This is a genomic window from Bradyrhizobium sp. MOS001 (assembly GCF_004634465.1).
GTDB classification, from domain to species: Bacteria; Pseudomonadota; Alphaproteobacteria; order Rhizobiales; family Xanthobacteraceae; genus Bradyrhizobium; species Bradyrhizobium barranii.
In genome coordinates this window covers 1-115,343 of sequence record NZ_SPVJ01000012.1, presented here as the reverse complement: position 1 = coordinate 115,343, position 115,343 = coordinate 1, and the positions used below count along the sequence as shown (strand labels likewise).

100 protein-coding genes and 2 pseudogenes (1 of these 102 running past the window's edge) are annotated in these 115,343 nt (G+C 64.2%); 47 read left to right on the top strand and 55 right to left on the bottom strand.

The features are described from left to right. Positions 1–1,543, bottom strand: partial view of an ABC transporter ATP-binding protein gene (locus tag CT676_RS18105; protein WP_085404467.1) — the 5' portion only. 221 nt of this gene lie to the left of the window's left edge; 1,543 of the gene's 1,764 nt are visible here — the first part of the coding sequence; its start codon is at positions 1,541–1,543; the stop codon falls past the left edge of the window. A gap of 272 nt (positions 1,544–1,815) precedes the next feature. On the opposite strand from CT676_RS18105, the gene CT676_RS18100 reads away from it, so the two are divergent. Beyond that, a complete protein-coding gene (locus CT676_RS18100; protein ID WP_085404468.1) occupies positions 1,816–2,886 on the top strand; it encodes a glycosyltransferase family 4 protein in 1,071 nt (356 codons plus the stop codon). 180 nt (positions 2,887–3,066) lie between these two features. On the opposite strand, the gene CT676_RS18095 is transcribed toward CT676_RS18100, so the two are convergent. The 7 genes and pseudogenes from CT676_RS18095 to CT676_RS18075 all read right to left on the bottom strand — a co-directional run bounded on the left by CT676_RS18095 (position 3,067) and on the right by CT676_RS18075 (position 10,610). Beyond that, entirely contained in the window at positions 3,067–4,989 is a 1,923-nt protein-coding gene (locus CT676_RS18095; protein ID WP_085404469.1) for an alkyl sulfatase dimerization domain-containing protein, read from the bottom strand. Positions 4,990–5,245: 256 nt separating this feature from the next. Continuing rightward, on the bottom strand, positions 5,246–5,692 hold the full coding sequence (locus CT676_RS45260) for a GGDEF domain-containing protein (protein ID WP_244623188.1): 447 nt from the start codon (positions 5,690–5,692) through the stop codon (positions 5,246–5,248). Continuing rightward, complete coding sequence (locus tag CT676_RS18090) at positions 5,619–6,377, bottom strand: hypothetical protein (RefSeq protein ID WP_244623187.1); 759 nt, start codon at positions 6,375–6,377, stop codon at positions 5,619–5,621. The genes CT676_RS45260 and CT676_RS18090 overlap by 74 nt, the downstream gene beginning before the upstream one ends. Positions 6,378–6,496: 119 nt before the next feature. After that, positions 6,497–7,780, bottom strand: a complete 1,284-nt coding sequence (locus tag CT676_RS46270; RefSeq protein ID WP_321576422.1) for a TRAP transporter large permease subunit — start codon at positions 7,778–7,780, stop codon at positions 6,497–6,499. 240 nt (positions 7,781–8,020) lie between these two features. Beyond that, a pseudogene (locus CT676_RS46265) lies at positions 8,021–8,365 on the bottom strand (TRAP transporter small permease subunit); the annotation flags it as partial. 260 nt (positions 8,366–8,625) lie between these two features. Then, positions 8,626–9,627 carry a DctP family TRAP transporter solute-binding subunit gene (locus tag CT676_RS18080; protein ID WP_085404471.1) on the bottom strand — a complete coding sequence of 334 codons (1,002 nt, stop codon included), beginning with the start codon at positions 9,625–9,627 and terminating at the stop codon, positions 8,626–8,628. A 212-nt stretch (positions 9,628–9,839) separates the two neighbouring features. After that, positions 9,840–10,610, bottom strand: coding sequence for a methyltransferase domain-containing protein (locus tag CT676_RS18075; protein ID WP_028150111.1), 771 nt, complete (start codon positions 10,608–10,610; stop codon positions 9,840–9,842). Positions 10,611–10,755: 145 nt separating this feature from the next. Here CT676_RS18075 and CT676_RS18070 point away from each other — a divergent pair, with 145 nt between their 5' ends. Both CT676_RS18070 and CT676_RS18065 read left to right on the top strand, forming a co-directional pair. Then, complete coding sequence (locus CT676_RS18070; RefSeq protein WP_135215080.1) at positions 10,756–11,499, top strand: SDR family oxidoreductase; 744 nt, start codon at positions 10,756–10,758, stop codon at positions 11,497–11,499. A gap of 97 nt (positions 11,500–11,596) precedes the next feature. After that, complete coding sequence (locus CT676_RS18065; protein ID WP_028150113.1) at positions 11,597–11,980, top strand: DUF202 domain-containing protein; 384 nt, start codon at positions 11,597–11,599, stop codon at positions 11,978–11,980. Here the strand turns inward: CT676_RS18065 and CT676_RS18060 are convergent. The 3 genes from CT676_RS18060 to CT676_RS18050 all read right to left on the bottom strand — a co-directional run bounded on the left by CT676_RS18060 (position 11,949) and on the right by CT676_RS18050 (position 14,981). Continuing rightward, positions 11,949–12,323, bottom strand: coding sequence for a hypothetical protein (locus CT676_RS18060; protein WP_135215070.1), 375 nt, complete (start codon positions 12,321–12,323; stop codon positions 11,949–11,951). The genes CT676_RS18065 and CT676_RS18060 overlap by 32 nt on opposite strands. Before the next feature lie 60 nt (positions 12,324–12,383). Further along, on the bottom strand, positions 12,384–14,288 hold the full coding sequence (locus tag CT676_RS18055; RefSeq protein ID WP_244623185.1) for an AMP-binding protein: 1,905 nt from the start codon (positions 14,286–14,288) through the stop codon (positions 12,384–12,386). Positions 14,289–14,627: 339 nt separating this feature from the next. Beyond that, positions 14,628–14,981 (bottom strand): UBP-type zinc finger domain-containing protein, encoded by a 354-nt coding sequence (locus tag CT676_RS18050; protein ID WP_085404475.1) that lies wholly within the window; start codon positions 14,979–14,981, stop codon positions 14,628–14,630. Between the two features lie 322 nt (positions 14,982–15,303). Here CT676_RS18050 and CT676_RS18045 point away from each other — a divergent pair, with 322 nt between their 5' ends. After that, the gene (locus CT676_RS18045) at positions 15,304–16,398 is read left to right on the top strand and encodes an amidohydrolase family protein (protein ID WP_085404476.1); all 1,095 of its coding nucleotides are present in this window, start codon (positions 15,304–15,306) and stop codon (positions 16,396–16,398) included. Between the two features lie 61 nt (positions 16,399–16,459). Here the strand turns inward: CT676_RS18045 and CT676_RS18040 are convergent, their stop codons facing one another. From CT676_RS18040 to CT676_RS18035, 3 genes are all read right to left on the bottom strand, one after another. Further along, positions 16,460–17,461 carry an FAD-dependent monooxygenase gene (locus tag CT676_RS18040; protein WP_244623193.1) on the bottom strand — a complete coding sequence of 334 codons (1,002 nt, stop codon included), beginning with the start codon at positions 17,459–17,461 and terminating at the stop codon, positions 16,460–16,462. Positions 17,462–17,469: 8 nt separating this feature from the next. Further along, positions 17,470–19,464, bottom strand: a complete 1,995-nt coding sequence (locus CT676_RS44070) for a LodA/GoxA family CTQ-dependent oxidase (protein WP_085404478.1) — start codon at positions 19,462–19,464, stop codon at positions 17,470–17,472. 69 nt (positions 19,465–19,533) lie between these two features. Continuing rightward, a complete protein-coding gene (locus tag CT676_RS18035) occupies positions 19,534–19,746 on the bottom strand; it encodes a hypothetical protein (RefSeq protein ID WP_085404479.1) in 213 nt (70 codons plus the stop codon). A 222-nt stretch (positions 19,747–19,968) separates the two neighbouring features. Between CT676_RS18035 and CT676_RS18030 the strand changes: the two genes are divergently transcribed. The 3 genes from CT676_RS18030 (at position 19,969) to CT676_RS18020 (ending at position 22,458) form a co-directional block, all read left to right on the top strand. Continuing rightward, the gene (locus tag CT676_RS18030) at positions 19,969–21,171 is read left to right on the top strand and encodes a hypothetical protein (RefSeq protein ID WP_205124604.1); all 1,203 of its coding nucleotides are present in this window, start codon (positions 19,969–19,971) and stop codon (positions 21,169–21,171) included. Between the two features lie 9 nt (positions 21,172–21,180). Then, positions 21,181–21,819 carry a hypothetical protein gene (locus CT676_RS18025; RefSeq protein ID WP_085404480.1) on the top strand — a complete coding sequence of 213 codons (639 nt, stop codon included), beginning with the start codon at positions 21,181–21,183 and terminating at the stop codon, positions 21,817–21,819. 177 nt (positions 21,820–21,996) lie between these two features. Next, positions 21,997–22,458 (top strand): hypothetical protein, encoded by a 462-nt coding sequence (locus CT676_RS18020; RefSeq protein ID WP_085404481.1) that lies wholly within the window; start codon positions 21,997–21,999, stop codon positions 22,456–22,458. Between the two features lie 94 nt (positions 22,459–22,552). Here CT676_RS18020 and cax read toward each other — a convergent pair whose 3' ends face one another. Continuing rightward, a complete protein-coding gene (gene cax / locus CT676_RS18015; protein WP_085404482.1) occupies positions 22,553–23,653 on the bottom strand; it encodes a calcium/proton exchanger in 1,101 nt (366 codons plus the stop codon). A 336-nt stretch (positions 23,654–23,989) separates the two neighbouring features. Continuing rightward, positions 23,990–25,051 (bottom strand): isocitrate/isopropylmalate family dehydrogenase, encoded by a 1,062-nt coding sequence (locus CT676_RS18010; protein ID WP_085404483.1) that lies wholly within the window; start codon positions 25,049–25,051, stop codon positions 23,990–23,992. A gap of 171 nt (positions 25,052–25,222) precedes the next feature. Here CT676_RS18010 and CT676_RS18005 point away from each other — a divergent pair, with 171 nt between their 5' ends. Beyond that, positions 25,223–26,611, top strand: coding sequence for an MFS transporter (locus tag CT676_RS18005; RefSeq protein ID WP_085404484.1), 1,389 nt, complete (start codon positions 25,223–25,225; stop codon positions 26,609–26,611). 4 nt (positions 26,612–26,615) lie between these two features. Here the strand turns inward: CT676_RS18005 and CT676_RS18000 are convergent, their stop codons facing one another. The 7 genes from CT676_RS18000 to CT676_RS17970 form a co-directional block, all read right to left on the bottom strand. After that, on the bottom strand, positions 26,616–28,238 hold the full coding sequence (locus CT676_RS18000) for a B12-binding domain-containing radical SAM protein (RefSeq protein ID WP_085404485.1): 1,623 nt from the start codon (positions 28,236–28,238) through the stop codon (positions 26,616–26,618). Positions 28,239–28,423: 185 nt separating this feature from the next. Then, positions 28,424–29,263 (bottom strand): HEXXH motif-containing putative peptide modification protein, encoded by an 840-nt coding sequence (locus tag CT676_RS17995; protein WP_085404486.1) that lies wholly within the window; start codon positions 29,261–29,263, stop codon positions 28,424–28,426. Between the two features lie 22 nt (positions 29,264–29,285). After that, positions 29,286–30,719: a hypothetical protein gene (locus tag CT676_RS17990; protein ID WP_085404487.1), complete on the bottom strand. Its 1,434-nt coding sequence runs from the start codon at positions 30,717–30,719 to the stop codon at positions 29,286–29,288. Beyond that, positions 30,716–31,876 carry a radical SAM protein gene (locus tag CT676_RS17985; RefSeq protein ID WP_085404488.1) on the bottom strand — a complete coding sequence of 387 codons (1,161 nt, stop codon included), beginning with the start codon at positions 31,874–31,876 and terminating at the stop codon, positions 30,716–30,718. Before CT676_RS17985 ends, CT676_RS17990 begins: the two co-directional genes overlap by 4 nt. Next, entirely contained in the window at positions 31,873–33,837 is a 1,965-nt protein-coding gene (locus CT676_RS17980; RefSeq protein ID WP_244623184.1) for a RiPP maturation radical SAM C-methyltransferase, read from the bottom strand. Before CT676_RS17980 ends, CT676_RS17985 begins: the two co-directional genes overlap by 4 nt. Beyond that, positions 33,834–34,892, bottom strand: a complete 1,059-nt coding sequence (locus CT676_RS17975; RefSeq protein ID WP_135215068.1) for a radical SAM/SPASM domain-containing protein — start codon at positions 34,890–34,892, stop codon at positions 33,834–33,836. The genes CT676_RS17980 and CT676_RS17975 overlap by 4 nt, the downstream gene beginning before the upstream one ends. Positions 34,893–34,962: 70 nt before the next feature. Beyond that, entirely contained in the window at positions 34,963–35,217 is a 255-nt protein-coding gene (locus CT676_RS17970; protein WP_028150121.1) for a hypothetical protein, read from the bottom strand. A gap of 266 nt (positions 35,218–35,483) precedes the next feature. Here CT676_RS17970 and CT676_RS17965 point away from each other — a divergent pair, with 266 nt between their 5' ends. Genes CT676_RS17965 through CT676_RS17920 form a run of 10 tightly spaced genes read left to right on the top strand, consistent with a single transcriptional unit; the run spans position 35,484 to position 44,665 of the window. Next, the gene (locus CT676_RS17965) at positions 35,484–35,933 is read left to right on the top strand and encodes a (2Fe-2S)-binding protein (RefSeq protein ID WP_028156974.1); all 450 of its coding nucleotides are present in this window, start codon (positions 35,484–35,486) and stop codon (positions 35,931–35,933) included. A gap of 11 nt (positions 35,934–35,944) precedes the next feature. Further along, positions 35,945–38,131: a molybdopterin cofactor-binding domain-containing protein gene (locus tag CT676_RS17960; protein ID WP_085404491.1), complete on the top strand. Its 2,187-nt coding sequence runs from the start codon at positions 35,945–35,947 to the stop codon at positions 38,129–38,131. A 46-nt stretch (positions 38,132–38,177) separates the two neighbouring features. After that, complete coding sequence (locus CT676_RS17955) at positions 38,178–39,461, top strand: NAD(P)/FAD-dependent oxidoreductase (RefSeq protein WP_193560891.1); 1,284 nt, start codon at positions 38,178–38,180, stop codon at positions 39,459–39,461. Further along, complete coding sequence (gene soxX, locus CT676_RS17950; protein ID WP_085404492.1) at positions 39,454–39,906, top strand: sulfur oxidation c-type cytochrome SoxX; 453 nt, start codon at positions 39,454–39,456, stop codon at positions 39,904–39,906. The genes CT676_RS17955 and soxX overlap by 8 nt, the downstream gene beginning before the upstream one ends. Before the next feature lie 4 nt (positions 39,907–39,910). Continuing rightward, complete coding sequence (locus tag CT676_RS17945) at positions 39,911–40,378, top strand: SoxY-related AACIE arm protein (RefSeq protein ID WP_085404493.1); 468 nt, start codon at positions 39,911–39,913, stop codon at positions 40,376–40,378. Continuing rightward, a complete protein-coding gene (gene soxZ / locus CT676_RS17940) occupies positions 40,378–40,695 on the top strand; it encodes a thiosulfate oxidation carrier complex protein SoxZ (protein WP_014497100.1) in 318 nt (105 codons plus the stop codon). Before CT676_RS17945 ends, soxZ begins: the two co-directional genes overlap by 1 nt. Beyond that, complete coding sequence (soxA, locus tag CT676_RS17935; RefSeq protein WP_085404494.1) at positions 40,692–41,471, top strand: sulfur oxidation c-type cytochrome SoxA; 780 nt, start codon at positions 40,692–40,694, stop codon at positions 41,469–41,471. Before soxZ ends, soxA begins: the two co-directional genes overlap by 4 nt. 58 nt (positions 41,472–41,529) lie before the next feature. Continuing rightward, positions 41,530–42,879, top strand: coding sequence for an extracellular solute-binding protein (locus CT676_RS17930; protein WP_071915996.1), 1,350 nt, complete (start codon positions 41,530–41,532; stop codon positions 42,877–42,879). Continuing rightward, complete coding sequence (locus CT676_RS17925) at positions 42,876–43,814, top strand: sugar ABC transporter permease (RefSeq protein WP_085404495.1); 939 nt, start codon at positions 42,876–42,878, stop codon at positions 43,812–43,814. Before CT676_RS17930 ends, CT676_RS17925 begins: the two co-directional genes overlap by 4 nt. A gap of 26 nt (positions 43,815–43,840) precedes the next feature. Continuing rightward, positions 43,841–44,665 (top strand): carbohydrate ABC transporter permease, encoded by an 825-nt coding sequence (locus tag CT676_RS17920; RefSeq protein ID WP_085404559.1) that lies wholly within the window; start codon positions 43,841–43,843, stop codon positions 44,663–44,665. Positions 44,666–44,723: 58 nt separating this feature from the next. On the opposite strand, the gene CT676_RS17915 is transcribed toward CT676_RS17920, so the two are convergent. The 3 genes from CT676_RS17915 to CT676_RS17905 all read right to left on the bottom strand — a co-directional run bounded on the left by CT676_RS17915 (position 44,724) and on the right by CT676_RS17905 (position 48,383). Beyond that, positions 44,724–46,391, bottom strand: a complete 1,668-nt coding sequence (locus CT676_RS17915; RefSeq protein ID WP_135215067.1) for a regulator — start codon at positions 46,389–46,391, stop codon at positions 44,724–44,726. Between the two features lie 4 nt (positions 46,392–46,395). After that, complete coding sequence (locus CT676_RS17910; protein WP_085404497.1) at positions 46,396–47,100, bottom strand: isochorismatase family cysteine hydrolase; 705 nt, start codon at positions 47,098–47,100, stop codon at positions 46,396–46,398. Between the two features lie 329 nt (positions 47,101–47,429). Continuing rightward, a complete protein-coding gene (locus CT676_RS17905; RefSeq protein ID WP_085404560.1) occupies positions 47,430–48,383 on the bottom strand; it encodes a hypothetical protein in 954 nt (317 codons plus the stop codon). Positions 48,384–48,547: 164 nt separating this feature from the next. Here CT676_RS17905 and CT676_RS17900 point away from each other — a divergent pair, with 164 nt between their 5' ends. After that, positions 48,548–52,024: an indolepyruvate ferredoxin oxidoreductase family protein gene (locus CT676_RS17900; protein ID WP_135215066.1), complete on the top strand. Its 3,477-nt coding sequence runs from the start codon at positions 48,548–48,550 to the stop codon at positions 52,022–52,024. Positions 52,025–52,347: 323 nt separating this feature from the next. Here the strand turns inward: CT676_RS17900 and CT676_RS17895 are convergent, their stop codons facing one another. From CT676_RS17895 to CT676_RS17880, 4 genes are all read right to left on the bottom strand, one after another. Further along, positions 52,348–54,078, bottom strand: coding sequence for an FAD-dependent oxidoreductase (locus tag CT676_RS17895; protein ID WP_085404500.1), 1,731 nt, complete (start codon positions 54,076–54,078; stop codon positions 52,348–52,350). A 59-nt stretch (positions 54,079–54,137) separates the two neighbouring features. Continuing rightward, on the bottom strand, positions 54,138–55,157 hold the full coding sequence (locus CT676_RS17890) for a trypsin-like peptidase domain-containing protein (protein ID WP_071916003.1): 1,020 nt from the start codon (positions 55,155–55,157) through the stop codon (positions 54,138–54,140). 106 nt (positions 55,158–55,263) lie between these two features. Next, entirely contained in the window at positions 55,264–55,713 is a 450-nt protein-coding gene (locus CT676_RS17885) for a hypothetical protein (RefSeq protein ID WP_135215065.1), read from the bottom strand. A 7-nt stretch (positions 55,714–55,720) separates the two neighbouring features. Then, positions 55,721–57,319: a GMC family oxidoreductase gene (locus CT676_RS17880; RefSeq protein ID WP_135215064.1), complete on the bottom strand. Its 1,599-nt coding sequence runs from the start codon at positions 57,317–57,319 to the stop codon at positions 55,721–55,723. Positions 57,320–57,520: 201 nt separating this feature from the next. Between CT676_RS17880 and CT676_RS17875 the strand changes: the two genes are divergently transcribed. Beyond that, positions 57,521–58,309, top strand: a complete 789-nt coding sequence (locus CT676_RS17875; RefSeq protein WP_085404503.1) for a thermonuclease family protein — start codon at positions 57,521–57,523, stop codon at positions 58,307–58,309. Positions 58,310–58,523: 214 nt separating this feature from the next. On the opposite strand, the gene cyoD is transcribed toward CT676_RS17875, so the two are convergent. From cyoD to CT676_RS17855, 4 genes are read right to left on the bottom strand one after another with little or no spacing between them, the layout of a single operon-like run. Next, complete coding sequence (gene cyoD / locus CT676_RS17870) at positions 58,524–58,913, bottom strand: cytochrome o ubiquinol oxidase subunit IV (protein WP_028150137.1); 390 nt, start codon at positions 58,911–58,913, stop codon at positions 58,524–58,526. After that, the gene (locus CT676_RS17865; protein WP_028150138.1) at positions 58,910–59,551 is read right to left on the bottom strand and encodes a cytochrome (ubi)quinol oxidase subunit III; all 642 of its coding nucleotides are present in this window, start codon (positions 59,549–59,551) and stop codon (positions 58,910–58,912) included. Before CT676_RS17865 ends, cyoD begins: the two co-directional genes overlap by 4 nt. Beyond that, on the bottom strand, positions 59,551–61,551 hold the full coding sequence (cyoB, locus tag CT676_RS17860; RefSeq protein ID WP_085404561.1) for a cytochrome o ubiquinol oxidase subunit I: 2,001 nt from the start codon (positions 61,549–61,551) through the stop codon (positions 59,551–59,553). Before cyoB ends, CT676_RS17865 begins: the two co-directional genes overlap by 1 nt. Continuing rightward, the gene (locus tag CT676_RS17855; RefSeq protein WP_085404504.1) at positions 61,541–62,374 is read right to left on the bottom strand and encodes a cytochrome ubiquinol oxidase subunit II; all 834 of its coding nucleotides are present in this window, start codon (positions 62,372–62,374) and stop codon (positions 61,541–61,543) included. The genes cyoB and CT676_RS17855 overlap by 11 nt, the downstream gene beginning before the upstream one ends. A gap of 233 nt (positions 62,375–62,607) precedes the next feature. Here CT676_RS17855 and CT676_RS17850 point away from each other — a divergent pair, with 233 nt between their 5' ends. The 3 genes from CT676_RS17850 to CT676_RS17840 are packed head-to-tail and all read left to right on the top strand — an operon-like array spanning position 62,608 to position 64,788. Continuing rightward, positions 62,608–63,420, top strand: coding sequence for an SDR family oxidoreductase (locus CT676_RS17850; protein ID WP_085404505.1), 813 nt, complete (start codon positions 62,608–62,610; stop codon positions 63,418–63,420). A gap of 11 nt (positions 63,421–63,431) precedes the next feature. Then, positions 63,432–63,986 carry a carboxymuconolactone decarboxylase family protein gene (locus CT676_RS17845; protein WP_085404506.1) on the top strand — a complete coding sequence of 185 codons (555 nt, stop codon included), beginning with the start codon at positions 63,432–63,434 and terminating at the stop codon, positions 63,984–63,986. Between the two features lies 1 nt (position 63,987). Continuing rightward, positions 63,988–64,788, top strand: coding sequence for an SDR family NAD(P)-dependent oxidoreductase (locus CT676_RS17840; RefSeq protein ID WP_085404507.1), 801 nt, complete (start codon positions 63,988–63,990; stop codon positions 64,786–64,788). A gap of 46 nt (positions 64,789–64,834) precedes the next feature. Here CT676_RS17840 and CT676_RS17835 read toward each other — a convergent pair whose 3' ends face one another. Continuing rightward, positions 64,835–66,175 (bottom strand): sorbosone dehydrogenase family protein, encoded by a 1,341-nt coding sequence (locus tag CT676_RS17835; protein WP_063984870.1) that lies wholly within the window; start codon positions 66,173–66,175, stop codon positions 64,835–64,837. A 236-nt stretch (positions 66,176–66,411) separates the two neighbouring features. Here CT676_RS17835 and CT676_RS17830 point away from each other — a divergent pair, with 236 nt between their 5' ends. The 3 genes from CT676_RS17830 (at position 66,412) to CT676_RS17820 (ending at position 68,967) form a co-directional block, all read left to right on the top strand. Beyond that, positions 66,412–67,602: a urate hydroxylase PuuD gene (locus CT676_RS17830; protein WP_085404562.1), complete on the top strand. Its 1,191-nt coding sequence runs from the start codon at positions 66,412–66,414 to the stop codon at positions 67,600–67,602. A gap of 152 nt (positions 67,603–67,754) precedes the next feature. Further along, positions 67,755–68,612 carry a VOC family protein gene (locus CT676_RS17825; RefSeq protein ID WP_085404508.1) on the top strand — a complete coding sequence of 286 codons (858 nt, stop codon included), beginning with the start codon at positions 67,755–67,757 and terminating at the stop codon, positions 68,610–68,612. A 79-nt stretch (positions 68,613–68,691) separates the two neighbouring features. Next, the gene (locus tag CT676_RS17820) at positions 68,692–68,967 is read left to right on the top strand and encodes a hypothetical protein (RefSeq protein WP_085404509.1); all 276 of its coding nucleotides are present in this window, start codon (positions 68,692–68,694) and stop codon (positions 68,965–68,967) included. A 157-nt stretch (positions 68,968–69,124) separates the two neighbouring features. Here the strand turns inward: CT676_RS17820 and CT676_RS17815 are convergent, their stop codons facing one another. Further along, complete coding sequence (locus CT676_RS17815; RefSeq protein ID WP_085404510.1) at positions 69,125–70,099, bottom strand: tripartite tricarboxylate transporter substrate binding protein; 975 nt, start codon at positions 70,097–70,099, stop codon at positions 69,125–69,127. 420 nt (positions 70,100–70,519) lie between these two features. Here CT676_RS17815 and CT676_RS17810 point away from each other — a divergent pair, with 420 nt between their 5' ends. After that, positions 70,520–71,191, top strand: a complete 672-nt coding sequence (locus tag CT676_RS17810) for a hypothetical protein (protein ID WP_085404511.1) — start codon at positions 70,520–70,522, stop codon at positions 71,189–71,191. Next, the gene (locus CT676_RS17805) at positions 71,188–71,457 is read left to right on the top strand and encodes an HGGxSTG domain-containing protein (RefSeq protein ID WP_085404512.1); all 270 of its coding nucleotides are present in this window, start codon (positions 71,188–71,190) and stop codon (positions 71,455–71,457) included. Before CT676_RS17810 ends, CT676_RS17805 begins: the two co-directional genes overlap by 4 nt. A gap of 324 nt (positions 71,458–71,781) precedes the next feature. On the opposite strand, the gene CT676_RS17800 is transcribed toward CT676_RS17805, so the two are convergent. The 3 genes from CT676_RS17800 to CT676_RS17790 all read right to left on the bottom strand — a co-directional run bounded on the left by CT676_RS17800 (position 71,782) and on the right by CT676_RS17790 (position 74,774). Next, a complete protein-coding gene (locus CT676_RS17800; protein ID WP_085404513.1) occupies positions 71,782–72,414 on the bottom strand; it encodes a TetR/AcrR family transcriptional regulator in 633 nt (210 codons plus the stop codon). A 127-nt stretch (positions 72,415–72,541) separates the two neighbouring features. Continuing rightward, complete coding sequence (locus tag CT676_RS17795; RefSeq protein ID WP_135215063.1) at positions 72,542–74,227, bottom strand: alpha/beta hydrolase domain-containing protein; 1,686 nt, start codon at positions 74,225–74,227, stop codon at positions 72,542–72,544. A gap of 28 nt (positions 74,228–74,255) precedes the next feature. Continuing rightward, positions 74,256–74,774, bottom strand: coding sequence for a hypothetical protein (locus CT676_RS17790; RefSeq protein WP_085404515.1), 519 nt, complete (start codon positions 74,772–74,774; stop codon positions 74,256–74,258). 174 nt (positions 74,775–74,948) lie between these two features. Between CT676_RS17790 and CT676_RS17785 the strand changes: the two genes are divergently transcribed. Continuing rightward, positions 74,949–75,656 (top strand): LysR substrate-binding domain-containing protein, encoded by a 708-nt coding sequence (locus tag CT676_RS17785; RefSeq protein ID WP_085404516.1) that lies wholly within the window; start codon positions 74,949–74,951, stop codon positions 75,654–75,656. A 173-nt stretch (positions 75,657–75,829) separates the two neighbouring features. On the opposite strand, the gene CT676_RS17780 is transcribed toward CT676_RS17785, so the two are convergent. After that, complete coding sequence (locus CT676_RS17780; RefSeq protein ID WP_085404517.1) at positions 75,830–79,012, bottom strand: efflux RND transporter permease subunit; 3,183 nt, start codon at positions 79,010–79,012, stop codon at positions 75,830–75,832. A gap of 1 nt (position 79,013) precedes the next feature. Continuing rightward, a complete protein-coding gene (locus CT676_RS17775) occupies positions 79,014–80,237 on the bottom strand; it encodes an efflux RND transporter periplasmic adaptor subunit (RefSeq protein ID WP_085404518.1) in 1,224 nt (407 codons plus the stop codon). A gap of 355 nt (positions 80,238–80,592) precedes the next feature. Between CT676_RS17775 and CT676_RS17770 the strand changes: the two genes are divergently transcribed. From CT676_RS17770 to CT676_RS17715, 12 genes and pseudogenes are all read left to right on the top strand, one after another. Continuing rightward, positions 80,593–80,877 carry a hypothetical protein gene (locus tag CT676_RS17770; RefSeq protein WP_135215062.1) on the top strand — a complete coding sequence of 95 codons (285 nt, stop codon included), beginning with the start codon at positions 80,593–80,595 and terminating at the stop codon, positions 80,875–80,877. A gap of 187 nt (positions 80,878–81,064) precedes the next feature. Further along, on the top strand, positions 81,065–82,309 hold the full coding sequence (locus tag CT676_RS17765; RefSeq protein ID WP_085404519.1) for an MFS transporter: 1,245 nt from the start codon (positions 81,065–81,067) through the stop codon (positions 82,307–82,309). A gap of 258 nt (positions 82,310–82,567) precedes the next feature. After that, positions 82,568–83,329 (top strand): outer membrane beta-barrel protein, encoded by a 762-nt coding sequence (locus CT676_RS17760; protein ID WP_085404520.1) that lies wholly within the window; start codon positions 82,568–82,570, stop codon positions 83,327–83,329. Between the two features lie 179 nt (positions 83,330–83,508). Further along, positions 83,509–84,702, top strand: a complete 1,194-nt coding sequence (locus CT676_RS17755; protein ID WP_085404521.1) for a M20/M25/M40 family metallo-hydrolase — start codon at positions 83,509–83,511, stop codon at positions 84,700–84,702. A gap of 90 nt (positions 84,703–84,792) precedes the next feature. Beyond that, a complete protein-coding gene (locus tag CT676_RS17750) occupies positions 84,793–85,554 on the top strand; it encodes an alpha/beta hydrolase (RefSeq protein ID WP_201266257.1) in 762 nt (253 codons plus the stop codon). Positions 85,555–85,717: 163 nt separating this feature from the next. Next, the gene (locus tag CT676_RS17745; protein ID WP_085404563.1) at positions 85,718–86,806 is read left to right on the top strand and encodes a mandelate racemase/muconate lactonizing enzyme family protein; all 1,089 of its coding nucleotides are present in this window, start codon (positions 85,718–85,720) and stop codon (positions 86,804–86,806) included. A gap of 193 nt (positions 86,807–86,999) precedes the next feature. Continuing rightward, positions 87,000–88,148, top strand: a pseudogene (locus CT676_RS17740) (amidohydrolase). 294 nt (positions 88,149–88,442) lie between these two features. Beyond that, entirely contained in the window at positions 88,443–89,870 is a 1,428-nt protein-coding gene (locus tag CT676_RS17735) for a sodium:solute symporter family protein (protein ID WP_135215061.1), read from the top strand. Continuing rightward, positions 89,867–91,081, top strand: a complete 1,215-nt coding sequence (locus CT676_RS17730; protein WP_135215060.1) for an exo-alpha-sialidase — start codon at positions 89,867–89,869, stop codon at positions 91,079–91,081. The genes CT676_RS17735 and CT676_RS17730 overlap by 4 nt, the downstream gene beginning before the upstream one ends. Before the next feature lie 4 nt (positions 91,082–91,085). Further along, complete coding sequence (locus CT676_RS17725) at positions 91,086–91,766, top strand: SDR family oxidoreductase (protein WP_085404525.1); 681 nt, start codon at positions 91,086–91,088, stop codon at positions 91,764–91,766. 67 nt (positions 91,767–91,833) lie between these two features. Beyond that, positions 91,834–92,571 carry a caspase family protein gene (locus tag CT676_RS17720; RefSeq protein ID WP_161495920.1) on the top strand — a complete coding sequence of 246 codons (738 nt, stop codon included), beginning with the start codon at positions 91,834–91,836 and terminating at the stop codon, positions 92,569–92,571. Positions 92,572–92,687: 116 nt separating this feature from the next. Next, positions 92,688–92,990: a hypothetical protein gene (locus tag CT676_RS17715; protein ID WP_085404527.1), complete on the top strand. Its 303-nt coding sequence runs from the start codon at positions 92,688–92,690 to the stop codon at positions 92,988–92,990. 94 nt (positions 92,991–93,084) lie between these two features. Here CT676_RS17715 and CT676_RS17710 read toward each other — a convergent pair whose 3' ends face one another. The 4 genes from CT676_RS17710 to CT676_RS17695 all read right to left on the bottom strand — a co-directional run bounded on the left by CT676_RS17710 (position 93,085) and on the right by CT676_RS17695 (position 98,030). Then, positions 93,085–94,017, bottom strand: coding sequence for a dihydrodipicolinate synthase family protein (locus tag CT676_RS17710; protein ID WP_085404528.1), 933 nt, complete (start codon positions 94,015–94,017; stop codon positions 93,085–93,087). 92 nt (positions 94,018–94,109) lie between these two features. Then, positions 94,110–95,468 (bottom strand): ABC transporter substrate-binding protein, encoded by a 1,359-nt coding sequence (locus tag CT676_RS17705; protein ID WP_085404529.1) that lies wholly within the window; start codon positions 95,466–95,468, stop codon positions 94,110–94,112. 213 nt (positions 95,469–95,681) lie between these two features. Next, positions 95,682–96,737 carry a LacI family DNA-binding transcriptional regulator gene (locus CT676_RS17700; protein ID WP_085404530.1) on the bottom strand — a complete coding sequence of 352 codons (1,056 nt, stop codon included), beginning with the start codon at positions 96,735–96,737 and terminating at the stop codon, positions 95,682–95,684. Between the two features lie 105 nt (positions 96,738–96,842). After that, a complete protein-coding gene (locus CT676_RS17695; protein ID WP_085404531.1) occupies positions 96,843–98,030 on the bottom strand; it encodes a CoA transferase in 1,188 nt (395 codons plus the stop codon). Positions 98,031–98,202: 172 nt separating this feature from the next. On the opposite strand from CT676_RS17695, the gene CT676_RS17690 reads away from it, so the two are divergent. Next, positions 98,203–99,090 carry a hypothetical protein gene (locus CT676_RS17690; RefSeq protein ID WP_085404532.1) on the top strand — a complete coding sequence of 296 codons (888 nt, stop codon included), beginning with the start codon at positions 98,203–98,205 and terminating at the stop codon, positions 99,088–99,090. Positions 99,091–99,144: 54 nt separating this feature from the next. Here the strand turns inward: CT676_RS17690 and CT676_RS17685 are convergent, their stop codons facing one another. The 6 genes from CT676_RS17685 to CT676_RS17660 form a co-directional block, all read right to left on the bottom strand. Further along, positions 99,145–99,429, bottom strand: coding sequence for a hypothetical protein (locus CT676_RS17685; RefSeq protein ID WP_135215059.1), 285 nt, complete (start codon positions 99,427–99,429; stop codon positions 99,145–99,147). 198 nt (positions 99,430–99,627) lie between these two features. Beyond that, positions 99,628–102,129 carry a two-component system VirA-like sensor kinase gene (locus CT676_RS17680; RefSeq protein WP_085404533.1) on the bottom strand — a complete coding sequence of 834 codons (2,502 nt, stop codon included), beginning with the start codon at positions 102,127–102,129 and terminating at the stop codon, positions 99,628–99,630. Beyond that, entirely contained in the window at positions 102,126–103,034 is a 909-nt protein-coding gene (locus CT676_RS17675; RefSeq protein WP_234678505.1) for a cytochrome c peroxidase, read from the bottom strand. Before CT676_RS17675 ends, CT676_RS17680 begins: the two co-directional genes overlap by 4 nt. 186 nt (positions 103,035–103,220) lie before the next feature. After that, the gene (locus CT676_RS17670; protein ID WP_085404534.1) at positions 103,221–103,856 is read right to left on the bottom strand and encodes a DUF1127 domain-containing protein; all 636 of its coding nucleotides are present in this window, start codon (positions 103,854–103,856) and stop codon (positions 103,221–103,223) included. A gap of 107 nt (positions 103,857–103,963) precedes the next feature. Then, positions 103,964–104,689 (bottom strand): response regulator, encoded by a 726-nt coding sequence (locus tag CT676_RS17665; RefSeq protein WP_085404535.1) that lies wholly within the window; start codon positions 104,687–104,689, stop codon positions 103,964–103,966. Between the two features lie 365 nt (positions 104,690–105,054). Continuing rightward, positions 105,055–106,005 carry a c-type cytochrome gene (locus tag CT676_RS17660; protein WP_085404536.1) on the bottom strand — a complete coding sequence of 317 codons (951 nt, stop codon included), beginning with the start codon at positions 106,003–106,005 and terminating at the stop codon, positions 105,055–105,057. 391 nt (positions 106,006–106,396) lie between these two features. On the opposite strand from CT676_RS17660, the gene CT676_RS17655 reads away from it, so the two are divergent. From CT676_RS17655 to CT676_RS17645, 3 genes are all read left to right on the top strand, one after another. Further along, positions 106,397–107,743: a glycosyltransferase gene (locus CT676_RS17655; protein WP_135215058.1), complete on the top strand. Its 1,347-nt coding sequence runs from the start codon at positions 106,397–106,399 to the stop codon at positions 107,741–107,743. Positions 107,744–107,827: 84 nt separating this feature from the next. Further along, on the top strand, positions 107,828–109,078 hold the full coding sequence (locus CT676_RS17650) for a multidrug effflux MFS transporter (RefSeq protein WP_085404538.1): 1,251 nt from the start codon (positions 107,828–107,830) through the stop codon (positions 109,076–109,078). A 235-nt stretch (positions 109,079–109,313) separates the two neighbouring features. After that, positions 109,314–110,336: an alpha/beta fold hydrolase gene (locus CT676_RS17645; RefSeq protein WP_085404539.1), complete on the top strand. Its 1,023-nt coding sequence runs from the start codon at positions 109,314–109,316 to the stop codon at positions 110,334–110,336. A 47-nt stretch (positions 110,337–110,383) separates the two neighbouring features. Here CT676_RS17645 and CT676_RS17640 read toward each other — a convergent pair whose 3' ends face one another. After that, a complete protein-coding gene (locus tag CT676_RS17640) occupies positions 110,384–110,851 on the bottom strand; it encodes a hypothetical protein (RefSeq protein ID WP_135215057.1) in 468 nt (155 codons plus the stop codon). Positions 110,852–111,107: 256 nt separating this feature from the next. Here CT676_RS17640 and CT676_RS17635 point away from each other — a divergent pair, with 256 nt between their 5' ends. Further along, on the top strand, positions 111,108–112,064 hold the full coding sequence (locus tag CT676_RS17635; RefSeq protein WP_085404541.1) for a hypothetical protein: 957 nt from the start codon (positions 111,108–111,110) through the stop codon (positions 112,062–112,064). Positions 112,065–112,423: 359 nt separating this feature from the next. Further along, positions 112,424–112,843, top strand: a complete 420-nt coding sequence (locus CT676_RS17630) for a hypothetical protein (RefSeq protein WP_135215056.1) — start codon at positions 112,424–112,426, stop codon at positions 112,841–112,843. A gap of 63 nt (positions 112,844–112,906) precedes the next feature. On the opposite strand, the gene CT676_RS17625 is transcribed toward CT676_RS17630, so the two are convergent. The 3 genes from CT676_RS17625 to CT676_RS17615 all read right to left on the bottom strand — a co-directional run. Then, positions 112,907–113,581 (bottom strand): Crp/Fnr family transcriptional regulator, encoded by a 675-nt coding sequence (locus tag CT676_RS17625; RefSeq protein ID WP_063984903.1) that lies wholly within the window; start codon positions 113,579–113,581, stop codon positions 112,907–112,909. Positions 113,582–113,901: 320 nt separating this feature from the next. After that, complete coding sequence (locus CT676_RS17620; protein WP_135215055.1) at positions 113,902–114,285, bottom strand: hypothetical protein; 384 nt, start codon at positions 114,283–114,285, stop codon at positions 113,902–113,904. Between the two features lie 583 nt (positions 114,286–114,868). Then, on the bottom strand, positions 114,869–115,343 hold a 475-nt coding region (locus tag CT676_RS17615), incomplete at its 5' end, for a TCP-1/cpn60 chaperonin family protein (protein ID WP_275552111.1).

Here is a 115,343-nt window from a genome sequence, read left to right as displayed (position 1 = left end):
CGGATTCGCTGTCGAGCGCGGCGGTGGCCTCATCGAGCAGCAGGATCGGCGCGTCCTTCAGGAAGGCCCGCGCGATCGCGATGCGCTGGCGCTGGCCGCCGGACATTTTCACGCCGCGGTCGCCGACCATGGTGTCGAGGCCCTCCGGCAGGCTATCGATGAAATCGCAGCGCGCCGCGATCGCCGCGCGCAGCACCTCGTCGTCGGTCGCGTTCGGACGGCCGTAGCGGATGTTCTCGCGGATCGAGCGATGGAACAACGATATATCCTGCGGCACGACCGAGATGGCTTCACGCAGGCTTAGCTGGGTCACCTTGGAAATATCCTGGCCGTCGATGGTCACGCTGCCTTCATCGACATCGTAGAACCGCTGCAGCAACGTGAACAGGGTCGATTTCCCTCCGCCCGACTGGCCGACCAGGCCGACGCGCTGGCCGGGCTGAAGCCGCAGGCTGAACCGTTCAAAAATCTTCTCGCCACCGGGATAGCCGAAGGTGACGTTGTTGTATGCGATCGCGGCGCCGCTCTTCATCAGCGGCTCGGCCTCGGGATGATCGCGCAATTCATGCGGCATGAGCAGGGTCGCGATCGCCTCGGTCAGGCGCGCGACGTGCTGGGTGACATCGACCAGCGCCACCGCGAGGTCGCGCGTCGCGTTGAGAATGGAGAGGCCGAGCGTACAGACCAGCACGACATCGCCGGTGGTCGCCTCGCCCTGCTGCCAGAGCGTGATTGCCCAGGCCATCAGCGCCACCGTCAGGACGACCGTTATGCCGGCATGCGTGAGCCGCAGCTTTTCCAGATAACGCAGGCTACGGCCGCGCGCGGTCAGTTCCCGGTTCACCGTCGCGTCGAACCGCTCGTGCTCATGGCTGATGCCGCAGAAGGCGCGGACCAGCGGCATGTTGCTGATGACATCGATCATCTCGCCGTCGACGACGGCGGCCTTGTCGGCAAAGTCGTCATGCAGCGGCTTGCCGGCCGCGGCCAGATGGAACATCGCTATCACCATACCGCCCGCGACCACGATCAGGCCGAGTGCCATATAGGGACTGACGGTTCCAATCAGCCCGATGGCCGCAATTGTGGCGATGCACGGCGGCAACACATTCCAGACGAACATGTTCTCGACCGTGAACACCGCGTTTGAGGTCGCGGTGATACGGCTCGTCAGCATGCCCGGCATGCGATCCGAGAAATAGCTCGGCGCGTGTCCGGTCAGATGACGAAATATGTCACGGCGTAAATCACCCGTGACACGAACGAAGGTGAAGCTCGCGGTCCAGCTCGCGATCCGCCACAGGAAATTGTCCGCCGCGATCAGCGACATGAGTAAAATGAATGCCAGCCATACGCTGCCACCGTGCGAAGTTCCAGCGGACAGGCTGTCGACCAGGGATTTGACGCCGTACTGCGTGCCCACGGAACAGGCAACGGCTGCAACGACAGCGGTCAGGATCACGAGATGCGATGCCGGCCGTCGTCGCAGATAGCGCAAGACAAAGGCAAATGGCCTGCGCGCGTAACCAGAAAGATGATCCATGTGACTGCGACCCCGTCGTATTGATTTCGATTTTTCTGTTAGCCGATTGAACATCGACCGCTTCGCCTCGGTTCCCGGGCCGGGCCATCACGACATGCGGATGCGGACGATGTGAGAAGAGGAGATGGCAGCATCGCGGCCGACTGAAGTGTGTCGAAGAAGTAACGTTCGTTGAAGGAACTTCGCAATTGCGAGAACGTTCCCTCGTCTGGCATGCCGGTGCCGAGACACGGCGGGGGTTTAACTTCTATGATCACAGAGGAGATGGCGAGATGCGCATCGCGCAGGTAGCTCCGTTGACTGAGGCTGTTCCACCCAAGCTGTATGGCGGCACCGAGCGGGTGGTGCACTGGTTGACGGAGGAGTTGGTTGCCCTTGGACACGATGTAACCCTGTTCGCCAGCGGCGACTCGCAGACGTCGGCGAAGCTCGACGCACTTTGGCCGCGGGCGCTTCGTCTCGACGGTTCCGTGCGCGATCCCAACGCGCTGCATATGGTGCTCCTGGAGCGCGTGCGGCAGAAATGTGACGACGAGGAGTTCGACTTCCTCCACTTCCATCTCGATTACTATCCGTGGTCCCTGTTCCACCGGCAGCCGACCCCGTTCGTGACCACGCTGCACGGCCGGCTCGACCTGCCGGAGCATCAGCCCGTGTTCAACACCTTCTCGAAAATGCCTGTCATCTCGATCTCGAACGCGCAGCGCAGGCCGGTGCCGCAGGCGAACTGGGTGACGACGATCCACCACGGCCTGCCGGAGAACTTGCTGACGCCGAAGCCGGCGAAGCAGGAATATCTCGCCGTGCTCGGCCGCATCGCGCCCGAGAAGGGCGTCGACCGCGCCATCAAGATCGCGATGCATTGCGGCATCCCGCTGAAGATCGCGGCCAAGGTCGATCGCGCCGACCAGGACTATTACGACGAGCTGATCAAGCCGATGATCCAGAACAATCCGCTGGTCGACTTCATCGGCGAGATCGGTGACCACGAGAAATCCGACTTCCTGAGCGGCGCGCTCGGCCTCCTGCTGCCGATCGACTGGCCGGAGCCGTTTGGCCTCGTGATGATCGAAGCCATGGCCTGCGGCACACCGGTCGTCGCTTTCAACCGCGGCTCGGTGCCCGAGATCATCGATGAGGGCCTCACCGGCTTCGTGGTCGAGGACATCATCAGCGCTGCCGGCGTCGTCAAGCGCCTGCCGCAACTCGATCGCGCGGCCATCCGCAAGCAGTTCGAGAAGCGCTTCACGGCGCGGCGGATGGCGCTGGATTATCTCGCGGCCTATCGCAGCCTGACGGAAGCGCAGGCGCCGCGGATCAAGCTGGTGAGCAGCGCGGAGTAAGGGCCGCTTTCACCTCACGACACACTGTCATGCCCCGGCTTGACCGGGGCATCCAGTACTCCGCGACTTCTCGGCTCAAGCACTGCGGTCTCAGGAATACTGTCATCGCCCGGTCAAGCCGGGCGATGACAGCGAGCGTGCGGAGGGCGATGCCAGCAAGAACGTGGCGGCGGCGGCGCCCTAACTCACCACCGCCCGCTTCGGCTCGACGATCTCGAACATGCGCGGGAATTCGTCCATCAGGCCCATCAGCTCGGCAAGCCGCATCGGGTTGCCCGCGAGCTTGATCTTGCCGGCGGCGACCGCTTCCGGAAAGCTCGTCAGTTTCGCGATGACCTCATCGAGCGTTGCGCGCGCGAGCGTGAAACTGGCGTCCGCGCCTTCCGCCTGCACGCCCTCCGTATAAGTCAGCGCGCAATTCTCCAGGTTGAGCACGAAGATCTCGCCGGTATCGGAAAAGCTCCAATTCAGCACGATGTGCTTGCCCTCGGCCTTGGGGCCGTTGAGCCGAATGCCGAGCACGTCCCAGAGCTGCTCGGTGCGTAGCGCGGCCAGCGTCTCGCGCGGCATTGGCGGACGCGGCGGGGTCTTGGGCATGCCCTGACGCAGCTCCTGCGCGCCGAACAGATAGGCGTTGCGCCAGGTCGAGCTCTCGGCGGCATAACCGAGCTGCTCGAGCGTATCCGCGAGCAACAGACGCGCCGCTTCATTCTCCGGCTCCGCGAAGACGAGATGGCCGAGCGCCTGCGCGACAAAGCGGAACTCGCCTTTGTCGAAGTCCTTGCGTGCGCGCGCGAGGATGGCCTCGGCGCCGCCCATGTACTCGACATACTTCTTGCCGGATTCCACCGGCGGCAGCGGATCGAGATTGACCGGGTTGGCATCGTACCAGCCGAGATATTTCTGGTAGATCGCCTTCACGTTGTGCCGGATGTGGCCGTAATAGCCGCGGCCGTGCCAGGCGCCCTCCAGGCTCTTCGGCAACTGGATCGTCTCGGCGATCTCGGCGGCGGTGAGGCCGTGGTTCATCAGGCGGATGGTCTGGTCATGCGCGAACTTGTAGAGATCGCGCTGCTGGCGGATCATCGTGCCGATCCGCTCGCGCCCCCACACCGGCCAGTGATGCTGGCCGCACATCGCCTCGGCCTTGCCGTCCCAGAGCCGCAAGGCCTCGTTGAGGTACTTCGACCACGCCAGCGCATCGCGCACGTCGGCGCCGCGGAACGGCAGCAGATTGTGGAAATTGTGCGTACAGTTCTCGGCGAGGTTCAACAGTCTGTAGCGCGGGATGAAGAAGTGCATCTCCGCCGGCGCTTCGCTGTTCGGCGCCATCTGGAATTCGAATTCGACGCCGTCGATCACGCGCCTGTCGCCGGTCGCCATGATCAGGTCGGTCGGACGCAGCAGTGCCACGGCGCCCGCCGCCATCGACTTGCCGAGCCCGTTGTCGACCTGCCCCCGCACGCCTTTGGCGAGGAACGGCCCGAACTGGTATTGTGCCCGCCGCAGCATCGCCGGCCCCGCGATGATGTTCTCGGAGACGGCATGCTCCATGAACAGGTTCGGCGCGATGATCGGCACGGCGCCGGTTGCCAGCGCGTCCTCCTCCAGCACGCCGCGCGCGCCACCCCAATGGTCGGTATGGGTGTGGGTGAAAATGACGGCGGCCACCGGCTTCTGGCCACGATGCCTGTAATAGAGATCGAGCGCGGCACGTGCGCCCTCGATCGACGTCAGCGTGTCCACGACGATGACGCCGCTGTCGCCCTCGATCAGCGTCATGTTGGCGATGTCGAGCCCGCGCACCTGGTAGACGCCGGGCACCACCTCGAACAGGCCGTGATGCATGTTGAGCCGCGCCTGTCGCCACAAGCTCGGATTGACGGTCGGCGGCGCCGTCTCGCTGGAGAGGAAGCCATAGGGCTTCAGGCTCCACACCGTCCGCCCCTGCGGGTTGGCGATCTCCGCATTCTCGATCGTACCAAGGAAGCCACGTGCGGCATCGTCGAAATCCCGCGTGTCGGAAAACGGCAGCGCATTCAGCATCGCATCATGCTGCGCGGTGACGGAGGGTGTTGCGTCCTTCGGCTCGTTGCTGGTCATTCTTGTTTCCTCCCGGCCTGTGCGAACATCTAACCGCATCTCGCGGGTGATTGCTATCGGAGGAGACTGCCGAAATCGAGCGAGATGCCTCTTCCCTTCTCCCCTTGCTTGTGGGAGAGGTGGCGCGAAGCGCCGGATGAGGGGTATATCTCCGCCCGCAAGACTGTTTGTGCGGAGAGAAACCCCTCACCCGCCTCGCCGCTGCGCGGCGAGCCACCCTCTCCCACAAGGGGAGAGGGTGCACCGTCCGCGTGGCTTACGCAGCGAGCTCTTCCGCCAAGGTCTGGCCCGATGCGGTCGCATCCGCCATCCGCAAATCCCGCGCCAGCACATAGCCGCCGCGTTCCTGCTTGGCCCGATATAGCGCCTTGTCGGAGCGCGACAACAGCGCCTCGGCAGTGCGCCCGTCGTCCGGCGCGACGGCGACGCCGACGCTGACGCCGAGCTCGATCATTTGTCCGTCGATATCATAGGGCGCGCTGATCGACTGCACGATGCGCTGCGCCATCGCTTCCGCATCAGCCGCCGCACGCTGCACCAGGACGAACTCGTCGCCGCCCATCCGGACCACGAGGTCATCCTGCGCGGCGAGCGCCTTGAGCCGCCCGGCGACCTGCTTCAGCAGTGCGTCACCGACGGGATGGCCGAACCGGTCGTTCGCCTCCTTGAAGCGGTCGAGGTCGAGCGTATGGACGGCAATCATCCGTGGCCAGCACCGAACGATTGGACGCGCCGGTCATCGGGTCCAGGCGCGAGAGCTGCTCGAACTGCCGCTTGAGCGTGATCTGGTTGATCGAGGCATTGAAGCTCAGCCGCACCATCTCGAAGCTCGCGGCCACATACATCAGGATGAGGAGCCCGAGCCCGACATGGCGCAGATCGGGTTGCATGAAGGTCACGATCGCAGCAGGCGCTGCGATTGCGACGAGATCGAGCAGCGCCGCGACGGGACGCAGCGCCAGCCGCGCCACCACGCCGGCGCCAAAGCCGAAGCCGATGCCAATCGCCATCACGGAACAGAGTGCATCACCCAGCACGATGCTGCGCGCGGCAAACACGCCGAGCACGGATGCCGTTGCAACGGTGCCGGCAACATAGCGCCGCTCCCAGCGCGCGGCCTCGGCCCGACCGAGCTGCGGCGGACATGAGAGGCGGCGACGGAAAGCGAATATCTCGAACAGGCGGACAATGGCCACCACCACACCGGCAACCGTCAGGCCGGCCGTCACGATGTCGCCGGTCTCATAGGTCGTGATCGCACCGACCATCGCCTGGCAGGCGGCCGCAAGAATGGTGGGCATCGTCGTGCCGTGAAGGCCCGTGATGACTTCCATATAGACGGCGTCCGAAATCGACGCCCGTCCGGATTCCATTCTGTTGAAGAACATGCCAGCCCCATCCGCTGGCATGCTTCTACCGCAGACCCGTAAAATGGGTTCCCAGCACAGCGATGGCATTTGAGTGTGCGGGTTTACCGCGCGTTAGCCATGTCCCGGTCGTGCATAGGCTAATGCATCCCCAGCACCCGCGGCAGCCACAGCGTCAGATCGGGCCAGTAGGTCACGATGACGAGGAAGCCGAGCATGGTGATGAGCCACGGCAACACGGCGACCGCGAGCTCGGTTATTCGCATGCGCGCTATCATCGAGGCGACGTAGAGATTTAACCCGACAGGCGGATGGCAGAGGCCGACCTCCATGTTGACGTCCATCACGATGCCGAAATGCACGAGGTCGATGCCGAGCTTCTTGGCCGCCGGCGCCAGGATCGGCGCCATGATCAGGATGATCGAGTTCGGCTCCATGAAGTTGCCGGCGAGCAGTAAGAGGATGTTGACGACCAAGAGGAAGCCGACCCAGCCGAGGTTCTGCGCCGCGATCCAGTCGGCCAAGGTCGCCGGCAGGTTCTCGTTGGAGAGCACGAAGGAGAACAGCACCGCGTTGGTGACGATGTAGAGCAGCATCGCGCTGGTGTTGGCGGCGCGCAGCAGCACCCGCGGCACGTCCACGATCTTGATCGCCTTGTAGACAAACACCGCGATGACAAAGGAGTAGACCGCAGCCATCGCGGCCGCCTCGGTGGCGGTGAACAGGCCGCTGTAGATGCCGCCGATGATGATGACGACCAGCATCAATCCCCAGATGCTCTCGCGGAAGGTGCGGACGGTCTCGCCCCAGCTCGCCTTCGGCAGGCGTGGATAGTCGCGCTTGCGTGCGAGCCACCAGGTGACGATGCAGAGCATCGTCGTCAGCATGATGCCCGGCAGCAGGCCCGCGACGAACAGCGCGCCGATCGAGGTATTGGTGGAGACCGCATAGACGATCTTCGGTATCGACGGCAGCATCAGGATGCCGAGCGAGCCGGCAACGGTGATGATGCCGGCGCCGAAATGCATGGGATAGCCGTGGCGGACCATCTCCGGCAGCACGATCGCGCCGATCGCGGCAACGGTCGCGACGCTCGAGCCGCAGACCAGCGCGAACATCGCGCAGGCGACGATGCCGGCAAGGCCGAGACCGCCGTGCCAGTGGCCGATCAGCGAGGTCGCGAAATTGATCATGCGGCGCGCGACGCCGCCATGGGTGAGGAAATTGCCGGCGAGGATGAAGAACGGGATCGCCATGATCTCGAACCCCTCGATGCCCGTGAAGAGCTTCATCGAGACGGCTTCGATCGGCACTGTGGTCAGCGTGAACAGGAACGTCATCACGGTGAGGCCGAGCGCGATCGAGACCGGGATGCCGGTCAGCATCAGCGCGATCAGCAGCGCGAACACGGTCGCGGCACGCATCCAGTGCGGCAGCACCACAACGCCGAACTTCTCGGCGAGACACATCGCGAAGATCAGGATCGGCGCCATGATCAGGATGACGCCGAGCGGCGACACTTTTCGCGCGGCCGCCCTGGTCGCCGCGCCGGCGGGCTGCGGATGCAGCGCGGGCGAGACGTCGGCCTCCACGCCCTCGACATGACTCTCGTCATGATGCGGCAGATGGCCGGTCCAGTAGTAGGACCACGAGACCTGGAGGAAGCGGAAGCACATCAGGCCCGAGCCGAGCGGGATCGCCAGATAGACGAACCACATCGGCGCTTCCAAATCATTGGACTGCTGGCCGGTCTTGAACATCTCGGCGACGAAGGAGGCGCCGAAGGCCGCGATCATGCCCGTGAACAGCGCGCCGCACAGCAGCGAGAACAGGATCACGTGCTTGCGCGAATGTTCGGGCAGGCGGTTGACGAGCAGGTCGACGCCGACATGGATGCCGGTGCGCACGCCATAGGCTGCGCCGAACTTCGCCATCCAGATGAACATGTAGATGCAGAGTTCCTGCGCCCAGGACAGGTCGAGCTCGGACAGGAAGGTGAACACCGCCATCGACAGCGTCGCGAGCCAGTTCATCCCGTGCGCAGCCGCCCATCTGGAGAGGACGATCGATTCGCCTGCGCCGTAACGGTGCACCACGGCGATGAAGATCAACCCGGTTGCAGCCGCGATGAGCGTCGCGATCAGCCATTCTTCGAGATGGTTGAGCGCCTGATTGAGCACGCGAAGCAAATCAAAGTCCCCCTATCGATGCGAAACGGCCGGAAGTGCGCACACTCCCGACCGTTCGTATTGTCCTTGCGGAAAACGCGTCAGTTCATCTTGACGTCGAGTTCCTTGGCGACGAGATCGAGCACCTCCTGCCCGACCCGACCCTTTGCCCATGTATAAGTCGGCCGCATCGATTCCTGCCACGCCTTGCGGTCGGCGTCAGTCAGATAATGCAGCTTGGTCTTGCCCGCCTTCTTGATCTCGGCCAGCGCGTCCTCGTTCTCCTGGTGCGCGATCTGGTTGGTGTACTCGGTTGCATCCACCATCGCCTTCTCGAGCTGGGTGCGGATGTCGGGCGGCAGGCCGGACCAGAATTTCGAGTTGACGATGACCGCATATTGCAGATGCGCGTGATAGGACACTGTGATGTCCTTCTGCACCTCGTAGAACTTCTGGGTCAGGTAGTTCGACGCGGTGTTTTCGCAGCCGTCGACCACGCCGGTCTGGAGCGCCTGGTAGACTTCGGAGAACGCCATGATCTGCGGGATCGAGCCCATCAGGCGGAAATACTGGTCGGCGATCTTCGATCCGGAGATGCGGAATTTCAGGCCCTTGAAATCCTCAGGCTTCATCAACGCGCGGTTCGACGACACCATGTGGAAGCCGTTGTCCCAATAGGCGAGCCCCGTGATGCCCTTGGCCTCGAGCTTCTGGAACAGCCATTTGCCGATCGTGCCCTTCATCGCGCTGGAATAGGTCTCGTCGTCCTTGAACAGCCAGGGCAGATCGAGCGCCTCGAACTCCTTGATGCCGAGCGGCGCGAATTTCGCAGTCGAGGGCGCCAGCATCTGCACCGAACCGAGCTGAAGCGCCTCGATCTCCTCCTTGTCCTTGTAGAGCGAGGAGTTCGGATAGACTTCGATCTTGACCTTGCCGTCGGTGTACTTCTCGGCGAGTTCCTTGAACTTCAGCGCGCCCTTGCCCTTCGGGGTGTCGTTGGCGACGACGTGGCTGAACTTGATGACGATCGGGCTCTGGGCCTGTGCCACCGCTGGGGTCACAAGAATAGCTGCGGCGGCGACCGCAAGAAGCAGCTTGCGCATGAAGTAACCTCCCAACAACCTCTAAAACCGGGTTCTTTTTGTTTTGCAGCCCGGTTTGCAGCCCAGTAGTGGCAGCAATCCACCACCCGAACAACTAGACCTAAGCCCAATTTGCCGCAGGCAAGCTAGCTTGATGGCTGTTGTCCGCGCAACCCGGGACCCGCTTCCAGTCCCGGGTTGCGAACGGTTTATGTCGCATTGCGGCAGTGCGATCAGCCCTTGCGCTGGGCGACCATGAACAGACGCCGGAACGGAAACAGCGTCTGCCCCGCCGCATTCTTCGGATAGGCCTTCGCCACCCGCTCGCCATAGGCGGCCTCGAACGCGGCCTTCTCGTCGCCCTGCAGGATGTCGAGATAGCGCGTCAGCCAGGTCCCCTTGGTCCATTCCTTCACGGGATTGTCGCCTTCGAGCACCTGCAGATATTCGGTCTCCCAGATGTCAACGTTCTGGGAAAGCGGCGCGAGCAAATCATGATAGAAGGCCGGCCCTTCGACCGGCGGCGGGGTAACGAGATGCTCTACCTTTGACCGCCACGGACCGTTCAGCGCCGTCTCGCCGATCAGCACATGCGATGGCGCGAGGAAGTTGCGCGGCATCTGCACCGCAAGCATGCCGCCGGGCGTCACCTTCTCCATGACCGACGGAAACAGCGCCGCATGATTGGGCAGCCAGTGCAGTGCGGCATTGGAATAGATCAAATCGTATTGCCTGGCGGGGCGCCAATGGCCGAGATCCTCGTGCGACCATTCCACATCCGGCGCCGCCTTGCGGCCGGCGGCCACCATCTCGGCCGAGCCCTCGACACCGGTCACGGTCGCGTCCGGCCAGCGCTCCTTGATCAGTTTTGTCACGTTGCCGGCCCCTGCCCCGAGATCGGCGATCGCGCGCGGGGCGAAATCCGGAATCCGCATCAAGAGGTCGACGGCGGGCCGAAGCCGATGGCCGGAGAATTTCAGGTATTGCTGCGGATCCCAGACCATTGCTCAACGCCTTTTCTTTTTCGTGTTTCCTTCGTCGAGGCTCTTGGTTACCACTGCTCGTCCCGCTCAGGCAATTCGCGAAGCCGGCGGGACGGGCAGGAAACGAACGACAAGAAGCAAAAAGCAAACAAGAGAGCGTGTGACCATGGACCTCGGGCTCAAATCGAAAACCGCAGTCGTGACAGGAGCGAGCATCGGCATCGGCCGCGCCATCGCCAAGGGCCTGGCTGCCGAAGGCGTCCGCGTCGTCGGCGTGGCGCGGCGCACTGATCTCCTTGCCGAGCTGGTGAAGGAAGTCGGCTCCGGCCTGATCACGTCGTTCGAGCAGGACGTGATGGCGAAGGACGCCGCGGAGAACATCGCGGCCTTTGCGCAAAAGGAGCTCGGCCATGTCGACATCCTCATCAACAATGCCGGCGGCAGCCGCCCCCTTCCCGTCGATGCGCCCGACAGCAAATGGGACGAGGCGATCGCGCTGAACTTCACCAGCTACCGCTGCATCGCGCATGCGCTGCTGCCGCAGATGATCGAACGCAAATGGGGCCGCATCGTCAACATCACCGGCAAGTCCGAGCCGGAGGGACTCAACGCCGCCTTCGCCGCCAAGGCCGCCGTGCACGCCTGGGCCAAGGGCCTGTCGCGCGAGATCGGCGAGCACGGCATCACCATCAACTGCATCCCGCCCGGCCGCATCATGAGCGAACAGATCCGCCGCAACTATCCGCCGGGTTATCGCGAGCGCTTTGCCGAAGAAGAAATCCCGGTCGGCTATTGGGGCGAGCCGGAGGATCTGGCAGCGCTCGCGGTGTTTTTGGCGTCGCCGGTGGCGCGGTACATCACGGGGACGGTGATCCCGGTGGATGGGGGGCTGCGGCGGTATCAGTTCTGAGGGCTTGCCCTGGCTTCGCATACATTGCGCCCCGCCGCTCCGCTCCTGCGGGAATAGCGCGCGACGAACCCCATCGACAGCAACCAGAGAGGTCTCGATGATTGAGAGATACTCAGACCACGCGGCAAACGAGCGGACTTTTCTCGCCTGGGTCAGGACGGGCATCGCAATCATCGCGTTTGGCTTTGTCGTCGAGAAATTCAACCTCTTCGTCCGAACTATCGCTGAAGCCAACAGGACGGAGATCGGGTCCCGACTGCAATTCGATCGCTTCACGGGAGCGTTCAGTCACTATGACGGCCTCGCGCTGATCGCGATCGGGATCGCAATCATCGTGATTTCGCTCTTTCGCTTCATCAGGACTGGCCGAATGATTGACGACGCACAATCTCATTCCGCCGGCGGCATCAAGACAGAACTGGTGCTCGCCGTTGTGCTGGGCCTGATCGTTACAGCGATGACCGTCTATTTTGCGCTCTGACTTTGGACCTAGCGGTGGCGCCGGCTTCCATCGACAACGTCTGGAGATCGCTTTGCATCACCATACGGGTCTGGGCATCGAGAGCGCCGAACGGCTCGTCCATCAGGATCACATCGGGGCCGACCTCGGTGTTGACTGACGTGATGTTGCGGCCGCGATGATGGACCGCATGTCTATACATATTCCAAGCCGCCGAAATGAGCAAGCCGAGGCCAATGGTGAGAATTTGGGCTTCGCGGGTTGAATGAAAGGCAGGGCCGGCTGCGGCATCGCCGCGGCGGCGCGTTGGGGTTGCGGCGTTCGCCGCACACTCGTCCAAATCTACTGGCGTCGCCGCCGTCAATGACGCAGAGGCGGTCCCTTTAAGAAACACGCTCGGAAGGTCGGCGGCCGGGCTCTCTGGTCATGCATCAGTCGACGTGACTGCATTTCCTGCCGTCGACAACGCGCGTGGATGAGAGGCAAGCCGGATGATGTGCGGCGAGGCTGCTCCGCTATAGAGACTGTCGAGAATGGCGGAACGGTTCTTCAGGACCCCGCGCTGATTGATGTAGCCCTTGTCCGTTGTCTCGCCTGCCGCGAGCGACAGCGGCTGGATCTGGATGGCAACGGCCGATATCCGCGCGTTGGTCGCTGCCGCTAGGTTATGCTCGGTCAAGACCCGATGGACGTATGCGCGAACGCCGGAATCCAATGAAAGGGTGTCACCGGAATCCGCGCCTGCTGCGCCGTTAGCATGTCGCCTTGCACGGTCCGGATTGAGCCATACCAGCGCGACGAGAGAATCGCGGCCCTCGCCTCCGATGACCAGATCCTGCAGCACGCCGCCCATCCGGTCCAGGATGGCGGCACGCAGCTCGCCGACGAGCACCCACGTGCCTGTCATCATTTTGAAATTCTCCGAGAGACGCCCGGAAAACCTCAGGCCGCGGCAGAGATCGGCGGGATCGATGAACGAGACCGCGTCGCCTACCCGATAGAAGCCCTCTTCGTCGAATGCCGCCGCAGACAATTCGGGTAATCCGAGATAACCGGGCATGACGTTCGGGCCACGGACCCGCGCCTCGTAACCGTCCATCGCCGGAACCAGCTTGAGTTCGATGCCGGGTGCCGGCAAGCCGATCTCTCCCGGCGCTTCGCACGGTCGATAAGACACGCAGATGGTCGGCCCGGCTTCCGTGGCGCCGTATCCGGCCAAAATCGGAACTCGCTCGCCGCGGACTTCGATTGCATATTCCTGAAGCGTTGCCATTACGGCCGCCGGGATCGCCGCGCCCCCGAAAATCATTCTGTCGATGCGATGGAAGAACTTCCGCCTCAGGTCTGGATCCTCGCCGAGCGCGGCGCATAACAACGCGTAACCGGTTGGGACATTGAATGAGGCCGTCGGAGAGACGTCGTGCAGATTGGCGATTGTTCGATGAAACGCTTCGGGCGTCGGTCGGCCATCGTCGATATAGAGAGAGCCGCCGTTCTTCAGAATCCCATTCAGTATGACGTTGCAGCCCATGGTATGATGCCAGGGCAGCCATTCGATCTGAACCAGGGGCTGCGAGACCGGCGTGACCTGAGCGGCCATCTGCAGCACGCTCGACATCATGCGATGGGTATTGATCACTCCCTTGGGAGAGCCGGTCGATCCCGACGTGAACAGGATTTTGCCGACGGTCTCCGATCCGAGTGCTGCGAACGCCGCCTCAAACGCGTGACCCGGTGTCGCGGCGGATAGCTCCGACAGCGGCGTGGTATCCGCCGCCTCTTCCGCCGTTATCCATTCGGCCTGCGCAAAGCCGGGGATGGCACGGGCTTGCACGAAGGGATCCGCCTTCTGGGCAAACACAAACTTCGGCGTGAGGACCTTCGCGATGTCTTCGATGCGGCTGAGGCCACCTGGCAGAAGACTGTAGCTTGGCGAGATCGGCGCAACCTGCAGACCGATCGACATCGCGGCGAACTGGATCACCGCATTCTCGATCGAATTGCCGGACAGGATGGCCAGCGTATCGCCCGCTGCGCCACCCCGATCAATCAGCGCCTGCCCGACCGAGCGCACTCGAGACCAGAATTCGCCATAGCTGATCGACTGCCATGCATTGTCGCGGGTTCGTTGCGCGAGAAAGACGCGGTCCGGCGTTTCCTGAGCCCAGTGGGGAAGGTATGCGCAAATCGTCCCGCTCACTCCAGCGAGCATAATCCGCGATCGCAATATCAGGGTGCCGTCATCCCTTCTCGTGACCTCGATGTCGGTCGGTGGTGAAGGCATAGAACAATATGGCGTGGAAGCAGGATGGTCGAGAGCAGGCTGCACAGGCGTTCTCCTTTCGATATCCGCGAAGGCCCGGCTGAGGCGGCGGCGATCGATGCAAACGATCTGTAGTCCTCACGCGCAATGAGGCTCCTGCAGAACGTCGGGAGGGCAATATCTCGATGCTACGTTGCGTGAGAATTTCATCTTCGCGAGGATCGCGTTGCATTTGCAATGTCGCTGATCCGGCGTCACGGACACCAGTGAGGGTTCCAATGGGGGATTCACGGGTGCCGAGAGTTCGCGCAAGACGTCCGCCCGTGAGTTCACGCGCGATGCCCGGAAGCAGCCCCGCTGCTAAACGCGCTCGTCTGCTATGGACCAGTTGCCAGAGGCTGCGACCTATTCATGCAGCAGCGATTGCCAGTCCGGAGGCACCGCGCCGTCCGGCCCGGGCACCGGCTGGTCCAACGGATGCGCGTGCGGGCCTTGCAGCTTCGGGCCCGCGAAGGGCTGTCCCGTGCGATAGTCGTAAAACCACCGTTCGCCCGGCTCGAAGCTCGTGATGATCGGGTGACCCGTCGCCGCGTTATGCTTCGTTGCATGCTGATTGGGTGACGTATCACAGCAGCCGATGTGACCGCATTCGACACATCTGCGAAGATGAAACCACCATCCGCCAGCAGCCGAGCATTCCGCGCAACCCGTTCCGCTTGGCTTGGCCGCGAGGTTGATGCCATCCCTGTCAGACTTCATCGATCCACTCACTGAAAGTGATTGCGGTCATCGCAAATCTTCGCCGCCATCGCATTTTGCCAGTGTTTCGCCCGACGGGTCAACCTCGCGACATCAGGGAGCATCTCGCGGGAGAATTGGAGAGGCGTTCACACAAAGTTGCGGCGGCGATGCACAGGCGTGACGCGAGGCATCGTTCGGCGACGAAAAATCGGCGTATTCCAATCCCCAACAATCATTGCCCCGCTGCGGCCGCACCACAGACAGCGGAGGGACGAAACGTTCTGCCGATAGAAGCACCACAGGCCTTGGCTTTGCCAGTTCGTCACGGGAGACGTGCAACATGAACAAATGGGATCAAAAATCTCGAGGGCATCACGCCTGCCCCACCTGCTACGGCCCGCCCTCGTCGCGCCGCGGCTTCCTCGCGGGCGTTGGTGCACTTGGCCTGGCCGCGGCCGTCCCCGCCGTTGCGGTGCACGGACAGACCAAGCCGGCGCTGATCGATACTCACCTTCATTTCTATCCGCCTGAGTATCAAAAGCTCTGGCTTGGCTACGAAGACGCACGCAAGCAGCCGCACTTTCCCGGCCAGGTGGCCTGGACCCGCGAGAAGCTCGTCGAGGACATGGACCGCAATGGCATACGCACAGGCATCCTGTCGGTCGCCTCCACGCCAGGCGTGTGGTTCGACCTCGGGCCGGCGGAAGCCGGCCGGCTCGCGCGCGCCTGCAACGAGTACGCGGCGGACATGATGCGCGACCATCCGGGCCATTTCGGCCTGTTCGCGACCTTGTCGATGCAGGACGTCGATGCCACGCTCAGGGAGATCGAATATGCGTTCGACACGCTGAAGGCGGACGGGATCGGGCTGCAAAGCAGCTACGGCGACAAATGGCTCGGCAATGCCGCTTACAGGCCGGTGTTCGAGGAGCTGAACCGTCGCAAGGCGGTCGTTTATGTGCATCCGCTGGTCGCGAGTTGCTGTAGCGCGCTCAGTGTCGGCACGTTCCCGGCGGTGATCGAAGTCCCGCACGACACCACACGGACCGTGACGAGCCTTCTGCTCAGCGGCGCATTCGCCCGCCACCGCGACATCAAATGGCTATTCTCGCACGCCGGCGGCACGATACCGATGATGGCCGGGCGCATCAATTCATTCTATGGGGCGCGGCCCGACCTGAAGGAGTTTGCGCCGGACGGAATCGAAGGCGAACTACGCCGGCTTCACTACGACACCGCGAATGCGACTTTCGCGCCGTCCATGGCCGCGCTGCTCAAGCTCGTGCCCGCCTCGCAGATCACCTATGGCAGCGACTATCCGTACTTCAGCCTTGGCCAGTTCGCGCAGTTGCAGAAGCTTGGCCTCTCGACAGACGATCTCGATGCGATCGGCCATCGGAACGCGACACGTCTCGTTCCCCGGCTGCAGGGTTAGAGGATCATCCCGAAAAGCGTGGAGCGGGCTTCGGAGCCCGATCGGCCTGCGAAATCATGCTTCATTGCGCGATCGTTTTTGCCGGATCGGCCCATGACTGCGGCGCCGGAGGCATGGTGCCATAGACGCTGATACGGCCTGCTTCGCAGTGAAGGAATGTTGTGGCGACCGCGTCGGAATACAATCGCGCCGAGGTCGGGCTCAGCCGATCAGCCGACAACAGCGCACCCGTCGCGACCAAAGCGGACGACAATGCGTTGAACAGCCCCTGAGAGGCAATCGGATCGAACGCCATCGCCGCATCGCCCACTGCAATCCAACCTTCGCCCGCGGCCTCCGAGAGGAGGCAAGCCGACGCGTCCACGCTGAGCAGCGCATCTCCAGCCGGTGTGCCGGATCTGCGAATGCGCCAAGTCTGCACACGCCCTCGCGGCCCACTGATGCGGTAAGACCAGGTCGGTCCATCGCTGCTGTATTCGAGCCACGATGCGGAACCGGCCGTCGCGCCGTCAGCCGCATCCTCGACCAGTTCGGCGACCATGCGATCCCGGGCGGCCACGCGCGCGCCCCGGCGCCGCGCAATCGCGGCGGCGCGCCCCGTTGCATCGACAACGATCTCCGCAAGGACGAGCTTCGTCCGAGCGCTATCGCTCGCACGACAGATAACGCCGCGGTCCGGCGTGACGCCGATTGCGCGCAGCCCGTAAAATGTAACCCCGACGGCGACAGCCTCGTCGCGAAGGCGCTGGTCGAAACGGCCGCGATCGACCACATACCCGACGCGGCAGGGATGACGCAGAAAGTCCTCGTAGTCCGACGCGCCCGAACGGTGTGTTCGTCGAATCCCGAGACAGGCTCGGGCGATCGCCGGATCGTCGAGCAGATGTTCAAGTCCCACCGCCGCGACAGTGACGAGCGAGGCCGGAGCAAGCAGCTCAAGCCGCGTCGTCGGCGTGACGCCGGAATCTGCGACAATGACCGTGCGGCCCCAAAGGGCCAGCAGGCGTGCGGCGGTCAAGCCGGCAGGCCCCGCGCCGACCACGAGACAGTCGGTGCGCAGCACGTCCAAGGTCAGATCTCGCCCGGGCGATAGGTCCGCTTCGGCGGGGGAGCCGTCTTGCGTGCACCGCGCCGCTGCGCCAGGCCTGCCGTCGTCTGCGGCAAGAAAAGGCTCTCCATGTCTTCGACCGCGTGGTACTTCGGATCGGCCGTGACATCGATCGGCCCGCTGCTGTCGCGGCGTCCCTGCTCGACCCGCAGATCCTGCACCGGCAGAGATGCAGGCGCGTTCTTCACCGGCAACACCATGCCGAGCTCGGACCATTCCGCAATCATGTTCGACAGGCGGTCATAGTAATCGTTGCCGCGGATGTCGCGCAACCAGTCGACCCGGTTCATCAGGTGCTTGAAGGTCTGCTGTTGCGTCGCCTGGCCGAGAGGCGCGATGGCGGCCGCACGCAGATAGTTTCCGTCTGCCAGAACCTGATCCGGGGCACGCGGTCCCCAGAACGTCGGCATCGACAGGAACGTCGACGGGAAGTAGTCGGCCGCCGAATTGCACGAGGTATGATCAGTCTGCCACGGCACGCCAAGGAAGCGGGTGAGGCAGCCGGCTGCGACACCATCGTGCGGACCATTCGCGCCGGTGCAGACCGCCGGAGTGAGAGTACCCCCGAAGTCCTGCCGCGCTGGTTGCTCACCGGCCAGGACCTTCAGCCGATACGCCGATGCCCACATCAGCGGAATCCGCATCACCCATGTCATCTCCATCGCGGGATGGAATGGGCCGCCGAGACAATCGTGCAAGGATGCGCGCTCGAGATGCTTGACCTGGACCTCGGGAGGCAGGGCATCGAAGTCCTGCGCCTGCGGCGGCTGGTGCGACGGCCCGTCGGCGTCGAATGTTCCAGCAGCCCAGCGCTTGAGGTGCGCGTACTGGGTCTTCGTCACGGCAAGCAGCGAATTCGAAGGCTTCGGCGGACCTTCGAAGAATTGGTCGACCGCATCGCCGAACACCTGCGCTATCTGATCTTCGATCAGTGCGCCGCTCGCGCCTGGATCGCGAAACAACGCCAGCACGGCCGCGCGCCACGCCGCATTCGCAGCAGACGCGTCGTTGAGCTTGGCGAGGACTTGCGCATTCTGCGCGTCGAGCGGCGAGCCAAAACCATGAACGACGAAGAGCCCGTGGTTGACCCATTGCAGTCCGGTCAGGCGCTGAAAGATTGGTTGCACGTCGTTGACGAACGAGGTCTTGACCGGTCGTGGAATCCAGCCCTTGTCGTAGAACACTTCCCGCACCACGTCGTCCATCGTGACGAGACCGAACAGCCCCGGCGCGTAATTCGGCGGCGTAACGCAGACATAGCCGGGCTCCGCATCGATCGGTGCATGCCCCGCAAATGTCACTTGCGCCCGCACCGGCCCGTCGCTGACGTCATCGTGCCAACCTGGATTGTTGGCGAAAGTCAGGGGCCGGGTCCCTTTGCGGAAAGGCCGCGAAACTCCATTGCCGCCGAGGAAGATCAGCCGCCCCTCCTCATCGGTACGAAGCTCGCCGAGATAGACCGGCGAAGCCCAGAACGCGCCATCGTCCAGCCTGATCGGGCCAGCCCCCTGCCCCGCGATGCTTCGCGGGGTTGGCGTGATGTCGAGCTTCCACCTGGCGTCCGGCAAAACCAGCTCGCGATTTCGCTGCAACGCGTTCTGGCTCAGCGGGCCGAGGTCCATTGCCTGGTTGAACTCGTACCAGCCGGCCTTGAGGTTTGCGATGCAGACGCGCCACTCGATCTTCGCGGATGCAGCGGTCACCTCCTGCACGCTGCCGTCCTTCATGTGGGCGTAGATGCGGAAGCGCGCGGCTTGCCGCTTGATCTCTCCGTTCGCGGTGCGAAAGTCCTCGACAAAGCGAGCCGGCTGTTCCGGCGTCGTGCCGGGCAAGGTCGACGCACCGCCGATCATCTCGGGGCCGATGACGTAGTCGCCGGCGCCTTGCGCGTTGCCAACGCGGGCGACGCCGATGGGCGGATAGACTTTCAACGCTGCAATTGCGTTTGGATCGATCATCGTCTGACCTCGATATCAAAAGGGATTGTCCAAAAACGGAGGCGTCGCACGAGACTTGCCGCGAGGCCATCAGCGCGGATGGTCCGGCTCGTCGATCGGCTGTCCGTTCAGGCTGCGCCTCAGGGCGGCGGGCTTCTCGCCGGCCTCGATCCGCCGCCTCTGGAATTTGTCGATGAACGAGGCGCGGATGTCCTCGATCGGCTCGAACTCCGAACGTGGCGGCGCGGTGCTCTGCGGAGCAGCTGCCGCGCCGAGCCCACGCGACTGAAAGCGATGCAGCATCGAACGTCCTCCGCGCAAATAATTCGCCGCAGAACTTGCTGTGCGGGGGCCTTTCGCAACCGGCTCCGACAACAGGCTATGTCAACCGCGCTGCGTCCAAATGACCGATCCGCAGGGTTGGCTTTGTTCAATTATAGCGAGTAGTATAGTATCAATGTAGACCTAAAGTCCACGCGACAAAGCGAAGCTCGCGTTACGGGTCATCAAAGCCGGAACAACACCATGTGCATGATGTGCGTGCATCGCGGCTCGGGCGTTCCCAGACTCAAACCTCGCAAGCGCCGCCCGCTCGGCCTCGCTCAGCCGCAGACCGGCGTGCAGGTGCGCGGCGTCGAGATCGTCCAGTGCGTTCAGGACGTGACGAATTCGGTGCCGCTGGTCGCCGATAAGGCGACGCTCGTTCGCCTCTATCTTGAGCCGACTTCGGTGTCGCAGCCCGGTCAGATCACCGCGGAAATTGCGTGGAGCCGGAGCGGCGGAGGCGACACGTTCCTCCCGGCCCTCAACTCGCTTCGGGTAGACCCGGGCTCGCCCTTCAGTCTCCGCGAACAGCGGGAAGACATCGACAAGAGCCTGAACTTCCGCCTGCCGGCCGCGGCCATCGGCGCGGGCACACTCAACTTGCGCATCAGCCGCATCTTTCAGCCCGGAGGCGGCGACCTTCCGGCGGCGGCGTTCAACATCGCGCCCGTCACATTCGCGGCGGCGCCGCCGCTGCGCATCCGGGTGATCGGCCTTCGATACAAAGCGGGCACGACGACCGTCACACCCGCTGCGGTCCACTTTTCGTATCTCAGGTCGTTTCTCAATCGCGCCTATCCTGTCGCCGCGCTCGAATGGTCCCACATGGTGGTGGACGCGGATTTTGCCGCACCGTTCGACGACTCGACGGTCGATCTCGCCAATGCCCAGATCGCCGCGCTGCGAAGCCGCGAGGTGAGCAGCGGCGTCGACCCGCGCACGCACTATTACGGTCTCGTCGACGATAACGCGTCCAACAACTTCATGCGAGGAAAGGCGTTCGCGATTCCGGGCACGCCCCAGCCGGACACCGTCGCTTCCGGACCCGCGGGCGTGCCGAACGGATTTGCCGGCGATCGCGACGCGTCGTACGCCGACTGGTACGGTGCTCACGAACTCGGACATACGTTCGGCCGGTTTCATCCGGGATTTCCCCCCGCCGCGCAGGACGCGAGCGATCCGACATTCCCTTATGAGAACGGCTGTATCAGCAAGCCGGACAACAAATATGTCGGTGTCGACACCGGGGATCACGAACTCGGCCTGCCGGCCGCTGCGTTGCCGGGGCTCACATATCACGACGTGATGACCTATGCAGACAACCAGTGGCTATCGGCGTACACTTACCAGGCGATAATGACCCGGCTTTTGGAAGAGGACGCCCTCGGTCCGCCGGTCGCCTAGGAGGATCCGATGAAGACCGAAATCAAGACCGGATCATTCGTTCACGTCGTCGCCACCATCAACAAGACCGCTGGTGACGGCAAGATCATGTATGTGAACCCGTCGGTCTCCACCATCGCGTCGGACGCCGCCACCGACAAGGACGTGGAACTCGTAGCCTACGACGGCACCGGCAAGGAAGTCTACCGTGAGCCAGTCGTGATCCGCCGGTCATCTGCTGAACCCGACCGGCCGAACGAAGTCGGTCTGATTCAGGCGGACCTTCCGCGGGTGAGCGGCATGAAGTCGGTAAGCCTCCAGCTCAAGGGGAAGGAGATCAGCCGGTACGAGGCCGGGGCGGCACCCTCCGGGCCGACCGCAGGCGCCACCTTCGGACTTGAGCTTGCCGGGGCTGCAGCAGCCAGCCGGCGGCCATTGAGGATCGACCAACTCGGCGGTTTGCAGCCCGTCGCGGGCGTAACCTACTCGGTCCAGGTCAAGCCGGACAACAAGTCGACGTGGGACACGATCGCAGTGAGTCGTCCCACCCCGGAGGTGGACGTCGATCGCAATCAGTTCGCCGGCGCCAAACGTGCCGCGGTACGCGTGTTGCGGACGACCGGATTCGACGAAGAAATCATCGCGGAAGATACGGTCGACTTGAAGTAGTCGCCCGCCACGAGCCTGCGCGTGCTTACCGACGGCATCGCACATTGATCCCGTCGAGGTCCAGGCCGGATACGCCGTCGACGCTTGATCTGGATCAAACCCGCCGCGGCATTGCCATCCCGGAATGGGTACGGCCGCGCAGAAAGCGCCGCCCGTAAGCCAAGGAGATGATCGATCATGACATCCTCGAATTCCCTGCGTACCTTCGTTCTCGCCGGAGCCGGCGCCCTGCTATCAGGCACAATCGCTCAGGCCGGGCCGATCCCGACGCATCTTTCGACGATGAAATCGATGGTCGATCAGACCACCACCGAAGTGCGCTGGGTCGGCGGCTGGCGCGGCGGCGGCTACGGCTATCGCGGCGTCGGCTGGGGCTACCGCGGCGGCTGGGGTTATCGCGGCTACGGCTATCGCGGCCTCGGTTACGGTGTGGTCGCCGGCGCGGTCGTCGGCGGCGCAATCGCGCGGAGCGCCTATTACGGCGGCTATGGCGGGTACTACGGTGGCTACTCTGGCGGTTATCCCGCCTATGGCTATGGCTACCCGGCCGCATCGTATTACGGTTATGGCGGCGGCAACTACGGCTATGGCTACGGCGGCGACAATTGCCCGCCCACCGGCAGCTACTGGGCCTACTAGCGGGAAACGTATTCGCCGCTTCGGAGGATGGCTCGCCACGGGCCGCCATTCTCCGATGAGCCAATTCACCCCTGTGCCCGCGGGCGAGTGCACCTCATCCCTCGCCCGCCGGCGGGACGACATACAGCGTCAGCGCAAACACCGCATAAATGAAGATCATCAGGGCGCCGACGAACCATGCCGAGCGTCCACTGGTGGTGATGAAGGTCGCCGTGACTGTTGCGATCATCACCATGGTGACGGCGCCAGGCCAGAACTGAAGGTTCATTGGCGTCGGTCCCACGACATAGCTGAGCAGCACGAGCGCGGGTGCAACGAACAGCGCGATCTGGGAGGCGCTGCCGAGCGCAATGCTGACGACCATGTCGAGGCGGTCCTTGCGCGCAGCGGCAAGGGCAACTGCAAATTCGGCAGCGGCGCCAACCAGCGAAACGATGATGAACCCGACGAAAGCCGGACTCATGCCGAAGGTCTCCGCCGCCTTCTGCACCGATTCCACGAAGATCTCGCTCACCAGCGCCACCAGCACGGTGACGGCCAGCAGCGTCCCAACGGCTAGCCCGATCGGCCAGTGCGCTTCCTCCTGCTCGCCGTGATCGGCGCTTGCGAACAATTCCTTGTGCGTCCCGAGCGAGAACCACAGGCCAAGCGCGTAAGCCGCGATCAGCAGGACTGAAATGCCGACGCTAAGCTTGTGAATGACGCCTCCGTCCTGCGGCAAATGCTCGAGGTCGGCGACTGCCGAGGGGGCCAGCAGGGCGACTGTCGCCATCAGCAACAGGCCGGACGACAGGCGCGCGCCGGCACGGTTGTACTCCTGCACGTGGTAGCGCAGGCCGCCGAGCAGCAGGCAGGCGCCGAGCATGAATGTCGCGTTGGTGACGATGGCGCCGGCAATCGAGGCCTTCACCAGCATGTACTCGCCTGCCCGCAGCGCCGTGATGGCGATGATCAGCTCCGTCAGATTGCCGAGCGTTGCGTTGAGCAGTCCACCCACGGCATCGCCGGTTCTGGCGGCGACCGCTTCGGTGGCGTGGCTGAGCAGCGCCGCCAGCGGCACGATCGCAAGCACGGCGAGCACGAACAGCAGCGTGTGGGAATGCGGGGCGACCGCGTCCGCCACCAGCACGATGGGCACGAAGACCAGCATCCAGAGCAGAGGTGTATCCCGGATTTCCCTGAGCAGGGTTGTCATATGGGCCGCCCTTTCCATGGATGCGTTGATGGAAAGGTCCGGCGGCGCCGCGGGGTGAGTCTTGATCTGGCTCAAGCGGGCCAGAGGAGACGGGCCACTGGACGTCAGGAAACGGACGTCGCGCATGATGAGAATGCGCCCTTGTCCCCGACCGCTGGCACGATAGCATCATGCCAGTGTTTTGCCCGACGGGTCAACGTGATCACTGTCACGAAGGTCGTCGCGACGCGCTCCGAAAATCCCTTATCGATCAAGGAGCCTGCTACTGTGCATGGGGTTGTTTTTCGAGTTTTTGTGTTGGCCCCCAAAAAAATCGCAGGCATCCGCGACGATGGCTCACTCCGCCTGCAAGATCTCCGCGATCGCAGCACCTGCCGCGATGGTGCCGAGCTTGCCGCCGACGTCGCGCGTCGCTCTGCCCTCGCCGATCGCTTTCGCCACCGCGGCTTCGATCGCACGCGCCGCTTCCTCGTAGCGGACGGCGCCGCTCTTCTCGCCGTGCCAGGCCAGCAGCAACGCGGTCGACAGGATCAGCGAGACCGGATTGGCAACGTCCTGCCCCGCGATGTCAGGCGCCGAGCCGTGCGCGGCCTGCGCCATGGCGAAGCGATCACCGACATTCAGCGAGCCGCCGAGGCCGAGGCTGCCGGAGAGCTCGGCCGTGAGATCGGACAGGATGTCGCCGAACATGTTGGTGGCGACGATGACGTCGAAGCGATCGGGGTTGCGCACGACATGCGCCATCATGGCGTCGACCAGGATGTCGTCGACTTCGAGGCCGGGATAGCCCTTCGCCGCCGTGCGGCAGATGTCGAGGAACATGCCGTCGCCGAGTTTCAGCACATTGGCCTTGTGCACGATGGTCAGATGCTTCCGCCGCTTCATCGCCAGACGACAGGCGGCGTGCGCGATACGCTCGCAGCAGAGGCGCGTGATCCGGCGCAGCGAGATCACGACGTCAGGCGTGACCAGCATCTCGCCATTGCCCTGCTCCATGTTGCGGTCGGCGTAAAACCCTTCGGTGTTCTCGCGCACGACGACGAGGTCGAACTCGCCGAGCCGGCCGGGCCGCCCCGCATAGGTGCGCGCGGGCCGGACATTGGCGTAGAGGTCGAGACTCTTGCGAAAGTGCCTGGACGGGTTGATCTCGCCATGCGCCTCGTCCTTGAAGTCAAAGGTCGCGGTTGGCCCCAGGATCAGGCCGTCGGCGGCGCGGACGATGTCGAGCAGCTCGGGGCGTACCGTCGTGCCTGATAGCTTCAGGCTCGCATGCCCGACCGCGTGCTCCTCGAGCCGCAGATTGAGCTGGAAGCGCTCGGAGGCCGCACGCAGCACGCCCGATGTCGCGGCCGTGATCTCCGGTCCGATGCCGTCACCGGGCAGAACGACGATTTGCATGGTGATCCCCCAAGATTGCAGCAGCTGGCGCAATCATACGCCAGCCGCCGGCCGCATCGCCTCACCTTCGCGCATACACAGCATGCAAGCATATGCCTGTGGAAGCGGCCTTCGGCGTAGTACATGCCGAAAGTCCCCTTTCACCACGCCGCCGGAGCAACGCGCCAGGCAATGACAATCACGTTACCTGCCGCCGCGCGCGAGCCCGATCATCCCATTGCCGACGGCCTTCCGGCCACGCAGCGGCGCTGGGCGATCGCCGCCATCTTCACCGCGCTGGCGATGGCCTCCCTCGACACCGCGATCGCGAATATCGCGCTGCCAGCCATTGCCGCCGATTTGCACGTCACGCCGGAGCAATCGGTCTGGGTGGTCAATGTCTACCAGATCGCGCTGGTGGCCACTTTGCTGCCGCTCGGTGCGCTCGGCGAGATCGTCGGGCACCAGCGGATCTATCTCGGCGGCCTGATCCTGTTCACCATCGCCTCGCTGTTCTGCGCGGTGGCGTGGTCGCTGGACAGCCTGCTGGTCGCGCGCACGCTGCAGGGCCTGGGGGCCAGCGGCATCATGAGCGTCAATACGGCGCTGGTGCGCTTCGTCTATCCCGGCCGGATGCTCGGCCGCGGTTTTGGCCACAACGCGCTCGTGGTCGCGACCGCCTTCACCATCGGTCCATCGATCGCCTCCGCCATTCTCGCAGTCGGCCCATGGCCCTGGCTGTTCGCCGTCAACATTCCTTTCGGCCTCGTCGCGATCGGGATCGGCTTTGCAATGCTGCCGAAGACGCCGCGCGCCGATCATGGCTTCGACTTCCTCGGCGCAGTCCTTGCGTCCGCCTGCCTCGGCCTGTTCATCACGGGAATCGGCAGCGCCGCGCACAATCTGTCGCCTGTTGTCGTGGGCATCGAGCTGATCACGGCCCTCGCACTCGGCTTCATCCTGACGCGCCGGCATGCCGACCATCCCGCGCCGATGCTGCCGATCGACCTGTTCAGCCGGCCGATGTTCGCGCTGTCGGCAGCGACCGCGGTGTGCTCGTTCGCCGTGCAGGGCCTCGCCTTCGTCTCGCTGCCGTTCTATTTCGAGGACGTGCTCGGGCGTTCGCAGGTCGAGACCGGCTTCTTCATGACACCCTGGCCGCTGGTGGTCGGCATCATGGCGCCGATCGCAGGGCGCCTCTCCGACCGGCACGCGGTCGGCCTGCTCGGCGGCATCGGGCTCGTGCTGCTCGGCCTCGGCATGGCATTGCTCGCGATGCTCCCGTCCAATCCTGCCATTCCCGACATCATCTGGCGGATGGTGATCTGCGGCATGGGGTTCGGCTTTTTCCAGGCACCGAACATGAAGGCGGTGATGTCGAGCGCGCCGCCGCACCGCAGCGGCAGCGCCTCCGGCATCGTCGCGACCGCACGCCTGACGGGCCAGACCACGGGCGCGGCGCTAGCCGCCCTCTGCTTTGCGCTTGCCGGCCACGACGGCGCAACCGTCGCGCTGGCCCTCGGCGCCGGCTTTGCCGCGCTCGGCAGCGTGATGAGCTTCCTGCGGCTGGCGGTGAAGTAAGCCTTCAGGCCAGGTGCCGGGCTGCGGTGGTGTCGAGCGTCGCAGCGGTCGGGATGACCGTCTCGTCATCGAGCGCAGCGAGGCGCCCGTCGATGGCTTCGATGACCTTGCGCGAGAACGGCCCGAGATGCGCATAGGCGGCAATCATCTGCACCGCGATCCGTGCCGATGACGTGTCGCGCTTGGCGCAGTTCATGAAGGTCTGCCACAGCGGCCCGCGCGCTTCGGGAAGGGCGGTGACAACGCGGTGCACCGTCTCCATCGCCCCGACCCGCGAGCGGATGTCGCCCTCGGCGAGCTCGGGGCGCTGCCTGGATCGGTCGAGCAGCGTCATCAGGCGGTCGACGCGTCCTGCGTAGGCGGCGGGGCTGTAGATGTGCTCCAGCACCCGCTTGTAGTCCGTCAGGATGTCGCGCAACGGGCGGACCGGATCGAAGTTGATGCCGTCCGTGCACTGATCGGCGCCGATGGTCGGCGCCAGATCGTGGCCCGGATGCAGCCGGCCTTCACGCTCGAGTCGGCGCGTGAGCTGCGTGTTCGGCAACGCATAGAGCAGGCCGACCATGGCGACGGGAATCGCGGCCTCCTCGATGAAATCGATCATCGCTTCCGCCATCGAGACCTTCTCGGTGTCGAAGCCGACGATGAAACCCGCGGTGACGAGCATGCCGGCGGCATAGATCTTGTGGATGCTCTCGGCGATGTTGCGCCGCGTGTTCTGCTTCTTCCGCATCGCGACCAGCGTTGCAGGGTCCGGACTTTCGATGCCAACGAAGATGCCGAAGAAATTGGCCGCGCCCATCAGCTCCAATAGCTCGGGATCGTCGGCCAGGTTGACCGAGGCCTCGGTGGACAATTCGAAGGGATAGCCGTGCGCGCGCTGCCATTCGGCGAGCTGGGGCAGGAACTGCCGCAGCGACTTCTTGTTGCCGATGAAATTGTCGTCGACGAAGTCGAGATGGCCGCGGTAGCCCATCCGGTAGAGCGTCTCGAGCTCGACAAACATCTGCTCGACCGTCTTGGTGCGCGGCACACGGCCGTAGAGCTCGATGATGTCGCAGAACTCGCAGGTGAACGGACAGCCACGCGAATATTGCACACCGAGGTAGAGATAGTCCTCGAACTTCAGGAGATCGAAGCGTGGCACCGGCGTCTTTGTTACGTCGGCCTGGAATTTCGGCGCAGTGAAGACGCCGGCGCGGGCCCCGCTTTCCCAGGCCGCGATGAACTCGTCGATGACGCTTTCGGCCTCGCCGAGCACCCGGAAGTCGGCCCGTTCGTAGACATGGGGGCTCGACGTCGGATCGGGTCCGCCGACGACCACCGGCTTGCCGGCGGCGCGGCAGAGTTCGATCAGGCGCAGCGTATCGGCCTGCTGCGGCAGCATGCCGCCGGTGAACACGACATCGGCCCAGGCGAGATCCTCGTCACCAAGGGGCTGGGTGTTGCAGTCGATCAGCCGGACCGTCCAGTCCTTCGGCAGCATCGCGGCCACCGTGATCAGGCCGAGGGGGGCCGCGGGTCGCTTCACACCCATCAGCTCGCAGGATTCGCCAAAGCTCCAGAACGACTCCGCCAAGAACAGCGGATAGAGCATCAATACGTTGCAACGCTGCGGTACGTTCATGGAATCCCTTTTTGCTTCGTCCCAGTGTACCAGAGCGCGTTCGTCTTGCACCCCGGTAAAAAGGACAAACTGTCGCCGCAATGCAGCGCCGACGGGGCCTGGAACCGGCAATCACAGCCGAAAGTCGTCTCAAACCGCGTATCTGGCGTTTAGGGCTGGAACCCGGTCCTGGGCAGAGCGGGCAATCAGCCGCGCTCGCTGGCAAGCATCTTCCGGCTGCTCGCCAGGACGTCGCTGCACCAGGCGAAGAACGCGCCGAGAAACGCCCGGCCGGCCGCATCGGTGCGGGCGTGCTGCCGCAGCGTCTCGAACCCCTGCTCCATCCGCGACGCATTGCGCGCGAGCAGCGCGCGGATGTCGCTGCGAACCTGCGGGTCGTCTTCCTGCTCCAGCATGTGCACGTCGAGCTGGGTGACGTGGATGAACGAATATTGTGCGTGCAGCACTGCGGTCATTGGACGCGGCCGGTCGACCACGATCGGGCTGGGATAGAGCTCGTCCTGCGGATTGCTGATGATCCGGATCGCATTCTCGTTGGCGACGCCGAATGCCCTCAGCTTGTGATGGGCCATTTCATGGACGATCGCCTGCGCGGTCGCGAGCGGGCAATTGACCGTGAGGCCGATGACGCCGAACCGCGCGTCGACCGAGTGGCTGGCCGAGCCGAGCCGACCGGGCCCCTCGGTCGGCTGCTCGGTGTCGTGATAGCACTGGATGGTGTGCACGATATCAGGCCATTGTTTCGCAGCGAGCGGCCAGCGGCGGACGTAGTGCAGCGCCTGCTCCAGCGCCCGGATGGCTTGCGCGTCGGGGACAAACCGCGGCGCCGGCAGCAGCGGATCCTCCGTGCGCAGGGCAACCCTGCCATCCGCAATGGCCGGCGCACCGTTCACCGGGGGACGCTGCGGCGGCAGCGGCCGCCACGGCGTCGGCTCGGTGTCGATCAGGCCGAGGGCGACGGCGGTATCGTGGCCGTCGGCCTGCGGTCGTGCCGTGCGTTCCCAGTCAATCGACGTCGCGTCCATGGCGATCTCTCCTTCGAACCGGTCAGTGCGGACGACCACTCGTCGTCGAGAGGGCCGCGGAGACGCGCCCTGCGCGTCCAGGCAGCAAGGCAAATCCCATCGATGCCGCAAGGGTGTCCATATCCCCAAGCCGGTGCAGCGATCGGTCGGTGCCGATCACGATCACCGATTTCGCGATCGCGCGGACAGCGGCAAGCGGTTCGCGGCCGCCAAGCCGTTCCGCATCGACGAAAGCGAGGTCGACGCCATCAGGTGCAAGACGCGACAGCGCCGCAATCGCCGCGATGCTGGTCCCGCCGAGTACCGGCAATGACGCACCGAGGCGCCGGCGCGCGGCTTCAGCTAGCGCGGCATCTTCCTCGGCACCGTATAATCTCAGCTTTGGCCTCGTCTGCGCGATCAATTCCAGCAGCAATCCATCGCCGCATCCGACATGCACGGCCGATCCCGCGCGGCGCAGCGCAGCGGTCTGCTCCCAGACCACCGTGCTGAAGCGCGAGCGCATGGCGAAGGGGTTTTCGAAACCGGCCGCTTCAAATCCGCCGCCGAGTTCGGTGAGGATATCGGCGCTGTCCGCGGGCTCGACCGCTGCGGCCTTTCGCTTGTCCAGGTGCGTCGCCGCCGCGCGTTGACGAGGCCGCCGATGCGACGGTGTGCCCTCATCGGACAGCCATGTGCAGCGGAAGGTGGCCGTCGCAATCTCGGCAACGCCATTGACAAACGACGCACACACCGTCCAATCCGCCATCTCTTCGAGCCAACTCATTTCCGCGGCCAATCCCAGCTGGCGGCCGAGATCGATGAACTCACGCGAACGATCGCGCGTAGCGGAACAGTCCGCAGAACAAGGCCCGTGTCTCACCGGCCCCAGTCCCAGAACCGCGAGCGCGACATGGGCAGGCACGGCCGCTTTCTCCTCGCGCGCGAGGATGCCGGCCAACGGATCGCTTCCGCCACGCCGAAGATGGTCCGCCCAGGATCTTGCGCAGCATGCGGGATAGCCGAACCGTATCGCCGCCTGCTCCTGGCCGTCCGCCGCCGGCTCGGCGATCGATGTGTCGAGCGGCGCGGCGCCGATCAGGAACGCATAGTCGAGCAGCCGCTTCGGTTCGGCGATCGATGCCTCAAGCGGCCAGTCGACGGCATAGCCAAGCGACGCCTTGACCGGCTTGGCCTCCAGGCCAATCGCGCGCGCCCGCTCGGTCAGGGCGTCGATGCCATCATAGCCAGTCCACACCAGCGTGGCCGGGATGCGCTTCCGGCGCACCATCTCGAATTCGATCGCTAGCGCCGCATGCCTGAGGCGATCCAGACGCGGCTGCCAGAGCGCGCGCGCCTGCGGTCCGGTGAAGCTGATGCGCTGAGTCGCTGCCTTGGCGACGGCTGGCTCCCGCGGCGCGGCCGCGAGCGGAGGACGGGGCCAGGTCAGCCAGCAGGTCGGCCAGGCGGACGTCATGGTGCGTCCGCCTGCTGGAGCAACGAATGCAGGGTCGGATTGTCGCCGATCGACCAGGCGGCGATCATCTTCGCTTCGAGATCGGACCGGCGCTCCAACCGGCTGATCGCGACCTCATCGTTCGCCTGAAGCTCGGTCTCGATGTCCTCGAACAGGCCGAACCACACCGGGCAATCGATCGAGCGCATCCGCCAGTCGCCGTCGATCGCGGTGCCCGGACAATTGCCCTTGCACGCCAGGAAGAACCGGCACCCCTCGCATCCGCCATCGGCCTGCGGCGTCCGGTAAAGCGAGAGCTGGCGCTCGAAGGCCTCGCGGCCGGCACGCAGATGGGTCACGCCATCCTTGTTGGTGCGGCCGCAATTGCCGAGCCGGCCATCGCTCTCGACGCCCACCACGGCGCGCGTTGCATAGGGATCGCAGGCGTGGAAGACGCATGAGGTCTGCGCGTCATCGCCCCTAAGCATCGCGGCCATCTCGGCGAAGATGTCGAACTGGACTGACAGCAGCTCCTGTTCGAGCCGGCGCAGTCGCCTCAAGGCCGCAAGGTTCTCCTGCGCGGTGAGCGCGAGACCCTCGCCCCCTTCCGTTTCGTCCTGCTCCAGCAGGTGCAGGCGCAGCTTGCGCACGCCGAGGCTACCGAGAAACCCGATCCACTCGCACAGCACGCCGAGCCGAGCCGGCGCGGCATTCATCCGGTTGAGCGTCACGATCACGTTTGGCGGCATGCCCTCCCGGCACAGCGTCTCGATCGCCGCCTCGATGCGCGCCGTCGCACGCCGCGTCGCCGCCAGGCTGCCGGCCCAGCGAGCATCGTTGAGCGGTCCCGGCCCGTCGATCGAGATGCCGACGCGCACGTGGTATTTCCTGAAGAGCTCGATGTCGCGCTCCTCGATCAGCGTGCCGTTGGTCTGCATGCCGACGCCGCCATGGCGGTCGAAGCCCAGCTGCATCAGGCGTTCGAGATCGGGCCGGCGGGTCAGCATGATCTCGCCGCCGAACAGGCTGAAGGGTTCCGCCAATCTGTCCAGCGTCGCCATGATCGCGTCGAGATCGTAACGCGTCGGCACGTTGCCGGCGGTGCGGATGCCCTCCTGATAGCAGTAGCGGCACTTGATGTTGCACTTGTCGCCGAGGGGGCGGACTTCGACGGTCATGGCTGCACCCGTTCGAGGCCTGCCGGTTCATCGCTGGCGTTCATCAGGGCCACGTGCAACCCGTTTTCTTCCGGCGGGGCGATACGCTCGCGTGGCAAAACGAATCCAAGCGGAAATTCGGCACGGGCGTCGGCGTCAAAAATCTCGCGGCCGGCCTCGGTGACGAGCGACAACACTCTGCCGTCGATCTCGATCGCAAACCGTCGCGCCAGAATCGCATCCAGTGCGGCCTCGACTGATGCCGCATCCAAACGATCGGCAAGCTGTTCAATGACGCTCAGTCGCGTGCAGGGATTGCGCAGCAGATTGAGCACGGCGATCTCGGCCGGTGTCGGACAATAGAACGGCTGGAGCGCGCATGCCCGGGTGTCGCTGACGAGATGCGCCGTGCCGACCGCCGTCATCGTCAATTGCGGCGCAAAGGGCTGATCGAACCAGCGCGCACGCCAGGCCGCACTCGCGGCCTTGAGCGACACCAGATCCTGCTCGCGCGCGGCATCGGGTGCGTCGCCCTCGAAGAAATAAGCGAGATCGAAGAGATCCTCGTCAGGGACATCGTAGATCGCGCCATAGGCCGGCATCGGCGTGACGTTGCGGAATCCGATCTCGGCGGCGCGCTCGAAATTGGGGCTGAACCGGTCGAGCCGGATCCGGCCGCAGCCGACCGGCGGCTGAAGGTGTTCGAGCAGCGGGACCATCTTGGCGACGGCGTCGTAGGCGTCGCGTGGCTCGCCGGGAAATCCGTACAGGATCGACCAGACCAGCCCGACGCCGAGCTCGCGGCAATTGCGCAGCAGGCGCAGGTTGAGCAAGGCGCTCACACCCTTGCGCATGAGATGCAGCACCGGATCCGACAGGCTCTCGATGCCGGGCTGCAACCAGACCGTCCCGGCAAGCGCCAGCTTCTCGAGCTGCGCCTCGTCCATATTGGCCTTGATCTCGTAGAAGAAGCGAAAGCCGTGCGCCGGGCGTTCGGCGAGCCTGCCCAGCACGCCCTCGATATGGGACATGCCCAGGATGTTGTCGGTCGCGGCAAAGCGGCCGATGCCGAACTCCGCATGCAGGGTCTCGATCTCGCTGAGCACGCGCGGCGCCGACTTGGCCCGGAACGCCATGCCCTCGCCGTTGAGGCCGCAGAACGTGCAATGGTGCTTCTGCCCCCACCAGCAGCCGCGCGAGGACTCGAACGGAATCGAGGGACGCACGCGCGCAGCTTCAGACATCCAGGGCAGTTGCGCGAAATAGTCGGCGTAGTCGGGGATCGGCAGCGCATCCATCGCGGTCGGACCGGCTGCTGCGCCAGCAGCCGGCTGGTCGCGGGACAGGCATCCCGGTAGGCCGCGAGGCTCTTCGCCGCGCAGGATTGCCTCGACGGCCGGCCCGAACACGGTATCGGCCTCGCCGTTGAAGACATAGTCGATCTGCGCAAAGTTCTTCAGCAGCACCGCGCCCATCGGCCCATGGCAATTGGCGCCGCCGAAGCAGACGACGACGGACGGATCACGCGCCTTGACCGCGGCCGCGATCGCCAGCGAAGCGGCCGTCTGCTCGAACATCGAGGTGAAGCCGATGATCTTGGGGGTGCGTTCGAGCAGCCGGTCGGCCGCTTCCGCCACGAAGGACGGGATCAGGTTGCGGCGGATCTCGTAGAGCTGGTCCAGCCCCTTGCGCTCTATGGCGGCGCTGAGCTCGCTGAGGTGGCGCTGCGCCTGCGGCCGTCCGGGCCGCGTGCCCAGGCAATCGCCGAACAGCCAATCGCCGGCGAGGAGATGGCTCGGCAACTTCTCCGCAAGCTGCTCGTTCAGATCGAGCCCGATGCGGTCGGCGAAGAGCAGGTTCAGATAGAGCGTCTCGGCCCGAATGCCCTTCTGCCGCAGCAAGGCCTGCAACAGGCCGAGCGCCGCCGACGGCCGCACCACCGACATCACCGGCGCCGAGCAGAAGAGGACATCGACGCTCATTGTGCGGCCACGAGGTTGGCAGATGCGGCTTGTCCGTCCAGCAGGATCTCGCAGGTCTCGATCTGGCCGTGGCGCGCCTCGGCGGCTTCGCGCACGCGCGCCAGCAGCTCTGGCGAGCGGAAGATGCGGTCGCAGGCGGTGCAGATGCCGTCGAAATCCTCAACGCGCATCGGCACGGGATCGGCGGCCGTGACTGCGGCGAGGATGGCGACGGGTCCCTCCAGCCTGATCCATCTGTAGAGCGGATCGTCCGCGGCCGCCTGCATCGCGGCTTCGATCCCTTCCTTCGCGATGTGGCCCACCTTCAGCGAGTCGTAATGGGGAAGCACGCCGCAGCAGGGCCGGATGCCGCCCTCGTGATCGACCGTGACGGTGTGGAGAACGGACTCGCAGGGACCGCGATAGGCGGAGGCGTGGTGAACGCGGCCCGCCTGCGTGTCCTCGTCCGTGCCGTCGCCGCGACCGGTCGAGTTGGCGACGGTCTCATAGATGTTGATGCCGGGCTCGTCCTGAAGACCGAGATCGGCGCGCAGGCTGGCGGCGGTGATCTTCGAACCCGCCTCGACCACCACGGCGATCCGAAGCAGCAGGCCGCATTCGCGCGCAGCGGCGACCGCGTTGGCAATGAAATTCAGCGGCACGAACTCGGCGTGGGGATCGTCGTAAGACAACGTCATTTCGGTGAGCCCGGCCGCGCGCAATTGCCGAACAGCCGCCGTTGCGCGCGCGGGCGACTTGGCCCAGAACGCGCTCGTGGTGATGCCCGCGCGCAAGCCCAGCGACGCGGCCAGTGCCACGGCGTCGGCAACGATATCCGCATGCAGCATCGGATCACCCCCGACGAAATGGATGATCTCCATCGACGGGATCTGTGCGGCCTGCTGAATACAACGATGAACGTCCGCGGCGGACAGGTGCCCGCCGTGAAACATGTCAGATGAAAAGCAGCAATGCGAACATTTGAGCGGGCATTTCAGAGTGACGTTCAGAACGAGATTGGTAGGCGTCACCCTGGCCGCGCGGAAATCGGATAAAAATTGTGCGCCGAACGCCATGGCCGACGACCCCATATCCCGGCTGCCCGGCGAACCGGTCAGCCGGCCATCGTGATCTGCAGATGCGGGATCAGAGGATGTCGATATGGATCGTACCGGCCTGTACGCCGCCGCTACGCGTGGCCAGCTTGTTCCGCAGCATCGACGCCGTCTGGTCGTCGAGCTGTACGCCAACGCTGCTCAGATAGGAGACCGGGTCCTTGCTGACGTCGCTGGCGAGGCTGAGCAGATCGGCGTGGGTAGTGAGTCCGGACGGTGACTTGGCTTTGAGATCGTTACCTGACGCGAGAACTTTTTCGAGATCGATCGTGACGATGCGGCCCATGGCGATTCTCCCTTAGGATGGACTAATGATCCATCAAACCAAAGGTTGTACAATACCCTCAGATAGTCAAACGAATTCGATGCGACCAAAGGCTGCGGATTTGCACCGCCGTTCACAACGCAACACCGCGCTCCCGACATTCTTCCCCGCGCATGCCAGCCTCGCTGTTGGCCACCCCTCGGACTATTGATTTGAACAGTTCCAATTTGCCAGACACATTGCGCCCTGAGTCCGATCGGTGGATTGGGCCAATCAGGGGACTTGCGATGGCAAACCTAACAATCAACGGAAAAACCTTCACGCTCGACGTCGAGCCGGATACGCCGCTGCTCTGGGCGATCCGTGAGAATGCCGGCCTGACCGGCACCAAATATGGCTGCGGCATTGCGCAATGCGGCGCCTGCACCGTTCACATGGACGGCGTCGCCATCCGTTCCTGCGGGATTTCGGTCAGCGAGGCCGAAGGCAAGAAGATCACCACGATCGAGGGGCTCGCATCCGGCGACACGCTGCACAAGGTGCAGGCAGCCTGGATCGCCAAGGACGTTCCGCAATGTGGCTATTGCCAGAGCGGCATGATCATGGCGGTGGCCGCACTCCTCGCCGAAAAGCCGAAGCCGACCGACGCCGATATCGACGAAGCCATCACCAATATCTGCCGCTGCGGCACCTTCCAGCAGGTGCGCGAAGCGATCCACACGATCGCCAGCGCCTGAGGAGCCGCCCCATGAACAAGCATGTTTCTCCCAAGATGAACCGTCGCGCCTTCGTCATCGGCACCGCCGCTGTCGGCGCCGGCCTCGCCATCGGGCTCGATCTCCCCTTCGGTGGCCCCGCCGCGGTCCGCGCGGCCGACGGCTCGCCGGAAGTCAACGCCTGGGTCGTGGTCAGGCCCGACGACACCGTCGTGATCCGCATCGCCCGCTCCGAGATGGGCCAGGGCTCGCTCACCGGCCTCGCCCAGCTGGTCGCCGAGGAACTCGAATGCGACTGGTCGAAGGTCACGACCGAATACCCGACTCCCGGCCAGAGCGTCGCCCGCAAGCGCGTCTGGGGTGATTTCTCGACCGGCGGCAGCCGCGGCATCCGCAGCTCGCAAGACTATGTCCGCAAGGGCGGCGCCACCGCGCGCGTGATGCTGATCGAGGCCGCCGCGAATGAGTGGAAGGTGCCGGCCTCCGAATGCACCGTCGCCAAGGGGGTCATCACCCACAAGGCGTCGGGCAAGACGACAACTTACGGCAAGGTCGCCGAAGCCGCCGCCAAGCTGACGCCGCCGGCCGACGTGAAGCTCAAGGATCCCAAGGACTGGACCATCGCAGGCAAGGGCCTGTTGCGGCTCGATACCGCCGACAAGACCACCGGCACGATGATCTACGGCATCGACGTCAAGCTGCCGGGCATGCTGAACGCCGCGATCAAGGACTGCCCGGTGTTTGGCGGCAAGCTGAAGAGCTATGACGAAGCCAAGATCACCGGCATGAAAGGCGTCAAGAAGGTCGTCAAGGTCGGCGACACCGCGGTTGCGGTCGTTGCCGACACCTGGTGGCACGCCAAGACCGCGCTGGAAGCGCTGCCGATCGTCTGGGACGAGGGCGAGAATGCCAAGGTCTCGAGCGAGTCGATCGCGAAGTGGCTGGCCGAGGGCCTCGACGATTCGCAGCCGGCCTATGTCGGCAACAAGAACGGCGACGTCAAAGCCGCGATTGCCGGCGCAGCGAAGAAGGTCGAAGCGGTCTACAACTACCCTTACCAGAACCACGCCACGATGGAGCCGATGAACGCCACCGCGCTCTACACGGCCGACAAATGCGAGGTCTGGTGCGGCACGCAGAACGGCGAGGCCGTCTTCGCGGCGGTGCTGGAGGCCTCCGGCCTGCCGGCTGAGAAGTGCGACATGTACAAGGTGATGCCCGGCGGCGGCTTCGGCCGGCGCGGCCAGACCGACTACGTCCGCCAGGCGGTCATGATCGCCAAGCAGATGCCGGGCACGCCGATCAAGCTGTTGTGGTCGCGCGAAGAAGACATGGCGCACGGCAGGTATCACCCGATCACCCAGTGCAAGATGACCGGCGCGTTCGACGCCAACAACAATCTGGTCGCGCTGCACTACCGCCTGTCCGGGCAGTCAATCCTGTTCTCGCTGCGCCCCGAAGCGCTGCAGAACGGTATGGATCCGGCCGCATTCCAGGGCGTCGCCCAGTCCGGCGAAGCCGCGTTCGGCTATTCGGTGCCGAACCTCCTGATCGAGCATGCGATGCGCAACCCGCACGTTCCGCCCGGCTTCTGGCGCGGCGTGAACGTCAATCACAACGCGATCTACATGGAATGCTTCATGGACGAGCTGGCCCAGGCCGCAGGCCAGGACCCGCTCGAATTCCGCCGCAAGCTGATGGGCAATCATCCCAAGCATCTGGCGGTGCTCAATGCCGTGGCCGAGAAGATCGGCTGGGACAAGCCGGCACCGCAGGGCGTCTATCGCGGCATTGCGCAGGTCATGGGCTATGGCAGCTATGTCGCCGGCGCCGCCGAAATCTCGGTGACCGACGGCAACAAGATCAAGGTGCATCGCATCGTCGCCTCCACCGATCCCGGCTACGTCGTCAATCCGGCGCAGGTGGAGCGGCAGATCGCCGGCTCCTTCGTCTATGGCCTGTCCGCGTTGTTCTACGGCGGCTGCACCGTCAAGGACGGCAAGATCGAGCAAACCAACTTCGACACCTACAACTCGATGCGCATCAACGAGATGCCGAAGGTGGAATCGGTGATGGTGCCGAGCGGCGGGTTCTGGGGCGGCGTCGGCGAGCCAACCATCGGCGTCGCGGCGCCGGCGGTGCTCAACGCCTATTTCGCGGCGACGGGCAAGCGCATCCGCTCGGTGCCGCTGCGCGACCAGAACATCACCTTCGCCTGAGAAACGCCGCGGCGGCTGCAACGGCCGCCGCGGCATTTTTGCCTGGATGATCCTGATGACCACGCGCCCGGTGACACGGCGGAATGCCGTGCTCGGCATCACCGCGGCCGCCGCAACGCTGGCGCGGCCATCGGTCCTGCGTGCGCAATCGGCAGCACGTATCGTCGTGGTCGGCGGCGGCTTTGGCGGCGCGGCCTGCGCCCGCGCGCTGAAACGCGCGCAGGAAAACCTGCAAATCATCCTGATCGAACCGAACGCGGTCTTCACCTCCTGCCCCTTCAGCAACGAGGTGATTGCGGGCCTGCGTGAGATCGACGCGCAGCAATTCGACTATGACAAGCTCGCCGCCGAGGGCATCACCGTGATCGGCGAGGCCGTGACCACAATCGAGCCGCAGCGGCGCAGCGTCGTGACGACCGACGGCGTCGCGCTGCCCTATGACCGTCTCGTGCTCTCCCCTGGCATCGACTTCCATTTCGAGGCCCTGCCCGGCTATGACGAAGCGGCATCCGAAAAAATGCCGCACGCCTGGAAGGCCGGGGCGCAGACTCTGCTGCTGCGCAGGCAGCTGGAGGCAATGGCGGACGGCGGCACGGTCGCCATCGCGATCCCGGCCAATCCCTCGCGCTGCCCGCCGGCGCCCTACGAACGCGCCAGCCTGATCGCGCATTACCTGAAGACGAAGAAGCCGCGCTCGAAGGTGCTGGTCCTCGATGCCAAGGACAATTTTTCGCAGCAGCGGCTGTTCGAGAAGGCGTGGAAGGAGCTCTATGGCGACATGATCGAGCGCATCGCGCTGTCGCAGGGCGGTCGCGTCACCTCGGTCGATCCTTCGACAAGGACCATCATCACCGAGTTCGGCAACTACACGCCTGATGTCGCCAACGTCATCCCGCCGCAACGCGCCGGCCGCATCGCCGAGATCGCGGGCGCGGCGGATGCGACCGGCTGGTGCCCGATCGATCCCGTGACCTTCGAGTCGAAGCTCGTCCCGAACATCCACGTCATCGGCGATGCCTGCCTCGGCGGCGGCATTCCCAAATCGGCCTCGGCCGCGAGCGCACAGGGCAAGGCCTGCGCCGCCGCCATCGTCAACCTGTTCGTGGGCCGCGCGCCGGAGACGCCGCGGCTGACCGGCGTCTGCTATACAACCGCCGCGCCCGGCTACGGCTTCTCGCTCGCCGGCAACTACCAGCCCAGGGGTGACATCTTTGCCGAGGTCGAAGGCGGCGCGACCAGCCCGGTCGATGCACCACGCGAGCTCCGCGCCCGCGAGGCGGCTGAAGCCGAGCGCTGGTTTCAAACCATCACGGCAGACACCTTTGGCTAGAGCATTCCTTCATATCGCGGCGCTGATCGCCGCCGGCCTTGCCCTGGCTTGCGGCGCAAGAGCCGACGAGCTCGTGCGCTACAAAATCATCGGTGACACCATCCCCGAGCCGCTCACGGGCGCGCCGGCCGATCCCGCGCGCGGACGCGCGCTGGTGGTGGTGCGTTCCACGACCTGCATCCTCTGCCATTCCGGTCCGTTCCCGGAGGCGCGGTTCCAGGGTGACCTCGCACCCGATCTCACCGGCACCGGGAACTGGTGGTCGGCTGGCCAGTTGCGGCTGCGGCTGGTCGATGCATCGCGCTACAACCCGCAGACCATCATGCCGTCCTATTATCGCAACGACGGGCTGGTCCGGGTCGGGCGCAATTTTGCCGGCAAGCCGATATTATCCGCCGCGGAGATCGAAGACATCGTGGCCTTTCTTGTAACGCTTCGGAACTAGCTTCATGCCAACCACGCGACGACAATTCCTGAGTATTGCAGGCGGCGCGACGGTCGCCGGGACGATCCCGATCGTCACGTTGCGACCGCTGGAAGCGACGCCGGCGATGCTCAGCACCGCGATCCGCAACGTCGTCGGCGAAGCCCAGATTCACACCGGCAAAGTCAAGCTCGACATTCCGCCGCTGGTCGAGAACGGCAACACCGTGCCGGTGACGGTGAGCGTCGCAAGCCCGATGACGGCGACCGATTACGTCAAGAGCATCCACGTCTTCAACGAGAAGAACCCGCAGCCGAACATCGGTAATTTCTATCTCAACCCCTCCTCCGGCCGCGCCCAGGTCTCGACCCGCATGCGGCTGGCCGACACCCAGAAGGTGGTGGCAATCGCACGCATGTCCGATGACACGTTCTGGCAGGTCGCCGCCGACATCGTCGTGACGCTGGCCGCCTGTACCGAGGAGATGAACTGATGGCCGCGCTCATCAACGTTCCGGCAAAGGCCAAACGCGGCGATGTCATCGAGATCCGCACGCTGACCTCGCACATCATGGAGACCGGCTTCCGCCACACCGCGGACGGCGCGCTGGTGCCGCGCGACATCATCACGAGTTTTACGTGCCGCTACAATGGCACCGAAGTTTTCCGCGCCGACCTGTTTCCGGCGATCGCGGCCAACCCATACCTCTCCTTCTTCACGGTCGCGAAGGAGAGCGGCAAGTTCGAATTCGAATGGATCGGCGACAACGGCTATTCGTCGACCGCATCGGCCTCGATCACGGTCGAATGATCTTTTGGCGCGCGATAGCGGCGGCAACATTGTTGGCCGCGGCCCCTGCCCTGCTCGCCGGCGAAATTCCGCCGGACGCGCGCCGCTCCGGCTATTCGTTCATGGGGCCGGACACGCGCGCGATGCAGGATGACGACACGTCCAATCCGGGCATGCTTTTCGTGCTCGACGGCGAGGCGCTCTGGGCGAAGAAGGCCGGCAGCGCCGACAAGGCCTGTGCGGACTGCCATGGCGATGCAACGACCAGCATGAAGGGTATCGCGGCGCGCTATCCGGCCTTCGACAAGGCGCTGGCGCGCCCCGTCACCCTCGACCAGCGCATCAACCTCTGCCGTGCCAATCATCAGCAGGCGCCGGCGCTGCCCTACGAGAGCCGCGACCTCCTGGCGCTGTCCGCCTTCGTCGCACACCAGTCCCGTGGCGTCGCGATCACGGCTGGCGATGATCCGGAACTGAAGCCTTTCGTGGCGCAGGGCCGCGACCTCTTCATGCGGCGCGAGGGCCAGCTCAACCTCGCCTGCACCAATTGCCACGACGACAATTTCGACAAGCGTCTTGCGGGCGCGCCGATCACGCAAGGGCAGCCGACCGGCTATCCGCTCTACCGCCTGGAGTGGCAGACGCTGGGGTCGATCGAGCGAAGGTTGCGCAGTTGCATGACCGGCGTACGCGCCCAGGCCTATGATTACGGCGCGCCCGAGCTGGTCGCGCTTGAACTCTACCTGATGTCGCGGGCGCGCGGCCTGCCGATGGAGACGCCTGCCGTGCGTCCCTGAGTCCCCAGATTAGGACTAGGTAGGCGTGGCACGGCCGTTAGTATCCCTCCCAAAGAAAATGAATCAGAGGGAGGGATTTGACGTGGCCAACCATAACATCTCGCGCCGCACGCTGTTGACGGGGACCGCCGCGGCTGGCGCGCTCAGCCTGACCGGACTACCGGCACGCGCCGAGGTCAACTGGAAGAAATACGCCGGGACCAAGCTGGAGGTGATCCTCGCCAAGGGTCCGCGCGGCGACAACCTGCAAAAAAACATCAAGGAGTTCACCGAGCTCACCGGCATCCAGGTGGAATCCGAACAGATCCCGGAGCAGCAGCAGCGCCAGAAAGTGGTGATCGAGCTGACCTCGGGCCGGCCGAGCTTCGACGTCGTCCATCTCAGCTATCACGTCCAGAAGCGGCAGTTCGAAAAGGGGGGCTGGCTCGCCGACCTGACGCCCTTCATGAAGGATCCGACGCTGACGGCACCCGATCTCGTCGAGAGCGATTTCTCGGCCGCCGGCCTGCAATACGCCAAGAACGACAAGGGCCAGATGCTGTCGCTGCCCTGGTCGGTCGATTACTTCATCCTCTACTACAACAAGGAGCTGTTCCAGAAGAAGGGCGTCGCCGTCCCCAAGACCCTCGACGAGATGGTCGCGGCCGCCGAAAAACTGACCGACACCAAGGAAGGCACCTACGGTTTTGTCGGACGGGGCCTGCGCAACGCCAACATGACGTTGTGGACCAACTTCTTCCTCAACTATGGCGGCGAATTCCTCGACGCCAAGGGCAACATCCTGACCGACGGTCCAGAGGCTGTAGCCGCGACCAAGCTCTACCAGACGCTCCTCACGAAGGTCGCCCCGCCAGGCGTCGCCGGCTTCAACTGGATGGAGTCGATGGCCTCGTTCACGCAAGGACGTTCGGCGATGTGGATCGACGGCGTCGGCTGGGCGCCGCCACTGGAGGACCCCGCCGCCTCGCGCGTCGTCGGCAAGGTCGGCTACACCGTCGTGCCGGCCGGACCGAAGGGGCAATATTCGGCCACCTATGGCGACGGCATCGGCATTGCCGCGGCGAGCAAGAACAAGGAAGCCGCCTATCTGCTCTGCCAGTGGGCGGTCTCGAAGCAGCAGGGCGCGCGGCTGTTGCAGGCCGGCGGCGGCGTCCCGTTCCGCAACTCGATCCTCGGCGATCCCGAGGTCCAGAACGGCGTGAAGATGCCCAAGGAGTGGCTGCAGTCGGTGATCGATTCCGCCAAGATCAGCAAGCTCGGCCTTCCCGTCGTGATCCCGGTCGCCGAATTCCGCGATCTCGTCGGCGCGGCCCTCACCTCGACACTATCGGGCGCCGATCCCGCGACCGAGTTGAAGAAGGCTCACGATCAGTACCGGCCGATCCTGGAGCGCAGCGAAAAAGCGTGAGTGCGTTGACACAATCGACTCCGGCCGCGGCACGGTCCGATGCCGCGCCGGAGAAGGAATTGCGGCCGCCGTCCTACTGGCCGTTCGTGGTGCCGGCGCTGGTCGTCGTGCTCGCGATCATCATCTTCCCGTGGGTCTTCACGATCTGGATGAGCCTGAACGAGTGGAAGGTCGGCTCACCGACCACCTTCGTCGGGTTCTCCAACTATCTGCGGCTGACGAGCGATCCCCGCTTCATCGAGGCGGTGGGCCACACCATGGTCTACACTTTGCTGTCGGTGCTGCTGCCGCTGATCCTCGGCACGTTCGCGGCCGTCGTGTTTCACCAGAAATTCGCCGGCCGCGGCTTTCTGCGCGGTATCTTCATCATGCCGATGATGGCGACCCCCGTCGCGATCGCGCTGGTCTGGACCATGATGTTCCACCCGCAGCTCGGCGTGCTGAACTACCTCTTGTCGCTGGTCGGGATACCTGCGCAGCTCTGGGTCTTCCACCCCGCGACCGTCATTCCCTCGCTCGTGCTGGTCGAGACCTGGCAATGGACGCCGCTGGTCATGCTGATCGTGCTCGGCGGCCTCGCCGCCATCCCGACCGAGCCTTATGAAAGCGCGCAGATCGACGGCGCCAGCTTCTGGCAGGTGTTCCGCTTCATCACCCTGCCGTTGATCATGCCGTTCCTGTTCATCGCCGGCATGATCCGCATGATCGACGCCGTGAAGAGTTTCGACATCATCTTCGCGATCACGCAGGGAGGACCGGGCTCGGCGTCGGAGACGATCAACATCTATCTCTACAGCGTCGCCTTCACCTATTACGACCTCGGCTACGGCTCGGCGATCGCGGTGGTGTTCTTCCTCCTCATCGTCGCCCTCGCGGCCGTGATGCTCTATGCCCGCCAGCGCATGCTGTGGACCGAAATTGCGAGCGGCGCATGAGCCCAAGTCAAGTCAACCCAAGTCGAATCAACCTACGTCAGGTCATTGGCAGGATCGGTCTGTGGCTGTCGGTGTTCGTCATCGTGTCGCCGGCGATCCTGTTCTTCCTCTGGATGGCGTCGCTATCGCTCAAGTTCGAGGTCGACAATGCCGCCTACCCGCCGGTGTTCTTCCCCGATCGCATCGCCTGGAAGAACTATGCCGACGTGCTCGCTTCCAACCGCTTCCTGACCTATTTCGTCAACAGCCTGATCGTCACCGGCGGCGCGACCACGCTGGCCCTGCTCGTCGGCGTTCCCGCCGGCTACGGCATCGCGCGCATGGCCGCGCACAAATCCGCGATCGTGATCCTGATCGCGCGCATCACGCCCGGCCTGTCCTATTTGATCCCGCTGTTCCTGCTGTTCCAGTGGCTCGGATTGCTCGGCACGCTGGTGCCGCAGATCATCATCCATCTCGTCGTGACGGTGCCGATCGTGATCTGGATCATGATCGGCTATTTCGAGACCACGCCGCTGGAGCTGGAGGAAGCCGCGCTGATCGACGGCGCCACGCGGTGGCAGGTCTTTCGGCACGTCGCCCTGCCGATCGCCAAGCCCGGGATCGCGGTCGCCTTCATCCTCGCCGTGATCTTCTCCTGGAACAATTTTGTGTTCGGCATCGTGCTGGCCGGACGCGAGACGCGCACCCTGCCCGTCGCCGTCTACAACATGATCTCGTTCGACCAGTTGAGCTGGGGCCCGCTCGCCGCCGCCGCGCTGATCGTCACCCTCCCGGTGCTGCTGCTCACAGTGTTCGCCCAGCGGCAGATCGTGGCCGGGCTGACCGCGGGCGCGGTCAAGGGCGGGTAGCAAATGAAGCAGCCGGGCGACACGACATCGCCCGGCTGCGTTTCATGTTTTCCGATGCCTACTCCGCCGGCGCGGCGTGCATCTCCGGATGGGTGGCATAATGCTCGGTGGCGCCGAGCCTGCTGGCCGCGAACAGTCCCGCCGCCATCACCGCGTAGGCGAACGCCACCGCGGGCGTGACGCCGAAGCCGCCGCCGATACCGACGGCTTCGCCATGCATGAAGCCGAAGTAGGTGAGCACGGCACCGACCAGCGCGAAGGCCGAGGCCTTCTCGAAGTCGCGCTCGATGATGAAGACACCGATCGCACCGAGGATGAGGCCGCCGAGGATGGAACCGCCGCCCATCACCTCCAAGCCGTGATAGAACACGCCCTGCTGCGGCAGCGCGGCAATCGCCGCGGCCTTGACCGCGTCGGCCTTGTCGGCGGCGAGACCGCCGACAGAGGTCGCCGCCATCATGGTCGAGCCGAGCATCGTGTCGATCTGGAGCTTGGCCCAGGCGGCAAGATGCGGCGTCAGCGCCAGCACGATCGCGGGCGCGTGCTTGACCGGCGTGGTCTGGAACGCCTGCGCACCGATCAGCATGCCGATATAGAGCAGGATCGGCGAGATCGCGACGACGGGCACGAGTGCCAGCAGCACCGAGATGATGCCGAACCAGGCCAGCACCACCACCATGATGCCGGTCGCAGCCGAATAGCCGATGCGGCCGCCCATCGCCTTCCAGCCGGGATGACCGATATAGACGGCGTTGATGAAGGGGTTGCCCATCAGGCAGCCGATCAGGCTGACGACGCCGTCGGCGGTGAGCGCCCGCGTGGTCGGATATTCGTCGCCCGCCGCTTCCGCGCTCTCGACATTGTCCATGGCCTCGACGAGGTCGTAGATGCCGAAGGGAATGGCGGTAACCAGGATGATGCCGAGGAATTCGAAGCCCGAGAAGACGTAGCCCACCGCCGGGATCGGCACCGAGAAGCCGAAGTTCGCGAAAGCGTCGCCGACTCCCTTGACGCTCAGCCCACCGAGACCGAGGCCGAACAGGTTTGAGCCCCAGGCGATGACCATGCCGACCGCGATCGCGACGAGGCCCGCGGGAATGCCGCGCCAGTATTTCACGCCGCCGAACCAGCTCACCAGGATGATGGCGAAGCAGACGAGACCAATCTGCGGCGTCATGTACATCTCTAACGCCGGACGCATCGAGATGAAGGTGACGGAGACGCCGGCGAGCGTGCCGAGCAACGCCGCGCGCGGCGTGATCTTGCGGATGAACGGCGCGATGAAGCCCCCGATCATCAGGATAAAGCTCTGGAAGAACACCCAGACGAGGCCAGCCGACCAGCCCTTGAGCGGATCACCGGTCTTGATCGTGATCGGCAGCATGATCACGAAGGTGACGATGAACATGTGCGGTACGCTGACGCCCGAGGGCAGTGCGCAGACATCGTTGCGGCCCGTCTTCTGCGCCAGCCGATAGGCGAGATACGCATAGTAGAAGGTGGAGAGGCACATCATCAGCCCGAGCGCGGGCAGGATGCGGCCGAACACGAGACTATCAGGCATCTTCAAAACGAAGCGCAGCAGGCCCGTGAGCACCAGCATGTTGACGAGGATGTTGGTGCCGAAGCCGAAGAACGCGTTCCAGTCGCCCGATGTCCATAGTGCCGGCTTGAACTCGGACTTGCTCAGATCAGATTTGCCGGCCGTCCCCGTCAATGTGCTCATGATGCTACCCCTGTGTGGTCGAAGTCTTCATTGCCTCCAAGACTGCGGCTGAGTCCGCGACCCAGCCGAAGATGCCGCCTTGGGCCTTGATCATCTTCAGGCCCATCTCGTGAAATTCGGGGAAGTAGGATGCGCAGCCGTCGGAGATGACGACGCAGCGATAGCCGCGGTCATTGGCCTCTCGCACGGTGGTGTTGACGCACACTTCCGTGGTGACGCCGCAGACGAGCAAGTTCTCAATGCCGTATTTCTCCAGCACGTCCGTGAGCTCGGTGGCGTAGAACGCACCCTTGCCGGGTTTGTCGATCACGACTTCGCTGTCGAGCGGATAAAGCTCGGGAATGATGTCGTGGCCGGCCTCGCCGCGAATGAGAATGCGCCCCATCGGGCCGGGATCGCCGATGCGCAAGGACGGGGCGCCGCGCTCGACTTTTGCGGGCGGCGCGTCGGACAGATCAGGCAGATGCCCCTCGCGCGTGTGGATCACCAGCATGCCGGTGTCACGTGCCGCCTTCAGCACCGCGCCGATCGGCTTTACCGCGCGCGCGAGCTGGCTGACATCGTTGCCCAACGTCTCGCCGAAGCCGCCCGGCTCCATGAAATCCCGCTGCATGTCGATGATGAGAAGCGCGGTGGCAGGCCAGTCGAGCCTGATCGGCTCGGGCTCGGCGCTGATGACGCCCAGTGTCGGCTTGGTCGAGCTCAACATGACTCAAGGCCCCCGCGAGAACTCTCTTTGCCAGGAGTTCTGCAAACGCCGTGCCATTGTGTACAATAGCGGTGGGGCACAGGCCGCGAGAGAATTTGCTGCGTACTCAGAAGGTTACGCCGGCGATCGGCGCCTGCTTATTCCCTGTGCGACGGCTTTGCGACGTGCAGTTGCTTAAAGGATGAGCGGGCGGCGACGGACTCGCTCGCCGTCATTCCGTGGCGACGCGACAGCGTCGAGCCCGGAATCCATCGGGCCGCAGTACGCGAGGAAAGTGGATTCCGGGTTCGCGCTGCGCGCGCCCCGGAATGACGGCGGAGGCCGTAGCGCTACCGCCCCGTGCCGTACAGCTGCCGATACTCCATCTCATACGGCGCATACGAATCCTTCAGCGTCGCCATGTTGAGCAGCATGGTGGCCACCACCGCGCCCGTCTTGCCGAACACGCGCGTTTTAATCCAGGCACTCTCGGTGCGGCGGCTGCCGGAGAGTGCGACAACCTCACGCTCGATTTCGTACTCTTCGTCGACGAAGAGCGGCCCCTTGATCAGCCTGATCTCCTGATCCGCGAACAGGCCGACCGCCGGCCCCTTGGCCGGCAGCGGGTCGTCCTTGGAGCGGTACTGGAACAACACGCTCAGCATCTCCATCGGGATGATCGCTCTGCCCCAAGGATTGTCGGCGCCGGAATAACACGGCGAGTTCTCGGTGATGACGGCGAGCTTTTGCCTGAGGGAGAACGGATAGAGGTCGCCCATGTTCTGGTCGAACGCCATCCGCACCGCCTGCCGTTTGCTCGTCTGCGCCACCTTCACATCGCGCAGGATCACGGGATCGGCGAGCGGCTTGAGCTCGGTGAGGCGCGCCTCGAGCGCGGTCGCCGCATGCGGTTCGCCGACCGAGGCCGTGCCCCGCAGCACCTCGGTGCCGTCGCGCTTGACCATCTGGATCTGGCACTGGCTCGTGCCGGGCAGCGGCTTCGATAGCATCGCCTGCACCTCCTCGCCTTCGAAGCAGGCGTTGCGGTAATGCGCGGACAGGCAACCGCTCTCGAACCAGGCCTGCCCCCACAGCCGCGCGCCGAGCGGGGCGAACTGGCTGAAATGCGTCGGGCCTTCGATGGTGCCGCCCTTGAAGCCGAGCTTCTGCGCGGTGGCATCGTCGTGGATCGAGGCGTGCGCGTCATAGACTTGCGCGTGCAGCATCTGGCGCGGCTGGCGCCACGGCCCGATCAGCGCCTCGGCCGTCTCTGTAATCTCGGTGTCGAATGCGTTTGCAGCCATGGTGTCCTCCACAGGCAGCCATGACTAGCAGGAGCGCCACGGATGCGGCTAGCCGTATTGACTTCGCCGGCCCATGCTCTTGACTGTCACAATTCGCGTCGCGCCGCCGCTATCCCTCCCGCAGCGCAAACCCCCACGCCGAACGAGAGACGAGGACTCCTGAAATGACGCTGATGCAGGTCGAGCTGGACGACAAATACCGGCTCGAATCGAAGCGGATCTTCCTGTCCGGCACGCAGGCACTGGTTCGGTTGCCCATGTTGCAGCGCGAACGCGACCGGCTCCAGGGGCTCAACACAGGCGGTTTCATCTCGGGCTATCGCGGTTCCCCGCTCGGCATGTACGACCACGCGCTGTGGCGCGCGAAGTCGCACCTCCAGCAGCACGACATCGCCTTCGTCCCCGGCCTGAACGAGGACCTGGCTGCGACCGCCGTCTGGGGCAGCCAGCAGGTCGGCCTGTTCCCCGGCGCCAAGGTCGATGGCGTGTTCGGCATCTGGTACGGCAAGGGCCCCGGCGTCGACCGCTCGGTCGACGCGCTCAAACATGCGAATGCGGCCGGCACCTCGCTCAATGGCGGCGTGCTCGCGCTTGCCGGCGACGACCATGGCTGCCAGTCCTCGACGCTGGCGCATCAGAGCGAGCAGGTGTTCGCGGCGGCGCTGATCCCCGTGATCAATCCGGCGACGCTCCAGGATTATCTCGACCTCGGCCTCTATGGTTTTGCGCTGTCGCGCTTCTCCGGCTGCTGGGTCGGCTTCAAGGCGATCAGCGAGACCGTCGAGAGTTCGGCCTCGATTGACAGCGATCCTGAGCGTATCAAGATCGTACTTCCAGACGATTTCGAGATGCCGCCTGGCGGCCTCAACATCCGCTGGCCCGATCCGCCGCTGGAGGCCGAGCGACGTCTGTTCGGCCCGAAGATGGCCGCCGTGCAAGCCTTTGCCCGCGCCAACCAGCTCGACCGCATCGTGCTCGATTCCAAGCCGGCACGGCTCGGCATTCTCGCGACCGGCAAGGCCTATCTCGATCTGCGCCAGGCGCTGGCCGATTTGGGCATCACCGACAAGGACGCGCAGGACCTCGGCCTGCGCATCTACAAGGTCGCACTGACCTGGCCGCTGGAGGAAAGCGGCGCCAGGCGCTTCGCCGAAGGTCTTCAGGACGTGCTCGTGGTCGAGGAGAAGCGCGGCTTCATCGAAGACCAGCTGATGCGCACCCTCTACAATATCGCTGCGTCCAGGCGCCCGACCGTCACCGGCAAGCGCGACGAGCGCGGAGCACCGCTGTTGCCGAGCGAGGGCGAGCTGACGCCGACCATTGTCGCAGGGGCGCTGGTGGCACGCTTGCGCAAGCTCGGGCATCACAGCCCGGTGCTGGAGCAACGCCTCGCCCGGCTCGAGGCCTTCGACAATCCCGTCACATCAAGCACGCAGATCAAGCTCGCGCGCACGCCGTTCTTCTGCTCGGGCTGCCCGCACAACTCCTCGACGCGCGTGCCCGAGGGCAGCCGTGCCATGGCCGGCATCGGCTGCCACGGCATGGCCCTGAGCATGCCGACCCGCCGCACCGATCTAATCTCGCATATGGGTGCCGAGGGCGTGAACTGGATCGGCCAGTCGCCCTTCACCACCGAGAAGCACATTTTTCAGAATCTCGGCGACGGCACCTACACCCATTCCGGACTTCTCGCCCTTCGCGCGGCATCGGCCGCGGGCATCAACATCACCTACAAGATCCTCTACAACGACGCCGTCGCGATGACCGGCGGCCAGCCGGCCGAAGGCGCCTTCAACGTCGCGCAGATTGCGCACCAGGTCTGGGCCGAGGGGGTCAAGCGACTCGCGATCGTATCGGACGATCCGACGAAGTATCCGGAAGGCAACTACTTCCCGCAGGGGGCGACCATCCATCACCGCCGCGAGCTCGACGCCGTGCAGCGCGAGCTGCGTGACATCAAGGGCCTCACGGTCGTGATCTACGACCAGACCTGCGCCGCCGAAAAGCGCCGCCGCCGCAAGCGCGGGCTCTATCCCGATCCCGCCAAGCGTGCCTTCATCAACGAGCTCGTCTGCGAAGGCTGCGGCGATTGCTCGCAGGCCTCCAACTGCGTCTCGGTGCAGCCGCTGGAGACCGAGTTCGGCCGCAAGCGACAGATCGACCAGTCGAACTGCAACAAGGACTTTTCCTGCGTCGAAGGTTTCTGCCCGAGCTTTGTCACCGTGCATGGCGGCAGCCTGAAGCGGTTGAAGACGTCGGCGGTCGATTCCGGACAGTTGTTCGCCGACCTGCCGCTGCCTCCTGCCCGCGAGCTCGAGGCGCCGTACAACATCCTCGTCACCGGCATCGGCGGCACCGGCGTCATCACCATCGGCGCGCTGCTCGGCATGGCCGCCCATGTCGACGGCCGCGGCTGCTCGGCGCTCGACTTCACCGGCCTGTCGCAGAAGAACGGCGCGGTGATGAGCCATGTCCGCATCGCGCGGAGGCCGGAGGATATCTCCGCGGTCCGCATCACCACCGGCGGCGCCGACGTCATCCTCGGCTGCGACATGATCGTCTCGGCAGGTCCCTCCGCGCTCAGCCGCGCCGAGCGCGGCGTGACCAAGGCCTACATCAACACCGACCTGCAGCCGACTGCGAGCTTCGTGCAAAACCCCGATCTCGACTTCGAGATGGGCACGATGCAGACCGTGCTGCGTGACGCCGTCGGCGACACGAACCTCGACATCATCGACGCGACAGGCATTGCCTCAGCCCTGATGGGCGACTCGATCGCGACCAATCCCTTCATGCTCGGCTTCGCCTTCCAGAAGGGCGCGATCCCACTGTCGCTGGAGGCTCTCCTCCGCGCCATCGAGATCAACGGCGCGGCGATCGAGATGAACAAGCTCGCCTTCACATGGGGACGGCTGGCCGCCCACGACATGTCGCGCGTGCGCAGCGTACTGCAGTTCAAGAGCCGCGCTTCCGCGCCGACGAAGTCGCTCGACGACGTGATCGCGACCCGCGCGGAGTTTCTGACCGGCTATCAGGACACTGCCTACGCCGACCGTTACCTCGCGGCCGTCGCCAAGGTGCGCAAGGCGGAGAGCACAGTCTCGCCCGCCTCCACCGAGTTGACCGAGGCGGTCGCGAAAAACCTGTTCAAGCTGATGGCCTACAAGGACGAGTACGAGGTGGCGCGGCTCTACACCGACGGCAGCTTTGCCAAGAAGGTGTCGGAGAAGTTCGATGGCGACTTCACGCTGAAATACCACCTCGCCCCGCCGATCTTCGCGCAGCGCGACAAGACGACCGGGCACCTTCAGAAGAAGGAATTCGGCGGCTGGATGGTCCACGCCTTCCGCGTTCTCGCCAAGCTGAAGTTCCTGCGGGGCGGCGCGTTCGACCCGTTCGGCCGCACCGAGGAGCGCCGGACCGAACGTAAGCTGGTCGCGGATTATCTCGGCATGATCGACCAGCGGATGGCCGGGCTGAAGGCGGAGCAGATCCCGCTGCTGGCGCGGCTCGCCCGCGTGCCCGAGACGATCCGCGGCTTCGGCCACGTCAAGGAAGCCAACATCAAGCTCGCAGCGGCCGAGACAGCCCGGCTGGAAGCCGAGCTGGAGAACAGCCGCTTTGCGGCGGCGGCGGAGTAGCGGTTAGGACGCAAACTCTCTCCACGTCATTGCGAGGAGCGAAGCGACGAAGCAATCCAGAGTCCCTCCGCGGAGGCAGCCTGGATTGCTTCGCTGCGCTCGCAATGACGGAGATTGTGGGACGAGCTCGCCACACACTCAGCGTCATCGCCCGGCTTGACCGGGCGATCCAGTACTCCGAGGCGGCTGTGATTGAACGGATGGGCCGCGGCGTACTGGATTCCCCGCTTGCCGCCTACGCTAAAGCTTCGGCGCCCCTGGACCTCAACCCCGGCGAAGCCTTGGCGTAGCCGGGTCGCGGGGAATGACAGCGGTGGAGATGGCTAGACGGGAGTCCCTGCAACCGCAGACGTCGCCGTCACAACACTCCCCTCCGCCAGATGCCGCCCCGCGATATACCCGAACGTCAGCGCCGGCCCGAGCGTGATCCCCGGTCCCGGATAATTCCCATTCATGATCGACCCCATGTCGTTGCCGCAGGCGTACAGACCCGCAACCGGCGTGCCGTCCTCGCGCAGCACGCGCGCCTGGGCATCCACCTTCATGCCGATGGCCGTGCCGAGATCGGCCGGATAGATACGCATCGCGAAGAACGGCGCGCGGAGGATCGGTGCGACACAGGGATTGGGCTTGTGGGTGGCATCGCCGAGGTGGCGCTGATAGATGGTGCTGCCGCGACCGAATTCGGGATCGCGGCCCTGCTTCGCATCAACGTTGTAACCTGCGATCGTCGCCGTGAGCACGGACGGATTGACGCCGATCTTCGCCGCGAGCTGCGCGATGTCGGGAGCCTTGAGCAACTCGCCGCCCGCCACATAGCGCCGGAGGTTGAGCGTAAACGGCTTGATGTGACCGAGGCCGTAGCTCCACAGGAACTGACGGTCGCAGACGAGATAAAACGGCCGGTCCGGCTCGCCATTGCAGTCGCGCAACATCGCCAGCACGAACTCATGGTGGGACAGCGCCTCGTTGACGAAGCGACGGCCGGCCGCGTTGATGGCGATCACGCCGGGCTTGGCGCGGTCGGTCACCGTATGCGGAAAAACGCCTCGGCTGCCATCGTCGCGACGGAACAGCGAGGCCGGCACCCAATAGGCCGGACTCGTCGCCTCCGTGTTGAGCGCGGCACCGGCCGTGGCCGCAAGCCGGAGCCCGTCGCCAGTGCCAGCGGTGCTGGCCGCCGAGACGAAACCAGCCGCGGCCGGGAAGAAGCGTTTGCGCAACACAGCGTCGTGCGAAAAGCCGCCGGTCGCAACCACCACGCCGCGACGCGCGGCGATCAGGCGGTCACGGGAGCCGTGGCGGATGACAACGCCGCCGACGCGATCGCCCTGCATCGACAGGTCCTCGACATCGGCGCAGAAGAGAATCTCGACCTGCCGCGCCAGCAGCGAGGCATAGAGCCGCGCCGCGAGCGCGTTGCCGAGATGCAGCGTCGTGCCGCGCCGATTGCGCAGCCGCTGCAACGCGTATTCCGAAACGAGCCGCGCCGCGCGCAGGGTCGAACGCAACGATTTTCCGGCCCGCCGCAGATGCGGGACGTCGAGGCGGTTGACCATCATCCCGCCGAACAGCGTGAACTCCGGCAGCGGCGCGCGCAGCCGCGCGAAAGGCGCGCCGAGCCGGGTGCCGTCGAACGCGACCGGCTCCAGCACGCGCCCGCCTGATGTCGCGCCCAGTCGCTCCGGATAACAGTCCGGACAGGCTTTCACCGGCTGGAGGCGCACTTCCGTGTTGGCTTCGAGATAGGCGACCGCCTCCGGCCCGCGCGCGAGGAAGGCGGCGCGCAAGCCGGCATTGGCAGGCTCCGGCACCGTGCTCGACAGATACCGGACCGCGTCCGTGATGCTGTCGGACAGCCCTACATCCTTCATCTTGGGATTGGCGGGGATCCAAACCATGCCGTCGCACCAGGCGGTGGTGCCGCCGACGAACGCCGTCTTCTCGATCACCAGCACGCGCAAGCCTTCAGCGGCGGCCACCGCCGCGGCCGTCATGCCCCCGGCGCCGGCGCCGACGACAATGACATCGTAGATCTCATGCGCAGGCATCATGCGGCAAGGGTCCGGGAACGAGGCATGACACCGTCATACCTCGCCCGGAGGCACCAACGCTAGCGCGCCGGCTTGCGCTCGATCGGGTCGATATCGATCGCCCGCAAGCGGCCGAGCCGCAGCACGTCCATGGCGAGCCGCCGGCCGATCCGGTCGCGGTCGAGCACGCGGATCAGATCGTCGACGCCGTTGATATCGACACCATCGAGCTTGATGACGACGTCGCCGGGCAACAGGCCCGCCTTCGCCGCCGGTCCGTCCGGCTCGATCTGCATCAAGAGCGCGCCCATCTTGTTGTCGACGCCGGCCAGTACCGCGTGCCGCCGCGGGACCGGTGCAGTCTGCCCGGCGACGCCGATAAAGGCGCGGCGGACATAGCCGTGGCGGATGATCTCCGACAACACGAACTGCGCGGTGTTGCTGGCGACCGCGAAACAGATGCCTTGCGCGCCGTTGATGATGGCCGTGTTGATGCCGATCACCTCGGCATTCGACGACACCAGCGGACCGCCGGAATTGCCGGGGTTGAGCGCAGCATCGGTCTGGATCACGTCCTCGATGGTGCGCCCGCTCACCGAGCGGATCGAGCGCCCCAGCGCCGAGACCACGCCGGCGGTCACGGTCGATTCGAAGCCGAGCGGATTGCCGATCGCGATCACGAGCTGGCCGCGGCGCAGGGTCTTGGAGTTGCCGAGCGCGGCATAGGGCAAGTCGCGCACGCCGTTGGCGCGGAGCAGCGCCAGATCGGTGTCGGGATCGACGCCGAGTACGCGGGCCTCACCGACGTTACCCTCGACGTCCCGCAGCCGGATCTCCCTGGAGGAACCGACCACGTGGCTGTTGGTGAGCACGAGCCCGTCCGGCGAGATCACGATGCCGGAGCCGAGCCCGCCGCGCTCGCGACCGTTCGGCACCTTTGGCCCGGTCTCGACGCGCACGACGGCGGGACCGACACGGTCGGTCACGTCGATCACGGCGTTGGAATAGGCGTCCAGCAGGGCTCGGTCATCGACCGGGGCAGACGCTGTCGCTCGCGATGACGCGGCGTCATCGACGATGTCTGAGGTAAAATCCAGCATGGCAAGAGTCCTTGAGGCTCACACAAATGGTGGCCTGTTCCTGCCAGCGCAAGGGACCCGCCTGGGGCGCAAGGCTGGGCTGTCAGGACTTGACCTACCAAGGTGGCTAGGGCGCGCGCCGCAGCGTGCCCGCCCTCGCCTTAACCGGGTCGAGCAGCGACCAGTCGCCGTCCGGGAGCACGTAACCCTTGGGGAACGGCGCGCGCAGCTCGATCCCGAGCGAGCGCAGCACCCGGTCGTCGCGGTAATAGCATTGCAGGACGACGCGGACGAGCGTTGCGGCGGCGCCGCCGCCGGAGCTGCGGAACTCCTGCGCCACCGCATCGCGCCTGGCGGCATCGAGCTCGGCGAACGGTTGCCCTGCGAGCCGGGCCAGATGGTCCAGCGCCGCCGCCACCAATTTGGTGTCGCGGCCCAGCGTCGTCAGAATATCGGCCTGGATCGCGGGGTCGTCGGCGCCGGGCACCTTGTACTCGTCGCTGGCGGGAACGATCATCGCAGCGATGGTACGGAGGTCATCGCGTTGGGCGCGGGTGAGTTGATTGTCTGCGGACATGGCGGCCTCAGTCGAACAAGTTTGCGAGGCGCTGCTTCATCTGGTCGGCGATGTAGAGCGCGAGGGCCTGGATGGTGGACGTCGGATTGACGCCGCCCGAGGTGACGAAGATGCTGCCGTCGACGATGAAGAGATTTTTCACGTCGTGCGTGCGGCCCCATTCGTTGACGACGGAGCGTTCGGGGTCGGTGCCCATCCGCACGGTGCCGAGCAGATGCCAGCCGCCCCACGGGATCGGCGAGTTGACGCAGATGTCGGTCGCCCCCGCCATTTCCAGAACCTCGCGGCCGCGCGCGAGCGCATGCTCCATCATCTTCCGGCTGTTCTCGCTGATGGTGTAGTCGATCCTCGGCGCGGGAATGCCGTGGCTGTCCTTCAGGACAGGATCGAGCGTGACGCGATTGTGCTCCTCCGGCAGGTCCTCGCAGATCGCGGAGAATCCCAGCCGATGGCCATTGAGCTTGCGGAAGACGCGGTGATGATCCGCGCCCCACGGTAAAATGCCCCTCTGCTCGCTCACGACAGCCTCGAACACGGGCCCTGCCCCGCGCACGAACTGGACGCCGTAGCCGCGTACGAAACCGCGCGACAGGTCGGTGTCATACCATTCCTTGCTCCACAGGCAGGTCGGCGGCGCGCGGTTGCTGTCGGTCGGCTCCTTCACATAGCCGTAGATCTGCGCATAGGGATGGAACATCAGGTTCTTGCCGACGAGGCCCGACGAATTGGCAAGACCGTGCGGGAAGCGGTTGGATGCCGAGTTGAGCAGCAGCCGGGGCGTGCCGACGCCGTTGCAGGCGATGATGACGACATGCGCCGGCTGGAACTGCTCGACGCCGTCCTTGTCATAATAGACCACGCCCGAGGCCATGCCGTTCTCGTCGGTGGTGATCTCGCGCACCCGGCAATGCGTGCGAAGCTCGACGCCGGCGCGGATCGCGTGCGGCCAATAGGTAATGTCGGTCGAGGATTTTGCACCTTGGGCGCAGGCCGGCGTGCAATGGCCGAGATTGATGCAGCGCGCGCGGCCCTCATAGTCTGTGGTCGCGACCGTCGTGTCCGACGGCCACCAGTGCCAGCCGAGCGTGTTCATGGCCTTGCCGATGATGGCGCCGGACAATCCCATCGGCTGCTGCGGCATCGGCGGATGCGTCAGCGGCGACAGCGGATCGCCCGACAAGCCTGACGTGCCCATGATGCGATCGTTCTCTTCGAAGAACGGCGTCAGCGCGTCGTAGTCGATCGGCCAGTCATCGGCGACGCCGTCGAGCGTCTTGACCTTGAAATCGGAGGGATGCAGCCGCGGCCAGTGCGCGGTGTACATCACCGTCGAGCCGCCGACCGCGTTGTAGTTGACGACCTTGATCGGCGAATTGTCGTCGTTGATCGGATAGTCCTCGGGCCGGCCGCGGACATTCGGGCTCGACGACCACTCCCCGTAGAACTTGGCCTCCCAGTCGCGGCCCGTGCTGGGATATTCCGCTGGGTTCATCCAGCCGCCCTGCTCCAGGCAGAGAATGTGCATCTTGGTCTCGGCCAGCGACCACGCGATCGCGGCGCCTGAAGCGCCGGCGCCGATGATCAGGACGTCCACGGGGTCTTTCATCGAACTTTCTTCCTCCCGCCCTCGCCGCTTCAAGGGCGATCCGGTCTACGCAGGTTTTTGATCGTGCCGAACGATAGGGGCAGACCGGCCGGTCAGTAAAGGCTGGCACGCGAATGTCGCACTTCGCAGGGCGCAGACCATTGGTATCGCGACTTCCGGATGCTAGGAACGAGGCGCCAGAGCAATCGATAGCGAGACGTTATGTCCTTTAGGAATTCATTTGCCGCCGCCCGCGCCTTCGCGCTTGTTTCGTGTCTCGCTCTGTCCGGGTTTCTGGCCTCGTCCGGGCCGGCCTCCGCGCTGACGGCGGCCGCGACCGTCCGGGACGCCAATTCGATCCAGCTCGGCGACGTCACCTACCGCCTCGACGGCGTCGACGCGCCCGAATTGGACCAGGTCTGCATCGACGATCACGCCGATCCCTGGACCTGCGGCATCGAGGCCCGCGACCAGCTGGCGAAGCTGATCAACAAACGCAGCGTGCGCTGTGACGATGTCGGGCCGGAAAAGAGCTTCGGCAAACGGCACCGGGCGATCTGCACCGCCGAGGGCGACAAGGTCTCGTTGAACGAGCAGCTGGTCAAGCTTGGCTATGCCATCGCCCGCGAGCCGATCAAGGCGAACGTCAAGGCTGCCGCGGCCGATGCCAAAACCGCGTCAGCCGGCATCTGGAAGGGCTGCTTTGTTGCACCGCAAGAATTCCGCATGGGCAAGAAGGACGGCGCGCTGCTCGGCGCCGCCTGCCGCGCCGACCGCGACAAGGAAATCCGCGCGGCGCTGTTTCCGGAGGAGCTGACCATGCCGCCGAGTTGCAGCATCAAGGGCAAGCTCGCCGTGCGCGCACGCGTCACCGGCAATATCGGCATCTATCACTTAAGGGGCTGCCCGAGCTATCCCGCGACCACCAAGCCGGACCGCTGGTTCTGCTCGGAGGACGACGCGCAGGCCGCCGGCTTCCGCAAGGCCTACAATTGCCGCCGACCGAAATGAGGAAGCCCGTCACGAGCATGTGAGCGGTAGCCGGAGACAGTATTGATCCGGAATTGAACTCTCTCGGTGGTTGCTACATCTAATATGTACGCAAGCGCTTTGCGCGAGCGTTCCTTGGCAGCAATCCGGCTTCGGTCCGATTGCTTTGCTCGGGCGTTTCCTCCCTAGACTTGGGCCGCTTGTCACAACAAGCGGCTCTTCTTTCTTGTGCGCCCTATTTCCGCATCGGCATGATCTGGTCCATCGGCGGCATGTTCGCATTGAGATGCCCCATGATCCAGACGGTGCCGCCGACGACCAGGAAGACGACCAGAAGGCCGAAGGCGAGCGCCAGCACGTTGTTGGTGTTGTCAGGCCCCGTCGTGATGTGCAGGAAGAACACGAGGTGCACGCCCATCTGCGCGATCGCCAGCACGATCAGAGCGACGGGGATGGATGGCTGCCAGACCAGGTCGGTTCCGGCGATGAAGAATGACGTTGCCGTGAGCAGCAGCGCGAGGCCGAGACCAACGACGTAGCCGAGCACCCGCTCGCCGACGCTGTGTTGCTCTTCCTCGCCCGGTGCGAGATCGTGTCCGGTCCGCACATGCGTCTGATCGCTCATACGGCACTCCCAAGCAGGTAGACGACGGAGAAGACCCCGACCCAGACGATGTCGAGCGCATGCCAGAACAGCGCAAAGCACATCATCCGGCGCAGGACGTCGGCGCGAAAGCCTTTTGCAAAGACCTGGGCCATCATGGTGAGCAGCCACAATATGCCGGCCGAGACGTGCAGGCCGTGGCAGCCCACCAGCGAGAAGAACGACGTCAGGAACGCACTGCGCGACGGGCCATAGCCGCGTGCAACGAGGTCGGCGAACTCGCGGAACTCGATGGTGAGAAAGATCAGTCCGAGCACGCAGGTCACGGTCATGCCGAGATAGAACCAGAACCGGTTGCGCACGTCGGCGGCAATGCTGGCCATGCCGCAGGTGAAGCTCGACAGCAGCAGGCAGACCGTCTCGATCGCGACGTTGCGCTGCTCGAAGATCTCCGAGCCGCTGGGGCCACCCGCGGTCTGGCCGGACAGCACCGCATAGGCCGCGAAGAAGCAGGAGAACATTACGATATCGGAGAGCAGGAAGACCCAGAAGCCGTAGGCGGTCACGATGCGCTTCGATGCCGGGCCTGGATGCTCGACGACGAGCCCGATGTGGTGGGGGTCGGCATGCGCGCGGCCGGCTGTCGCCGTCATCGACATCAGAGCGCTCCCGCCATGCTGACGAGGCTGCGCCGTTCCTCGAGATTGATACGATCGATCGCTGCGACCTCGTCGGCCGGAATGACGTATTCGTCATGATCGCGCCAGGCGAACACGACGAAGGTCGCGAATGCGCCGATGCCGCCCAGGATCACCATCCACCAGATGTGCCAGATCAGCGCGAAGCCCATGATGGTGGCGAAGAACGCGCAGATGAAACCGGTCGGTGAATTCCTGGGCATCTCGATATCCTGATACTCCGGCCGATCATGCTCGAGCTGCTGCTGCTTGGCATGGGCCTTCTGATCCCAATAAGCATCCTCGCCGCGCACATCCGGATAGAAGGCGAAGTTGAACACGGGCGGCGGCGACGAGGTCGCCCATTCCAGCGAGCGCCCGTCCCAGGGATCGCCGGTGCGGTCGCGCAGGGCCTCGCGGTTGCGGATGCTGACCACGAGCTGCACGATCTGGCAGATCACGCCGATCGTCAGCACCGCCATGCCGGCGGCCGCCACGAACATCCATGGCCGCCAGGCCGCGACGTCGTAGTGCTGCATGCGCCGGGTCATGCCGAGCATGCCGGCGATATAGAGCGGAATGAAGGTGACGTAGAAGCCGAGGAACGTGAACCAGAACGCGGCCTTGCCCCAGCGCTCGTCGAGACGAAAGCCGAACGCCTTCGGGAACCAGTATTCGAAGCCGGCGAAGGCGCCGAACAGCACGCCGCCGATGATGACGTTATGGAAGTGCGCCACCAGGAACATGCTGTTGTGGAGCATGAAGTCGGCCGGGGGCACCGCGACCAGCACGCCCGTCAATCCGCCGATGATGAAGGTGACCATGAAGCCGACCGCCCACAGCATCGGCGTCGCAAAGCGGATGCGGCCGCCATACATCGTGAAAAGCCAATTGTAGATCTTCACCCCCGTCGGTATCGCAATGATCATGCTGGCGATGCCGAAGATGGCGTTGACGTCGGGGCCAGCGCCCATCGTGAAGAAATGGTGCAGCCAGACCATGAAGGAGATGACGCAGATCGCCATGGTCGCGAGCACCATCGAGCGGTAGCCGAACAGCGCCTTGCCCGAGAAGGTCGACACCACCTCGGAGAAGATGCCGAAGGCCGGCAATACGAGGATATAGACCTCCGGGTGCCCCCAGGCCCAGATCAGGTTCATGAACATCATGACGTTGCCGCCGGCTTCATTGGTGAAGAAGTGGAAGCCGAGGTAACGGTCGAGCAGCAGCATCGCGAGCGTGGCGGTGAGGATCGGAAAGGCGGCGACGATGAGCAGGTTGGAGGCCAGCGTGGTCCAGCAGAACATCGGCATGCGCAGATAGTTCATTCCCTTGGTGCGCAGCTTCAGCACGGTGGTCACGAGATTGATGCCGGCGACCAGGGTGCCGACGCCGGAGATCTGGAGAGACCAGGCGTAGTAGTCGACGCCGACGCCCGGCGAATAGGACAGTTCCGACAGCGGCGGAAAAGCCAGCCAGCCGGTGCGCGCGAACTCGCCGACCACGAGCGAGATATTGACCAGCAGAGCGCCGGTCGCTGTCAGCCAGAAGCCGACCGAATTCAGCGTTGGGAAAGCAACGTCGCGCACACCGAGTTGAAGCGGCACGATCAGGTTCATCAGCCCGATCACGAACGGCATCGCCGTGAAGAAGATCATGATGGTGCCGTGCGCCGAGAAGATCTGGTTGTAGTGCTCCGGCGGGAGATAGCCTTGTGACTGGTAAGCGACCGCCTGCTGGAGCCGCATCATGATGGCGTCGCTGCCGCCGCGCAGCAGCATGACCGAGGCCAGCAGGATATACATGACGCCAATGCGCTTGTGGTCGACGCTGGTGATCCACTCGTGCCAGAGATACGGCAGATGTCCCTTAACGACGACCCAGATCAGCACGCCGAGGATCGCGACCAGCACCACGGCACCCGCAATGAGGGGTATCGGCTGGTCGAACGGGATCGCCGACCAATCGAGCTTACCGAGCATCGTGGCCTCCACTGTGCGGCCTGCCGGCATCGGAGAGCAGCTCCGGGCCGGGCCCTGGCGGAATGTGCTGGGTTGCGATCAGGTCGAACAGACGGGGATCCGCCAGGCGAAAGGTCAGCCTGTTCTTCTCGATGCCCTGCTGCATCAGCTTCTTGTAGCTGTCCTCGTTCAGCACGGCATCGGTCTTCGCCGTGGTCGCGACCCAGTCTGGGAAGGCGAGCGGCGAGATCACGTTGACGTCGAACATCATGTCGGGAAAGCCGTCGCCGGAGAAATGCGCCGACAGGCCCTGCAACTTGCCCTCATTGTCGGCGCGCAGGTTCAGCTTCGTCACCATGCCGTTCATGGTGTAGATCATGCTGCCGAGCTGCGGGATGAAGAACACGTTCATCACGCTCGACGACGTCAGCTGGAAATTCAGCTCGGCACCGGCCGGCACCGTCAGCGTGTTGACGGTGGCGATGCGCTGGTCCGGATAGATGAAGAGCCATTTCCAGTCGAGCGAGACCGCCTGGATGCGGACTGGACTGCCGGTGCCCGGCACGGGCGCGGCGGGATCGAGCTGGTGCGAGCCGATCCAGGCGACGCCGCCGAGCAGGATCACGGTGAGCGCGGGGATCGCCCACACCACCATCTCGACGCGGCCGGAATAGACGAAGTCAGGCTGGTAACGTGCTCTCGGATTGGACGCGCGAAACCAGAACGCAAAGGCCAAAATCGCGAAAATGGTCGGCACCACGATCACGAGCATGATGAAGACGGAATCGACCAGGATGGTGCTGTTGGCGACAGCCACCGGCCCTTGTGGATCGAGCAGATTCATCGGCAAGCCACTGACGATTGGGAAACCCCAGGCGAGAGCCTAGCGCGGAAAAGCCCCCGCAACAAACGCAAGCTCGGCAGAACGGTTCCGCGACATGCCCGCTTAATCGCGCGCCGTGCCGCCCGGCGGCATGCAATTCCATGCGATGTCAATGACATCTGCGCGGGACCATCGGCCTTCTCTCCTGTCAGGGCGATTGCTAATCTGCACGAAAATAATTGGGATGAAACGACATGCAGGGCCCCGAGGACGATGCCGGCCTCGCCGGCAAGGTGGCGCTGATCAGCGGCGGTGGCGCCGCTGGCGACGGCATCGGTAACGGCCGCGCTGCAGCAATTCTGTTGGCCCGCGCCGGAGCAAAAGTGCTGGTGGCCGATCGCGACCTCAAGCTCGCCGAGCGCACCGTGGAGATGATCCGGGACGAGGGTGGCACGGCAGCGGCGCATGGCGGCGACGTCACCAGCGAAGCCGATTGCAAGACACTGGTCGAAGCTACACTCGACCGCTGGGGCCGGCTAGATTTCCTCGACAACAATGTCGGCATCGGCAGCCGTGGCAGCGTGGTCGACGAGACACCCGAGCAGTATCGCCGTGTCATGCAGGTCAACGTCGAGACGATGTTCCTGCTCTCCAAGCACGCGATCCCCGCGATGATCAAGACCGCCAAGGGCGGCGCGATCGTCAATATCTCCTCGATCTCGGCGCTGCGGCCGCGCGGGCTCACGACCTACACGACATCGAAGGCCGCCATCATCGGTCTGACGCGCGCCATGGCTGTCGATCACGGCCGCGACAACATCCGCGTCAACTGCATCTGCCCCGGCCCGATGTACACGCCGATGGTCTATGCCCGCGGCATGAGCGAGCGGGCCCGCGCCAACCGCGCCAGGGCCTCGCTGCTGAAGACCGAAGGCACCGGCTGGGATGTCGGCCACGCCGTCAAATTCCTGCTCAGCAACTTTGCACGCTACATCACCGGCCAGGTGTTGGTGGTCGACGGCGGCGTGACGCTGCAAGCGCCGGAACGTGAATCACAGGAACACTGAAAGGAACACGGATGGCCCGCCTACCCTATCTCGAGGCCGACCAGGTCGCGCCCGAATATCGCGACATGCTCAAGCGCAACACGAACCTGCACAAGCTGCTGGTCAACTCGCCGGAGATGGCGCGCGCCTTCAACGGCATCGGCAGCTATATTCGCTTCAAGAGCAAGCTCGACCCGCGGCTGCGAGAGCTCGCGATCCTCCAGGTCGGCTGGATGGAGAAGTCGGAATACGAATTCACCCACCATGTGAAGATCGGCAAGGAGTTTGGCGTCACCGACGAGGACATCACAGGCCTGATGGCGGAGACCGAGGGCAAGCCGTCGAAGCTGGAGCCGCTCGCAAAAGCGATCCTGAAAGGCGCCCGCGAGATGGTGCGCCAGCTCGCGATGTCGGATGCCACCTTCGCCGAGATCAGGCAGCATCTCTCCGACGAGCACATGGTCGACCTCGTACTCACCATCGCCTTCTATTGTGGTGTGGTGCGGGCGCTCGCCACCATGAAGATCGACAACGAACCGTATTACAAAGAGGTACTCCAGCAGTACCCGATCCCGGGAGTGAAGTGACATGCGCTTGAAGGACAAGGTCGCGATCGTCGTCGGCGCCGGCCAGAGCCCCGGTGAAGGCATGGGCAACGGCCGCGCCACCGCGCTGACCTTCGCGCGCGAGGGTGCCAAAGTGCTGTGCGTCGACCACCACCTGGAATCGGCGCAGGAAACCGTCGATCTGATCGCAGCGGAGCAAGGCACCGCTGCGGCCTTCAAGGCCGACGTGACCAAATCCGCGGACATCAAGGCGATGGTCGTGGACGCGCAGGCGCGCTGGGGCCGCATCGACGTGCTGCACAACAATGTCGGCGTCAGCCTGTCCGGGGGCGATGCCGAGCTGCTTCAAATCACCGAGGAGGCGTTCGACCGTGTCGTCGCCATCAATCTGAAGAGCTGCATTCTCGCCGCGAAGGAAGTGATCCCGATCATGCGCGCGCAAGGAAGCGGCGCCATCATCAACATCTCCTCGATGGCCGCGATTACGACCTATCCTTACGTCGCCTACAAGGCGACGAAGTCGGCGATGATCGCCTTCACCGAGCAGCTCGCCTACCAGAACGCCGAATACGGCATCCGTGCCAACGTCATCCTGCCCGGCCTGATGAACACGCCGATGGCCGTCGACACCCGCGCCCGCGAGTGGCACAAGACCCGCGCCGAGGTCGAAGCCGAGCGCGACAGCAAGGTGCCGCTGCGCAAGAAGATGGGCACCGGCTGGGACGTCGCGAACGCCGCGCTGTTTTTGGCGTCGGACGAAGCGAATTTCATCACGGGCGTGACGCTGCCGGTGGACGGTGGCGCGAGTGTGAGACGGGGGTAATTCGAGCGCGCTGCTTACCCTCCCCTGGAGGGGGAGGGAAACAGCGTCACTGCGGTGCGCGCGTCGCCCGCCAGATGGTGCCATTGCCGTCCTCCGACACCAGCAGCGATCCATCCTTCGCCACGGCGACACCAACCGGCCTTCCCCAGACCTCCGTGTCACTCACGACAAACCCCGTGACGAAATCCTCGTACTCGCCGGTGGGCTTGCCGTCCTTCATCCTGATACGGATCACCTTGTAGCCGGTGCGCTTGGAGCGGTTCCAGGAGCCGTGCTCAGCGGCGAAGGCATCGCCTTGATAGTCGGACGGAAACTGCGTGCCCTGATAGAAAGTCATGCCGAGCGAAGCCGAGTGCGGCTGGATCAGCACGTCGGGCACCGTCACCTTGTCCTTGAGATCCGGCCGCGCGCCGGCGTGGCGCGGATCTTCGTTGCCGCCGATATAGAACCACGGCCAGCCGTAGAACGCGCCCTCCTTCACGCTGGTGACGTAATCGGGCACGAGATCGTCGCCGAGCCCGTCGCGCTCATTGGTCGAGCACCAGGGCAGCCCGCTCTGCGGCTCGATCGCAAGACCGACGCAATTGCGGATGCCGGTGGCATAAATCTTCCGGTCCTTGCCGTCAGGCGTGAATGCCATCACGGTGGCGCGCTCGAGCTCACTGGCCCAGGCCGCGCCGAGCGGCTGCGTCTTCGACCAGCCATCCAATCCGCCCGGCGGCGTCCCCATGCCCTCGGCGACGTTGCTGAGCGAGCCGACCGAGACCAGCATGCGCTTGTTGTCGGGCGTGAAGACGATGTCGCGGGTGGAATGGCTGCCGTCCTGCGGCAGGCTTGCCACGATCGTCTCCGCCCTGCCGCGCGCCTTGAGATCGCCGGCCTGATAGGGAAACCGGACGACGCTGTCGGTGTTGGCGATATAGACCCATTGCGGATTGTCGCCGTTCGGAAAGAAGGCGATGCCGAACGGCCGTCTCAATCCGCTGGCAAACACCTCGTTGGTCGCGGCCTTGCCGCCATCCCCGGCGCGCAGCACGCGGATGGCGTCGGCCCGCGTCTCCGCGACGAAGACATCGCCGTTCGGCGCGACCCTCACAATGCGCGGCGCGCGCAAGCCTTCGGCGAACAGCTCGATCTTGAAACCCGCCGGCACACGTGGCGTGGCCTCCGGCGGTCGCGACGCCACACGCGCGGTGCTCGCAACCGACCGTGTCGCGCCGGGCCTGACGAGGTCCTGCGGCCGGATCAACCTGACCGTGCCGGGCTTGTCGGCCTGCCAATCGCCATAGGCGTCCTTGCCTTGCAGAACCGGCTCGGCCTGCGCGCTGGCAGCAACCGCGACCAGCAATCCCGCAGCCGTTGCTGCGGACGAAATCCTGCTTTTCACGTCGTCTTCCTCCCAGCCTGCGCGTCCTGAACGTCGACGCTTATAGGTCCGCAAATGTTCTACGGCAGTTCAAACACCTGCCGAATCCCACGTCAGCTCATGCCCGCACGATGTGCATCGGCCACGGCCCATCGTACTGGAAAATGCGGCAGATCGGTGCGACACATTGTAAGGGCGCGACCGCCGGTTGCGGTCATCAAAGCTGCGGCATCCAGGTCGCAATTGATGGGGTGATCATGTGGGGATCCATCATATCGGAATGGGCGAGCCTGCTGCTGCGCTGGCTGCACGTGGTGGCGGCGATCGCCTGGATCGGCAGTTCCTTCTACTTCATCGCCCTCGATCTCAGCCTGAAGCCGAAGACTGACCTGCCGGACGGCGTGCAGGGCGAAGCCTGGCAGGTCCATGGCGGCGGCTTCTACCGGATCATGAAATATCTGGTGGCTCCGAGCCAGATGCCGGAGGAGCTGACCTGGTTCAAATGGGAGGCCTACACCACCTGGCTGTCCGGCTTCGCGCTGATGGTGGTGGTGTACTATCTCGATGCCGACCTGTTCCTGGTCGACAAGTCGATTCTCGACCTCACACCGATCCAGGCCGGGCTGTTCAGCTTCTGCAGCCTGGCGCTGGCATGGCTGCTCTATGAGGCGGCCTGCCGCACCGGGCTTGCGCAGCGCGAGCTGCCCTTTGCCATCGGCGGCTATCTGTTCCTGGTCGCGCTCACTTACGCCTTCACCCACGTCCTGAGCGGGCGCGGCGCCTTCAACCAGATTGGGGCGATCATCGGCACCATCATGGTCGCCAACGTGTTCGCATTGATCATCCCGAACCAGAAGAAGATCGTGGCCAGCCTGATCGCGGGACAGGCGCCCGATCCGAAGCTCGGCAAGGCCAGCAAGGAGCGCTCGGTTCACAACAACTACCTGACCTTGCCCGTCGTCGTGCTGATGATCAGCAATCACTATCCTCTGCTCTACGCGACGCGCTTCAACTGGATCATCGTCGCGATCATTCTGGCGCTCGGCCCCGTGATCCGCCACTTCTTCAACGAGCGGCACGCGGGGCACAAATCGCCGTGGTGGGTGTGGGGTGTCGCCGCATTGGGCGTGATTGCGATCCTCTTGCTCTCCGCCGCAGGCCCGCGCGAGGTCAAGACGGGCGCGCTGTCGGCACAGCCGACGCGCGCCAATGTCGAGGAGATCGTGATGTCCCGTTGCAGCATGTGCCACGCGGCAGAGCCGGTCTGGGCCGGCATCGTGACCGCGCCCAAAGGCATCTTGCTCGACGCGCCCGAGCACATCCATCGCAACATCCGCCTGATCGGCCGCGTGGCGGCGTGGTCCAATGCGATGCCGCCGGGCAACATCACCGACATGACCAGCGAGGAGCGCGCCATTCTCGCCGCCTATATCGAGCAGGCGCAGTGACGCCATCGCGCGTCGATACCGCATTTCGCGAAATGAAATTCCGCATCTAGCGCCGATTTGAAAATGACTTGATCGCCTATCCGGCGTAGACAGGGCCAGCGGCCGCTGGCGCGGTCCAGATCGAAATTTGCATTTGCTGCGGGGAAAGAACAGTGGCCCTCAAGAACATCATCGGTATCGACCACGCCGTGGTCATGGTTCGGGACCTCGACAAGGCCGCCGAAAACTACAGGCAGCTCGGTTTCACCCTGTCGCCGCGCGGCACCCACAGCGCGCATATGGGCACCGGCAACTACACCATCATGTTCGACCCCGACTATATGGAGCTGCTCGGCGTGCTGGTGGCGACTGAGCACAACGCACCGGCCCGCGCCTTCGTCGACAGGCACGGCGAGGGCATCGAGCGCATCGCCTTCACGGCGATCGACAGCGCAGCCGGCGCCGAGGAGATCCGTGCGCGCGGCCTGACGCCGATCGGCCCGACCGATTTCGAACGGCCGGTGACGCTGCCCGATGGCACGATCTCGGCTGCAAAATTCCGCACCTTCATGTGGCCGACCGCTGAGGCGCCCGGCGGCGTGCGCATCTTCGCCTGCCAGCACAAGACCCGCGAGACGGTGTGGATTCCTGAATTGATGAAGCACGCCAATGCGGCGAAGCGGATCAGGCAGACGCTGATCGCAACGCCCGAGCCCGCGCAGGATGCGGCGCATCTCGGCCGCCTAATCGACCGCGAACCGAAGGCGGAAGCCGACGGTGCAGTCGCCGTGCCGTCCGGCGGCGACCGCGCCGACTTCGTCTATCTGACGCTGGACCAGCTCGGCAGACGCTATCCCGGCGTGCCGCTCACCGGCCTTTCCGCGCGCGGTGGCGCCGCCCTGGTCCTCGTCAGCGGCGATCTCGCAGCCACCGAGAAGGCGTTGGGTCCGGCTGCGTTGCGCAGCGGGGCCGCGATCTGCGTGCCACCGGCCAAGGCCAACGGCACCCTGCTCGCCTTCGTTGCCGGCTGATTTGAACTAATTCTTTAACAAGCGTTTACCGGGCAAGCCTAGGCTTTTCGGGCTTTTCACGCCGCCCGAGGCCAAGCGCATGTTCAAAGAGGAATCGCCGATCGCCTATGACGCGCCGGCCGAACTGAAGAAGTGGCCGTCGCTGAAAGGCGAGAGACAGAAGGACCGGGGTCCGCCCTATCTCGTCTACAACGGCACGCTCGCCGACTGCGTTCGCGTGCTCATGGATAAGCCGATCAAGGGCATTTCGCTCTATGACATCATGACGAAGCCGCAGCCGGCTTTTGAGCAAACGGTGCTGTCGCCCGGCGACGCCGCCGAGATCGCGATGCGCAAGGATTTTCCCAAGGACTAGCTCGAAGCCCGCTTCGCGGCCGGTTTTCCCTGCTGCTTTAATGAGGATTCCGTCGGCGCATCGAGGAAGACGACCGGCGCGAAGGCCCGCGCCGTGCGCCTCGCATCGAGCGAGCCCTGATCCGCTACCGCAAGCAGATCCTCTCGCGTGACGCCCCCTACTCCGCCTTGATGTTCGCGGCCGCGACGACCTCGGCAAGATCCGTCGTCTCCTTGGCGATCTTCGCGGCGTAGTCGGCCGGGCTGAGCACGCTGACGACGCCTTGCGACTCCAGGCGCTCCTGCAACGCCGGATCCCTGGCGGCGGCGACGATCTCACGGTGCAGCGTCTCGCGGATCGGCGCGGGCACGGCCTTCGGCATGAAGAAGCCGACCCAGAACGAGATATCGAAGCCGGGATAGCCGGCCTCCGCGACGGTCGGCACGTCAGGCAGCGCCGGCAGCCGCTCGGCCGATGACACCGCAAGCGCGCGCAGCTTGCCGGCCTTCACCAGCGGGACGGCGGACAAGGGATCGAACACCGCCAGGACCTCCTGCGCGAGGATGCCGACCTCGGATGCCGCGCCGCCGCGATAGGGCACGTGAATCAGCTTGATGCCGGCCTTCTGGCTGAGCAGCTCCATGGCGAGATGGGCAAGGTTGCCGTTGCCGCCCGAGCCGTAGGCGAGCGCGCCGGGCGCGGCCTTCGCCGCCGCGACCAGATCGGCGACGGTGTTGATGTTGGCCGTTTTGGGATTCTCGGGATTGACCACCAGAACGAGCGGCGCCGAGATGACGGTGGTGAGCGGCGCAAAATCGCCTTGCGGATCGTAGCGGGCGTCCTTGAACAGCGTCTTGTTGAGCGTGATCGTGGACGAGTTACAGGCGAGGATGGTGTAGCCGTCCGCGTCCGCGCGCGCCACGCCCTCGGCTGCGATCATGCCGTTGGCGCCGGCGCGGTTCTCGACCACGAAGGGTTGGCCGAGCTTGTTGCTCAGCCGGTCGCCGACGATGCGCGCGACCACATCGACCGGGCCGCCCGCGCTGAAGCCGACCATGATCTTGACCGGACGCGTCGGATATTTCTGCGCGAGAGCCTCGGTCGTCACGCACAATCCGGCGACAATCGCCAGCAGGCGAAGCGTTCGTTGCATTCGTTCTCTCCCCGGACCCGCGCTGCCGCTTTTGCATGGTGCGGCGCCTCTGGAGATCATGATTAGCGGTCGCGCCGGATTTCGCAATCGCGTTTGCACGCCGGCATTCCGTCGTGCGGCACGCGAGAGCCGCATCCAAACAAAAAATGCGAAAACAACCCCATGCACAGTAGCCGGCCCCTGTCAGGACAAGGACTTGCGCAGGACAAGAACCTTCGGATACCACGAAATGCAGTTTGACACGTCGGGCAAAACACCGGCATGATGGCATCATCGCAACAATCGCCAGCGTCCAGGCCGCCCGCTCCTCGGGCGACTCGCCGCGATCGCGCGCAAGCCTCTCATCGACATCTCAAAATTCGTAGCCGCGCAGCACGCGAGCGGTCGTTCGCGCACCTGCGCCGGTAAAGGACACGACACATGACGACATCCCCCGATCGCCACACCACGCCGCCGGTTGCGGCAAACGATCGCAGCGACCCGGCTGCGAGCCCGCGCGTCAAACTCTACAGGCGGCGCATTGCCATCGATCATCCCGACCCGAGAACCGGCGAACGGCTGCTAGCCGACGCGCTCGGTGCCGTCGACCGTGACGCGTTGCAAGGCATCCTGAAGCAATTGGTGAAGGCCAGCGTGACTGCGCAGAAGCCGGACGAGGCCAATCTCGCCTTCATGATCTCGATGATGAAGAGCATCGCGCCGCGGGACTCCATCGAGGCCATGCTGGCGGCACAGATGGTCTCCATTCACGTCCTGGCGATGCGCTGCGCCCATCGCCTCGCCTTCGCTGACGACATCCCGCGGCAGGACAGCGCGTCACGCGCGCTCGCCAAGCTGGCGCGAATCTTTCCGGCCCAGGTCGAGGCGCTCAACCGGTACCGCAACAATGGCGAGCGGGCGATCACGGTGGAGAGTCTGACGGTGCAGGATGGCGCAGGAGCCATCGCGAGCCACCCCGTCCAGCACACGGGCATGATCGTAACGGAGCAAAGCGTCGCGGACACGCCGATGGGAGCAGGATCGGTCTCGCCTCGCGAAGCCGGCGAAGGCGAACATGAACTGGTCGATGCCGCACAAGGTGCCACCGCATGAGCGGCGATCACCCCCGCAACATGGCTGCGATGCTGGCGAGTCCGCGCTGCGGCGCCAGGACACGCAGCGGCAGCGCCTGCCTCGCGCCGGCGGTGCACGGCAAGACCCGCTGCCGCATGCATGGCAGCGCCGCGAGATCAGGCGCACCGAAGGGAAATCAAAATGCGCGGAAGCATGGGCTATTCACGCAGGACCGGATCGCAGAACGAAGGGCGATACGGGCGTTGCTGGGCGAGACGCGGAAGCTGCTGCAGGAGCTGGGCTAGGCCGTGTGCCCATAAACCCCGCGGCGTGATGCGAAGGCTACGTCTGCGTTGCCCCAATAGCGACCAGGTTCGTGCGGCAAGGCAAGAGGTCGCGATGGGCCAGAAGGCGACATTTATTCAGATCAACTCGGGGATGCACTTGCAAAACCAAGAATCGCAACCTTAGCGCCGTTTGCCACGAGCATGAGATCGATCAGCTCAACGGGATGCTCTAGATCGGCAGGCTCTCGCGGCCGAGCGCGAGCGGCTGATCAAGTCGGTTGAAATGACAGCGCGGAGATAGTGTGGTGGATTGTGCCTTCGGCCATCTACACGAAAAACGACTCATTCACCGAGGAGCTTGAAAAAGCCCTTCGAGAAGGAATGAAGCGGTTCGGAACGGCGTTCGAGTTTGGCGCGAAGAACCGCGCCCTCCCAACCGATCCAGAAGAACTCGGCAAGCCAGTCGCAATCTTGGTTGGAAGAGATTGCACCAGTAGCCTGGGCAGCTCTCAAGCACTTGGCAGTGCGCTGCTGCCAGTCGATGAACACATCGAACAGCTGCTGGCGAAATGATTGTGGAAGTACGCTCATCTCCTGCCCAAGATTGCCCACCAAACAGCCTCGCGCATAACGGAAGCGCTTCATGGCGGACGTAGCATCGTCGGTAAAACTTCTGAGCCTTTCGAGCGGGGAATGCTGCTCGTTCAGGAAGAAGCTGTCGAGCTTTCGCGAAAAGTAGCCAGCGTAGCTGTCGATCAGCTCCGCTCCAAATGCCTCTTTGCTCGGAAAGTAGTGGTAGAACGACCCCTTTGGCACGTCGACGCTCCGCAAGACTTCCTCGATCCCCGTCGCGGAATAGCCCTTCTCCGTCAGCATAACGACACCTGCACGGACAAGCGCGTCACGGGTCGCGCTGGTGCCGGCAAGTTCCTTAGGAGGTCGCCCGCGACGGCGGCGAGGCAGCGTCTTGCTCATGCAAATCGTAATAGACCGATCGTCTAGAAGAAGCAAACTGCCCGTGATGCGGCGTTCTGCAGGTGGCGGAAACCCTCTCACTCCATCCACCAGTTCGGTGGTAGGCCTAGGCTCCGGCTTGGCTCACTCAACGTGGCTCGGCATTCGTTGGTGCGGGCGCGAACAGGTTAGTCGACGCGGCTTCCTGAACGATCACTGCCGCGTCTTCCGGCAGCAGAAACCCACGCGCTAGCAGATCCTGGGCGGCGATCCGGATCCGGTTCACGTAATCGTCGCGGCCGTGATAGCGCTCTTCGATCGACGGGCGGGCGTCACCGGTACGCTCTCGTTCCGCTTTCGTCGCTGCGAATGGCGAGAAGGACCCGATCAGCATGCAGGTGAATGTCTGCGGCTGGTTCTGGGCGCCATTGGTGCCGGTCGGCACCGCGACATCCGGCAGCCGCACGCCGCCGAGCGCATTGCCGTCCTGATCGCGCTTTGGCACTTGTATCACTGCGGCGGAAAGCCGAGTCGGGGCGCGCAGCGCAGGTGGCTCGCCGCCCGCGGCTTCAAGCGACATCAGCTCGCTGGCGGGCGGCTTGGTGCCGCGGCTTACCCAGGCATCAAGGTGCAGCAGGAGGGCCCGCGACAGCGGCGACCAATCGAGGCGGCCTGGCGTCAGTGTGCAGGCCGGTGCCTTGGGGGCGGGTATATGCGGGCCTCCCGCGATATCGTACATCCGCACATTGGCGGGCAGTGGCTGATCCGCGGTTCCGGACGCGCCCGTGCGGCCAAGCGAAGCGCGCAGCGAATAGTAGTCCGTGGTGGAGCTCACGAGTATCATCCTCGGAGGCACCTCGCCGCGCGCCTCGACCTTGGCCGTGATCTCCCCGATCGTGAGCGGTCCGTCATTCACGCCGGGAAAATCCGGGTTGTCGAATGTTGGAGCCCCCTCGGCGCTCGACATTGGTCCAAGGCCCGTCTGCAGGATCGGTAGAAGGCCAGCGGCCGAGACGAACACATGCATTCCGTCGAAGACGCGCCGGTTGCCCATCATGTTGAAGCCGTTCAGGAGAAAGGTCTTCAGGAATCGTCCATCCTGCGACCTGCCGCTCGCGAGCACGCGGTTGATCGCTCCCTTGAGCGGGTTGGGCGTTCCACCCTTGTCAGAAGCTGCATGCGCGAAGAAATCCGCGGCATCGCGGACGATCGCAAAGCCCACTCCCTCGACGAACCGTGTCTTGCCATCGGCGTCAGCGAACGAAGGCAGGTCCGCACTCTGTCCAAGCTCCCAAAATACCTCCGCAACCGCGAAACCATGGTCTTGAAGAAAGCCGGTGCCCTGCTCCAGCGTGCCCGGGAGAAACCGCACGTCGCGTGGCGAGTTGTAGATCGCCTCGGCCCAGACTTGCCCGCGGTTGGGTACGTCTACCAGCAACGCGCCGTTTTCCCCGCGCGGAGCCGCCGGCATCATGAGAATGACCTTCGCCGCGTAGTCGACGCGCCCGCGTTCATTGCGCGGCGCCTTGTTGATCCCAGGGATGGCTTCTTGCGGCGATAGGTCGCCGCGGATCTTGCCCTGCCAGATCACATAGTCGCCGGCGCGAAATGTGCCGTAAGGCTGCTTCGACGTGAACTCGATCCGGGTAACTTCTGCGCTCACTGGCCGCGCCGTAGAGATCAGGCTGAACAAGCAAAACAAGAACATCACAATTCGCCCGTTTCGACGGTGCGGCATGAGAATTCTCCATAGGGGATAGCGGCTGGTTTCGAGCATTTTTTGATCACGACACGCCGTATCAGAACGGACATGATGGACCGGCAACTTTTTCACCGGTCCATCGCCTATGGCGAAGGCCTTCTCACTCCATCCAATAGTCGATGTCCGTCTGATTTGCATTGGTGCCGGCCTTCGGCTCGGACGGGCCATGACTGCTGATGATGCCACGCATTCTGGCGAGGCTACCCGTGCCACCGGTAATGACGCCCGATGTCATGTTCGTAAGTTTCCCATCTCCACTGCTTTGAGCGACCAGAGATGTCCTGACAAAAAACTTCTCCCCGTTCTCCAGTATCCAAACGTTGTAGATGAGAGCCGGACCGTTGTTGTCGATGTAGTCCGACATGCCGCGTGTCCACTGCTCCTTCAACCTCGATCCGTTGATAAGGGGGGCATCGTCACCATAGGTCCGCCGAATTTCGAAGAGCCGAGCTTGATGTCCCGGAATGTCGCCAACGTCGATGACGTGTTGTTGGGTGTATACCGTCTGAGTTGCCGGCGTATCATAGCTGACGTGGTGCTTTTGCTGCGCAATGGCCACCGGCGCGGTTAGAGCCATTGCGAGAGTGATCATCATTCCAAGCGCGATACTGCGAAACATGCGTGACCTCTCATGCTGAAATCCACCCAACCATGAAGATATGGTCGGACGATGTTTGTTGAAGATTCCCTCATCAACCAGTCAGCGCTCGGTAGCGACCGAGCCCCAACCAAAGCTGATTTCACCGCGCTTTTCCGAGGTGCCATAAATTAGACCGATCGTCTAGTATTCGGCTTGGCTGCAAGCGATTTCGCCCATCAATCTTTTTTGACAGCGCTTTGTCGGACAAGGCCGGCGGAGCGCTCCATTCGCGCCGCGCAGAGGGCTGCGCGGGGTCAAATCGGTTCGCTGCGGGTGGGCTTTACCAACTCGGCACCATTTAATCCCGTTGTTACCTCGACAATCCGATCGTTTCGCCGAGCTTATCCCGATGTGGATCTGACGCTGGAGGAAGCAAGCACATCCCGCCTCCTTGCGGGCCTTCGGGAAGGAGAGCGGGACGCGGTGTTCCTGCGCCCCGATGAGGGCGAGGACGATCTACAGTTTCGGCGTCTCTCCAACGAGCCGATGCTCGTCGTATTGCCCGCAAGCCATCCGGTGGCGAAGTCGACTGAAATCGATCTTATCAGGCTGAAGGGGGATCCGCTCATTCTGACGCCGCGCGGATCGGCCTGGGTTGACACAGTCATCGCGGCCTGTCGGCGGGCGGGCTTCGAGCCGACCCTCGGGCAGTCCGCGCCGCAGATCAGCTCTGTCGTCAGCCTGGTGGCAGCTGAGCTTGGCTTTTCGCTCGTGCCGGCGTCAATGCGCCAGCTTCATGTAACCGGCGTCACCTATCGTGAGGTCAAAGGGATCGCTCCAATCGTGCGCTTGGCTCTGGCGTTCCGGCGTGGCGAGACCTCGAAGATCGTCCGCAACTTCATTGCCCAGGCGGTGGCGTGAAGCAGGGGGAGACTGTCAGACGGAAGCTGAAATGCTGATCGTCAAACGGTCCGACAATCACGAAAATCAGGTACAACCAGTCCGAATTTGCGCATGGTTAGCCGCCGCGCGTTGGCCATGCATACATGAGCCAGATCGCCGCGCTCGCCGTCGTCGGCGCGGATGTCAAACAGTCATTCTGCCGCAAAGACCCTTGATTTCTTCGGGTCCAGCTTTTCGACGACGTCCAGATCGCCGTCGTCGACAACGTCCTCTTCCTGAGGATCGCTTCCTGCGTGTGGTTTCGGACTGAACCATTGCGAGACACGGTCCAGATAAAGATAGACAACCGGCGTGGTGAAGAGCGTCAGGACCTGGCTGACCAAGAGACCGCCGACCATGGCGTAGCCGAGCGGTTGACGCAGCTCCGAGCCGGTGCCGTGGCCGAGCATCAGCGGCACGCCGCCGAGCACCGCCGCCATCGTGGTCATCAGAATCGGACGGAAGCGCAGAAGGCATGCCCTTCGAATGGCCTCAACCGGCGACAGGCCCTGATCCCGCTCCGCCGCGATCGCGAAGTCGACCAGCATGATGCCGTTCTTCTTGACGATGCCGATCAGCAGGACGAGGCCGATCAACCCGATCAAACTGAAGTCGAAATGGAAGATGAGGAGCGTCGCCAGAGCACCGACACCGGCCGACGGCAGGGTCGACAGAATCGTCAAGGGGTGAATGTAGCTCTCGTAGAGCACGCCGAGAATGAGATAGACCACGATCAGCGCCGCCACGATCAGCAAAGGCACAGAGGAGAGAGACTCCTGGAATGCCTTCGCCGTGCCTGCGAAAGTCGAGGTGATCGCGGCCGGCACGTTCATCTGCTGTTCCATCGCGTCGATCGCCTGCGTCGCCTGGCCGAGCGCGACGTTGGGCGCGAGATTGAAGGAGATCGTCACCGCAGGAAACTGGCCCTGGTGATTGATGGCCAACGGCCGCACTGGAGCCGTGGTCCACTTGGTGAACGCCGACAATGGCACCTCTCCCCCCGTCGTCGGTGAGCGGAGGTAGATCTGCTCCAGCGTGGACGGATTCTTCTGGAGCGAGGGCAGCACCTCGAGGACGACATAGTAGGTCGACAATTGGGTGAAATATGTCGCGATCTCCCGCTGCCCGAATGCGTCATACAGGGTCGCGTCGATCACGTCGGGCGTGATCCCGAAACGCGCGGCCTGATTGCGGTCGATCGACAGCGTCAGCGTGGTGCCTGACGTCTGCTGGTCGGACGCGACGTCGCGAAGCTCGGGCATCTCCTTCATCTTCGCGAGCAGCTTCGGGGCCCATGTGTTGAGCTGGTCCATGTCGGTCGACTGCAGCGTGAACTGAAATTGCGTCCGGGAGGCCCGGCCGCCGACACGAACGTCCTGCGCCGACTGGAGATAGAGCCGCGCGCCCTGGACCTTCGCCGTCTGGACCTGCAGACGACGGATGACCTGGTCGGCCGAGTCGGTGCGTTCATCCCGCGGCTTCAACGTAATGTACATCGTGCCGTCGTTGAGCGTATTGCCGCTTCCGCCCATCCGCATCGCCATGTGGTCGATCGCAGGGTCCTTCAGCACGATCGCGCCGATCTCCTGCATGTGCTTCGCCATATCGGCGATCGACACGTCCTGCGACGTTTCGACGACTCCGGTGATCAGCCCGGTATCCTGCTGCGGAAAGAACCCTTTGGGGATGATCACGAAGAGATAGACCGTCAGCGCGATCGTCGCGAAGAACACCATCAAGGTGATGAAGCGGAAACGCAGCACGAGGTCGAGGCCGCGCGCGTAGCCGTTCACGAGGGCCTGGAACATCCGCTCGCTGAGCATATAGAGCCTGCCGTGATGCTCCTCGTCGTGCGATTTGAGGAAGCGCGACGCCATCATCGGCGTCAACGTCAGCGATACCAGGGCCGACACGGCGATCGTCATCGCGAGCGTCACCGAAAATTCGCGGAACAGGCGGCCGATGATCCCGCTCATCAGCAATAGCGGAATCAAGACCGCGATCAGCGAAACGGAGATCGAGATGATCGTGAAGCCGATTTCGCTGGCGCCCTTGAGCGCGGCGGCCATCGGCGTCTCGCCCTCCTCGATGTAGCGGGTGATGTTCTCCAGCATCACGATGGCATCGTCGACCACGAAGCCGACCGCGATGGTGAGGGCCATCAGTGACAGATTATCGAGGCTGTAGCCGGCTATCCACATCAGCGCGCAGGCGCCCAGCAGCGCGAGCGGAACCGTGATCGACGGGATGATGGTGGCCCAGACGCTGCGCAGGAAGACGAAGATCACCATCACGACGAGGCCGATCGTCAGCAGCAGCGTGAACTGCACGTCCTTCACCGCTGCGCGGATCGTCTGCGTGCGGTCCGACAGCACCGAGACCTTGATGGCCGGCGAAATGCCGGCCTGCAGATGCGGCAGCTGCTTCATGACGCTGTCGACGGTGTCGATGACGTTGGCGCCGGGCTGCTTGAAGATGACCAGGAACACCCCGGGCTTGCCGTCGACCCAGCCGTACTGGGTATTGTCCAGCGGCGCACTGACGGCATGGCCGATGTCGCCGACACGGACGGGACTGCCGTTCCGATAGGCGATGACGATGTCGTTCCAGGCCTCGGCCTTGGTGAACTGATCGTTGGCATAGACGGTGTAGGTGCGCGTGTCGCCGTTGAGGGTTCCCTTGGGATTGTTGACGGTGATCACCGAGAGCGGGGTGCGCACATCCTCCAGCGACAGGCCCTTGGCGACCAGCTTGGCGGGATCGATCTGGACACGGATCGACGGCGCCTGCTGTCCACCGACACTGACCTGGCCGACGCCGCTGATATGGCTGATCGCCTGCGCGAGCTTGGTGTAGGTCTCGTCGGACACCTGCGTCATCGGCAGCGTCGTCGAGGTGGCACCGAGCGTGAGAATGGGCGAGTCGGCCGGATTGACCTTTCTGTAGGTCGGCGGGGTCGGCATGTTCTTGGGCAATTGCCCGCTCGCGGCATTGATGGCGGCGAGCACGTCGGAGCCGGCGCCATCGATGTTGCGCGAGAGATCGAACTGCAGAACGATCTGGGTCGAGCTGGTCTGGCTCTGCGACGTCATCTCCGAGACGCCGGGAATGAGCGCAAACTGCGATTCGAGCGGTTGCGCCACCGAAGAAGCCATCGTTTCCGGATCCGCGCCGGGAAGGTTGGCGGAGACCTGGATGGTGGGGAAGTCGACTTCCGGCAGCGGCGCCACCGGCAATTGCGGATAGGCGATGATCCCGACGAAGACGATGCCGACCATCAGCAGCGACGTCGCGATGGGGAGGCGAATGAAGGGAGCCGAGATACCGCCAGCCATGTCAGTCAGCCGATCCGGTGGTCTTGGTTCCGCTATTGGCCTGAGCAGTGCTGGCGCTCGCATCCGCCGTCGGCGCGGCCTGGGGCTTGTCGTCGACCAGTGCGCCATCGAACAGGCGTGACTGTCCGGCCACCACGATCCTGTCTCCGACGTTCAGGCCTTCGGAGACCACGGCATTTGCATCGCCGCTCTGGCTGACCTTGATCGGCCTCGCGCTGACCTTGCCATTGTCGCCTATCACATAGGCGAACAGACCCGACGGCCCGTGCTGCACGCCATCCTGCGGCACGACGATGACGTCCTTGCGCGTATCGATCAGCATCCGCGTGGTCACCGACAGGCCGGGCCACAGCGCATTGTCCTTGTTGTCGAAGCGCGCTTTCAGGCTGATGGTCCCGGTGGCCTGGTTCACCGAATTGTCCATGACCACGAGCCTGCCTTGCGACAGTGTCCTGGTTCCGTCCGAGGTCAGCGCCTCGACCGGCACCTCGCCGGTGTCAAAGGCCTTGTCGATGGCCTGCAATTGCTCTTCAGGCTCCGTGAACTGCACTGCGATCGGCTGCAGCTGGGCGATGGTGACGATCCCCGTCGTATCCGCGGCATGCACGATGTTGCCGGGGTCAACCAGCCGGAAACCCGTTCGTCCGCTGATCGGCGCCTTGATCGAGGTGTAACCGAGATTGGTCTGCGCATTGTCGATGGCGGCCTGGTCGCCCTTCACCTGCGCGATCATCTGATCGACCAGGGCCTGCTGGGTATCGAGATTTTGCTGGGTCTCGAATTGCTGCTTCGCGAGCTTCTGAAAGCGCTCCAGGTTCAAGCGGTCGTTCCTTAGATTGGCCTCGTCCTGGGCCTTCTTCGCCACCGCCTGCTCGAGAGCCGCGGTAAAGGGGCGTTGATCGATCTCCAGAAGTGGATCGCCCTCCTTCACCATCTGCCCCTGTTTGAAGAACACCTTGATGATCTGACCGTCGACGCGGCTCTTGACCGTCACCGTCTTGAACGGCGAGACGACTCCGAGACCGTAGGCGCGCACGGGAAAGTCGGCCTTCTTCACTACGAACGAGGTGACGGGAATCTTCGCCGCGGCCTGACTGGCAGCGCTTTGGGCGGCCGCTGCGGCTGGCTTGACGCCCCCGAGGAGCTCATACCACACGCCATAGGCCACCGCGGCTATTGCAAGGATTCCAAACAGCGCAACGCTGAGCTTCGGTCGCGTTGACAAATTGATGGCCCTCTAACTGTTTGTACCTGCCTACGGGTGACTCGACTGATTGCAGGTGAAACCGCCGCCTCTGATTGGAAGTATCGCGGACAAAATCCCAGCGTCAAAATGACGATCGCGTGCGAAAATCTGTACAAATTTTCATGTTCGCTCGTCGCAAAACGCAGTCGCTCGATCAAAGCCGTCCAACGAAGGACAGGCAGAAACAAACAGAAACGAAATGGAGAGACGTGAGAGGTCACCGCGGCATCACGCTGAATTGCGCCAACAATCGCGAATTTCAGGACCGCTCGCCTCAAGTCAGGCCCTATCATTGAAATTCAGCAAGCGCTGCTTGATGGGAACGAGGCGCGGGATGAAGGCTGATCAACCGAACCACCGGGGAAATGTCGTACCGTTTCGAACGCGATCGGGAGGCGGCCGAGATCCGGCTGATGATGCACGGCCCGACAACATCTTGCGCATGCTGGACCTCTCGAAGTTCGAACACCATCGCGCCACTGTCGAGAACCGCCCCAGCATGCGTTCCAACATCGCAGCAATGGTTCTGCTCGGACTTCTCGTATTCATTGCAACAGAGGACTTTTCCAGGCTCGAGCAATCGAACCTGTGCTTCGATAAATCGGAATGCAGGAATTGAACAGCGCCCGTCATCAACTGGCGACGTAACGACGAATCGCAATTTCAGCGGCATCGACGCGGGGCATGGCTCGATCAGCGGGGCTCCGGAAGACACAAAGCATCGCGCACCGGATCGGCCCTCCCCCATTGGCACCGTCCCGCCAATCGTGTAACCCGGCCGAAACCCTCGCCGGGACGGGACGCTGATGAGTGCGGTTGCTACTGATAACGCGGGAGATGGCACCCGCGCGCTGATCTTTGCGCTGCTTGCGCTCGCCTGCGGGCACATGCTCTCGACCTTGCTGCGCACGATTCCCGCCGTCAGCCTCGACCTGATGGCGGCGGATTTCCACATCGAGCCGCAGGCGCTGGCGAGCCTCACCTCGGTCTATCCCTTTGCCTTTGCCGCCGCGCAGATCCCGGTCGGTGCGGCGATGGATCGCTTTGGCGTGCGGCCGGTGTCGCTGAGCCTGCTTATGGGAACCGTGATCGGCGCCATCGCGTCGGGATTCGCGACGGGGCCGGAAAGCTTTGCGGTCGGGCAGGTGATGCTGGGCATCGCGACGTCGGGCATGCTGATGTGCCCGATGACGCTGGCGGCCAAGCAATTGTCGGCGGCGCGGTTCGGGCTATGGTCCGGCGCGATCCTCTCGATCGGCAATATCGGCATGCTGCTGTCGTCGAGCCCGCTCGCCTTCGTGGTCGATCATTACGGCTGGCGCGCCGGATTCTGGATCTCGGCGCTCGGCGGCGTCCTCGTCGCGCTCGCCGTGTTCTTGCTGGTGCCGAGGCAACCGGCCGAGCACAAGGACGAGTCCTCGCCGCTGTCGCAGATGATCGAGGTGCTGCGGCTCGGGCTCTCGCGCCCCCTGCGTGGCCTGATCGCGCTGGCGCTGGTGTCGCTTGCGACCTCGCTGGTGCTGCGCGGCCTGTGGGGCGGACCTTGGCTGATGGAGATCAAGGGACTGACGCGGGTCGAGGCCGGCAACCAGCTCGGCGCATTCACGCTGGCTATGATCGCAGGTCCCCTGTGCATCGGCATGATCGACCGCAGGCTCAGTCGCCGCCGCGAGCTGGTGGCGGGCACGCATATGGTCGGCGCGCTGCTGCTGGCGCTGATGGCGCTGGGGGCGCCGCATTATGCGGTCTCGATGCTGTTCGGCGTGCCCGTGATGCCGCCGCAATATGATCTCGTGCTGTTCGTGCTCATCGGCCTTGCGACCTCCGCCCAGCCGCTGCTGTTCGGCATGTCGCGGCAGCTGGTCGATGCGCAAACCGCGGGCAAGGCGCTCGCGGCGATCAACCTCGCCTTCTTCCTCGGCGCCGCCCTGATGCAGTCGATGACGGGCGCGGTGGCGGCGTTCGCGGGGCTGCCGGCGGTGCTGCTGTTCATGGCGGCGGCGCTTCTTCTGGGCGCGCTGATCTTCCTGGCCTATACGCGCACTGCGTGAAGCAGCCTCGTACAACAGCGTGGCGCAGGGGATGCTCCCGATTCGTCCTGTCGCGCCAGCCTCTGTGAAAAGTCGCAACCTGCAGTGGCCGTTATTTCCACTGTGACCCGGTGGTTACAGCCGCCGCATGACTCGCCGGATATTGTGACCGGATCGCGAAGTCGGACAACTCACCAGATGAAGTCGCTGGCCTGTGCGATGCCGACACGCACGATGCGCCTCAGGCGCCATTGCCGTTAGTTGAAGGAAGATCCTCGCATGACCACCAAAACCCTTTTCAGCGCCATTGCGCTGGCCGTTTCGACGTTGACCTCGGCCATGGCGGCGGACGTGTCGATGCCGTACAAGGCGGCGCCTGCGGCCCCGGCGTTCTCCTGGACCGGTTGCTATGTCGGCGGCAATGGCGGCGGTGGCCGCGGGGTCAACGAGCAGCAGCCCATCGTCGGGCAAACATTCAATGCCGATCACAACAGCGGCTGGCTCGCTGGCGTGCAAGGGGGCTGCGACTATCAGGTCGGCTCCCTGGTGGTCGGCCTCGAAGGCCAGTTCGATTGGGCCGACATGAAGGACACCAGCACGACACTGATTCCGGGCGGCGCCGCCGGCTTCCTGCTGACGACCCAGCTCGATCGCGTCGCCACCGCGACCGGCCGCATCGGCTACGCCTTCGATCGCGTGCTGTTTTACGCCAAGGGCGGCGCCGCCTTCGCTCACTTCAATTATCAGATGACGCAGACCGATTTCGCCGCCTTCTCGGTTGATTTCAAGGGGTCGCGCGATGTGACGGGATTCGTCGTCGGCGCCGGCCTCGAATATGCGCTGCTGCCAAACCTGTCGTTGAAGGCCGAATACAATTATTTCGACTTTGGAACGAACGGCTACACCCTGAACTGCACCAGCAGTCCCGGATGTGCTACTCCCTTCTTCCCGGCGAGCGTCCGGCAGAACATGCAAACCGTCATGCTCGGCGTGAATTGGCGATTCAATACGGCTGTCGCCCCGCTCGTCGCGCGATACTGATTTTTGTGCCGAAAGCGTCGGCGGCGCGTCGTGTTCGGCGCGCCGCCGCCAACAGCCGCCGTGGCTTTGATGCGGTCGTCCCTGCCCCGCCCTAAAACTCACCGGACTGTCCGAGAGGCCTTGCGAAACACGGCGCAGCGAAGGATGCTGACGCGTACCGTGCATCAAAGGACCATCTCATGCCTGTCGATACCAAAGCCGCCACCGATCGCCTCATGCGCTTCCTCTCCGTCGAGGGCGTCACCGGACAGGAGGCGGCGATCGGGCGTGAGCTCACCGCTGCGCTGAAGGAGAGCGGCGTGCCGTCCAAGGCGATCCGGCTCGACGACGCCAACACCCGCATTCCCGTGCCGACCGAGACCGGTAACCTCATCGTCGACCTGCCCGGCCGCGGCGCGCTGCACAACCAGCCGCGCATCATGTTCATGACCCACATGGACACCGTGCCGCTGTGTGCCGGCGCCAAGCCGAAGAAATCCGGCCGCAAGATCGTCAACGAGGCCAAGACCGCGCTCGGCGGCGACAACCGCTGCGGCTGCGGCGTGCTGGTGACGCTGGCCGCCGAGCTCGCCAAGCAGAAGCTCGATCATCCCCCGATCACGCTGCTGTTCTGCGTGCGCGAGGAGAGCGGGCTCTACGGCGCGCGCCACGTCAAGCTGGACGAGCTCGGCTCGCCGGCGATGGCCTTCAACTATGACGGCGGCTCGGCCTCCAACGTCATCATCGGCGCCGTCGGCGCGGACCGCTGGAATGTTGAGATCTTCGGCCGCGCCTCGCATGCCGGCGTTGCACCGGAGCGCGGCATCTCCTCGACCATGATCATGGCGCTCGCGCTTGCAGACGTGAAGTCCAGCGGCTGGTTCGGCAAGGTCGTGAAGGGCAAGAGCCAAGGCACCAGCAATGTCGGCCCCGTCACCGGCGGCGAGGGCCGCCCGGCGGGCGATGCCACCAACGTCGTCACCGACTACGTCCATGTGCGCGGCGAGAGCCGCAGCCACGACGGAAAGTTCTTCAAGGAGATCACCAAGGCCTACAAGGCCGCGTTCGAGAAGGCCGCCAAGAAGGTGACGAACGCGCAGGGCAAGTCCGGCAAGATCAAGTTCAAGGCCGAGACCGACTATTTTCCGTTCCGCATGAAGGACAATCTCCCCGTCGTCAAACGCGCGGTCGAGGCGGTGTCCGCGGTCGGCGGCACCCCGAACGTCCGCACCGCCAATGGCGGCCTCGATGCCAACTGGATGGTCCGCCACGGCGTTCCCACCGTGACCTTCGGTGCCGGCCAGAACGAGGCGCACACGATCGACGAGTGGATCAACCTCGACGAATACGACCGCGCCTGCGCGCTGGCCGTGCAGCTCGCGACGATGCGGTGAGGCGCGTCGCGCGTGAGCTCAGAGAGATCATTTGTCGCCAATGACGGCACCGTCATTGGATATCGGCAACTGGGCTCAGGCCCCGGACTGGTGCTGCTCCATGGCGCGCTGCAGAGCGCAGCGAGCTTTACTGACCTTGGCGCAGCGCTGGCCGACCGCTTCACCGTTCTCATCCCGGACCGGCGCGGTCGTGGTCTGAGCGGACCGTTCCGGCCCGACCACTGCATGGCGACCGAGATCGATGATCTCGGCCGGCTTCTCGCCGAGACGGGCGCACAAAATGTGTTTGCATTGAGCGCCGGGGCCTTGGTTGCCATGCACACCGCGCTCGCCAATCCGGCGATCGCGCGCCTCACGCTTTACGAGCCGCCGCTCGAATTCGGCGGGGTCCAGCCGCGCTACTGGGCCGCTGGCTATGAGGCGGCCCTGGCGAAGGGGGATCTGCCGGGCGCCCTTGTTGCCGTGCTCAAAGGCACCGGCGACAACGAGATCATGACAAGGCTCCCTGCGCCTGTCCTTAAATCGTTCTTCGCCATGATGATGCGGCTCCGTCCCAACGCGGCCGTTGGCAACGGGCCGCCTCTGGCCACGCTCATCCCCACGGTCCACTACGACATCGAGCTGATTGCGGAGAAAGCCGGCGACCTTGACCGCTTCAGGAGCTTGAGCACGGAAACGCTGCTGCTTGGCGGCGATCGGAGCCAGGGCTATCTCGCCACCGCTCTCGATGCTCTCGCCGCGATCCTGCCGAACGCGACGCGCGTTGAATTCAAGGGCGCCGGACACATCGCGGCAGACAACGAAGGCGACCCGATTCGCGTTGCGGCGGAGCTGCGTCGTTTCTTCGCATGAAGTCGTCCGCAGGATGGGGAGAGTGCAGCGAAACCCATCGCCGCGGTAACGAAGATGATGGGTTTCGCTTCGCTCTACCCATCCTACAGAACTGCCCTGCATCGCCCGCGGTTGCCCGCCGATGCCTGTCGGCCTAGCCTGCAAGGAAAAGCAGGAAGGAAACATGGCACGCATCTCGACAATCGAGACCGGGTTCTACCGGATCCCCCTCCCCGTCACGCTGTCGGACTCGACGCATGGCGAGATCGCGGCGTTCGAGCTGATCACCTGCCGCATCCGCGATGCCGACGGCGCCGAGGGCGTCGGCTACACCTACACGGTCGGGCGCAATGGCGGGGCGACTGCCGACATCCTCAAACGCGAGATCCCGCCACTCGTCGAAGGACGCGAGGCCGACGACACCGAGGCGATCTGGCATCACGTCTGGTGGGGCCTGCATTATGGCGGGCGCGGCGGACCGGCGGTGCTGGCACTGTCCGCGCTCGACATCGCGTTGTGGGACCTGAAGGCGCGGCGCGCGAAATTGCCTCTGTTCCGCCTGCTCGGCGGCTTCGATGCGCACGTGCCCTGCTATGCCGGCGGCATCGACCTCGATCTCTCCGTCGAGGCGCTGCTCGCGCAGACCGACGGCAATCTCGCCAAGGGCTTTCGCGCCATCAAGATGAAGGTCGGCCGGCCCGATCTCAAATCCGACGTCGCGCGCGTCGCGGCCATGCGCAAACATCTCGGCGACGGCTTTCCGCTGATGGCGGACGCCAACATGAAATGGACGGTCGAGGACGCGATTCGCGCCGCCCGCGCCTTCGTCCCCTACGACCTCACCTGGCTCGAGGAGCCTGTTATCCCCGACGACGTCGCGGGCCATGCCCGCATCATGCAGGCCGGCGGCGTGCCGATCGCGGCCGGCGAGAATCTGCGCTCGCTGTGGGAGTTCAAGAACTACATCGTCGCGGGCGCGGTATCCTATCCCGAGCCTGACGTCACCAATTGCGGCGGCGTGAGTGCGTTCATGAAGATCGCGCGGCTGGCGGAGGCGTTCAATCTCCCGGTCACCAGCCACGGCGCGCACGACATCACGGTGCATCTGCTCGCGGCCTGTCCGAACCGCTCGTATCTGGAAGCGCATGGATTCGGGCTGGACAAGTATATCGAGCACCCGCTGGTGCTCGCGGACGGCAAGGCCGTGGCGCCGGACCGGCCGGGCCATGGCATCAGCTTCGACTGGAAAGGACTGGCGAAGCTCTCGCCGTAGGGCAATCCGTCATGGCCGAAGCAAGACGTGGATGGCCGGGTCATAGGCGAGCGGAAGCGACGCCGTCCTTCGGACGGCTATGCCCGGCCATGACGATGTTGCTGCACGCGAGACACTCGCAGGCGCTTGACGGGTCGGCTCAATATTCGGCTATGCTGGCATTAGCCGGCCCTCCTTACGAAAGATCCCCGCCTTGCCCCCCGAGCTGCACCAGAAACTGACCCAGTGGCGCCGGCATCTGCATGCGCACCCGGAACTGGGCCTCCACGAGAAGGCCACCTCGGCCTTCGTGCAGGAGAAGCTCACCGAGCTCGGCATTCCCTTCGAAGCGGGCATCGGCGGCCACGGCGTCGTTGCGACGCTGACGCGAGGGGCGGCGCAGGGCCGCGTCGGCCTGCGCGCCGACATGGATGCGCTGCCGATCACCTAGGACACCGGCCTGCCCTACGCCTCGACGACATCAGGCGTGATGCATGCCTGCGGTCATGACGGGCACACCGCCTCGCTGCTCGGCGCGGCCGCGCTGCTGGTGGCCGACACCGGCTGGAGCGGCACCGTCGACTTCATCTTCCAGCCGGCCGAGGAAGGCCTTGGCGGCGCGCGCGCGATGGTCGGGGCGGGCCTGTTCGACCGCTTTCCGATGACGCGGGTGTTCGGCTTCCACAACTGGCCGGGGCTCGCAGCCGGCACCATCGCGGTCCACGACGGCGTCGTGATGGCTTCCGGCGGACGCGTCAGCATCACCATCGACGGCCATGCCGGACATGCCGGCATGCCGCATCTGACCCGCGATCCCGTCATGGCGGCGGGACACCTGATCGTGGCGCTGCAATCGGTCGTGTCGCGCAGCATCGATCCGCTCGACACCGCCGTGCTCTCGCTGTGTACGCTCGAAGGCGGCACGGCGCGCAACCAGATCGCGGGACGCGTCACCATCGGCGGCACGCTGCGGTATCATCGCGACGCGGTGAAGGACGTCATCCTGGCGCGGATCGGAGAGGTCTGCGCAGGCATTGCAACGACCTTCGGCGTCAAGGTCACGCCCGAAATCGTCATGGGCGTCGGCGTGGTGGTCAACACGCCTGCCGAGGCGGGCCTGGCGCGCCTTGCCGCGGAGAGGGTGCAGACCGAGGTGCGACGCGATCTCGCGCCGAGCATGGCCGGCGAGGATTTTGCCTTCTTCCTCAAGCAGTGCCCCGGCGCCTTCGCCTGGATCGGCAACGGTGAATTGCGCGACGGCGCCGAGCTGCACGGCCCGCGCTACGATTTCAACGACGCGATTTTGCCCGTCGCGTCCAGCTGGATGGCCGAGGTCGCCAAGGTGGCGCTGAAGTCGAACTGACCCCGGAACGGCAGGACCTCGGATTCCCTGCGCATGACGTCGGCCGTGCGCCGACCGTCCCGCCGCACTGTCCCACCGACACTTTTTTCTTTGGCCTGCAACCCTTTGAACATGCAGCGGCGATGACTGCCCGACCGGGCGCGTTGCAGCACCGCACCGCTGCGCGCGCTTGACGCGGGACGTGCGGGCAGGAATAATGAAATTAAAGAACAATTGTTCGCATTCCGAACAAACTGCAGCGGGACCAAGCGGGCTCACAACACCGCATCCGCGCCACCAGAGGAAACGTCATCGATGCAAGCCATCCTCAATGGCGACAGCACGCTCATCGTCGCAATGATCGTCGCCTACATCGCCTTCACGTCCTGGCTCACGTTCAAACTGCGCAGCAGGACCAGCGATCAGTTCATGACGGGCGCACGCGCGATGCCGGCGGTGGTCGTCGGCGTGCTGATGATGTCCGAATTCGTCGGCGCCAAATCGACCGTCGGCACGGCGCAGGAAGCGTTCCAGTCGGGCATCGCGGCGGGGTGGGCCGTGCTCGGCGCCTCGATCGGCTTCCTGCTGTTCGGGTTCCTGATGGTGAAGAAGCTCTACAGTTCCGGCGAATACACCATCTCGGCGGCGATCGCGCAGAAATACGGCAAGTCGACCATGCTCACGGTGTCGGTGATCATGATCTACGCGCTGCTGCTCGTGAACGTCGGCAACTATGTGAGCGGCGCAGCCGCGATCGCCACCGCACTGCATGTCAGCATGCCCGTTGCGATGTGCATCATCGCCGTGGTCAGCACCTTCTACTACGTGTTCGGCGGGCTGAAGGGCGTCGCCTGGGTGACGATCCTGCACAGCGCCATCAAGGTCGTCGGTATCGTCATCATATTCTCGGTTGCGATGTCGCTGACCGGCGGCATCGCGCCGATCCAGGCCAAGCTGCCCGCCTATTACTTCAGCTGGGACGGCAAGATCGGCTTTGCGACCATCTTCGCCTGGACCTTCGGCACCGTCGGCGCGATCTTCTCGACCCAGTTCATCGTGCAGGCGATCTCCTCGACGCCGAGCGCTGATGACGCGCGCAGGGCCACCTTCTATGCGGCGGCGTTCTGCCTGCCGCTCGGATTTCTGCTCGCCCTGATCGGCGTCGCGGCGAAATTCCTCTATCCCGACATGAACAGCCTCTACGCGCTGCCGGTGTTTTTGGAGAAGATGCCGCCGCTGGCCTCGGCTTTCGTGACCACCTCGCTCGTCGCCTCGATCTTCGTCAGCGTCTGCACGGTTGCGCTCGCGATCGCCTCGCTGGTGGTGCGCGACTTCTACGTCCCCTACTGGAAGCCGACGCCCGAGCGGGAGCTGAAGATGACCCGCCTGTTCTCGGTGGCGATCGGCATTGCACCGCTGGTCTTCGTCTTCTTCATCCCGGAAATCCTCAAGCTGTCGTTCTTCACGCGCGCGCTGCGCCTGTCGATCACCATCATCGCGATGATGGGATTCTATCTGCCGCTGTTTGCCAGCAACCGCGGCGCCACCGCGGGCCTGATCGGCGCCGCGATCTCGACGACGGCCTGGTACATGCTCGGAAACCCCTTCGGTATCGACAACATGTATGTCGCGGCCGCGACACCGCTGGTGGTGATGGCGGTCGAGCGCCTGGTGATGGGCCGCGCTCCGGCCGCCGCCGCGACGTCGCAGCCAAATGCATTGATGGAAAGGACTTCGACATGATCATCGATACTGAGATCGTGACCACCGACATCGGGACCGCCGCCGACGGCGTCGTTCGCCCGGCCGCCGGCGATCCCGACCGGTCCGACGCTTTCATTCCCTCGCCTTGCGTGCAGAACCACGCCGCCAATCTGATGCCGCTCGCGAACGGCGATCTGGCCTGCGTCTGGTTCGGCGGCACGCAGGAGGGCATGTCGGACATCTCGGTCTATTTTTCGCGCCTGCCCCGCGGCGCGACGCAGTGGTCTCCGGCCGAAAAGCTGTCCGACGACAACGGACGTTCGGAGCAGAACCCGGTGCTGTTTCCCGCACCTGACGGCACGCTGTGGCTGATGTGGACGGCGCAGCTGGCGGGAAACCAGGACACCGCGCTGATCCGCCGCCGCCTCTCCCGCGACAACGGCAAGAACTGGGGCCCGATCGAGACGCTGTTTCCCGAGCAGCGCGGCCGCGGCACCTTCATCCGGCAGCCGATCGTCGTGCTCGACAATGGCGACTGGCTGCTGCCGGTGTTCTATTGCCACAGCACCCCGGGACGGAAATGGAACGGCGACGAGGACACCAGCGCGGTGAAGATCTCGTCCGATTCCGGCGCGACCTGGCGCGACGTCGACGTCCCCGGCAGCCGCGGCTGCGTGCATATGTGTATCGCGCGCCTCGACGACGGCTCGCTGATTGCCCTCTACCGCAGCCGCTGGGCGGACAACATCTATCAGAGCCGGTCCACCGATCACGGCCGCACCTGGTCGGCGCCGGTCCAGACCGTGCTGCCCAACAACAACTCCTCGATCCAGGTCACGCGACTTGGCAACGGTCATCTCGCGCTGGTCTTCAACGATTCCAGCGCCAGGGATGCGACCGGGCGCCGCCTCTCGCTCTATGACGAGATCGAGGACGATTTGCCGCCCGTGCTCGCCGGCGACGGCAAAAGAACGGATGAACGCACCGCGTTCTGGGGCGCGCCGCGGGCGCCGATGACGCTGGCCGTCTCCGCCGACGGCGGGCGGACGTGGAGCAAGCGCAATGTCGAGACCGGTGACGGCCTTTGCATGACCAACAATTCACGCGATCAGACCAATCGCGAACTGTCCTATCCTTCGGTCAAGGAGACCGCCGACGGGGCGATCCACATGGCCTTCACCTTCCATCGCCGCGCGATCAAATATGTGCGCGTGACCGAGCCATGGGTGAAGCGCGCCATCCGGGACTGAGAGCATGGACAAGAGGCCGCACGCGCTAGTGACGGGCGCAAGCTCGGGGATTGGTGCGGCGATCGTCGAGCAGCTGCTGCGCGACGGCTGGCGCGTCACCGGGATCAGCCGCCGCCTTGCGACGTTCGACCATCCGGCGTTCGATCATTTGTCGCTCGACCTCGATGATGTCGACAGCATTGCCGACGCCTTGGCAGGCTTCACGCCGACCGCGCTGGTTCATGCCGCGGGCCTGCTCAAGGTCGGTGCGCTCGGATCGCTCGACCATGACGACGGCGCGGCGATGTGGCGGCTGCATGTCGACGTCGCCGGGCGCCTCGCCAACGCGCTGGCGCCGCGCCTGCCGAACGGCGGACGCATCGTCTTCATAGGCAGCCGCACCGCATCGGGCGCCGCGGGCCGCGGGCAATATGCCGCGACCAAGGCGGCGCTGGTCGCGCTGGCGCGGTCCTGGGCGCTCGAGCTCGCACCTCGCGGCATCACCGTCAACGTCGTTGCCCCCGCCGCAACCGAGACGCCGATGCTGAAGGATCCCTCGCGCGCCAATGTCATGCCAAAGCTGCCGCCGATCGGCCGCTTCATCCGCCCGGAGGAAGTCGCAGCCGCCGTGGCCTTCCTGCTCTCGACGGAAGCGGCCGCCATCACTGGACAGCAACTCGTCATCTGCGGCGGCAGCTCGCTCTGAGTTCGACCCGTGGCTACTCCAAATCGGTTGTTGTACGATGGATCTCGTTCAAGCAAGCGAGATCCCAATGGACCGACGCGAATTTGTTTCGGGACTGACCCTTGCGACTGCCGCGGCAGGCCTGATGCCGACCGGCGCCGCGGCGGAAGGCAGGCGCGTCGCGCTGGTGATCGGCAACGGCGCCTACAGGAACGTGCCCACGCTGCTCAATCCGCCAAACGACGCCGGCGACATAGCTGCAGCGCTGAAGCGGCTCGGCTTCTCGGTCCGTCTGGTCACCAATGCCAGCTTCGACGAGATGCGTCGCGGCCTGATCGCATTGGGGCGCGACGCCGCCGGAGCCGATATGGCGACCGTGTATTTCGCGGGCCATGGCATGGAGATCAATGGCGAAAACTGGCTGATCCCGATCGACGCAGAACTGAAGCGGGACACGGACGCGGCAAACGAAGCCATCAGCCTGCAGAGCGTGATGTTGCAGGTTTCCAATACCACGAGCCTTGGCCTCGTCATCCTCGACGCCTGCCGCAATAATCCATTTGCCGCCAGGATGAACCGCACGCTCGCCACCCGGGGGACGCCGACCGGCGGGCTCGGTCGCATCGAGCCCGTCGGCAACGTTCTGGTCGCTTATGCCGCACGAGACGGCACCACGGCGCTTGACGGCGACACGCGTAACAGTCCGTTTGCAGCGGCGCTCCTTCGCAACATCGAGACACCGGGCGTCGAGGTCACGTTCATGTTCCGCAACGTCCGCGACGAAGTGATGGAAGCCACCCGAAACGAGCAGCAGCCGTTCGTCTAGGGCTCGCTGTCTCGCAAGGGATTTACCTGGCCGGGCAACCAAAGGGCGGCGCCGAGGGAGCGGAACCTGTCGCCCCGCTTCCGGCTGTCGCGTCCCCGGCACCGTCAGGCGCGTCGATGTCATCGACGATCGATCCTGCGTTGGTGGGCACCTGGGAGATCATGGTACCGGGCCGCCGCGGACAATCGCGTTGGATCTGGCAGATCATGAACGACGGCACTTACAAATTCCACGCCGTGCCGCAGCGCTCGGCCCATCCGCACGAAGGCACGATGATTGCTGCAAATGGCCACTGGACCCTACAAGCCCGAAGGGGCCTTTCGGGTTATAGCGATGGCGGCGCCTACGAGATCCGCGATACACTCGCGGTGATCACGGGCAAGCTGGGCACCGGCGCCTGGAAGCGCAGCGCGGAGTGAGGGCACGAGCCCAGTACGCATCCGATAGATGGTGCCGCTCTGCCGCAGTCACGCGACGATCGCCCCATATCATCGAGATTTGCGAGAGCCGCGATCAGCGCGTGGCCGCGATCCTTGCGCGGAAGCTCGCCTGCCCCTGCATGATCTTGTCGAGCAGTGCATCGAGCGCCCAGAAGCGCTCACGGATGTCGAAATCGATGGTCCGGCTGTGGGCGCAGGCGAACGTGCCGAGCCTCTGATGGTACAGCTTGGCCAGCTTGGGATATCCCATCGGCTCGGCCATCGCCGCGAGGGCGAGATAGACGGAGAGATCGTCCGCCAGCGCCGGATGCCGCGCGCTATCGGTCAACAGCCATTTGTAGAGATCGGGATGGAAGTTCGTGAACACGCCGGTGAAGCCGGCGGATCCGCTTCTGATGGCGTCGAAGGCGATCGCCGCATTGGCGTTGACGATGGCGAGCGAGGAGTTTTTCGTCAGCGCCACGCGACGCTTCACCGTCTCGAGGTCGCAGGACACGTCCTTGAGGATCGCGAAGCGCCCGCTCTCGGCGCAGAACGCCAGCTCGTCGTCGGACATGAGCCGCCGGAACGGCGCGGGACATTCGTAGAGGCCGAGCGGAAGATCGGCGGGCAGCGCATCGAGCAGATGGCGCAGATGATCCATGAAGACGGTGCCGCCCTGCCCCTTCGGATCGAACCGGTTCGTCACCAGCACCAGTCCGTCCACGCCGGTCGCGGCGATGGAGGTCAGCTCGGTCACTTGATCGTCGCGGGATTCACTGACGTGGCCTGACGCGATGACGGGCACCCGGCCCGCCGCCTGCCGCACGACGAAGCGCGCCAGCGCGACCCGCTCCTCGAGGCTCAAAAACTGCATCTCGCTCGACTGGGCCACGGCGAACAGCGCATCCGCGCCGTTGGCAATGTACCATTCGACGAGGTTTTCGAGGCCCGCATAGTCGATTGCGTCGGCTTCGGTGAACGGCGTCAGCATCACCGGAATGATGCCCTTGATGGTTGCGGTCACAAATCGGCTCCCAGGCGTTGAAATTGTTGACAGGCAGGAGCCTGCCGCTCACGCGTCTTGCAACGCGTGAGCGTAGCTGTTCGGGCCGGCGATCAGTTGCCGGCCACTTCCTTGATGCGTGCGATCATGTCGTCGACGGCCTTGTCGACCGGCACCTTGTTGGTGACGATGGCGTTCACGGCCTTCATCCAGACGTTCTCGTTGTTGAGGGTGGTGAACTTGTAGTTCTTGCTCATCTCGTAGCCGCCGACGCCGGCGAAGAACTGGTCGCGCACGGCGCGGCGATGAACGTCGCCGTCCCAGAAGGCGGACTTCTGTGCGGCCGTCTTGACCGGGAACCAGCGGCCGAGCGCGCCTTCGACATAGGGCTGGAGGTTCTCGTCGCGCAGCAGGAACGAGACGAACTCCTTGGCGCGGTCCTTGTTCTTGGCCTGCTCGAAGATCAGGCCGACCACCACGGAGGCGCGGGTGTGGACCGGCGTACCATCCGGCTTGTTGGGCCAGACCATGGTGCGGATGCGGTCATTATAGTTCTTCTTGGCTTCGTCGCGCTGCTCGGCGGTGAGCGTCTCGTTGCCGGCGTCGTCGAGCCATTTGCCGGGGAGCGAAACCGTCGAATTGTGGGTCATGATCGTCGTCTTGTTGTGGAAGGCGACGTTGTTGTCGGGATCCTTCCAGCTCGTCGCCGATTGCGGCGTGCAGCCTTTCGCGGCGAACTCGACATAGTCCGTCATGGCGGCGACGAGGCCCGCCTTCACCTTGGGATCGTCGACCAGGAGCTTGCCGTTGTCGTCGACCAGCACGACGTTGTAGGCGTCCATGAACACCAGGAACGAGATGAAGCTGTCGGTGGCGTCGACGCCCATCGGATGGCCGACGCCGTAGATTCGCTTGCCGGACGCCTTGCGCACGGCCGGTTGCGCCTTGTCACACCAGAACGACCAATAGCCCTTCCAGTCCTTCGGGATGTCGGTCTCCTTGAGACCTCCCTCCTCCAGCATGTCCTTCCAATAATGCAGATGCAGCGTCGCCTGCTTCAGCGGGAAGGCGTAATAGGCCTTCGCCTTGGTCTTGTCGTTGTACAGCATGACCGTTTCGAGCGACTGCGGGGAGAACTCGCCCTTGATCGGTGCGAGCACGGAGCCGAGATCGACCAGCTTGCCCTCGGAGGCCCACTTGCCGGCGCCCTGGAAATGGTAGGTGTCCGCATAGGTCACGTCGGGCGGACTGCCGGCATCGAGCGCCGCCACCAGCTTCGGCATCATGTCCTGCGTCGCATATTGCGACAGCTCGACCTTGACCCCGGTCTTGGCCTCGAACTTCTTGATGACGGCGAGCAGCGCGTCTTCCTCGGCCTTGTAGTAGCCCTTGTTCCACCAAACGACGAGCTTCTCCTCGGCGGCCGCGGGGCTCGCCGTTCCCATCATCGGCAAGAGCAGCGAAACCGCCATCGAACAGTTTCTGGCCCACCGCAAAACGCTATTCCGCATTGTCGTTTCCTCTCCGTCTCATCCGGCGAGGGGCCCGCCGGTTGCGCTCATGGCGTTTAAAACGCGGCTATGTAAGCGCTTACATATGAGGAGTCAAGCGGCCCTTTTGCGCGGGAAGCCGCCCTCTTGGCGGGACCAGGCGCGCTATCGAAGAGACGACCGCTCTCTGCGGGATCAGGCGCCCCTCGCGTGACCTGCGCTGTCGCGGATTTTCAGAACAGGCACGACTTCGCGCGACTGCGCCTGCGCTTGCCGGCCCGCGATCACGGCGAGGAGCTCGTTGGCCGCCAGGACACCGATCTCCTGATTGTCGACCTTCATCGTCGTAAGCCCCGGAGAAAAGCGCGATGAAATCGCAAGATCATCGAAGCCGGTGATCGAAAAATCCCCGGGCGCGTCGAGGCCGCATTCCCGCGCGGCCATCAACGCACCGAGCGCCAGATTGTCGTTGCCGCAAACGATCGCGGTCGGCCGGATGTCGACGGCTTGCGTCATCAATCCGGCAAAGCTGGCCGCGCCGAACTCCAGCGTCGAGGGACCCATCATCAGATCCTGCGCCGCAATTTCCAAACCCGCGGCCGCGAGCGCTTCGCTGACGCCGCGAAGCCTTTCCTTGACGCGGTCGTTGTTGGTGTCCGGCTGGAAGATGGCGGCAAACCGGCGATGGCCGAGCGACAGCAGATGCTCCGTCATGCGGCTGAACGCGGCGCGATTGTCAAAGCCGATGCACGGATGCGGTGACAGCTTGTTGTATGAGTATGTCACGACATAGGGAATGCCGCGCGAGTTAAACGCGTCAAAGAGCTCGGGGGGATGATTTTCACCGACCACGGCAATTGCTTCCACGCCGCGCGCAAGCATCGCTTCGGCCTGCCGCAAGCCCTCGTCCGGATCGTAGTTCGAGCAGCCCAGGAACAGCGTGAAGCCGCGTTCGCTGAAGACGGTCTGCATGCCGCCTATCTGGTGGGCGAAGATTTCGTCGTCCAGGGTCGGGATGATGGCGCCGGCGATATGCGTCCGGCGCGAGGCCAGCGCCCGTCCCGCAGCATTGGGAATCCAGTTCAGCGCGCGTGCGGCGTCCTTGACCCGCTGCCTGACCTCTTCGGAGACCTTGTCGGGTTCGTTGAAGGCGCGCGAGACGGTCGCGGTCGAGACATTGGCCTTGCGGGCGACCTCCTCGAGCTTGACGCGGCCGCTGCCTCCACGCGCTCTCTTTGAACCTGCCACCATCCCCGCCACGTCGGTCGAACGCTTGATCGATCAATACCTTGCCATGGTATTGACGACCACCGGAGTCCTCAATGAAAATCTCCTAGCGTGAGGCGCGCGCGCTTCCTAGACGATCCCGCCCTGCCGAAGCGCCGCAATCGCAGCCACGTCGTAGCCAAGCTCCGTCAGGACGAGGTCGGTATGCTCGCCGAGCGTCGGCGGACGCGATGCGATCTCGCCGGGCGTTTCCGACAGCCGGACGGCAGCGCGGGCCACGGGTGCGCGTTTCGGCAGGCCGGGATACTCGACATCCTGCATGAAGCCGGCGGCGCGAATATGCGGATGGTCCAGCGCCTGTTGTGGGCTGAGGACGGGCCCGGTCGGAATCATGGCCTTGCCCAGCGTGTCGACAGCCTCCTGCGTGGTGCGCTCGGCGCACCAGCGCGCCATCCGCGCGCTGATGACGGGGCCGTTATTGCCGCGGCTGATGTCGTCGGCAAAGCGCGGATCGTTCAGCCACTGGTCCTCCTCACCCATCAGCTTCGCCCAGCGTTTGAACAGCGGATGCCCCGTGACCTGGCACAGCACCCAGCCGTCTTTGGTGCGGTAGATGTCAGCCGGTGCTGCAGTCTGGCCGAGATTGCCCGTCGGCACGCGATTGACATTGATGACGGCCTGCTCGATCAGCGTGGCATTGGTGAAGGACAGCGCGGTGGCGAGCAGCGCGCCCTCGACGATCTGCCCGCGTCCGGATTTGCCGCGCTCGATCAGGGCTGCAAGCGTCCCGAACGCGCAATGCAGCGCCGTGCCGAAATCGACCCAGTTCACCGCGGCCCGATATGGCGGGTCGCCAGCACCGGTCATGTACACCGAGCCCGACATGACCTGGCCGACGCCATCGAAGCCGACGCGGTCGGACCATGGCCCCGGCCCGCCGAACGCGGTGGCGGTCGTCAGGATGATGTCGGGCTTGATCGCCTTCAGCGAGTCGTAGTCGAGCTTCATCGCGCGCAGGGTCTGCGGCGGCAGATTGGCGACGACGACGTCCGCGGTCGCGATCAGGCGGCGCATCACCTCCTGCCCTTCCGGCTTCATCGGATCGAGCGTGATGCACTTCTTGTTGCGGTTGACCTGCAGGAACAGCGCGCCTTCGCCGCCCTCGCCGACCGGCGCCACGAAGCGATCCTCGCTGCCGTCGCGCTTTTCCACGCGGATGACCTCGGCGCCGAATTCGGCCAGCAAGGTCGCGCAATAGGGCCCTGCGATATAGCGCCCGAAATCGAGGACGCGCACGCCCTCCAAAACTCCTCCCATCGATCCCTTCCCATATTCATATGTTCTGGCCAGATTACAGGGACTGGCTGCCACGGCAAGGCGGCAACGGACATCATGCCCCTGCCCTCAAGATGTGATCGGCGAACAGTTTCGGCCGGCGGAAATTCTGCTCTAGTATCGATCTCTCAGTCCCCCCAGCCAGAGCACATCCATGCCGCAACAATTCGATCGATCCGCAGAAGATCTCGGCAACGCGATCCATTTCGAGCACGTCAACATCCAGGTCCCCGACCAGCGCCTCGCCACGCTGTTCTACGTGACCGGGCTTGGACTGACCCGCGATCCCTACCTGATGGTGTCCGACACCAACATGTGGATCAATGCCGGACGGAGCCAGTTTCACCTGCCGAGCGGCAGGCCGCAGGTGCTGCGCGGCCATGTCGGGCTGGTCATCGAGGGCCGCGAGGCGCTGCTGGCGCGGCTCGCGTCGGTCGCGAAGAAGCTCGAGGGCACGGCGTTCGCATTCGCCGAGCACAACGATCATGTCGAGGCGATCTGTCCGTGGGGCAACCGACTGCGCTGCTACGAGCCGGACGCCGCACGCTTCGGCCGCATCGCGCTCGGCATTCCCTATGTCGAGTTCGACGTGCCGGAAGGCACCACGAAGGCGATTTGCGCCTTCTACCCCGAGATCATGGGCATGCCCGCAAGCTTGCGAAACGGCGACGGCCAGGTCGCCGCCGTGAAGACCGGCCGCGACCAGCATCTGTTGTTCCGCGAGACCGATCGGCCCCAAGGCGACTACGACGGCCACCACGTGCAGATGTACATCACCGACTTCTCCGGCCCTTACCGCAAACTGCTGGCGCGCGACCTGATCTCGCGCGAGGACAATCAATACCAGTACCGCTTCTGCGACATCGTCGATCTCGACAGCGGCAGGCATCTCTTCACGGTCGAGCACGAGGTCCGCAGCGCGACCCATCCGATGTTCATGCGGCCGATGGTCAATCGCAATCCGGCGATCAACAACCGCAATTACGCATTCGGCCACGATCAGTCGCTCTGGGCGATGGGGCCGGATCAATACGAGGGATAGGAGATGGCGAACGCGCGCCTTACGGCGCGCGCCATCCGTGACCTCGGCCGGCCATCAGCAGCCACGGCAGATGATCAGCCGGCGGTCGATCTCCCTGTCGAGCCGCTGCAGCTCCGCGTCTTGGGGCGAGGCTTGCGTCGACCCGGGCACGTCGCTGCGTCGCGGCTGCCGGTGACCGATGGGAGCCTGCCGGGACAGGTCCGCGAACTTCATTGCGTCCACACTGCCAGGCGAGGACATGGTCACAGGCGCGCTTGCGCCTCCGGCAGCCCTGAGGCTGGAAACCGATCCGAACAGAAACGTAGCTGCGACGACGGTCACGCCAAGTCTGATTGACATCATCATTCTCCTATCGCGGTGACGTTGCGACGATGCGCATGCGATGGATAGGAGGTCCCGGCTACTCGACCATTTCGCCCGCGGCGACATCGCGTTACCATTGCAACCGCGATCGCCGATTGTCGTGCGCCAGCTCTGGATTCCTGTTTTGACGCGCTTTCTTCGCGCGCGCCGGTATCCGCTTCGCTCGAAAACGCTCTACCGCGCCGCGGCGGACCGCCTCACGCGTCGTCGTGCGGCCGACGAGGCGACGCTCCGCGCCAGGACGCCGGCGAGCTCCGCCGATATCAGCGGGTGATGAACGAGCTCGGTGATCCCTGACGTCTCCAGCGACGGCACCGCCAGCTCGCGCGTCGATGGGCTCGCCAGAATCATCGGCAAGGCCGGCGCTGCCGCGTGCAATGCCGCAGCCAGCTCGATCGAGGAGCCTCCGGGCATGTGACACACCAGCGCCGCATCGAAGCGCGTTTGCGCGGTGCGGCAGGCAGTGATCGCCTCCGCCAGCCTGGTGAACCCGACCGGCTCATAACCCAGCGCCGCGAGGATTTCCTCATGGCGCAACAGGCGACGGCGATCGGTGTCGAGCACCAGCACCGTCTCGCCCGCGCCACGGAACGCAAGATCGGGGCTGTGCTGAACCGGCACCGCCTCGTCGGGATCGCCGGATGGCAGCCAGACGTCGAAGCGCGTGCCCGCATCCGGCTCGCTCTGCACGGCGACGGCGCCGCCATATTGCTCCGCGATCTCGCGAACGGTTGCGAGCCCGATGCCGTTGCCGTCCGGACGCGTCGTGAAGAAGGGCTCGAATATCCGTTCCAGCGTCGCCTCGTCCATTCCCGGCCCCGGATCGGTGACCGAAATCACGGTGAAGCGGCCGGGGCCGACCTCACTGCGTCCGATCGACAATGGCTGTTGAAGATCGCGCACCTTGATGCCGAGTTCGATGCAACCCGGCTCCGTCATCGCCTGTGCCGCATTGTTGCAAAGATTCAGGATCACCTGCTGCAACTGGGCGGGCTCGCCCATCACGGTGGCCTCTTCGGCCGACTCATTCACCTCGAACTGGACGTGCGAAGGCAACGAAGCCGCCAGCAGCGATCTGGTTTCGTCGATCAGGGTCCTGACACAGACACGCTCCCGCCTGCCCTCGCCGCGGCGGCCGAAGCCGAGAATCTGTTCGACCAGTTCGCGCGCCCGCTCGCCGGCACGGCGAATCTCCGCAAGGCTGCCGGCCGGCCGGCCTCCCGACCGGATTCGCGCTTCGGCGATCTCGGCATAGCCGAGGATCGCGCCGACGATATTGTTGAAGTTATGGGCGATACCGCTGGCAAAGGTGCCGAGGGTTTCCATGCGGCGTGCCTGTTGCAGGCTCGCCTGCAAGCGCTCCTTCTCGCCTTCGAGCCGGACCCGGCGGATCGCGTTGCCGATGGCGTCGAACGCCATGCGAAACAACGAGACTTCGGACCAGTATGCGAGCGCCCCGGCCGGCACGGTATCGAAGCCGAGGATTTCATCGCGATGTCCCCTGACCGCCGTCACGCACAGCCAGCCGCCGACGCCAGCGTCCTCGAGCAGGTTCATCGTGTCGTCGGGATGGGCGGCCTTGACCTTGGGAATATAAACGATACCGCCTTCGCCACTGTCGAAGCGTGGCGCGAGGCTCAGCGCGCGATCCGGCCAACCCGGCTCGAATGCGATCCCGTCGCGGGACCACCGATAGGTGCTTGTCGTCGTCCCGGTCGCGCCGACGAAATAGGCGCGATCCGCACCGATGCATCCGGCGAGCTGTTGCAGCGCGGTCTCGACGTCAGCGGTGATCCTCTCGCGGCTCGAATCGATGAACCGCATCGAGATGCCGGCCATGACGTGCTCGAACGCCGCTCGGCGGCGCAGCGTGACCGCGCGCCGGTGCAATAGCAATCCGAAATAGACCACGCCGCAGAGCAGCAGCAGCGACGTCATGAACTGCAACAGGCGTACCCGGCGCGCCGACGCCCGCGAGGCGAGCTGACGCCTGGTGATCAATGCCAATACGGCATCCTGCTCGCGGTTGTTCGATTCGGCGACGAGCGTCTTCACGATCGTGTCGATGTCGGGCAGAAGGTCATGCAGCATCTCCCCGTGCATCAGCAACGCGCGGACCGAATCCATGTCCTGCGGCGGCGTTTGCACGAGCGCCAGCTCTTCCAATCGACCCTGGACCTGACGCGCCACGACGTCCGACGTATCGAGCGTCAGGCGCAGCATCGCCGCCGCCAATGCGGAGGCGGCGGTGACCAGCGCCCGCTGATCCGACTCGGCCAACTTGTCGCTGAACAGACCGAAATAGGCAAAGGAGTTCTGGAGCAGCGCGTTGCGGCTCTTGAACCGTTCGACCAGATCCTCCTGCCGGAGGGCGCGTGCCGACAGCACATCGATGGCCCTGGTCTCTTCGGCATTGAGACCCGGCGTTTCGCGCAGCCGCGTCAGGGCGTCGTCATAGGCATCGGTCATCTGCACCAGCTTGTCATAGTTGCGCGACAGGCCGACGCGCGCGGTCAGCACTTCCCTGGTCATCGCGCGTTCGAACCGGGTGAAGTCGCCAAGCGCCTGGAGCTGACGGTCGTAACGCACCGAATTGAAGTTCAGCCCGTTCAACAACAGCCAGGTCAGCAGGGCGAGCACGCAGGTTACGCCGATCACGGCGGGGGCAAATTTCATGGGGAGCCTCCGACAGTCGCGCCGCGATAGGTGCCGGTCAGACTGTTCAGAAAGGCGACGAGCGCCTTGACCTGCTTCTCCGTCAACGTGGCGTTCAATTGGGCAAAGGCCATCTTGCGAACCGCGTCATCGAGCGTCGGCGCGCTGCCGTCATGGAAATACGGCGGCGTGGTCGCGACGTTGCGCAGGCTCGGCACGCGCAGAATTTTCGGCTCGGGCGATGCGAGCGGGTGGAATATGCCGTGGCGCTGGAACAGATTGCCGCCGACATTGACGCCCTGATGGCAGGACGCGCAGCCCAGCGATTTGAACAATTGGTAGCCGCCCAGCTCGTCCTCCGACAGCGCCGCGGCGTCACCCGCCAGCCAGCGATCGAACTTGCCGCCCGGCGTGACCAGCGTGCGCTGGAAGTTCGCGAGCGCGTCGACGACATCGCCGCGCTCCGGGCGGTGGCCGTAAGCCGCGAAGAAGCTCTCGCGCATGTCGGGATCGGCATTGAGCTTCTCTGCGATCTCGACCGAGCTGCTCGCCATGGTGCGCGGGCTTTCCAGCGACGCCCTGGTATCGGCTTCGATGTTGCGTAATTTTCCTTCCCAGCCGAAGCGAAAGCTGAGCGCCGCATTGAAGACGGTGAGCGTGTTGAGCGCGATCGCCGCCCCGTCGGGGCCGACATCGTGCTGCCTCGGGCTCGCGCCGTTCGTCGCGATATCGTGACACGATGCGCAACTGCGTGAATTGTCGTGCGACAGCCTGCGATCGGAGAACAGTCGTTCGCCGAGCTTGACCTTCAGCGGATTGATTGCCGGCGGTGCCGGAATGGGCGTGATGGGCTCATCCTTGCGGACCGACACGAAGGCAGACGGCGACTGCGACGGTGCCGGAGAGACCTTCAGAGAGCACGGCACCAGTGCGCAAATCACGATCGCGCAACGTCGAAGGCCGGCACCTCGTCCGGCCCCGAGAAATCTGGCGAACTGCTGCACGCCCAGCAATGTGGGGGTGAAGCGAGAATTGTCGCGGCTGCTCAAGGAATTTTGATCGAAGCTGGATGATTTCGCGAAGGTGGCCGCCACATGCTCCGGGCGATGGTGTCAGCAATCACGGCAGTACCTCACCACCCGCTCGATGTCCGACCTGCCGGAAATCCCGAGGTCCCGCAAGGTCCGGTCATCGAACTCCATCAACGCAGCGACGGCCTTCCTGATCTCACGTTCCCGACGCCAGTGCGCAGGCAGGTCCATCAGAGTCCCGAGGGTCGCGCCGAGCGACCCCAGCCGATTCCAGCTCCGCTCCAGTCGCGCATCGCGTGGCTCGGCGCGATCGAGCCTGACGATATTCCCATTATTGTCATTCCCATTGTTGTCGGCTCCATCGTTGCCGCGCTTCTCCGCGGGCTCGCGACCCGCCGAGGGCGACCGGCAATCTCTCGTGGCCTCCAGCATCGCCTGAACCGGCGCGGCTGCTGTCGGATGCAAGGCCGCCCCGTAAAGGGCAAAGCCTTCCATCAAGGAGGCGAAGACCGCCCACCAGAATGTGGTGACGGGCTGATCCTGCCCGGCAGGCGGCACGTCCGGTGGCGAAGCGATGTCCGGCGCGCGATGCCTCGCGGCAATCGCACCGAGACGGACCATGCCACGACCGTCAGATCGTGCGACCCAGTTCGCCCTGTCGAGTTCCATGTGACCCGGCAAGGCAACGCGGCTCACACTGTGAGAATACTTCTCCATCGTAAATCTCCCACACGCTGTTGGTGGGAGGCAATCTGACGGCCCGCTGTTACGCCAAGGTCACCGCCATCGGCAAATTGGCTACAATTGCAATCCGCCAATTGCTTCTAGAACGGATCGACCGGCACCGCGAAGACATAGCCGACGCCGCGCTCGGTCTGAATGACGCGCGGCGCGCTCGGATCGGTCTCCAGCTTGCGCCGCAGCCGCAGCACCTGGACGTCGATGCTGCGATCGAAAATATCCTCATGGATGCGGGTCGCCTGCAGCAGATGCTCGCGGGTCAGGGCACGCTGCGGCGCCTCGAGAAAGGCCAGCAGCAGCGCATATTCTCCCTTGCTCAACGGCACCGGCGCTTCGTCGGGATCGGTCAGCTTTCGGCTGCGGCGTTCGAGCTTCCAGCCGCTGAAGCGATAGCCCCCGCGCTCGGGATCGCGGGCGCGCGCGGCCCGTCCCATCTCCTGCCGCCGCAACACCGCGCGGACGCGCGCCAGCAGCTCACGCAACGAGAACGGCTTGATGATGTAGTCGTCGGCGCCAAGCTCGAGCCCGACGATGCGATCGATCTCGTCGGGGCGATGGCCCGTCGTGATGATGACCGGCACGTCGGAATGCGACCGGATTTCCCTCAACAGGTCCAAACCGTCATCCTGACCAAGCCGAAGGTCGAGGATGATCAGGCTCGGCTGGCTGCCATCGAGATAGTGGTTCAATTCCGATCTGTTGGAGGCCGCCCTTGTCGGGATATTGTGCTCCTCGAGATATTTGATCACCATTTGCCTTAACGTCGGATCGTCATCGACGACGACGATGTGGCCAATATCTGCAAGCATTCCATACTCTCAAAATTCGCCGTCCGCCGAGTGAGCTGTACTTAAAAATTGCGAACGTCAACGTCCGGCTGTGGTGAAATGATATTGATGTCGTCCGAATTGGAATCGCTCAAAATAGAACGGGATATCCGCGGTCATCGGCACACACTGAACCTATCTATGATGCCGTGATGACGCCGCAACAGGGTAATTCTGCGGCTAATTCCACCGGATGTCGCATACGTGAATAATTGTGATCCCAACGCTTACTACTTTGGGGCGATAGGAAGCCTGCGGCCTGCGCTGTCGTTCAGCGACTGCGATGTGCTGCGCAGGCTGTTGCCCGGCCCCGCAGGGCGCGGGCGTTTGCGGGCTTCACGGACTCATCAGGAGCCCGGCAGAGCCAACAGGTACTGGTAGATCGCGGCGAGATCGTCGTCATCCATCCGCCCGATCGGCCGCCACGGCATCTGCTCGCCGAGCCGATGCCCGTTCGGATCAACGCCTGTGCGCATGGTGTCGACGAATTGCGCAAGGCTCCAGTTCTTGACGATACCGAGGTCCGGTCCGAGCGGCGGCAATTGTCCCGGCACGCCGCCGCCGAGATCCCTGCCGTGGCATTCGCGGCAATCCTGATAGGACAGCAGGTACTTGCCATAGAGCGCCGTCGGCGCCTTCGGCGGCGCGGTGATCACGCCGGTGAAGACGGGCTTCGCATCCGGCAACAGTCCGGCGCCCAGCATCACGATGCCCAGCAGGCTGAAGCGATCCGGCGGATCCGGGGTCTGCGCACCGCTCGCGGGCAGGCTGCGGATGTAGGCGATCACGGCCTTGGTGTCGTCGTCACTGAGCCGGCCGGCATTGGTGAAGGACATGATCGCCAGCCAGCGCCCCCTCGCGTCGATCCCGTTGCGAATGGCTCGAAAGATCTCGGCATCGGACCAATTCTTCAAGACGCCGGCGGGCGTGAGATTGGCCGGCACGAACGCGCCGATGGGAATCGGGAGATCCTTGGCCACATCGCCGCCGCCGGTCAGCGTCCCGGTCTGCGAGTGACATGCGGCACAAAAGCCGTCGGCCACGGCCATGCCTCGGGCAATCTGGTCCGGTGTCGCCTCGATCTTCACATCCGGGACCGGTGCAGAACGGGCGTGTTGCCGGACGATACCGACCGCGGTCAAAGCGGCGACGCCGAACACTGAGACGGCCAGCACGGCCGTCAGCACCATGCCGCTCCACTTCGCCAGAGCAGATTTCGTCCGGGCGGCGCGAACGCCCAGCCAGGCCAGAAACGCGATGAACGCAACCATCGCAATCAGGGCGACAATATTTTCCATGCCAGTCCTCAATGAATTGGGTGCGACCGATGCCGCGCGACATCCGGATCGTCAAAAATGAATTTCGGCCGACGCCAACGCGCCAATATCTGCGAAGGTGTGCCATGCGGAGGTCTGCCGGATTAACAGCGCGGTGTTTCCGTGCCGTTTCATCGCCCGCCGCTCGCGTTACAATTGTAATCCTGTGCCAGCATTATCGCTGCTGGCAGGATGTCACCGGTTTCGCACCGAACTTTTTTTGCCCGGCCTTGGCAGCGCCACGATGCGTTGCCGCCGTAACCATTTTCGCTGCCGCCGGAAGTCTTGGCGTAACGGCGATCGCTTCAATTGCCTCTTACTCGACCGGACGCTCTGGGGCGACCGTGCATCGATCATCAAGAGGTCAACTCACATGAAGATTCTTATCGCTTCGACACCTGCGACGGGTCATCTCAATCCGATGCTGGCGATCACGCAAATCCTGCGTGGAGATGGTCACGAGATCGCTTTCCTGACGGGCACCGCCTTTCGTGCCCGCGTCGAAGCCAGCGGCGTGAAGTTCTTTCCCCTTCCCGAGGACGCGGACTTCGATCCGAACGACGTCTTCTCGCGATTCCCCGAACTCAAGACCATTCCGCCGGGACTGGAGTGGTTCCGTGTTGCTTGCGAGCGCATCTTCGTCGACGCCATTCCGGCCCAGCACCAGGGGCTGCTGCAAATCCTGCGGCAATTCCCCGCCGACATCATTGTCGCCGACGACATGCTGTTCGGTGTGCTGCCGATGCTGCTCGGACCGCGCTCGCAGCGGCCTCCCATCGCGCTCTGCGGGACCTCGTTTCTGCATTGGGCGCGCGAGGACGGCGGGCCCAATTTCCTCGGTCTGCCGCCGGCAAAGACCGACGAGGAGCGCGATCGCTACGCGGCCATGGCGCGGGAATTTGATGCGGCAGTCGATCAGCCGGTGTCGATGCGCCTGAACCGGGCGTTGAAGTCTCTCGGGGTCGGGCCGATCGCGATGCCGATGTTCCATTCCGTGGTCGCTCTCGGGGATGCCTATCTGCAACTGTCGGTGCCAAGCTTCGAATTTCCTCGCGAGATTCCGACCTCAGTGCATTTCGTCGGCACCCCGCCGATCATCGCCAACCAGGTTCCGCCGCCGTCCTGGGCCGAAGAGCTCGGCGGATCGCGCAAGATCGTTCTGGTGACGCAGGGAACGGTGGCCAATCACAATTTCAATCTGCTGGTTGCCCCGACGCTGGCGGCCCTCGCGGACGAGGAAGACATCCTGGTGATCGTGACGGCAGGCGGCCGCCCGATTGACGCCATCCCCGGCAAGATCCCGTCGAACGCGCGCATCGCCAGCTATCTGCCGTTCGAATGGCTGCTGCCGAACGTCGACGTGCTCGTCACCAACGGCGGCTATGGCAGCGTCAACCAGGCCATGAGCTTCGGCATCCCGCTGGTCACCGCGGGGCTGACCGAAGACAAGGCCGACGTCAACGCGCGGGTCGCATGGTCCGGGGTCGGCATCAACCTCGCGACCAACGAGCCAACACCGAAGGCATTGCGCGACGCGGTGCGGACGGTGCTCGATCAATCCCGCTTCCAGTCGCGTGCCTCGCAGATCGCCGACGAATTCGCCGGGATCGACACGCGGGCCGAAATCCTCCGGGTCATCGGCGAGCTCGTGGCCGACGAGAGCTCGCACACCGGCGCGATGGCGGCAAGCCGGGGGCGGCGCGCCGAACGGCGCGCGTAATCGCCGAACGCGACGATGGAGGGCGGGCGACCGCACCTCCATCACCTCATGCACATCGAACAAGCCGGAACCGGATAACCGTCCATGCAAATCGACCCCGCATCCTTCGCCTTCACGTTGCTGCTCGGTTTTCTGGCGGCCGTGCCCTATTCCGGCATCGACATCAATCTGCCGGCGCTGGCAGCGACCGGCGCGACGCTCGACGCGAGCGCGTCGGATGTCGGGCTGACCATGAGCGCCTTCATGCTCAGCCTCGCCACCGCGCCGCTGATCTACGGACCAATCTCCGACCGCCTGGGCCGCAAGCCGATTCTGGCATTCGGCCTCGTACTGTTCGTCGCCGCAAGCCTTGCCTGCGCGAAAGCGTCCTCGCTGCCGGTTCTATTGCTGGGCCGCTTCGTCCAGGGCATCGGCGCCGCCGCCACCGCAACGACCTTTGCCATCATTCGCGATCTCTTCGACGGCAACGCCGCGCGAGGCAAGATCGCCAACGTCATGGTCACGGTCAATGTCGCGACCGTGATCGCACCGACGGCCGGAGCCGCCCTGCTGGCGATCGCCGGCTGGCGATCAATCTATGCCGTCCAGGCGGGGATCGGTCTCATGCTGCTGGTCGTGGTGATGTTTCGCTTCGCGGAGACTGCGACGACCGACCGCGCCGGCCGCCTGGGGCTTTCGGCCGTCATCGACAGCTACCGCCAGGTGCTGACGCATCCGGTGTCGTTGCCTTTCATCCTGGTCGGCGCCGCGGGCGGCGCGACCGTGTTTGCCTACGTCACCGGCGCCTCGCTGTTCTTCGTCGGCGCCATCGGACTGCGCCCGGAGCAATATGGCCTGATCTTCAGCGCATGCTCGGGGGCCGTCATGGTCGGCGCCTTTCTCGACGGCCAGCTCGGCCGGCGCGGCGTAGAGTCCGCCCGCATGCTCGCAACCGGGCTGACGCTGTCGGCCGCCGCCAGCACCGCCCTGCTCGCGATGACGTTGGCCGGGTGGATGCCCACGTCACTCGTGGTTGCGCTGCTGATGGCGGTCGCACTCGGCTTCGGGTTCAGCGTGCCGAACGTGATGAGCGCGACGATGCAGCGTCTCCCGGAGATCGCGGGCGCCGTCAGCGCTGCCGCCGGAAGCATTCAGCTGACCGCCGGCGCAATATCGAGCGGATTGGTCGCACTTCGCTTCGACGGGCGGACCGCGTTGTCGATGACGGCGGTGATGGCGGCAACGTCGCTGCTCGCTCTGGTTCTCTATCTGCTGGTCGCGCGCCCCGCCGAACGCCGCCTACCGTCGCAGACGATCGATCCCGGCGTGGCGGTCCGCAGCCCCACGAAGTCCTGAGTTGGCCGAATCCAGCTGGCAGCCCGGCGCATCCGTCGGGTTGCCAGCTGACTAGGCCTGTGAGGGATCGAACCTCCGCATGGCGGAACCAAAACCTGTTTGATTATTCGACGATTTCAATCCGCATTTGGAACAAGCGGCGTGGCGCGCCCCGCCCTTATTCTCGCCGCCATCATCATTCAGGAACGCGCGCAGGGGGCGGGCTCCTCCAGGGGGCAGTTCCCAAAGGTTCTGCGTGATCATCCGACGTCTAGTGCAACACGAAGTGACTGCGTCCCGCCGTGCGCTCCTTGGCGGGCTTGCGTCCTCAGCCTGCGTCGTCGCGTTGGGCGGATGCGCCAGCCTGGGTGCTACCGGCGCACGGTACGACGCTTCGTCGCTCTCGGTCGACCCTACGTTGCTCGTCGTAACCACGCGCAAGCCAGTGAACGGCGGCCGGTCGAAGCCGTGGTTTGGGCCGGAGCGGGCTTCTACGATGACCGTCGCACGAGCGAAGCTTGTGGCGCCTGGTGACAGCCGTTTTTCTCTGGCTGCAGCCGGACTTGACGATTGGCGTCTTGATGGGATCGAGCCGGTATCGGGCGATGTCGGCAGTCTTGTCGCGCAGGCCGGCGGCGGACCAGACGTCCTGATCTACGTGCACGGCTTCAAGCAGACGTTCGAGACAGCGGCGCTCGATGCCGCGCATCTCTCCGATGGCATCAGGTTCCGCGGCCAGACGATGGTATTCTCCTGGCCCTCGAAGGCTGGACTGTTCGACTACGCCTATGACCGCGACAGCGCAATGTGGTCCCGCGATGGCTTCGAACGCGTGCTGCAATCCGTCGTGACGAGTTCAAGCGCCGGCCGCGTCCACATCGTCGCGCACAGCATGGGAACCATGCTGACGCTCGAAAGCCTGCGCCAGCTCTATGCGCGATCCGGTGACGCCGTTGCGGGCAGGATCGGGGCCGTGGTGTTCGCCGCGCCGGACATCGACATGGACGTGTTCTCGTCGTCGATCAACCGCATCGGTCCGCTTTCGCGCAAGATCACCGTCATCGCCGCAACGAACGACCGCGCGCTGGCGTTGTCGGGGCAACTCGCTGGTGGGATGACACGGGTCGGCGCTGCCGAGAAGACCGCCATCGAAGGGCTCGGGGTGCGCGTGGTCGATGCGTCCGAGGCAGGCTGGGGCGTTATCAACCACGACCTGTTCCTGTCGAATGCAGAGGTGCGCCAGGTGATACGCCGCTCGATTGATACCGTGGCCGCGTGAACCCGGCGTGGCGGAAACGATATCGCTGATAGAGAGGTATCTTAGGGCTAGCTCTGACATCCCGTTGACAGGTTCAATGCCTTGAACAGGCCATCGAAGACACCTGACCGGCAGGGCTTGACCTCCGCGACTGGCTTGGCGCGCTTGGCATTCGCAAATGCCTTAACCGTTTCCTGCACGGGCCGAGGTCTGGGCAGCATGACCGCGAATTTTCTCCCGCTTGCGGTGCGCTGGTGTGGCGCGATGATCTTCAAAGGCTCTGGCGCAACATTCGCCGTTTGATCCGGCGGAGGCATCGGTTCGCTCAAGGAGACCAGCTGCGGAGGCGCTTCAAATTGCATGTGCATGTGCGGGGTCCCGAGCCGGTCTGCCGTCGTCAGCGTATCGGCTGAGACGCGTAACCCGACGGTCGCCTGAACAGGCGGCGCGTTCACGGGCTTGGTCATGCGGGGCGCCGTCTCAAGCTCCATCACCGCGAGTGTACTGAAGCCAACGAGGATGAGAGCCGCCTTCATCTGATTTCACGCTTCCCGAACGAGACGCCTCGTTCAAAGCCGGAGACCAATTGCAGACATCCAATAAGGCGGCTTGGCGGCAGAACTAAACCAGCCGGCGCGGCGACCGGACAAGATCAGAGACAGGGTTAACGCGGGTCATGCGAACTGGTCCCTTATGCGGAGTGCTCGGTGTCGCCTAACGACCGGCACCTGAGGCCCCCCTCGAGCGCGCAATGTGCTAGTCTGAGCCGGCACTCAGCCCGGACGGTGCACCGTGACCGATGGTCGTCACCCGGCATGGACCGAGGAAAGCCGCTTTCGCGGTGCGCTCGACGATGTGATTATCATCCCACTTGTTGTTGTCGCGCTCGTCACGAACAAGATCCTGCGTTTCGTTCTTTCGATCTTGATGCGGATGCTCGACTACGCCTTCCCCTTTGCGATGCAGATTGTCTGGCTGCCGCTCTTCGCGGCCAGACTTGTCGGCGATGTCATCTTGACCGTCATCGATGGCGCGGTGCGCTTCCTTCCCCTGTCCGCCGCGAAGCGTCGACAGTGGGGTAGATCGATTCGGCGCAACTGGTTGTGGTTCCGGCGGAAGATCAGCTATCGGGCGTTCGAACACGCTGTGCATGATGCCTTTGAAGGCGGCATGGCATGGGTGTTCAGAACATGCCGGCATCTCACGCCGAACGCCGCATTGCTCGTGATCCTGTGCGCGGTCCTTTGGCTGCCGATCTCTTTCGGTGCGGCAACGGCGATGCACGCGGTATTGTTTGCCAAGGTCACATCCTGGCCAGCCTGGATGCAACTCCTGCATCCGCTCGCAACGGTCATCGCGAAGAGCAAGCTTCTGGTGCTACCGGTCTATCCGGCAGCCTGGCCGCAGGCCAGAAAGCATCCACTCGTTCAGCTCGTCTTCAAGGGCTACGACATCATCAAGCGCGTGCATGTGATCAGAAAATTCGGCCTTCGCTATCGGCAGGCAGAGATCGCCGGGACCGCGGCGGTTGAGAGGCTCGAGCGCATCGCCGGTCTCACATCGGCGGTGCGATGGTTGCGCGAGGCGCATGTCGCAGAGCATTTGGGCGTCGAGAAGCCCACTCAGGAATTGCGTTCGTTCTTCGCGCGATGGTCCATCAAGTTCTCGGCCGAATATTACGAAGCGAAGGAACGGCAAGCATCAGGCGGCCCATCATCAAACAGCAGCAAGCCGCGAACGCCGAGTTGATCATCAATCGCCAACGGCCCCACCGTGCCGCCGTCGCTGCCCGATCTCTCTTCAACGGGCAGCGGACTGCGCCATTTCCAAATGAAGCAAGGACAGCTTGTCTTACCATCCGGCAGCGAATCCCACTGGTCGATAGATCAGAAGCTTGGGTGCGAACCAGCGCCGGGACGCGATTACGGTGTTTCTGTCTGTCAGCATCATTGCCGCGCCTGAGGGATTGGTCGGACGCTGCCGGGCGCGTGCTCCTCGCCGCCAATTGCTGCCGACTCCATCGCTCGCAACTACGATGTCGTCGAAGATGGCAGTGAATTGTTTCTGACTACAATCCGCTACAGCGGCTCTTTTGCCGCGCGGCACGATTGGACGCACGGCAAAGCGATCCGTGTTCCTTTGGCAATCTTATTTATGCCGAGGGCTCGCTATTCATCGCTTCGATCCCCACATTCAAGTCCACCTTGGTCAACCGTCGAGATTGGCCGGAGTGCGCGGAGACTTCCAACGAAAGGGCTCTGCATATGTCCAAATCTCAGCAGCATCGCGCAAGAGCGACCGCGTCCGGCGAGCTCGTTAAGGATTCGGCCAGCGCTGAGGGAAGCTGTAAATTCAACACCTGGCGGGCCGGCTTCGTCTTTTTGACGGATCACAGGCGCAACAATGAAATCGGTCGCAACAAGCTGCCTTTGAAAAAGGACACGCCTGGCGATGCGAGATCGAGCGCAACCGCTCTGTCACGATGGGAGAACGAGGGAGGCTCGGTCCGCGACGAACTGCCGCCCTGATCCGCTATTCGAGTGGGCTAATGTCCCGCGTTTGGCCCGGCGCTCGGTTTGGCCGCGCGGCGGTCAGTTCTTCCGGTCTATCTCGGGTTTGTCGCGCAGAACCGCGTTCAGAAGCGAGCTATGGACCTCGATCTTTCCATTGTAGCTGATGAAGCCAAGCTTCCGGAACTTGTTCATGAAGAAGCTGACCCGTGACCGGGTCGTACCGATCATTTCGGCCAGCGTTTCCTGGCTGATATTGACGCCAATGGGCTGCGAGCTGGCTTCCTTGCCGAAGTTCGCCAGCAGAAGCAGCAGGCGCGCCAAGCGTTTCTCGCTCGAATTGAAGAGTTGGTCGATCAGGTCTTCTTCAATCCGGCTATTGCGCGCGAGCAAATACGCCATGAACAATTGAGAGAACTTCGGCTTGCCTTCGAGCGCCGTAGTCATCGCCGTCTTCGATATTCTCGTGATGACACAGGACTCCATTGCCGTAGTCGTGGCAAGACGCAATGGATGACCATTGAGGCAGCCCTCGCCAAAGAATTGTCCGGGCTCCAAAATCCCAACGACGGCTTCCTTGCCTTGGTCCGAAACGACCGTGAGCTTGATCTTTCCCTCTTGAATGTAGAATACCGCGTCCGCGGCATCTCCCTGCACGAACACGCTCCGACCTTTGCCAACTTTCGAGATCGATTTCCCGGCCCCGACCTTGGCAAGGAATGCTCTGGGATCAAAGTCCTTCGCCGCTTTCACCAAGGCAGGCTCTCGTTCGCTGGACCATTAACACGCAATCATACTACCACAATTGAAAGGATGTTCACCCGTTGGAAGGCCGCGTGGCGTGCGGCAAATCGGGAACTGAAATGACGAGGGGAAGCGCTCGGCTCGACCTGGGCTTCAGGGATTTCGTCCCATCGAGTTCTCCGTTCAAAGTAGATACGACGAATTTGATGCTTGACCATCTGGCGACGACTGCCTGGTCTGCTTTGCAGGAGCCCCCTTCCACTGCGCAAGATGCAGACGTGTCGAGGGGCCGGCGCGTCTATGCGCAGATTTCCGCCGCGCGACTTGCCTGACTATCCGCGCAGCTCCACAGCTTTCTTGCTACCAAGCGATTCGGCACAAGCTTTCGCAACGGCTGAATTTGGCTCAGTGCTTCCCGGCATCGTGGCCCAACCGCCTTTTTCGACGAACTTGCTCTGATCCCACGCATAGGTCGTCTTCTTCATTGCGACCAGGTTTTCCGAGGCATCAGCGGCTTGTTGAAACTTCTCAACGCAGATGGGTGTGAGAGCTGCGACGACAGCCGTCGCAGCACTATTCCTCGCGAGCGTCTCGGCGGCCCCACCCGTCACCCAGCCGCCCCAGCTGAAACCCACGATTGCCAGAGCAATTGCTCCGGCCGCGGCTCCCCACAGTGCCGGCCGCACGGCAGCTTTCGTCTCGCTGGAGATTTCCATGATTTTCGCCTTGATTTGGAGGTATGTTGAGCTTCACCGGTTAAGGAGGCTAGACACGTCGAGGGATCGGCGTCTGTACCAAATTGCTCACTACACTCGCGTAGGGATACCTTCGGGATGGCTTGATGCGCCGGCTCGCTGCAGTCTGATGCCAGCGCGCCACGGCGAGTATCTGCACCCTTGATGCTCCTGGAAATGCAGGGCCTTTGTGAGATTCTCCGCCTTTCGCAGTTGAGCGCGGGCGGTACCAATAATCGGTTCAGGTGTTCCTTTTCGAACAGACGGCGACGCCTCTCCCCGCTTTATTCCTGCATTGCCTGACTTGAATATATTACCGATCAGCCCGGCCCTCGCGGCCGGGCTTTTCGCTTGGGAAGGCCGTTCGCAGTCGAGGGCGATAGAACAGCAGTCTCACCTCGGCGTCTCGGCAAACGAGGAGAAGCTTCCCTGGAAGGGTTTGCCGGACTGCGGAGTGCGCATGCGGTTCTCAACTGACCCTTTCCTGTGAGCAGATCGTCGCTTCTGCCTCCTGGAAATCGGCCATCCCTTCCCTTGTCTGCCGTTCGGCCATGAGCGGTTTGACCTAGAAATCCATACCGCCCATGCCTCCCATGCCGCCGCCACCCGCAGGCGCGCCGCCGCCGGCGTTCCTCTTCGGCACCTCGGCCACCATGGCTTCGGTGGTGATCAGGAGAGCCGCAACCGAGGCCGCGTTCTGGATCGCCACGCGAACCACCTTGGTCGGGTCGATGATGCCCTTGGCGACCAAGTTGCCATACTCACCGGTCTGCGAGTCGAAGCCGTAGGCGTACTGTTCCTTTTCCAGGATCTTGCCGACGATCACCGAGCCGTCTTCACCGGCGTTGATCGCGATCTGGCGAGCCGGCGCGGACAGCGCCTTGCGCACGATCTCGACGCCGGTCTTCTGGTCGTCGTTCTTGGTGCGCAGCCCCTTGAGATGCTCGGAGGCACGGAGCAGGGCGACGCCGCCGCCCGGGACGATGCCTTCCTCGACCGCCGCGCGGGTCGCATGCATCGCGTCATCAACGCGATCCTTG

What these genes read in the sequence shown, in the direction of transcription:
- CT676_RS18100 (WP_085404468.1), top strand. Translation starts at nt 1,816, where the DNA reads ATGCGCATCGCGCAGGTAGCTCCGTTGACTGAGGCTGTTCCACCCAAG.
- CT676_RS18095 (WP_085404469.1), bottom strand. Translation starts at nt 4,989, where the DNA reads ATGACCAGCAACGAGCCGAAGGACGCAACACCCTCCGTCACCGCGCAG.
- CT676_RS45260 (WP_244623188.1), bottom strand. Translation starts at nt 5,692, where the DNA reads ATGATTGCCGTCCATACGCTCGACCTCGACCGCTTCAAGGAGGCGAAC.
- CT676_RS18090 (WP_244623187.1), bottom strand. Translation starts at nt 6,377, where the DNA reads ATGTTCTTCAACAGAATGGAATCCGGACGGGCGTCGATTTCGGACGCC.
- CT676_RS46270 (WP_321576422.1), bottom strand. Translation starts at nt 7,780, where the DNA reads ATGCGTGCCGCGACCGTGTTCGCGCTGCTGATCGCGCTGATGCTGACC.
- CT676_RS18080 (WP_085404471.1), bottom strand. Translation starts at nt 9,627, where the DNA reads ATGCGCAAGCTGCTTCTTGCGGTCGCCGCCGCAGCTATTCTTGTGACC.
- CT676_RS18075 (WP_028150111.1), bottom strand. Translation starts at nt 10,610, where the DNA reads ATGGTCTGGGATCCGCAGCAATACCTGAAATTCTCCGGCCATCGGCTT.
- CT676_RS18070 (WP_135215080.1), top strand. Translation starts at nt 10,756, where the DNA reads ATGGACCTCGGGCTCAAATCGAAAACCGCAGTCGTGACAGGAGCGAGC.
- CT676_RS18065 (WP_028150113.1), top strand. Translation starts at nt 11,597, where the DNA reads ATGATTGAGAGATACTCAGACCACGCGGCAAACGAGCGGACTTTTCTC.
- CT676_RS18050 (WP_085404475.1), bottom strand. Translation starts at nt 14,981, where the DNA reads ATGAAGTCTGACAGGGATGGCATCAACCTCGCGGCCAAGCCAAGCGGA.
- CT676_RS18045 (WP_085404476.1), top strand. Translation starts at nt 15,304, where the DNA reads ATGAACAAATGGGATCAAAAATCTCGAGGGCATCACGCCTGCCCCACC.
- CT676_RS44070 (WP_085404478.1), bottom strand. Translation starts at nt 19,464, where the DNA reads ATGATCGATCCAAACGCAATTGCAGCGTTGAAAGTCTATCCGCCCATC.
- CT676_RS18035 (WP_085404479.1), bottom strand. Translation starts at nt 19,746, where the DNA reads ATGCTGCATCGCTTTCAGTCGCGTGGGCTCGGCGCGGCAGCTGCTCCG.
- CT676_RS18030 (WP_205124604.1), top strand. Translation starts at nt 19,969, where the DNA reads ATGTGCATGATGTGCGTGCATCGCGGCTCGGGCGTTCCCAGACTCAAA.
- CT676_RS18025 (WP_085404480.1), top strand. Translation starts at nt 21,181, where the DNA reads ATGAAGACCGAAATCAAGACCGGATCATTCGTTCACGTCGTCGCCACC.
- CT676_RS18020 (WP_085404481.1), top strand. Translation starts at nt 21,997, where the DNA reads ATGACATCCTCGAATTCCCTGCGTACCTTCGTTCTCGCCGGAGCCGGC.
- cax (WP_085404482.1), bottom strand. Translation starts at nt 23,653, where the DNA reads ATGACAACCCTGCTCAGGGAAATCCGGGATACACCTCTGCTCTGGATG.
- CT676_RS18010 (WP_085404483.1), bottom strand. Translation starts at nt 25,051, where the DNA reads ATGCAAATCGTCGTTCTGCCCGGTGACGGCATCGGACCGGAGATCACG.
- CT676_RS18005 (WP_085404484.1), top strand. Translation starts at nt 25,223, where the DNA reads ATGACAATCACGTTACCTGCCGCCGCGCGCGAGCCCGATCATCCCATT.
- CT676_RS18000 (WP_085404485.1), bottom strand. Translation starts at nt 28,238, where the DNA reads ATGAACGTACCGCAGCGTTGCAACGTATTGATGCTCTATCCGCTGTTC.
- CT676_RS17995 (WP_085404486.1), bottom strand. Translation starts at nt 29,263, where the DNA reads ATGGACGCGACGTCGATTGACTGGGAACGCACGGCACGACCGCAGGCC.
- CT676_RS17990 (WP_085404487.1), bottom strand. Translation starts at nt 30,719, where the DNA reads ATGACGTCCGCCTGGCCGACCTGCTGGCTGACCTGGCCCCGTCCTCCG.
- CT676_RS17985 (WP_085404488.1), bottom strand. Translation starts at nt 31,876, where the DNA reads ATGACCGTCGAAGTCCGCCCCCTCGGCGACAAGTGCAACATCAAGTGC.
- CT676_RS17980 (WP_244623184.1), bottom strand. Translation starts at nt 33,837, where the DNA reads ATGAGCGTCGATGTCCTCTTCTGCTCGGCGCCGGTGATGTCGGTGGTG.
- CT676_RS17975 (WP_135215068.1), bottom strand. Translation starts at nt 34,892, where the DNA reads ATGGCGTTCGGCGCACAATTTTTATCCGATTTCCGCGCGGCCAGGGTG.
- CT676_RS17970 (WP_028150121.1), bottom strand. Translation starts at nt 35,217, where the DNA reads ATGGGCCGCATCGTCACGATCGATCTCGAAAAAGTTCTCGCGTCAGGT.
- CT676_RS17965 (WP_028156974.1), top strand. Translation starts at nt 35,484, where the DNA reads ATGGCAAACCTAACAATCAACGGAAAAACCTTCACGCTCGACGTCGAG.
- CT676_RS17960 (WP_085404491.1), top strand. Translation starts at nt 35,945, where the DNA reads ATGAACAAGCATGTTTCTCCCAAGATGAACCGTCGCGCCTTCGTCATC.
- CT676_RS17955 (WP_193560891.1), top strand. Translation starts at nt 38,178, where the DNA reads ATGATCCTGATGACCACGCGCCCGGTGACACGGCGGAATGCCGTGCTC.
- CT676_RS17945 (WP_085404493.1), top strand. Translation starts at nt 39,911, where the DNA reads ATGCCAACCACGCGACGACAATTCCTGAGTATTGCAGGCGGCGCGACG.
- soxZ (WP_014497100.1), top strand. Translation starts at nt 40,378, where the DNA reads ATGGCCGCGCTCATCAACGTTCCGGCAAAGGCCAAACGCGGCGATGTC.
- soxA (WP_085404494.1), top strand. Translation starts at nt 40,692, where the DNA reads ATGATCTTTTGGCGCGCGATAGCGGCGGCAACATTGTTGGCCGCGGCC.
- CT676_RS17930 (WP_071915996.1), top strand. Translation starts at nt 41,530, where the DNA reads ATGAATCAGAGGGAGGGATTTGACGTGGCCAACCATAACATCTCGCGC.
- CT676_RS17915 (WP_135215067.1), bottom strand. Translation starts at nt 46,391, where the DNA reads ATGAGCACATTGACGGGGACGGCCGGCAAATCTGATCTGAGCAAGTCC.
- CT676_RS17910 (WP_085404497.1), bottom strand. Translation starts at nt 47,100, where the DNA reads ATGTTGAGCTCGACCAAGCCGACACTGGGCGTCATCAGCGCCGAGCCC.
- CT676_RS17905 (WP_085404560.1), bottom strand. Translation starts at nt 48,383, where the DNA reads ATGGCTGCAAACGCATTCGACACCGAGATTACAGAGACGGCCGAGGCG.
- CT676_RS17900 (WP_135215066.1), top strand. Translation starts at nt 48,548, where the DNA reads ATGACGCTGATGCAGGTCGAGCTGGACGACAAATACCGGCTCGAATCG.
- CT676_RS17895 (WP_085404500.1), bottom strand. Translation starts at nt 54,078, where the DNA reads ATGATGCCTGCGCATGAGATCTACGATGTCATTGTCGTCGGCGCCGGC.
- CT676_RS17890 (WP_071916003.1), bottom strand. Translation starts at nt 55,157, where the DNA reads ATGCTGGATTTTACCTCAGACATCGTCGATGACGCCGCGTCATCGCGA.
- CT676_RS17885 (WP_135215065.1), bottom strand. Translation starts at nt 55,713, where the DNA reads ATGTCCGCAGACAATCAACTCACCCGCGCCCAACGCGATGACCTCCGT.
- CT676_RS17880 (WP_135215064.1), bottom strand. Translation starts at nt 57,319, where the DNA reads ATGAAAGACCCCGTGGACGTCCTGATCATCGGCGCCGGCGCTTCAGGC.
- CT676_RS17875 (WP_085404503.1), top strand. Translation starts at nt 57,521, where the DNA reads ATGTCCTTTAGGAATTCATTTGCCGCCGCCCGCGCCTTCGCGCTTGTT.
- cyoD (WP_028150137.1), bottom strand. Translation starts at nt 58,913, where the DNA reads ATGAGCGATCAGACGCATGTGCGGACCGGACACGATCTCGCACCGGGC.
- CT676_RS17865 (WP_028150138.1), bottom strand. Translation starts at nt 59,551, where the DNA reads ATGTCGATGACGGCGACAGCCGGCCGCGCGCATGCCGACCCCCACCAC.
- cyoB (WP_085404561.1), bottom strand. Translation starts at nt 61,551, where the DNA reads ATGCTCGGTAAGCTCGATTGGTCGGCGATCCCGTTCGACCAGCCGATA.
- CT676_RS17855 (WP_085404504.1), bottom strand. Translation starts at nt 62,374, where the DNA reads ATGAATCTGCTCGATCCACAAGGGCCGGTGGCTGTCGCCAACAGCACC.
- CT676_RS17850 (WP_085404505.1), top strand. Translation starts at nt 62,608, where the DNA reads ATGCAGGGCCCCGAGGACGATGCCGGCCTCGCCGGCAAGGTGGCGCTG.
- CT676_RS17845 (WP_085404506.1), top strand. Translation starts at nt 63,432, where the DNA reads ATGGCCCGCCTACCCTATCTCGAGGCCGACCAGGTCGCGCCCGAATAT.
- CT676_RS17840 (WP_085404507.1), top strand. Translation starts at nt 63,988, where the DNA reads ATGCGCTTGAAGGACAAGGTCGCGATCGTCGTCGGCGCCGGCCAGAGC.
- CT676_RS17830 (WP_085404562.1), top strand. Translation starts at nt 66,412, where the DNA reads ATGTGGGGATCCATCATATCGGAATGGGCGAGCCTGCTGCTGCGCTGG.
- CT676_RS17820 (WP_085404509.1), top strand. Translation starts at nt 68,692, where the DNA reads ATGTTCAAAGAGGAATCGCCGATCGCCTATGACGCGCCGGCCGAACTG.
- CT676_RS17815 (WP_085404510.1), bottom strand. Translation starts at nt 70,099, where the DNA reads ATGCAACGAACGCTTCGCCTGCTGGCGATTGTCGCCGGATTGTGCGTG.
- CT676_RS17810 (WP_085404511.1), top strand. Translation starts at nt 70,520, where the DNA reads ATGACGACATCCCCCGATCGCCACACCACGCCGCCGGTTGCGGCAAAC.
- CT676_RS17805 (WP_085404512.1), top strand. Translation starts at nt 71,188, where the DNA reads ATGAGCGGCGATCACCCCCGCAACATGGCTGCGATGCTGGCGAGTCCG.
- CT676_RS17800 (WP_085404513.1), bottom strand. Translation starts at nt 72,414, where the DNA reads ATGAGCAAGACGCTGCCTCGCCGCCGTCGCGGGCGACCTCCTAAGGAA.
- CT676_RS17790 (WP_085404515.1), bottom strand. Translation starts at nt 74,774, where the DNA reads ATGTTTCGCAGTATCGCGCTTGGAATGATGATCACTCTCGCAATGGCT.
- CT676_RS17780 (WP_085404517.1), bottom strand. Translation starts at nt 79,012, where the DNA reads ATGGCTGGCGGTATCTCGGCTCCCTTCATTCGCCTCCCCATCGCGACG.
- CT676_RS17770 (WP_135215062.1), top strand. Translation starts at nt 80,593, where the DNA reads ATGAAGGCTGATCAACCGAACCACCGGGGAAATGTCGTACCGTTTCGA.
- CT676_RS17765 (WP_085404519.1), top strand. Translation starts at nt 81,065, where the DNA reads ATGAGTGCGGTTGCTACTGATAACGCGGGAGATGGCACCCGCGCGCTG.
- CT676_RS17760 (WP_085404520.1), top strand. Translation starts at nt 82,568, where the DNA reads ATGACCACCAAAACCCTTTTCAGCGCCATTGCGCTGGCCGTTTCGACG.
- CT676_RS17755 (WP_085404521.1), top strand. Translation starts at nt 83,509, where the DNA reads ATGCCTGTCGATACCAAAGCCGCCACCGATCGCCTCATGCGCTTCCTC.
- CT676_RS17745 (WP_085404563.1), top strand. Translation starts at nt 85,718, where the DNA reads ATGGCACGCATCTCGACAATCGAGACCGGGTTCTACCGGATCCCCCTC.
- CT676_RS17735 (WP_135215061.1), top strand. Translation starts at nt 88,443, where the DNA reads ATGCAAGCCATCCTCAATGGCGACAGCACGCTCATCGTCGCAATGATC.
- CT676_RS17730 (WP_135215060.1), top strand. Translation starts at nt 89,867, where the DNA reads ATGATCATCGATACTGAGATCGTGACCACCGACATCGGGACCGCCGCC.
- CT676_RS17725 (WP_085404525.1), top strand. Translation starts at nt 91,086, where the DNA reads ATGGACAAGAGGCCGCACGCGCTAGTGACGGGCGCAAGCTCGGGGATT.
- CT676_RS17720 (WP_161495920.1), top strand. Translation starts at nt 91,834, where the DNA reads ATGGACCGACGCGAATTTGTTTCGGGACTGACCCTTGCGACTGCCGCG.
- CT676_RS17715 (WP_085404527.1), top strand. Translation starts at nt 92,688, where the DNA reads ATGTCATCGACGATCGATCCTGCGTTGGTGGGCACCTGGGAGATCATG.
- CT676_RS17705 (WP_085404529.1), bottom strand. Translation starts at nt 95,468, where the DNA reads ATGGCGGTTTCGCTGCTCTTGCCGATGATGGGAACGGCGAGCCCCGCG.
- CT676_RS17700 (WP_085404530.1), bottom strand. Translation starts at nt 96,737, where the DNA reads ATGGTGGCAGGTTCAAAGAGAGCGCGTGGAGGCAGCGGCCGCGTCAAG.
- CT676_RS17695 (WP_085404531.1), bottom strand. Translation starts at nt 98,030, where the DNA reads ATGGGAGGAGTTTTGGAGGGCGTGCGCGTCCTCGATTTCGGGCGCTAT.
- CT676_RS17690 (WP_085404532.1), top strand. Translation starts at nt 98,203, where the DNA reads ATGCCGCAACAATTCGATCGATCCGCAGAAGATCTCGGCAACGCGATC.
- CT676_RS17685 (WP_135215059.1), bottom strand. Translation starts at nt 99,429, where the DNA reads ATGTCAATCAGACTTGGCGTGACCGTCGTCGCAGCTACGTTTCTGTTC.
- CT676_RS17680 (WP_085404533.1), bottom strand. Translation starts at nt 102,129, where the DNA reads ATGAAATTTGCCCCCGCCGTGATCGGCGTAACCTGCGTGCTCGCCCTG.
- CT676_RS17670 (WP_085404534.1), bottom strand. Translation starts at nt 103,856, where the DNA reads ATGGAGAAGTATTCTCACAGTGTGAGCCGCGTTGCCTTGCCGGGTCAC.
- CT676_RS17665 (WP_085404535.1), bottom strand. Translation starts at nt 104,689, where the DNA reads ATGCTTGCAGATATTGGCCACATCGTCGTCGTCGATGACGATCCGACG.
- CT676_RS17660 (WP_085404536.1), bottom strand. Translation starts at nt 106,005, where the DNA reads ATGGAAAATATTGTCGCCCTGATTGCGATGGTTGCGTTCATCGCGTTT.
- CT676_RS17655 (WP_135215058.1), top strand. Translation starts at nt 106,397, where the DNA reads ATGAAGATTCTTATCGCTTCGACACCTGCGACGGGTCATCTCAATCCG.
- CT676_RS17650 (WP_085404538.1), top strand. Translation starts at nt 107,828, where the DNA reads ATGCAAATCGACCCCGCATCCTTCGCCTTCACGTTGCTGCTCGGTTTT.
- CT676_RS17640 (WP_135215057.1), bottom strand. Translation starts at nt 110,851, where the DNA reads ATGAAGGCGGCTCTCATCCTCGTTGGCTTCAGTACACTCGCGGTGATG.
- CT676_RS17620 (WP_135215055.1), bottom strand. Translation starts at nt 114,285, where the DNA reads ATGGAAATCTCCAGCGAGACGAAAGCTGCCGTGCGGCCGGCACTGTGG.